This window comes from Paenibacillus sp. NPDC058367 (assembly GCF_042723305.1).
GTDB lineage: Bacteria > Bacillota > Bacilli > Paenibacillales > Paenibacillaceae > Paenibacillus_AQ.
Genome location: NZ_JBHXIZ010000001.1, coordinates 346030 through 461372 on the forward strand (window position 1 = coordinate 346030; position 115343 = coordinate 461372).

Here is a 115343-nt window from a genome sequence, read left to right on the forward strand (position 1 = left end):
CGAAAACCCGATAATCGAAGTTAATGGTGTTTTTAATTCATGAGTTATGTTGTCGTAGAAAGCTTTCTGCTTTCCCTGTTCATACTTTAACATTTTGATATGATGTTGCAGCGCATCCGACATATGATTGAAATCCTTGGCTAATTCTCCTACCTCATCCTGACTACTCGCCTGTATCTTTCTGCTAAAATCGCCAATGGATACAAGCTTAAGCGCCTGCTGCAAGGCATGTAGAGGCCTCACCAACAAAGATGAGAATGAATAGCTGACCATAAGCGAAAAAATTAAACATCCTACAGCTGCAGCGATGAACCATGTGCGCATCTGGTTTAATGTCTGCAAATTCTCATGGAGGTCCAATAAATATCGAAATCCACCCACAATTTCTCCTTCATACCAGAAGGGAACTGAGTAAATTAGATATTGTGTACCTTCACCTGCAGTTATGACTGTGGCAGCATTACCAGTAAGCGCTTTCTGAATATCGTTACGTTTAAGTAAGTTTTCTTTATCGCTGCTGCTCCCAACAATCGTCTCATCTAGTGCGAATAGTTGTACTTGAAAATTGCTGTTTGACGCCAAATGCGACGCAATAAAGGGGGCGTACTTACCTGAAAATAATTGTTCTATATTAATTTTCTGATCACTGACAATCTTCAATGCCTCAATACGATGCAAGCCAAAATACTGACTTAACGTCTGAGTATCCCTTTTAATCATACTTTGGTTAAGCGTATAATTAACGATAAAAAACATCGCTGTGAGCAGCATAACAATCGTAACGGCATGCTGAATAAACATTTTATTTCGCAGCCCCATCTTCTATACCTCCAGCTTATAGCCTGTCCCATGTATAGTGGCGATCAGATGCTCGTTGGGTTTCATTTTCTCCCGAAGACGGTTTACCACCATGTCCACGGATCTTGTATGCCCATAATAATCATAACCCCAGACCTGATCAAGCAAGTCTTCGCGAGTGAAAACTTTCTTAGGATGAGCACATAAGAGCCACATGAAGTCAAACTCTTTACTAGTTGTCTTAAGCCATTGTTCCCCTATCTTACAAGTACGTCCATTCTTATCAATTTCAATAGGTCCAATCTTGATCACTTCAGGAGGCGCTACCATCTTCATTCGTCTCATAACTGCCTTAATGCGCTCGATAAGTTCCCTTGTCTCAAAAGGTTTCGTTAGATAATCGTCTGCTCCCAACTGAAAGCCAAGGATTTTATCATTCATTTCATTCTTAGCGGTGAGCACGATTACCGGGACTGACTTATACTGTTGTTGAAGCATTTGAAGAAGCTCGAACCCGGAACGGTCAGGTAACATAAGATCTAACAGTATTAAATCGGTAGACCATGTTGCAAGTTCATCCCATGCCTTAGTCACCGTTCCTACAGCTTTCGTCTGATACCCTTCCACCTCTAAGCTCAATTTTAGCAGCATTTGAATGCTGGGATCGTCTTCAATAATTAAAATATTCATATGTAGCCCTCTTTTCCTTAGATGCTATATTACACTGAACGTTCATATTTTTAGTTACCCTCTTATAATAGCGGATAACATTCAATACGAAAACGCTTTCCATTTATCTACAATTAGAAATACAAATCAAATAATTGACTATAAACTTACAATTTATATGTCTAGTATAGTAAGAAAAAACCACAAAAAAGCCCCCATATAATGGGAGCTTTACGGATTCAGGATTTTGTAGAACGGACTATACCACTCGAAAATCTCTTAATCCAGCGATTGTGTTCATGATTGCTCATCTCCGTTTTTTTCCATAAATTCATCCTTCGTTAATCCAAACAATATCAAATCATAATATCTTCCATTCGTGTAAATGACTTTCCGCCGCACGCCCTCTTGCACGCATCCGACTTTCTTTAACATCCCTATAGAACCTTCATTACCTTCAAGCGCACATTCATTGAATTTATTTAGCCGTCGCTCGAAAAAAGCATATTTTAAGAGGATGGTTATAGCTCTCGTTCCATACCCTTTACCTCGATGATCTTTATCCACCTGCACACCTATGCTGAACGTACCATTTTTCTCGTCAATGCTATTGAGATTTACGCCGCCAACATTTTCACCATGCAAATCTTCGATCGTAAACATTAGTCTATCGGATGAGAATTCAGCGTAAGTCTCCGCAAAATTTTTGGCTTCGGCAATGGTAGGTGGTAGTTCAACTGCACATTGTAAGAGTCGCCGCGCTGGAGTATCGAATCGGTTCGTATAATAACCTTCCCAATCTCCTTCTTGTATTGAACGCAATCTAATTTGGTCATCTTTCCAGTAATAATTGCTATAATCTATCTCTCTCATTTTCTAGCCTCCAAATAATATTGGGATTGTTTTTTTATAATAAACATTACCTAATAACCATGTAGTAAGATATAACCATTAAACGTGACTATGAAAAACACTTTGGAAAAGAGGCATACTTATGAGTGATTACCAATTGGTCAGTGATTATAAGCATATCGAAAAATATAAAGAAAGCTTTAATTCCTTAGCTAAATCAATCTTCGGAATTGATTTTTCCCCATGGTATGAACAAGGAGGCTGGAGTGACAAGTATATTTGTTATTCCTACATCGATAGGGACCATGTGATCGCTAATGCGTCCATAAACAAAATGACGATTCTCATAAATCAAAAAGAGTATAACGCCATTCAAATTGGCACTGTAATGACACATCCTGATTATCGCATGCAAGGATTATCCAGGAAATTAATAGATCATATTATCGCGAAATACGAACATGAATTTGACTTCATTTACTTATTTGCAAACGACAGTGCTTTGGACTTTTATCCTAAATTCGGATTTGAACGTATGCAAGAAAGCAGCTTTTCGATTAACGCTTCTAATCTTAGAAATCAAACGTTTAAAATCTTCTCTGTGCGTCCCTTATCTATGAATAATTCCGTTGATTTCACCATAATAAAAAAATTCGCTGAAGAAAAAGTTCCGGTGTCCTCTATACTCAGCGTTGTAAACAATGAACATCAGCTGCTGTTTTATTTTATCCTTCCTTTCCATGATTCTTTTTACTATATTGAAGAAGCTGACGTCGTAGTGATCTTTAGACATGAGGAGTATCAGCTTCATATTTTTGATATTATCAGTACTTCACACATAGATATCAACGTGATATTGAATAGCATTATTTCACCTGAAACGGAGGTTATTCATTTTCATTTCACACCAGATTTCAATATAGATCACATGGAGACCGAATTTATTCCCGAGAGTGAGGATGTGTTATTTGTACGTCCACTTTTAAAAGAACTACCTAAACATTTCATTTTTCCCATAACCTCACATGCCTAGATAGGATGAAGAAGGCTGCCATCCGGCAGCCCTTTTTTTTATTTTTAGAAACTATAAATTCCCCGCCTATACTTGCTTAAGCGCTTACCGCCCTTATAAGGACGCCGAAAACTTTTATGCTTGATCGTTCACTGGAATATACATGCTCTGTATCTCTTGTACTCCTGGAACAAATCCTAGATTCGTATAAACAGACTCCGCATCATTACCTTCCATGACATATAGTCTAAGGAAAGGATACTTATCTTTAAGGAGACTTAGTCCTCTTTTCAACATCAGTGTCGCTATCCCTTTGCCTCTATAACCGGGCATTACACCAATACTATAAACTGCTGCGTAATCTCCTTGTAAGCCCAAGAGACAATTCGCAATTAACTGTCCCGATTTCCTATCATACACAAGCGTTGACGCGGTAAGTAATGCTTCATTCGTATAATTCGGTTCTTCACTTGGAATAAAATCTTCATAGGAAAATTGCTTTCTTCTGGTCGCTTCGAGACTTCCGGCAAAGCTAGCGTAGCTACATTCGGCGATCTGATCTTCAAGAATAAAGCGTTTAGCTCCTTTTCCATCCTCTTCGATCTGTGGACTTTCAATTCTAAATTCTTCGTTCCATTCCACCTCAAAATGATCTGTAGGACGCTGCATCCAGCGACATCTGAATTCATCAGGCCAAAATCCTGCCCGCGCAAATAAATGAACTTGATCCGGTAGAACCTCAAATGTTTTTATAGGCTCCGTTCGGTCAGACCAATATATCAAAAGCTTTTTTAGAAGTTTAAGCACCACAAATGTATCGTTAAAGGGTGGAATAACAAATAAATGATAGATCCGATTAGGTGACATCCTTACTCCACCTATTTTCTCCTCCCCTTTATAGATCCAAAAAGCATTCTTTTGGGTAGAATTGAACCCATCTTCTCTAAAAAAGCCAATATATTGAATATTATAATAAATGGAGCAATACACTCCCCACTCTTCCGATTCAGCCTTACGAATTGAATAATTATTACTTAGCTCATACGATATTTCATCCTCGGACCATCCCATTAATTGCATGTACAATTCCTCCTCGCTGATACTTCACCTTCTATTTTCTATAGTATCACTTCTTAAAGTAAATGATTGGTAATAAACACTTATAATGATTATTTACTAAACTACAGCAAGTGTAATTGCATCTGGAAGTCCAATATATAAGAAGAAACCTTATAATAAAAAAAAACTGCCTATTGGCAGTCTTATCCTCAATAAATTCTAGAGCATAGCCAAATGGCGGTTCCCACAGCGATAATACCTGCTAACGTTACAAATAGGACGTACCCTCTCTTTGTTCTAGTAACCGTGTGATTATCATAAAATTCAGGTTTTCGTACGATTCCAAACCATAGATCCGCGATTAAATTCACGACCACTAGAGAGAAATTTTTTATTACCCCCACGTCATCACTCCTTTTCAACTTTAGCTAGCCAAGTTTATTATTAATTTCACTTAGTGACTCATTCATTTCGTCCATTTTCTTGATCATCGCATATTGATTGCTAATCATCATGATTAAACCAATAAAGAACAAAATCACAAGAAGTAAACTCATACTGCACTTCCTTTCAGTAGCTGAATTCATTCACTCTGGACATTCAAGCTCCGAGCAAATCCTGATCTCCATGACGGGTATAGTGGACTCCATTCGTAATCCATTCGAGCTTTCGTATTGGAGGCTCCCCGTTCCCATCCTGCTCTGCCTTCTTGAACATTAGGAGCAGGAGCACCTATGGTATCTGAATAAGCTGATAACCAATCCAATCCTTTAGCAGGCTCGTCGTCTACGATGTTCACAGGGCCTGAAGGCCAGTTCAGAGCAAGCACCGCTGCGTTAGCTGCATCCTCCACATGTAGGAATGATACAACGGCATCTGTCGCTGTCATTCGTTCTTGACGAATTTCCTCTGCCATATAGCCATTAGTGTCATACCATGTTCCTTGGCCGTACAACATTCCATACCGCAAGATCACATGATTGGGGATCTCGGCAACTGCTTTCTCTAGTGAGTATATACCTTCAATCGTTCTTCTCCGAGGCTCTAAAGCCTTAAGATCTAAAGGAGTTTCCTCCGTAGCTGGCACATCTCCAGCTTCATAAGCCCATGAAATACTTTGTGCAATGATTTGTTCCACGCCAGCTGCAAGAGATGCATCCACAATATTTCGTGTTCCTTCTATTCTTATCCTGGAATTATCTGAGAAATTCCGCTGACTTAGTGAAGTTAGCTGATGGATAACCACTTCTGGCTGTGCTTTGTGAATGGACGCAAATATGGCCTCTCGATCGAAGACATCCGCGATTACCGCCTGTGCTCCACACTTCTCAATAAATGCTCTATTTTCTTCCTTATGGGTCATTCCGACAACCTCATGCCCCGCTTCTAATAACTTAGGTAGCAATAGCCGTCCAATCACGCCCGCCGCACCGGCTACAAATATCTTCATCTACGCCCTCCTTAAGAACAGCCTCTAAGTATAAGATTGCTAGTTACTTCTCAAAACCCCAATTATAATTTGGATTATTATCCATATCATACCACATGTATAATAAAGACTGCACCTCACAGCTTATCGCTAGGAGGTGCAGTCTTTAATGGATTGTTTATAGTAAAAGTAGGTCGATTAACATTTTAGATTTTATCGCGGTTGTAAACTTCAGCCGTTCGGTCTGCTCTGTTAGCCATCGAATTACCTAGTCGAGTGTCTTCGTTATAGACGCCTTCGTAACGCTGAGCATTTAGTGAGCGATTGTCTCGGAACACATCATGCGCTTGATACCCTCGTCCATTATCCTCAACAAGCACAAGGATCTTGCCACTTTCAACGTATCCTTCGTACTCTTTTGCCTCATCCTCAGGAATGCCAAGACCGATCAAGCCACCAACTAAGCCACCTGCACCTGCACCCACGGCTACACCTGTTAACGTTGCCACAATAGGTCCCGCTGCCAGAATAGGACCAATCCCCGGAATTGCGAGCGCTCCGATACCTGCTAGCAGTCCGGTAACACCACCCAATACGCCGCCTGTAGCTGCACCTGTTGCAACGCCCTCGGGAGCTTTTGTGCCTGTATCATCCGAAATATGTCTTAGCTCATCACGATCACGTGTGATTACTGATATTTCATCATTACTGAACCCTTGATTGTGAAGTCCTTCAATTGCTCTGGTTGCTTCTTGTTCTGTATCAAAGATACCTACGATTTTTTTAGTCACTTGAAGCCCTCCTTAGTAATTGTCTTCGCTAGTTAATTACCCTGTAAGCTGAAGACAAAACATCTAATTAAAATTTCAAGTGCACGAAGGACCTTATTATTTCTTGGGACGTGTTCGATTGGTCGGAATTGCTTGCAAGGGATCGTCTGGCCAATAGTGCTTAGGATAACGTCCTTTTAGATCCTTTTTAACCTCAAAATAAGTACCACGCCAAAAGCTTGCCAGGTCAGAAGTCACCTGCATCGGTCTTCTTGCCGGTGACAAAAGATGAAGCAAGACAGGTACCTTTCCCCCACCAATTCTAGGGGTGTCTAACTGTCCAAACATCTCTTGCAAACGCACAGCCAGTACGGGAGCAGCTGGATTAGCATAGTCCACGGGCACACGCGAACCACTAGGAACTGTTATATGTGTCGGCGCTTCCTGTTCAAGAAGCTGTCGCTGATTCCAGTCCAGCAACCCCTCAAGCGCACGGGATAACGGGATTCGCTGAAGGTCACGCAAGTTACGCATACCGTGAATGTAAGGTAATAGCCATTCATCAAGCATCTCAATTAATGCTCCATCAGAGACATCCGGCCAATCTGAACGTAAGGCGTGCATAAACATTAGCCGCTCACGAAGCTGCAGAGGTCCCTTTTCCCACGGTAAGATATCAATCCCATCCTCTGCGATTACACTTAGCAGTACTTTCGCTGTTTCTTCTGAGGAGGGTCTTTCATGTGACGTTTCTTTTAAGACAAGAGCTCCAAGCATCGTTCGACGGCGTTTCTTCACACTTCCACTTTCTTTATCCCAATACACGTCAGAATCCTCTGTGATGTGATCTATATGATATTTAAGCAATTGTCCTTCTTCTAGCTCAGCTGCCAGCAAGATTGCACCTTGTGTGGCTCGATCGTCAACAGACGCGGCCACAATATAAGCGGATCGTGCCAGCGATTGCCCTTCCCGCATGGCCACGCCACGACCGGCGGAGAGCAGAAACGCGCCATCACCGCGTTTCTGCCCGATCCGGTCGGGATAGGCGAACGACAGGAGCAGCCCGCAGAGGCTGATGTCGTTCACGGTCCCGCCCGGCGCTGCTTGCAGCTGCGCCAGGAAATTGCGGCTCTCGCGCACCACCGCGCGCAGAGCCGCAGAGTCCGCTCCGCCCGTATCGGCGGAGCGTTCGAACCGGAGCAGCGCCTCTACGCGGAGCGTGAGGTCGCAATCTAGTGCCGCGGGACCCTTGAACAGGTCCCGCTCTTGCAGCAGCGCCGCCAGCCGGCAGGCGAGCGGTGCTGCGCCAAGCTCTGCCGCGCGCAGCAGCATATGCGCGGCTCGCGGGTGCGCGCCAAGCGCGGCCATGCTGCGGCCGTGCGGCGTGATGGCGCCGCCGGCGTCCAGCGCGCCGAGCTGGCGCAGCAGCGCGGTGCCCTGCGCATAAGGCGCAGCGGGCGGCGCGTCAAGCCAAGCTAGCGCGGCAGGATCGCGCACGCCCCACAGCGCCAGCTCCAAAGCGAGCTGCGCAAGATCCGTCTCCATAATCTCCGGCACATTGTCATCCGGAAGGCGATAATGCTCCTCCTGACTCCACAGCCTGTAGCATACGCCCGGAGCTGTCCGCCCGGCCCGTCCTCGCCGCTGATCGGCAGAGGCTTTCGATACCGGAACCGTCGTAAGACTTGGCATTCCCGTACGCGGAGAGAAAATCTGCGTGCGACGCAGCCCTGTATCAATTACCGTTCGCACACCTTCGATTGTCAAGCTTGTCTCCACAATGGAGGTCGCTAGTACGACTTTACGTTCGCCGTTTATGGATGGAGCCACTGCAGCATCCTGCATAGCCTGTGGTAATTGTCCGTATAAAGGACGAAGCACTACCCCGACAGGCAGTTTTCCATGTTCCAACTCATTTTGGGTTCTGCGAATCTCCCGTTCACCCGGCAAGAATACAAGTACATCTCCCGGCTGTTCAGCAAGCGCACGTCTCACTGCGGCTGTGGCCGATTTTTCAATCGGAAGATTTCCTGTAGTTGGGGTATAGATAGTTTCCACCGGATAGGTTCGTCCCGGACAATCAATCACTGGCGCATCACCCAGCATAACCGAGACCCGTTCACTATCTAGTGTTGCTGACATAATCAGAATCCGAAGATCATCACGCAGCACAGCCTGTGCTTCCAGCGCCAGAGCAAGTCCCAGATCCGCATGTAGACTACGCTCATGGAACTCATCAAAAATAATCAGCCCCACATCCCCTAGCGATGGATCACTCTGAAGCATCCTCGTTAAGACACCTTCAGTCACTACAACAATTCGTGTATTCTTGCCTACCTTAGTGTCGTTCCGCATCCGATAACCTACCGTCTGTCCAACACTTTCTCCAAGATTGGAAGCCATGTAAGTTGCAGCTGATCTAGCGGCAAGTCTTCTAGGCTCAAGCATAAGAATGCTTTTACCAGCCATCCATGGCTCGTCCAGAAATGCCGGAGGCGTTCCAGTTGTTTTGCCCGCACCGGGTTCTGCGATCAGAACAGCCGCCCTTGTTGAGCGAAGTATGTGTTTCAGGTCTGGAAGCACCTGTATTATTGGAAGCTGTTTCATTATATCTCTCCATCGTTTGTAATAATATGTTATGATTTCCTTTTATGTGGTCTAACCCCTATTCATCATGTGCGAAAAAACTCCAAAGATCAAGACAATCTGTACTTACCATTTCAAGTATAACTTTCTTATATTATAAAAAAGGAGACTTTCTAAAATGCTCGTAACTAAAGCCACTATTTCAGATTTATCTATGCTCAGCAAGATCGATAGCATGGTCATTGGCAGCGAAATTCGCAAACCTAAAATCGAACAATATATTCTAAATGAGCAATGTGTTGTAGCATCGATTAACAGTGAGCCTGTCGGTTTTGCTTGTTACGATACCACTTTTTTCGAATGCTGTTTTATTCAGCTCGTAATTGTGAATCCCAATTTCAGACGTCTTGGCATTGCAGGTGCACTTATTCGTTACATTGAAGAACACTCTCCAACCCCCAAGCTGTTTACATCCACCAATGAATCCAATACGATCATGCAGCAAGTGTGTCTTTCTCTAGGATTTGTAAGAAGCGGAATCATTGAGAATTTAGACGATGGTGATCCAGAATGGGTATATTTCAAGCAAGTAAAATGAAATACGCTTGTGAAGCGAAGCACGCAAAAAGGCAGCTCTTTCGTCTCTTTATGGACTAAGAGCTGCCTTTATATCACACTATTTATCCTCATGTCCATACAACAGGACCCTAATAAGCGTTATTCTTCTTCCCTAATTATCTGTTCATGTATTTGAACACTGTATTGCATAAAAGCAGGATTACTATCTAAGCCTCGTTCACGCAGAAGCTCTTGCAGACGCAGCCTTTTCAAAGACAATTTTGCCCGGATAGCTTTGCCTTCACTAGTTTCAGTGCCTCCGCTATTGTGGCAGGCAGCAAGCAGCCCTTCGAGGGTAACGCATTCTGCACGCAAAGATACTTCCTCGGGCACCATCCCGGAATTCTTCATAATTTTGAAAGACATGCGCAGTTCTTCTGGCACGCCCGATAAATCCTCAAGCTCCAGTGGCTTGCCATGCCCAGGTAAATCTCCAAATTCCCCATTACGCATAGATTCCTGAATCCGCTGCTCAACCAGCCAGGACATCATCCCCATATACGCAGCCTCCTTCACCAATACCACTACTATGATCTATCCCGCCTAAGCAAAAGTATGGTAAGCAGAATTTCGTCTATTTTAGCATAAATAACTGTAGATTTACATCAAACTGCCGCAATGCATTCTTATAAAAGGCGATCCTTCTCCGTTCTATGAATCTTCCTCGTCATCGCAGATCGTTCGGACTAAGAAGCGCTTATTTCGCAATTTCAGGCTATTTTGCTACACTATCGGACTCAGTTGCACCTATTCACGCAAATACACCCTATTTTTAATAGAAATTGTGGAAATAAGAGCTATGCAGTCCGAAAAGTCTGCGCATCCTCATATTCACCTCCGCAGATCGCTCAGGACTCAAGAGTCCCCATTCCGCAAATTCAATTCATTCTGCTACACCATCATTCTCTGCTCCCTGTCCGCAACATATTACAGACGCCTAACCAAACCGTACAATAGTTTTTTTTCATGCGAACAATTGTTATACTCGTTCTAATAAGCCTCAACTCAACAAGAAATACGCCTGACGTCGTCCTTGGAGGTAGAGTTACAAGCTGAGTACATCCATAATTCCATACTCGTATCCATATACACCTTCGTAATGAGGTTCCGCTTACGGACCGAATGGCTTTATTTTGATGAAATGAGCACATATATTAGGGACGGACCGTATTGCACTTATTCCCTAATAACTTTTCCCGGGTGATCTGGGGCGAATAACAGCGCTGGCTCATTTACGTTACCGGCGGCACATTGTATTCGGTTTTTCGCATACATTTGGTTCGTTTACGTTACCGGCGGCACATTGTATTCGATTTTTCGCATACATTTGACTCGTTTATGTTACCGTCGGCACATTGTATTCGATTTTTCGCATACATTTGGCTCATTTACGTTACTCGCGGCACATTTGTATTCGGTTTTTCGCATACATTTGTCTGTAGGCTCGACTAAAACATGCATTTCGGAGGATATAAGGTCCGCTCGGTTTTTAGAATCTGACGGATGACTCCTCGTCTATTTCATGTCTCCTGCTTCTTCACGTTCACCCCTCCTTCCTCTTTCTTCGGAGTTATCCACATTTTTTTTGTATTGTATAATTTCCTAAACAATAAAAAAAGGACTACAGCAGTAGTCCAAAGGAGAAATATAACATGATAGCTAACCTCAAAAAAGCAGATGATCATTATGTCGCTCGTTTCGAACGTCAACTAAAACATCCCGCATCAGAAATCTGGTCCTTTCTGACAGAGAATGAGAAGCTTGCTTTATGGTTCACTGAATTACGTGTTGAAGACCTGTGTGAAGGGGGATTAATCAAGTTTGATATGCAAGACGGAACCTTTGAGGAAATGACGATTACCGCCCTGCAACATGAATCTGTTCTTGAATTTACGTGGGCTGAAGATTCCGTTCGCTTTGAGCTATATCCTAATTCAGAAGGATGTTTACTCGTCTTGAATGAAACGATCCGAACGCTCACGCCACACACCCCCCGAGATTTAGCTGGCTGGCATGTATGTCTGGACGTGATCCAGCATCTTCTGGATGGTACGACGCTGGAGTCACGAAAAGCTGAATGGAACGTTTGGTATGAACGATACCGAGAAGCGATCTCTAAATTAGGACAATAAGGACTCTGCTCCATCAATCACAATTTGCGCACCTGTAATATGAATAGATTCATCGGAAGCCAAAAAAGAAACTAGATCGGCAACATTATCCGGTTTACCCGGCCCATCCGCCAGCGGCTGCGCACCATCGGGAAATTCAATCGGAATGACGATCGCTTCTACTTCTTCGTTCATTTCAGTGGTTTCATCTATATTGGTAGCAATCGCCCCGGGGCAGATCACATTCACTCGAATTTTAAACTTAGCTAGCTCAAGTGCAGCCATTTTGGCAAAAGCTACCTGTCCAGCTTTGGTAGTACTATACGTAGACCACCCAAAGCTGGCAAATCTAGTATTCCCATTGATGGAGCTAGTGATGATAATGCTACCTTTCCCTTTATCCTTCAGATGAGGGATCGTATATTTCAAGGTCAAAAAGGTCCCCGTCAAGTTCACCGACATCGTGCGCTCCCAATCACTCAGGCTCAGTTCCTCTATTGGTCCCACCGCACCATTGATTCCCGCGTTAGCGAATACTACATCTAAGCCGCCGAATTGTTCGACAGTCCTGCGAACGGCTTCCTCCATCCCTTTTTCATCTGAAGTATCTACCTCTATGGCCAATGCGCAATCTTTGCGAAACTTGTTCAGCTTATCCGCCAAAGATGAGGTACGTTCAAGATTCAAATCAAAAAGCGCTACATTAGCACCTTCCCTCGCCAGCTTAATAGCGGTAGCCCGACCAATTCCTGAGCCCGCTCCTGTTATAATTGCTGTTTTTCCAATGAATCTTTGTTTCTTAGCTATGTTTGGACTCATATGTAATCTCTCCCTTAAGATCTCTTAGTGATGTACTATGGATCAAGATTACCCAAATACATGCACACTGGAATCATCTTCACAAAAAAACTCCCCGTTCAAAAACTTGAACTGAGAGTTTCATCTAGATCTATACATCTAATTGTCCAGCTTACGCACATCCACTTTCACGGTCAGAGTGCCCGCTCCACCACGATATACACCTTTTACAGGTACAATATCTTTGTAGTCCCGTCCGTGACCTAACTTAATGTAGCGCCAATTGACCTCAACATTATTTGTCGGATCGAAACCAAGCCAACCTGTACCCGGAATGTGAGTCTCCACCCAAGCATGAGAAGCTTGCTCAAAATTAGCATTACTCCCTTGCAGATCACCAACAAAATGATATCCACTTACATATCTGGAAGGCAGACCGACACTACGGCAGACAGCAATCATTAGATGAGCATAATCCTGACATACACCGCGTTTGAGCTTCAGTGCTTTTTTTACCGTAGTATTTACACTTGTAGCCTCAGGGTCATAGGTGAACTGTTCATAAATCGTCGCAGATAATTTAAGAATCCATTCATACATATCCTCTGCTTCATTAAAAGGGTACTGTGAGGCAAACTCCACTAATTCAGGCGTCACCTCGGTATAACGAGTCGGCAATATAAACTCAATATAACGGTTCTGAAATCCCTCGTCATTTAACAATCTAATTTGTTCTTCAAGAGATGTTCTCGGGAGATCTGTCCCCTGAGCTTTATCCAGTGTAACTACAGTAGCTTTAGTGTGGATGACCATCTCCGTATGCGGCTTATTAACCGAATAGGCATGGACCCGATTCCCGAAGAAATCCTCATAGGTTAATAGATTGGCTGGCGGGTAAATATCCACTTCATGGTGATAACAGGATTGGCGATAATTCGTACGTGGCGTGAGTCTGATCTCATTGACACTGTCCGTAACCGGCTCTGGATAGCTGTATGTGGTGGTATGATTGATTTGAATCTTCATACAGACACTCCTTCTCGCCGAAAAAAGGCGCCCTCCATTGTTTTACCAAGTTTCTGACAGGATATCACCAGCGATTTAAGCACATCTTCCACTAGCTCGCCGGACATTTCTTCCTTTTCCATATAATCCAGCTCTGCTTTTAGCTTACCCGCTTGCCGGATAACCTTCTCATGACCTGAACCTTTCTCTGAGGGATCTAGTACAAGCTTTGCTAAATGCTCTTCCAGCTGATGAAAAGAAAAACGAATGGAACGCGGAAATTTGGGATTCGCAATCAAGAAATCTAAAATGCTCTCCGGGGACATAGCATCTGCATAATAACGGCGAAACGCCTGGTACCCACTAACGGATTTAAGCACCGCCTGCAACTGAGTATAAACCGCGTCAAGCTCCTTAAATCGGCATGAGGCAATGACCGCCTGCAAGATTCGAGTTGTATTCTCTGCCCGCTCTAGAAACCGTCCACTTTCAATGAAATGCCACTCATTCCCTCTAAGCATTACCGACTGCTCTGCTCCGAGAAACATGGCTGTACGCTCCTTAACCTGCTGATAGAACTGATGTGGGCCGCTCATAATATCTGCAACAGACCGCTCACCAAGCCATAGGTTGAAGCTGTTGACAACATCCCATAATTCACTTGGAAGCTGCTGACGGAGTGTTCGCAGATTATTTCTGGCATGATGTACGCAAGAGAATAATGAATTAGAATTGCCTAAATCAAGTGTGATGAAAGATAGGACATCCTGCTCAGAAAAGGTTTCGAACTGCTGCATATATTCACCTCGAACGCCTAGCGCATCGATTAACCTTGACCATTTATGTCCTTCTTCATGAAAATCCTCTTCCTGCTGGATATGATAATGAACATTGATTAGCCGCGCATGATTCTCTGCCCTTTCAATATATCTGCCGATCCAGAACAAAGCTTCAGCATTTCGATTCAGCATCTCCAGCCACTCCCTTATTTAACAAATTGATGCTGCATTTTGTTAATCATCAACAAGCCTCACTAGGTTGTATCAAGCCATGACCCAAGTATCTTTTACGCCACCACCTTGCGAGGAGTTTACGACCAAAGACCCTTCTTTCATAGCCACCCGTGTCAATCCCCCAGGGATAACATGTGGCTTACGGTCAGCACCCATTAATACAAAAGCTCGAAGGTCGATATGTCTCGGTGCCATAGTCCCACCAGACAATACAGGTGCTCTGGACAGAGACATAATAGGCTGTGCTATATAACGTTCCGGATCTGCGATAATCTTCATTCGAAATTCAGCGAGTTCTTCTTTCGTAGCTTCGCTTCCGATCAACATTCCGTATCCCCCGGATAAAGAGGTTTCCTTAACAACCATTTCAGATAGGTTCTCAAGGACATATAAACGTTCATCAGGCCTGCCTAGCAAATAGGTCGGGACATTCCCAAGAATCGGTTCTTCATTCAGATAATAACGAATCATATCCGGTACATAGACATACATCGCTTTATCATCAGCAACACCAGTCCCCGGGGCATTAGCAATCGCTACATTCCCTGCCCGATACGCATTCATCAGACCCGCCACCCCTAGAAGTGAATCCGGCTGAAAAGCTAACGGATCGATGAAATCATCATCCAAACGGCGATATAGTACATCTACGCGGCGAAGTCCGTTCATTTCTTTCAAATATATTTTGTGATCCTTTGCAACCAAATCTCGTCCTTCAACCAAATGTATACCCATCTGTTGTGCTAGAAAAGCATGCTCATAATAAGCAGAATTGTATTCCCCAGGTGTAAGGAGTGCTATAACCGGATCTGACTTTCGTGAGGGTGATAAACTACGTAGAACGGATAAGAAGCGATTCAAGCTATGATCAACATCTCGGATGGAGCTGGCAAAGGACAATTCAGGAAACAACTGATTCATAAGGGTTCTGCCTTTAAAAAGATATGAAAAACCTGAAGGCGTTCGTAGATTATCTTCAAGCACATAATATTGCCCATCATGATGGCGGATCAGATCGATTCCCGAGGTAGTGATGTAGGCTCCACCAGGCACCCTTAGACCAGCCATTTCTGGCCGGAAATAACAGTTGGAGATGATCATACGCCTTGGGACTATTCCATCCTTTACGATGTACTGCTCATGGTAGATATCATGAATGAACAGATTCAAAGCCGTGATACGCTGAATAATTCCAGCCTCTAGCCTCTCCCATTCATTCTTAGGAATAATGCGTGGAATCATATCGAAGGGAATCGTACGCTCCATGGGATGATCCTGAGCCGGATTGTATAGCGTAAAAGTAATTCCTTCCTCCATCATCCTGCGCTGCATCAAATTCTGCTTACCCTGCAGCTCTTCGGAGCTCATTCCGGAAAACATGCGATTCACATGTCTGTAATGCGGCCGGACATTTCTCTTATCTGCATACATTTCATCGAAAAAATGTTGCAGCGGATACGGAGACAGACCTGGCAGAGGATCTAATTTGGACATGAGCCCGACTCCTTTCGATAAATGTTATCTTTACTAACAAGTCATACTTTAATTTCTGAAAATATCCAAGAAAATATTGTTTTGTATTCCCATAATACGTAAATCCTATCACCGATGTCAATATATATAACAGAGAAATGCGATCTCTGAATATTTCCGTGTTTTGGAATCGCTTCCTTTCTCTCTTATATAGGTTGCCGGAGCTGAAATGTAGTTTCTTCATTGAATTGTATGCAGGAGTAGTGACAAGCATTACTATTATGAATTTTTCATATGTTGTATTTTTTATATAGTTGTCTGGGAAGGTGATTTCAGTTATATGGTATAATTTGGAGCGTTAGGAGAGTGAACAAATGGATCACAAATATACTATGACCATGGAGCAGGAAGAGGCTAGGCGGGATCATATTTTTCTTTTATTTGGCTTGTCAGAAGCTGGTTCGATGAAGGTAGCACTTAGTCGTGTAGGCAGTCGTCATTTAATAAGAGTACTTTCATTTAATGAGACGTTCTCTGCTGGACCGCTGTGCAAATTACCTAATGATGAAGGGTGTCAAGCCCGTGAGTTATGGTTTCAGGAACGATTTCCGGATCAGGGTTATCATCTCAATCCCCAGCATACACTGGGAGCCATGATTCAGACCTTAAAAGAAATTCCCGAGGACAAAAAAATCACTATTTGGTGCGGAAACAACTCCCATGATCAGACAGGTTTACGATTTGCACTTTCTGTTCTTAGTGAGAGGAAGCAACCTATTTATGTTATAAATCCAATCGAAGCTTATGAGGAGCTTCCCGGGATTACTGAACAATATAGCATGGACTTATCTCCCCAGTCCCTGGGTCAGCTCCCAAACGAAGCTGTGCAAACTATTATCAAAAACACCGAAAATACGCAACCCCTTACCTCCGCGCAGAGAAAACAGTATGAGCTGGAGTGGCAAGAAATCAGCAACACTGAGGATATGCTTCGAGTCTGGTCCAAAGGTCAGCTAACGAATGTACCCGAAACATACTATGACGAAGACATTCTATCCTTAATTCTGCAACTGCAAAAGAATGAACAGGGAGATCATTTCGTAAATGCAGGACTTATTGTAGGTGCAATTATAGGGCAGTGGAATTTATTTATCAGTACCTCATTTATAGAATATCGCTTCTGGAGGCTTATTAGTGAGGGAAAGCTGTTATTTAAAGGGATACCCTACGCGATGCATTTGTACTTTTTAAGAATTCCTTAGAGGTCACTACATTAACAACTAACAAATATTTTATAAAAAAGGAATGCCCTCATAAACTAAATATAGCTTCGAGGACATTCCTTGTAAATATGACTTCTTTATGATCATGTGTAGGGATGGATTAGACTTACTCTTCCGATTCTTCTGAATCTTCCTCAGCAATTAATCCGGCAAAAAGAGCATGCACGAACTGCTGAGAATCGAATGGCTGCAAGTCTTCCATCTTTTCTCCGAGCCCTACGAGCTTCACTGGTAAGTTCATTTCCTGACGAATGGCTACTACAATTCCGCCTTTAGCTGTACCATCCAGCTTCGTCAAGACGAGCCCTGTTACCCCACTCTTTTCACCAAATAGCTTGGCCTGAGTAAGCGCATTTTGACCTGTGGTCGCATCTAGCACCATCAGTACTTCATGCGGAGCACTAGGAATTTCTCTTTGAATAACGCGGAAAATCTTGTTGAGCTCTTCCATCAGATTGCTCTTATTCTGAAGTCTGCCTGCCGTATCGCAAATCAAGATATCTACATTCCGCTGCTTAGCCGCTTGAACAGCATCGAACATAACAGCGGCTGGGTCAGAGCCAGCTTGTTGCTTAATTACGTCTACGCCAGCACGTTGACCCCAAACTTCGAGCTGTTCAATCGCTCCGGCACGGAACGTATCCCCTGCGGCCAAAAGAACTTTTTTACCCTCTTGTTTGTAACGATGTGCTAATTTACCGATCGTAGTCGTCTTGCCTACTCCATTTACCCCAACGAACAAGATAACTGTAATGCCATCCGGATTTTCCTTCAGGCTGTTATCGTCATCGCCGCGCAACAATTCCATGAGCTTACGGGACAAAATGGGTTGCAGCTCTGCTGCATCTTCAATTCGTTTTTGTTTCACTTCGGCGCGCAGATCCTCGACAAGTGTCATTACTGTATTAACACCTACGTCCGCACCTATCAAGATTTCTTCCAGCTCTTCGTAGAACTCTTCATCTATTTTTTTACGGCGGATAATCAGGTCTGCTACCTTCTCGACAAAGCCTTTACGGGTTTTCTCTAATCCGTCGCGGAATTGTTTGGTTACACTTTCCGTTTTGCCGGAAATGCTTTCTTTTAACTTCCTGAAAAAGCTCATTTGTTTCCTCCTAAAAGTTTTGTATAGGATCACTACATCGAACAACTTCGTACAAAACTCGCTTCGAAAGCAGATACTTAAAAATCTCACCATTTTGGCAAGCCGTTAAGCGATCTCTGCTTCCTCATCCTCTAAACGTACAGAGACAAGCTTGGATACTCCGCCTTCTTCCATCGTTACTCCGTAGAGCACATCCGCCTCTTCCATCGTTCCTTTGCGGTGTGTAACGACGATAAATTGCGTTTGTTCCGAGAACTCACGCAAATACTGTGCAAAACGCACGACATTCGCTTCATCTAACGCAGCCTCTACCTCATCCAGTACGCAGAACGGAACCGGCTTCACTTGCAGGATGGCAAACAAGAGGGCCATCGCAGTTAAGGCGCGTTCCCCACCAGATAGGAGCTGCAGGTTTTGAAGCTTTTTACCCGGTGGTTGGGCTACGATATCTATACCTGTTTCAAGCATATGTTCTGGATCCAGCAGCATGAGATCAGCTCGACCGCCTCCGAACAGCTTCGAGAATACCGTACCGAATTGTTTACGGATCGCATCAAAGGTCTGTTTGAAGCGTTTGGACATTTCATCTTCCATCTCACGGATAACTTGATACAGGGTAGTCTTGGCTTCGACCAGGTCATCTTTTTGTCCACTGAGGAAGGTATAACGCTCATGAACACGCTGATATTCTTCAATCGCACCTAAGTTCACTTCGCCCAATGCAGAAATACTGCGTTTCAGACGCTGTACATCTGCTTGTGCGGCAGGCACATCTTCGGGCACAGGATAACGTTGCTTCGCTAGTTCATAGCTTAGCTCGTAATCATCACTCAGCTTACGAAGAATATTATCAAGTTCAACATCGAGACGACCCACAGAAACTTCAGTAGAACGCAACTTGTCCTCCACGACTCTAAGTGCCTGACGCTGATCCTTGGTCTTGCCCTCCTCTAGCTCAAGCTTACGGGTTAACGCTGAACGTTCCGCCCGAGCTAGATCCAAAGTACCGGCTGTCTCTTCCTTCTTCAGACGATAACTATTCAAATCTTCTTTCTGTTTCACGGTTTCCAAAGCATTACTAGCCAAATCCTGTTCGATCGTATGTAACAGATTTCGATTCTGGCGCAGCTCTTTATCCTGTGAACCCGCATCTTGTCTTAGACGACGTAATTGCTCCTCCAAGGAGAAGATCTCCTGATCGAGCTTGCCTTCCGAAACCTTCATACTGGTCAGCTTACCTTGCAACTCTTCCTTAGCGGATTCATTCGCTTTACGCGCCGATTCGGCATTACGGATACCCTCATGAGCTTCCTTCTCTTCCTTCTCGAGACGTTCAAGCTCAGCAGAGGCTTGTTTCCGAGTCTCCTCAAGCGTGCGGACCTCACTTTCAAAGCCACTACGTTCCGCGCCTGTGCTCTCCACTTGTTCCTGCACATGCCGAAGCTCCTGTTCAAGCTGCTTCAAATCGCCAGAAACACGTTGCTCTTCCAGTCTCTTCTCATCACCATCACGGCGCAGGTCCTCTAGCTTCACGCTAGCGTTTTCCTGCTCTTCACGAAGTCTGGATATGCCTTGTTTCAGCTTAACAATTTGACGCTCGCTCTCTTCGATCTCACTGCTCAGCTGATCCAGCTGGCGTTTACGACTAAGTAAGCTATTGTTCTTCTTATGTTGGCTACCACCAGTCATGGAGCCCCCGGCATTGACTACATCACCCTCTAGCGTAACCACACGATAACGATACTGGCATCTAGCGGCGATGCGGTTAGCCTGCTCCAGGCTCTCAGCAATAACTACATTACCAAGCAAACTGCCAACAATACTTGCATACTTATCATCGTATCCAACGAGTTCGGAACCAATTCCAACAAAACCTTCAGCATCTTCCACCATTCCTCGGTCGCTACCGGAAATTTGGCGTGGCCGGATAACATCGAGTGGTAGAAAAGTAGCTCGTCCCAATTGACGTTGCTTCAGGAAAGATATCGCTTGACGAGACACGCTCTCATTATCCATAACCACGTGTTGCAGCGATGCACCCATCGCAGTCTCAACAGCCATTTCCAGCTTCTCAGGAACGGAGATGAGTTCAGCAACCGCACCATGCACACCGTTAAGCTGTCCTTTACGAGCTCCTTTGAGAACTTCTTTAACCCCAAGCATAAAGCCATCGAAATCATCCTGCATTTCTTTCATGGTCTCGTGACGGGAGACTTGTGCTTCCCGCTTCTGTTCCCACTTTCTCAGACCTGATTGCGTCTCTTCAATCAGCTTCTGACGTTTACTAAGTTGTTCACTTTCAGTAATATAAGCACCACGAAGATTGCTTAGTTCTTTTCCAAGCTGGGCAATCTTGTCTTTTAGCCCTTTCTGGTTAGCAGACAGCTCATCATGCCGTGCAGTCCATTTGCCGCTTTCTTCTTCACTGCGGCTCATACGACGCTCCAGGTTCTCCTTCTGTTGATCCGCGTAACGAATTTCGTTACGTGCATTCGCCATAAGGTTCATTAACTCCAGGAGAGCACTTTTCAGCTTCTCCTCCTGGCTCTGACTAATACCGTCAGCGACACCTTCGAGTCTTGCCTCTTCCGCTTCGATCTGTTTCCGAAGCTCAACAAGCTTAAGCCGGGACGCTTCGAGCTTAGCTTCTAAATCCCCAAGCTCACGCTGTCGGTCCGCAGAACGCTCACCTACAGAACCTAATGTGAGCATTAACTGTTCACGGTTGCTCTCAAGATTGCGCTTGCGTTCCTTCAACACTTCCCCATAACCTTCGCTCTTCTCATAAGCTTCACTATAACGGAGCAATTGCTCTTGCTGCTTCTCGATCTGTTCTTCTAACGCGCGCAGTTCAGCACGTCCGCTTTCCAGCTTGGCATCATGGGCTGAGACAACTGTAGATAATTCCAGTTGCTCATCCTTTAAAGTTTCGAGCTTAGCGTTACCTTCCTGCCAAGCTGTGTGAATGCCTTCAATCTGATGCACATAGACTGAAATTTCCTGATGCTTCAGTTGTTCCCGAAGCTCTTTAAAGCGAATGGCCTTCTCCGATTGATCCTTAAGGGGACCAATCTGATCCTCAAGCTCACTAATCAAATCGTGAATACGAAGCAAGTTTTGCTCCGTATCGTCAAGCTTTCGACTTGCATCTTTTTTGCGAGATTTATATTTTACAATACCCGATGCCTCTTCGAAGATGCCTCGCCGATCCTCGGAACGAGTACTCAGAATCTCTTCAATCCGACCCTGTCCGATAATCGAATAAGCCTCACGCCCGATACCAGTATCCATGAACAGCTCTGTGATATCCTTCAGTCGGCAGGATTGCTTATTAATTAAATATTCACTCTCACCACTGCGGTGAACACGCCGAGTCACTGTAACTTCGCTGAAATCCAGTGGAAGCGTGTGATCCTCATTATCGAGCGTAAGTGATACTTCACCATAATTCACAGCTTTACGCGCGTCACTACCGGCAAAAATAATATCTTCCATCTTGCCACCACGCAGTGATTTAGCACTCTGTTCGCCGAGTACCCAGCGTATGCCGTCAGAAATATTGCTCTTGCCGCTTCCGTTCGGACCCACTACGGCCGTTATTCCGCGCACAAATTCCATTTCTGTTTTGTCGGCAAATGATTTAAAACCAGCTAATTCTATCCGTTTCAAAAACATACTTGCCTATCACCTCTGACCCATTATACCATAGCGTTTATTCGCCTAAAATAGCTTCAAAATGAAGCTTGGCTATTCTTTCGAAAAAGAGCAGCAACGGTCTGAGCTCCGCCTAAACGCCGGTATTCAGACCTTTGCTGCTCTCCTCCGCTTGTCCACATGATGCAAAATTCAGGCACCATCTTCTTTCAGATGCAACAGTGCAGCTGCTGCAGCCTGCTGCTCTGCTTCCTTCTTCGAGCGGCCGCTCCCTTTACCAAGTGAACGGTTAGTCATTAACACTTCAGAGACGAATTCACGCTCATGCGCGGGTCCCCGTTCTTCAATGATCCGATATTCCAACGTACCCATATTGTGCTGCTGAATTAGCTCTTGCAGTTCCGTCTTATAATCGGTCATCTGCATTTGCAGTTTCCCATCCGTCTCCACAAGTGGAAATACGTGATTATCAAGAAAAGACCGTACAGTTTCCAGCCCTTGGTCAAGATAAAGCGCTCCCACGAAGGATTCGAACACATCAGCCAGCAGGGCCGGGCGAGTACGTCCGCCCGTAAGTTCTTCCCCTTTTCCCAGCAGTACATAACGGCCAAAACCTAAACTCTCAGCGAACTTAACCAGCGAAGGCTCGCATACGATAGCGGCACGTAGCTTGGTCAGTTCCCCTTCAGGTCGATCTGGCAACAGATTGTACAAATATTCAGAAACCGTCAGCTCCAGTACAGCATCCCCTAGAAATTCGAGGCGCTCATTGTCCTGATGCTGATTGAAACGGTGTTCATTCACATAAGATGCATGGGTAAAGGCCTGCTTCAGAAGCACAGAATCGTGAAATTGGATTTGAAGTTGCTGTTGTAACTGCTTCAGTTCTCCTTTCACCGCGCTGTCCCCTTACTGATTATATTTTTTTAGAATAACTGTTGCGTTATGTCCCCCGAATCCAAACGAATTCGACATTACGATATCAAGATCCGCTTTACGTGGAACATTTGGTACATAATCCAAATCACATTCCGGGTCCTGGTTGTCCAAATTAATTGTTGGAGCAATCATGCCTTTTTGCAAAGAGAGTCCGCAGATAATAGCTTCTACTCCACCAGCAGCACCTAGAAGATGACCTGTCATGGATTTCGTTGAGCTAATAGCTACTTTATAGGCATGTTCACCTAATGCTTTCTTAACAGCAGCCGTTTCTGATCGATCTCCTACAGGCGTTGAAGTACCATGTGCGTTGATGTAATCAATATCTTCAGGAGAGATACCAGCATCACGGATTGCCATCTTCATGCAGCGAGCTGCACCATCTGGATCCGGTTCAGTCATATGGTGAGCATCAGCACTTAGACCATAGCCGATTACCTCAGCATAAATCTTCGCTCCACGTTTCTCAGCATGTTCAAGGGATTCCAGAATCAAGATCCCAGCGCCCTCTCCCATAACGAAACCATCGCGATCTACATCAAATGGCCGACTAGCCTTCTCCGGCTCATCATTACGAGTGGACATTGCTCTCATTGCACAAAATCCTGCCATTCCTGTTGGACGAATGGTCGCTTCCGAACCACCGCAGATCATAGCATCCGCGTCTCCACGTTGAATCAGACGGAATGATTCCCCAATGGAATGACTTCCTGTAGCACAGGCCGTCACTGTAGTCGTATTCGGTCCCTTTGCACCGAGGTTAATGGACAGCTGCCCAGAACCCATGTTAGCGATCATCATCGGGATAAAGAACGGGCTAACCCGTTTTGGCCCTTTTTCAAGCAACAGATTATGATTGTCTTCCCAAGTACCAAGACCACCGATACCCGAACCAACAGATACACCGATCCGTTCAGCATCGATATCTTCACCGATCTTAAGTCCACTGTCTCTCAATGCATCTTCACCAGCAGCCACTGCAAATTGTACAAAACGGTCCATTTTGCGGGCTTCCTTGCGGCCAAAAAGCGCCTCCGGATCAAAGTCTTTAACTGATGAAGCAATTTGCGTAGTGTATTCGCTGACATCAAACGCTTCAACCATCGATACACCTGATTTACCGCTCATCAGATTATCCCAGAACGTCTCCAAGTCTTTCCCCAGTGACGTAATTACGCCCATCCCGGTTACAACCACTCTATGACTCAAACACAATCACCCCATCTATAGGCTGTATACATTATATTCAGTACTTATATACTGCAAATTATTACTATATGAACAGCGATCACCGCATCATTAAAGCTTCTGCGGTTCTGTTATAATCCCTATGAAGCTGCACATGGCAACCTGTAATACAACTTTAATGCTGTATAAATGAGGAGAAGCCCCGCCCAAGTTGGAACGGGACTCTCAATCATATGACTCTAGGTATGAGATTGTATGTACTTCACAACTTCACCCACGGTCGTAATCGTCTCTGCATCTTCATCAGAGATTTCCATGTCGAATTCATCTTCCAATTCCATAACCAATTCTACTACATCAAGAGAATCAGCACCTAAATCATCTTTGAAAGACGCTTCTAATGTTACCTCAGCTTCATCGGCACCTAAGCGGTCGATGACAATGCGTTTTACACGCTCTAATACATCGGACATCCGGTTCACCTCCTCTTTTGGTATTATACGAGATATGAGGTCAAAATACCATAGACCGCAAAAAACGCTTTCCTGATCCCTCACATTTCATCTTTAAAACAGTGTAATTTCTCCCAAGCATAAACGCTTTCGGCGTCCTTATAAGGACAGTAAGTGTTTAAGCAAGAAATATAAAGATAAAGTATAGTGTGAAACTTATACTTTCTTATATTTTCAAAGGAGAATTACATATACATCCCGCCATCCACGTGTAGTGTCTGGCCGGTCATATAAGCGGCGCCTTCAGAAGCTAAGAAAACAACTGTCATAGCTACTTCTTCCGGACGCCCAAGGCGAGCTAGTGGAATGCCCTTCTCTAGCTCACTGCGAACTTCTTCAGAGAGCTCACGTGTCATATCTGTATCAATAAACCCAGGAGCAATACAGTTGACGGTGATGCCCCGCGAAGAAAGCTCACGAGCCGATGCCTTCGTTAAACCGATGACACCAGCCTTAGCTGCAGAGTAATTAGCCTGACCAGGGTTACCTGTCACGCCCACAACCGAGGAAATATTAATGATTCGGCCATAGCGCTGTTTCATCATCGGACGTGTTGCTGCTTTAAGGCAATTAAACACACCTTTCAGATTCGTCTCAATCACTTGATCGAACTCTTCCTCTTTCATGCGCATAATCAGGTTGTCCCTAGTAATGCCGGCATTATTGACAACAATGTCAATACGTCCCCAGGTATTAAGAACCTCTTTCACAAGGCTCTCGGCCTGTTCACTATTGCCGACATCTCCACGAAGTGCAATACCCTCCGAGCCAAGCTCGACAATACGGGCCACAGTCTCCTGTGCCGCTGCTTCACTTCCTGCATAGTTCACGGCCACCTTTACACCGTGTTCTGCAAGAGCAAGCGCGATACTACGACCAATGCCACGTGAGCCGCCAGTTACAAGGGCCGTTTGGCCCCGCAATGCTGAAAACATAGTCTAATCCCCTTTCAATCGTGATGCTGTTGTCAAAATGTTAAACCATTTCTTACAAAACAGTTTGGACACTTTCAAGTGTATTAATGTTGATTACTTTGACTGTTTTATCTATTTTGCGGATCAGACCTGCCAGAACACTGCCAGAACCAATCTCAACAAAAGTGTCAACACCATCCGCAATCAACCATTCAATACTGTCTTGCCAAAGCACAGGAGAATACACCTGACGAACAAGCAGTTCGCGAATTTCTTCGGGATCTGTTACCGGTGATGCAGTGACGTTAACGATGACAGGTACATTTGGAGTGTTGAAGGTTACTTTCTTCAACTCTTCTGCCAAACGATCTGCAGCAGCTCTCATCATAGAAGAGTGAAAAGGTCCACTTACTTCTAGCGGAATTGCCCGCTTGCCACCAGCTTCTTTAACACGCTGCACAACACCATTAACGCCTTCCTGAGATCCGGAAACAACGATCTGACCAGGACAGTTAACGTTAGCCAGTTCTACAACACCATTCTCTTCAGAGATAGTTTGGCATAATGCTGCCAGCGCTTCACGTTCTGCGCCAAGCACTGCAGCCATTGCACCTTGTCCTCCTGGAACAGCTTCTTCCATGAAACGACCTCTCAAGCGTACAAGTGTTACAGCATCTTCATATGACAACACACCCGCAGCTACTAGTGCACTGTATTCACCAAGGCTATGACCAGCAACATAATCCGGCTTCAAACCTTGTTCACGTAGAGCTTCAAGATAGGCTACGCTTGCTGTAAGAAGCGCTGGTTGCGTGTTTACCGTTTGCTTCAACTCACTGTCCGGTCCTTCAAAAATCAGCTTACTTAGTGGAAATCCGAGAACTTCATCCCCTTTCTCGAACACTGCACGGCTGTTTGGAAGAGCATCATAAACATCCTTGCCCATTCCAACTGCTTGTGCTCCCTGACCGGGAAAGACGAATGCAATTTTACTCATAAGTATGAACTCCTTCCCGTATAACGGTCTTAGCTTATTACCAGATCAACACAGATGCGCCCCAAGTCAAGCCCCCGCCGAATCCAACCATCAGGACGGTGTCGCCTTCTTTCATACGTCCTTCTTCCGCCGCTTCAACAAGCGCAAGTGGAATGGAGGCAGCCGAAGTATTGGCATATTTATCAACATTGATTACACATTTCTCTGGTGGCAAATCAAGACGCTGCATAGCGGATTGAATGATACGAATATTCGCTTGGTGAGGTACGAACAAATCGATATCTTCCTTACCCAGACCAGCTTTAGTAAGCACACGTTCTGTAGCTGAGCCCATTACACGAACAGCAAATTTAAAGACTTCACGGCCATTCATATAAATGAAATGCTTCTTATCTTCAACGGTTTGCTGAGAGGCAGGCAAGCGCGAACCGCCGGCTTCTAGCTTAAGCAAGTTCCCTCCAGAGCCTTCAGCACCCAGATCAAAGGATTGGAAACCACGACCTTCCGGAACCTCACCAATGATAACTGCACCTGCTCCATCACCAAACAAGACACAAGTATTGCGATCTGTATAATCTGTGATGCGGGATAAAGTATCCGCACCTATAATAAGTGCATTGTTGTACATTCCGTTCTGAATAAAGCCAACCGCAGTAGCTAAGCTGTATACAAAACCAGAGCAGGCTGCTGACAAGTCAAAAGCCGCAGCGCCTTTAGCACCCAGCTTATCCTGTAAAATACAGGCTGTAGAAGGGAAAGCACTATCAGGTGTTACTGTTGCAATAATAATAAGATCCAAATCTTCGGCTTTCATTCCAGCGGAATCAAGTGCCTTGAGTGCTGCTTCATATGCTAGATCAGAAGTTGCCTCGTGAGGCGCAGCAATATGTCTCTCGCGGATGCCTGTCCGACTGACGATCCACTCATCGTTAGTCTCCACTATTTTTTCCAGATCGCTATTTGTCAATATTTTCTCAGGTACATATTTGCCAGTTCCTATAATTCCAACCGGTCGCAACTGTCTCATGTCGTCACTCACTTCCCGCTAATTTCCTTGGATATACTTGGCACAAGATCGGCTTGTAGAGCAATCCGCGCTTGTCTTACCGCATTCTTAACTGCATTTCCGTCAGAAGATCCGTGGCCCTTCACTACCAATCCGCTAAGACCGAGTAGTGGTGCACCACCGTGCTCTTTGTAATCCATTTTACCCTTTAAAGCTCTAAGCTCCGGCATCAGCATAGCCGCGCCAAGCTTAGTCTTCAGGGAACGACTAAATTGCTCCTTGAGCAAAGAGAACAAAGCGCCCGCCGTACCCTCAAGAGACTTCAGCAAAATATTACCGGCAAATCCATCGCAGACAAGCACATCGCAATTCCCTGTCAGTACGTCACGTGCCTCAACATTACCGATAAAATGAATGCCTGGCAAGTTCTCAAGCAGCGGATAAGCTTCTTTCGTCAGTTCGTTACCCTTTCCAGGCTCCGTCCCTACATTCAGAAGTCCCACACGCGGCTTAGCAATACCATGAACCTTGCTCCGGTAAATGCTGCCCATCAGCGCATATTGTACCAGATGTTCAGGCTTCGCATCCATGTTAGCACCAAGATCAAGAGCCAGTACGCCAACATCGTCAAGCGTTGGAATCATAGGCGCCAGTGCAGGACGTTCAATTCCCTGCATCCGGCCAACTACGAGGAGTCCTGTGGTCATTAGCGCACCCGTGTTACCCGACGAAATCATAGCATCTGCTTCACCTTCACGCACCATTCGTCCAGCTACAACCATGGATGAGTCTTTTTTACGACGAACTGCCTTAACCGGCTCTTCATCTGAACCAATGACGTCTCCTGCATGACGTATTGTCAGATTAGATGGCTTGTCTTTGAGTAGTGGCTCTAATCTGGCTTCGTCACCAACGAGCACAATCTGCGTATCTTTCCATTCCGCGGCCGCGGACAACGCCCCCTCGACATTACATTCAGGAGCGTTGTCCCCGCCCATGGCATCAATGGCGATCAGCACTATGGTTACCCCCTTCACTGTGTTCATCATTTGCGGACCGATACACTATAAAATGGCCCTGAAACACTAGTTCTTCTCCGACATAGGTGAATACGTCCACCTCTGCTTTGCCACCCCTACCGGCGAGTGACCGCACCTGTGCTTTGGCAATACACTTCTCACCTAGCTGAACTGTGCGTACAAAACGTATATCGGCTGAAGCGGTCAGAGCAATTTCATCGTTGATTACGGCAACCGCAAGCGAGTTCGCTTGAGCAAACACATAGTGACCACGAGCGATCCCATTTCTAGAGAACACATGGTCTTCGCGAATCTCAAATATCGAAATCCCACTCTTGTCCAATTGTAAATCCACAATGTCTCCGATGACTTCATCCGCAGGCAAAGAGCGCACCTGATCATAGGAGTGCTCTGCCATTTGCTTCATTCGTTCACGCAGTTCCGGTATCCCCAGCTCCATTCGGTCTAACCGAATCGTCTGAATGCTAACTTTTAGCTGACGAGTCAACTCCCGATCCGTTACAAAAGGATTACCTGCGATTATATGTAGCAGCTGTTGCTGACGTTCTTTCTTGGACATCCGCTCGATTGCGGCTCACCTCCTGGCACGTGCCAAGCATAAACGCCTTCGGTGTCCTTATGGACGAAAAGCGTTTAAGCGAGAAATATAAGACATCAAGTATAGGTGCATAACTTATACTTTCTTATATTTTAAAGAAAGCATTCGGCCGCTTGAATGGCCGCTGTTATATTAGGTCAAATAACCATAAACATTATTTAGAACCAGGTACTAATATGTAGTATAAAGCATGCCGCACCAAAAATAAAGCATTGACTTCTGGGCGGCTTATGTTTGGATAAGCATAAACGCCTCAGCGTCCCTAATAGACGGTAAGCGTTTATGCAAAAAATATAAGGATAATGTATAGCGTGAAACTTATATATTCTTATATTTCAAAAAAAATAGTACTTCACCGATAGTGAAGTACTATTTATTCCGAAACTATTGTTTGATGATTTCTCTTGCTTTGTAAGTTCCGCAAACTTTACATACGTGGTGAGCCAATTTCAACTCTCCGCATTGTTCGCATTTCACCATGCCCGGCACAACCAACTTAAAGTGGGTGCGACGTTTGTCACGGCGTGTTTTAGACGTTCTACGTTGTGGTACTGCCATGTGTTCCACCTCCTTGTGATATTTCTGTCAGCCTGCTCCTCAGAGCAGAATGTGTTTTGTTGTAATGTTTCATTTGAAAAAGTCTTTCAACCCAGCGAGTCGAGGATCGATCACTGTGTTGTCGCAACTGCAGGTGCCTTCGTTCAAGTTCTGTCCGCATTTCTGACAAAGACCAAGACAGTCTGCCTTGCACAATACCGAATCCGGTAAGTGCAGTACGAAATTTTCTTCCACATAAGGAATAAGATCCACAACCTCATCCTTGACGTAAATGAGTTCCTCATCTTCGTCATCATCTGGAAGAACTGGCTGCTTAAGCCACTTGAAAGTCTCAGCAAAAGGAATGTTCAAATCACTTTTGACCTCCGTGAGACAACGTGAACATAACATGTCCACATCTCCACTCAGTTTTCCCACCACGTTCACACAATCGGTTCCCGCGGGCAGCGCTTTAAGGTCCACTGAGAGCGGAGCAACAGCTAGAATATCCTTGCGCCCTTTGACTACCTCGCTGACATCCACAACATCGTGAATATGTAACGGTTCGTCGGCATTCGCTAATTTGCGAAAGTGAATCTGCATAACTTATCACTCCCAAACAAACAAAATTTATTATACCTAGTATTATATACCTTTGTCAACCATTTTCCCTTTATATTGTTTCAGGAATTGGAGAGAATTATGATATAACTATTAGTGTAAATCAAAATGACAGCATATGCGAACTGAGTTTCTAAATATTAATCCTACTAATCTCCACTTATATTTTAAATAATGGTTACATACGGAGGGAAGCAGCAGTGACAACAGTTGGAATAATAGCAGAATACAATCCATTACATAACGGACATGTCCATCACTTCACCGAAGCCAAAAGACTATCTGGCGCTGAGCGCGCCATCGTCGTCATGAGCGGTCCCTTTACTCAGCGCGGCGAGCCGGCGGCGGTAAGCAAGCAAGCCCGGACAGAGATGGCGCTACGAATGGGCGCCGACCTCGTCATTGAGCTGCCGGTGGCCTATGCTGTACAGCCGGCAGAATGGTTCGCCTTCGGAGCAGTTGCACTGCTGGAAGCGACCGGAGTCGTGGACAGCTTGTGCTTCGGCTCCGAAGCCGGCACTTTGGGTTCGCTGCTTCCTCTGGCCAGGTATCTGGCAGAGGAAAGCAGCGAACTTCAGGGCGAGATCCGCCGCCGCATGGCGCTCGGAGCGAGCTTCCCCGCCGCGTACAGCGCAGCGGCGGCGGTGGCCTTTGAAGGGACTCTCCATGAAGAGGAGAGTCCCGGCGATGCTGGCGAGTTGCTGCGTCAGCCGAATAACAGCCTTGGCTTGCATTATCTCATCGCCTTGCAGCGGCTAAATAGCAAGATCGAGCCGCTAACCGTTCCGCGAACGGCAGCCGGATTCCATGATCCTTTGCAAGTTGACTCATCGATCGCAAGCGCCACTGCTATTCGCAAGCTGCTGCAAGAAGGCGGCTCTCCAGCAGCATACATGCCGGATTATAGCGTGTCCATATTAGAAAGAGAGCATGCAGCAGGTAGAGGTCCTCTGGAATTGGAGCATTTCCGAGGTCCCCTCCGTCACCTGCTCTCTACACGTACCGCTGCCGAGCTACGAACCATCCAAGACATGAATGAAGGCTTGGAGAATAGAATCCTTCGCCTTATGCCCGATCTTGAGCAATTCTCTATCTCGGGTTTGCTTCAAGCCCTTAAGAGCAAGCGTTATACGCATACACGACTGCAACGTCTACTACTGCACATTTTGCTAAATCATACAAAGGAAGAAATGACCCCTTCTGTACTAGCGGAGGGGCCCGGATATATTCGAATCCTTGGTTTTAGAGAAAGTGGACGAGTTCTCCTTAAAGAGATGAAACAAAAAGCAACCTTACCCATCATCATGCGGCCGTCACTGTGCTCCCATCCACAACTTGAACGAGACCTTCAAGCCGCGTCTGCTTTCGCAGGAGCTTTTCGAGAACCGCACAGAACCGATCTGTATCGCGATTATTTGGAACCTCCGGTCATGGTTTGACCGGTAGTTCCTCCATATACTTCAGTGCTTCATCCAGTGTCGATACGGGTACCAACTTCATAGATGTGCCGATTTTATCAGCTTTCGTTTTGGCTTCGTCGTAATTCTTAACAGGAACGAAAAAAATCTCCGCCCCTTCTCGATCCGCAGCAACAATCTTATGCTTCACTCCACCGATAGCACCAACCACACCCTCAGCGTCGATCGTGCCCGTTCCTGCAACCCTATGACCTTTGGTTAAATCACCAGGCGTAAGCCGGTTGTAAATCTCCATAGTGAACATCAGTCCTGCAGAAGGTCCACCAACATTCGTATCCACAAAGCTGACCGCTTTGCCTTGTTCTTTAGGTTTTACCTTTTGAACTGCGGCTATAGTGACTCCAAAACCAGGTCGGACTGCAGAACCTTCTTTATCTTTGATCTCGACAAGTGTCACTTGTTCCTTTACTTCCTTACCGTTTCTTTGTAAAACAACAGCGACCTGATCACCGATTTTTTTGGTTGAAAGTAAAGCAGAAAGTGCTTCTGGATCGGGTACCTTCTGGCCTTCTACACTTATGATTCTGTCACCCGGCTGGAATTGTCCTTTATTACTGGCAACCGGAACTGAAAAAACATACAAATAATCCACAACATCCTCATACGGAATTCCTGCAGCATGATAGGCCGCCTGAACGGAGTAAGATTGCGAGCTGTTCATATAAAAAACCTGCTCCGCAGCATACTCATCTTCAGACTTATCTCCTAACCGTGTTTCTTTCCGCACAACCTCTGAATTGGAGTTAAAAACAGAGGCGACCAGTAACGCCACATTAGCGTAACTAGCAGATACTGTAGTCATCATGAAGGTTCCTTCTTCAGCTGGATCAGCATTTTCCACTTTAATCATAGGGGCAACTTCAGAGGCACTACCCGGTTGATATACAATGTACGGGGTGTTCATAAAAACAAATACATACACGATAACTACAAACGTAAAGAGGTAAGCTGTGGCACGGAATCCCGGCCGATGCTTCAACTGCTTCACTACTCTTCCCTTCTTTCCCACGGCACAATTAGGAGTTGAATGTTTGAACTTCATTACCGCTTCGACTAGTGGTTTGGCATGATGGTTGTCTACTCTGCATAAATTGATAACACATCCGCTATGCCTTAAGTTATGAAGAGGTGATTCTAGAAATGAACAATATTAAAATACGCCGGCTAGCTAGTCGCTCCACACCTTTTTTATCTGGGGTGATCGCAATCCTGTTAGCCATTGCCATCATCATCTCACCAGAAAGCTCTTTCGAGGCTTCTCTCCGAGGGTTAAAGCTCTGGTGGACACTCGTATTCCCTGCACTTCTACCCTTCTTGATGCTGTCTGAGATGCTAACCGCTTCGGGCTTCGTACATGGTTTCGGAGTGCTCCTGGAACCATTGATGAAAAAGGTCTTTCGACTACCTGGCGCGAGTGGTTGGACTTTGGCGCTTGGGATCACCGCTGGATTCCCCGGCGGGGCCGGAGGTGTAATGCAGCTTCATAGGCAGGGCAGCATTTCGGACAAGGAAGCCGCTCGTCTTGCTTCACTTACGCATTTCGCCAGTCCAGTAACCCTGCTCATTGTGATTGGTGTAGCTTTCCTACATAGTCCTACAGCAGGTTACTTTCTACTTGCTATCCACTGGGTTTCAGGACTTCTGGCCAGTTATACAGACGCTCTTTTAAATGGCCGGCTAGACAATCCGCAGCCTTCTGTAAAGGAACGCACGAATACCAAACGACCTTCTTTATATAGTCGTGTCCAATTTGCAGCCACTGAAGCCAGATCAAGAGATGGCCGAAGCTTCGGTAGACTTCTTGGGGAGTCAGTAGCTACAGCGGTACAAAATTTGATGGTTGTGGGCGGTTACATGATTATGTTCGCCGTGGTCATCAATATCATAACTACGGTACTTCCTGCATTGCCAGCCGCTCTGCCAGCGAGCTTGCTCGAGATTCATTTAGGAGCCGACGCTATAAGCAAAGGGCTCTCGAGCATCGGAGCCGGAGCATCAGGTGTACTAGGCTTGGCCTTTCTCTCTGCTGCACTAGGCTGGAGCGGGCTCTGCGCGCAGCTACAGGTGCTGACGTTGCTTAAACAAGCAAATGTCCGATTCCTCCCCTATGCTGTCGTACGCCTGATGCATGGCGTTTATGCTTTTTTATTAACACTGCTACTATGGAAACCACTTTTAGTAATAAGTGAAGCCGCTTTGCCTGCGCTCGCTGATTCACAATCCATACCAAACAGAACCATTAATGTAACTGCCATATGGAGCTCTTTTCCTCAGTTGCTTAGTTTGCAATCGCTTCTGCTAATCATCCTACTGGCATTATCCGCAACGATCTATCTCGTTAGCGCTTTTCGCCATCGGCTCGATTAAATTTAAGCTTCATCGCCCGTTCCACCTCAGGCGTCACGAAGTCAGACACATTCCCACCAAAATGGGCAATTTCTTTTACAACGCTGGAGCTTAAATAGGAATATTTCGGATTAGTCATCATAAAGATCGTTTCCGCATCCGGATCCAGACTATGGTTGATGGATGCATTTTGCAGTTCATATTCAAAGTCAGTTACGGTACGAATACCACGTACAATGACTTGAGCATCTTTTTGACGAACATAATTGACTAATAGATCCCTAAAGCTGTCGATTTCCACATTGGGAATATCAGCTGTTGCCTGTCTTAAAAGCTCTGTCCGCTCTTCTACAGTAAACAGCGGGTTCTTACTCAAATTATTAAGCACCGTTACGATTAAACGGTCGAATTGCTTGGATGCGCGCCGAATAATATCCATATGTCCCATAGTCACGGGATCAAAGGTGCCTGGATAGATGGCAACACGTTCTTTTCTAATTTGCTGACTCATTCTCTACCTCCTCATCAGTCTCGCTTTCCACAGAAGGATTAGCTTCATACTGATAAATAGAAATTGTCGTTTCTCCGTATACGGCCTGACGCAGCCTATAAAATCCTGGGATATCCTCAGGATAGGCATAACTTGATTCATGCTCCAGAACAATGATTGCGTCCTCTTGCAGCATTCCTTTTTCTACCATAGATAGCATCAGCTCATCTCCGTGCTTCAATCGGTAGGGAGGATCTAGAAAAACTAAATCAAAAACACGTCCCCGCTTCTCCAATGCACTGAGTGCTCTTCCTGCTTCATTTCGATACACTTGCGCACTCGCTTCAAGATTAGTCGCCTTCAAATTGGCACGAATGGTGTCAATACTCTTGGGATCCATATCTACAAATACGGCACTTTCCATCCCTCTGCTTAAAGCTTCGATACCCAAACCACCTGTACCTGCGAACAAATCCAGTACCGCTCCACCTTCAAAATATGGACCGATCATACTGAATACAGCTTCCTTCACCTTATCGGTTGTAGGTCTTGTTCCACTTCCCGGCACACTTTTTAGTGGTCTTCCTTTTGCACTTCCCGATACCACTCTCACCGTCAATCACCCGCTCTATGTCTCTGTTTGTTATACCCAAAAGGGCATAAGTCCACGCCTATCGTAACACATTTGCGCGATGAAATAAAAAATTTGTCTAGATATGAAAAATGGAAAGATCAAGACTTTCTGATAAATAAGTCTTCCTTATGTATAAGACTGGGCTTCCAGGGACATCATGTAATTATCGACACCACAAATGTCGTAGACAACCGCGGAGCAGGCTTACGTTTCCCCATAAGCTCTTCGTCCGGTTTCTCCTCTCCCATGAAAGGGGCCCTAGAGATAGGGCCCCGAATTTATGTTTAAAGACATTAAAAGTTATTATTATATATGGAATAACCAATACAAAATTACTAGTATCGGACAATGAGTAAGAAGAACGCACATAGTGGCTTGCGAATGCTGCCGCCTTAGGAATACCCCAAATTTCTGCAATTGCCTCTTGGCTCAAAGATCACGGTCATAGGGAAATATAGGCTCTCGTGCTTATCCTTTCGGAGATCTGCGACGTGCCATATTTTCAGCAGCGTATTCAACTCCCTCCGATAAAATTAAAGCTCATAGATGAGGATAAAAAATCCGCGCATTTCATTCAACTGTATCATCACTACCTAATTCATCATCGATTTGCTGTTGTCTTTTTTTGTTTATATTCCGTAACACTAGGTGTGTAAGAAAATAAACAATTGTAAAAGATACAAAGATTAAAATAATGCTCCATACATTTCTTTCTCCCGCCAAAACTATAAGCAACGAAACACAAATTCCGCCTGAAATAATGCTGTTTATGAACAGCTTTTTATTTGTGTTTCTTCGGGAATCCCAAATATCAACACCAACAGACAAGTGCCGTATCGTTATATATATTCCACTACCAATTAAACAGAAAAACTCGACTGCAAATTGCTCAAACGGAGCATTCATTATGAATTGTTGAATCAGTACTGAAATCAGCAAACAATATACTAATATTTGATAAGCATCACTTTGAATCTTTCTTCTTTGAGATACAACTCGTTCATCATTCATTTTACTTTTTTTCATTATTATCCCTCCCTATAACCAGAATTATAATATATTTATTACATAATGCAATTTATATATTGCATTTAAATGTGAATAAAAAGCAAACTCACACAATAAATTCGCTAAAGAGTATATACATCACAAAAGGACCACCTTTCGGCAGCCCTTTGTTAGACAGTCACGTTCGGGGTTACATGATAGAAATAAAAGCTTCCCACCGTTACGACAATGATTAATACTACAATAATGGAAGAAATCCGGATCAGCATTTTTTATGTACTTCAATACGAGAGTAGAATCCTAACGACTTTTGCTTTGCATGGCATAAATCGAAATAGTGCCATAAAGAAAGTCTGCTTCCAGCACGAATGCCAGAAGCAGACTTTTTTATATCTTTAGAATATACATGCGCTCGTAATAATAACTAACAAGATGAACAACACTAAGATTGCGCCTGTGGAAGTAAAAGCGCCACCAACCCCGCCAAATTCTGCACCCATGAGAAGACCTCCTCCGTATTTTAGAATACATCATAAGATATGTAATCATCTTCTTAGAAGATTGGGCGAACGGTTAAAAAAAGACCCCACTGGCAACCAGTGAGGTTAAATGCTCTGCAATTAATCAGAAACTAAAATACCGTCAAAGCTTTCTGGACCCACACGAACTGTGCCGAGTAGATTAGATGAAACAAATGCTGTATAAGTGAGTTGAGGTGTGATTGCAGGTAAGAAATCGTCTGCTGAAAAGGTTATGACTTGCGGAGCCAAAATACTTAGACCAAAAGTTGAAGTAGCAGAATATATAAGCGGATCGGTCGGCAAGGTTCCCCTTACAATCGTAATTGTGATACCCACTAAAGCTAAAGGAAGCGTTACAGAGATCGTTCCTTTAAGCAGCACACGCGGATTTGTAGTCACTCCTGCAGTCAACAACCCAATCTGTCCAAACAGCTGTGGAGTATTTAGAACTGTTATAGGAATGGCTATAGAGTTGGCGAGGCTGGCATTTTGCGACGTTCTTGCATCAAGATAAGTTCCCATTGTTGCACCCCCTTTATAATTGACATAAGATAATATATTAGGGTTCTCGATAGATTGCATAGTCACAATACCTGTATAAAACGATTGTTTTATATAACTGATAGGCCGAGTCTATTTATCATCTGTTTTGGTTCCATCCCTTTTGTTAAAAGCAAGCTCAAATAACCCCGTCGCCGAAAGTCCTGCTAGCCCTCCAGCCCATAGCCGCAGGATCAGATTCATATCAGTGAACGGATAGGCCACTGCTCCAACCAGCAAGCCAATAGCTAATCCAACAACCGGTACAATATTCCGCGGAAGTCGCACGCTATTCTTCACAAGTTGTACAAGTGCCATTACGAAAACAGCCAGCACGGAAGCAAAGGCAAGCACACTGTTGAGAGCATCATTATACATGGTGTTTAATCCTCCTTATTTCATTTTCCACTACCAGAAGCAAGTAAGCCTGCACGGTTCAGCACTGTTATTATGCGATAGAAGTCATAACTGCCACCTGACGGTGTATCTAGCAGCCCTGCAGCACTCGCTGCTTTTACTGCCGCTTCAGCCCATGGGGGTACATTCATCACTGCTCGGCCTTCGATTAAAGTCACACGATCTGAAAGCTTAGTAATCGACTGGCCTTGTTCCTGCATACCTGTTTTTAGCGTATCCTTGCTATCCGTAAGGCTCACAATAAGAGCACGCAATTCTTTTATTTCCGTTTCCAGACTAGCCAGCCTTTGTTTATCCTCTGCCGACATTTCGTCATCACCTTCCTTGGCTTCATCATCATATTTATACAGATTGTAGGTATTCATGATTTGGATTAGCTTTGCTGCATAGTTTGGGTCGGTAGCATAACCAGCGGCAGCAATCTCTTGTGCGGCTACCTTGCCACTAGCACCAAGCACTTTGCTGTAAAGATTACGATTCCAAGAAACACCATTCACAATCAACGCGGAATGATCCGCAACAGATTCTCCCCAGTTGTTATAGGCCCGAAAAAGAGCTTCTACTTTAACAGCTTTACCATTAACATATTCAGTAGTTTGCACAGTAATACTACCGGCTGGTCCGCTACCTTTAATCCCAAACAAATTGTTGGCCTTAACAGTCAATCCGCTGCTGCCAAAGCCCGATTCCAGCGCCGCTTGAGCTATCGTTAGCGATGCTGGAACCTTGCTGATCTGCATGTCCTTCACAGCAAAATTTGCGATCTTCGCAATAAACTCGGTCTCCGTCATTTCATCACTTCCTCTCCTTTTATTAAATGCTGAGCATAATGAAATGCTTGTGCATATCCCTACTAATAGAGCGTCATTGCTAGATTCCATTCAAAATAAACGTCAAAACACGCGCCCAAAGAGCGCGTGTTAGTATTTGATAATTCGAATGTGACATAAGTAGCTGAAAAGAATTAAATGAAGCATGCAACTAACATAGGGCTATTGGTCCTGCTCACATGAGCAATTTACTTCTCGTAGATTCATAATATGTAATTATAAGTAAAATTGTCTTGAAGTTTCATTAAAACTAGCGTAACATATAGTATTAATTGACTATATAGGAGGGTCTAATAGACTATGCCTTCATATTACTTTAGAGAACTATGGACACCCTTACGCTGGGTAGGCATTAAATTTTTCCGTGATGACGAAGGTTTTCTTTGGATTAAATGGTGGGCCAAACCCAGAAAAAGACTGCGTTAACCGTTAAGCAAGCAAATATACATAAGAAGTTTCATACAATGTGCATATGTATTTCTTGATAACAATCTAAAGGGGCATCAACCGCTACAACATTAGCAGCTGATGCCCCTATTCCTAGTTCCCTACCTTAGCCCCAAAAGAGCGTGCTAACAGTACAGCCTGATCTATATCCATACGAACACCTTGCAGATCCAAACTTTTCAAATCAATTCCTTCAACAATAGCATCCCGTAGGTCAGCCCCCTTAAGCTTGCATTGAGACAGCTGTACACGGCTCAGATCAGCCCCTCGAAGATCACTTTTTTGCAAATTACAACCCATTAGATCGGCCTCAGTAAATCGAATCCCGCGCAGATCCTGTCTGCTAAGATTGGTATGTCTCAGGTTCGTGTAGGACCAGTCCCCGCCGATAAGTGTGATCCCGTCCAAATAAGCATTTGAGAAATCAGAGCCTACCATTTTACAATCTTCAAATTTCGATACGAACAGATTCGCACCCGTGAACTTACAGTTAGTAAAAGCCGAGCCTTTATGGTGTGATGCATTGAGCATGGCTCCAGTAAAATCGCAATCTATAAATCGGCAGCCGATGGAAGTCATCTCTTCCATAGAGCTTCCCTTGAAGGAACACTGCTCAAATGTACAGTTATTTAGTTCCCCGTCCTGTAGACTTCCTTGGTCAAAATTGTGTTTTTGGAACGTTTCATTAAGGTATTGGTACATGTTAAGTCTCATCACCTTCATTAGGATTAAATAAATTTATTCTTATTAAAAATAGCACTTTAGTAGATTGTTCTCAACAATCTCTTTCGATATAATTGCAAATAAACGATATGGAGGGAAATTATGGATGTGTCCAGCAGGAAAGAACCATTTCGCTATGTAATGAACCAGCCGCTTGAATGCTGGATTGAAGTTCCAATAAGTAGTTGCGGTCCGGGTGCCGGAAAGCTAACAGAAGCTGTGTTGCTCGATCTTAGCCGATCTGGCTGCAAAGTGCGCACCCCCCTGAATCTTCGATTCACGGCGGGCGATACAAAGCTAATAATTCATCTTCAATTAAACGAAGAAAAGCTTCAACTCGTGGGCAGCGTCCGTTGGGGCTGGATGTTCGGACTCGGCCAATACCAATATGGAGTTAAACTTAAATTGAACGAGGACGAAGAAGAACAGCTACATAGAGAACTCGATATATGGACAGCCTCTCTAAATGTAGAGGGCCTGTAGAATTCTACATAACAGATGACCTTCTCATGGAAGGGCGTCTTTTTTTTTTGCATAAAAACGAAGACAAAGCTAATCGCTCTGCCTCCGTTCTAAAAAGCGTTATTTCACCGTGTACCTAGGACTCCACTCTTTTTTTAACGAGCTTAACAATAGCAAATACTAGAATCGTAATAATCACAGCTTCGAACAGGGTAGGAAGTAAGCCAAGAACATACTGAGAGATCTCAATATCATTTAATTTAGCGGCCTCATCCGTCACTTCAAATCGAAAAGCTCTTTCCAAAGTGATATTTTTATGATCGAACATCGATGACTCTAATAAAGAAATTATATACTGTATTACAAAAAAAACGGCTATCCCAATCCATACTCTTCCTTTCACTCTCACACTCATTGCAACGGTCATGGAGAACATCACGAGCAACATAGAGTAAGCGGAAGCCCAAAAGACAATTAGCACTGTATATGCGGAAATCAGCCAAAATTTTTCCGGTAAAAACGAAGTTGAAAACATCATAATATCTACTGCTAAATGAATATAAGCGACTAGAAATAAACCGAGTAACGACCCTAAAAACAGCATTACTGGTGAGAGAACGGTATACATGACTGGTACTGGCACAAGCCTCCGATTGAATAATCTCAGGTTCTGACCGAAGGTGCGCAGACTAAAAAAGAGAAGCACTACACCTGCTACGGCATAGGAAGTGATGTTCATCATGAACATATCTTGATCTGATTGAACAGTAAATCCTATCACAAACTGCACAAGAATGGTGATTACAAAAACAGCAAGAAACTTATCCCTATCTCGTCTAAAATCATACTTCACTAGCTTTAGCATTCTGCGTACACCTCTCTGAACAGTTCGTCTATGCTTTTACCTTGGCGCAGCCGGATATCTTCTACCGCCGTATGCATCACAATTTCTCCCTCTTTTATAAAAATCACATCATCAAAGATCCGCTCGATATCCGATACTAAATGAGTAGAAAGGAGAATGGTGCTGTCCTCTTCATAAAACTCTACTAACGCGTTAAGAATTTTAGTTCTAGCTACTGGATCAACACCACCGATTGGCTCATCCAGTAAATACAGGCTAGCTCGACGTGATAAAGCAAGTGTAAGCTGTAGACGTTCATTCATCCCTTTGGACAAATCCTTCACCTTATCTTGAGCTCTTAGCTTCATAAACTCCAACATTCGAGAAGCCTTAGTCTGATCAAAATCCGGATAGAAATCACTTTGGAACTTTAGAGCATCCTTAACATTCATCCAGGATTCTGTAAGCGGCTTATCGGGCATAAATGACACTACTGCTTTACTATCTAAGCCTACAGCCCCTCCAATAATGGATACACGACCGGAAGTAGGCTGTGTCAGCCCGGCGATGATTTTCATTAGTGTACTTTTACCGCTGCCGTTACTGCCCAGCAGTCCCGTGATTTTACCCGCACTCAGATTAAAGGATACTCCGCGGAGGGCATGCTTGGATCTATATTTTTTTGTAACGTCATGAATCTCAAGTATATTTTCCAACTTGCTTACCCCCCTATTCTCCATCCTTGTTTCGGATACTCTTTGCAACTGCCGCTAAAATATCTTCACCTTGAAAACCAAGGTCCTGCATGCCACGAATGAAACGATCTAGTACATCTTTTGCCATTTCTTTTTTGATGGTTAAAATAGTACCTTCATTACTAGTGACGTATCTTCCCATTCCACGCCGGGTCTCCACGATTTCTTCACGCTCCAGTTCCTGAAAGGTTCTTTGTACTGTATTCGGATTAATCTGCAGTTCATTGGCAAGCTCTCGTACCGAGAGAATTTTATCTCCTGGTTTTAACTTACCTGTGACGATTTCTCCTTTGATGTAATTCATGATCTGAATATAAATCGGCAGGTTGTTATCGAATTCGATTGTCATGATTAAGCAACATCCCTTCGTCTAAAGACGGAGAAGCCTATGAGTAGAAAGACAGCTGTGTATAAAACTAGCATTACTATGGAAAAGGTCAGCGTCATTCCAGGCATAGGTGCTCCTCCACCTTCATAAGCAGCTAAATTTAGGTTGGGGAATAATACATATTTATAAAATTCACGAAAAATAACCAATTTGTCTATCATCAGCATAAACATTGTAGCACCAATTGTAACACCCGTAGATGTTGTCAAAATCCCGATCATAAAAGCAAGTGTTGTATATACAACCGTACTAACTGAGTTATACATTATACTGGTTAACATCTCACGAATACCAGCCTCACCACCACTCAAGCCAAACCATAAAGCTCCTGATGCAAAAACCGCCAACATGCCGACAACTGCCACTGAGAACGCGTAAATCAACACAACAGCATATTTGGACGCAAGTATTGCTGTACGACTTCTCGCACGGATTAGAAGGAATTTGATGGTGCCCTGACTATACTCTTTTGAGACAATACCCGCTGTTCCGATGATTGCGAGAATGGTAATCACTTGCCCAATCCCTTGTGAAAGCAGCATCATTGCTGAAAAGTCATAAGCTGATCCAAACATATCCGGTGAGGCAGAATGAACAATGTAACCTAATAGCATGGATATTAGAATTAATATCAGGTAAGGTACAAAAAACGTACGTTTCTTCGAGAGCTTGAGCCATTCATTAACAACCAAATTATTAAAGCTACGCAATTCGGTTCCCTCCTGTCCATTTCAAGAAATCTTCCTCTAAGCTTTGTTTATTCTCTGCAATCCGGTAAATACCTACCCCTTTATTACTAAAAGTCGACACTAGTTCCGGCACTTTACTGTCATGCAGATTTATTGTCACCTCAGAACGAGCACTATCCATAGACAATAGCTCTGCGTATTCTAGACCTTCCAAGATGTTAATTGCTGATTCTACTGAGCCTACACGAATGGTTAGTTTCACGTCTGCAACTGTCTCCTGCTCCCCACCTATCGCTGTAACGGTCACCAATTTGCCGTTCTGAATCACGATGGCCCGGTGACAAATTTGTTCAATTTCAGTCAGTAAGTGGCTGGATATTAGAATAGAAATCCCTTCAACCTCAGCAATCCTACGCATATAATCACGCATTTCTCGTATGCCTGCTGGGTCAAGACCGTTCGTAGGTTCATCTAGAATCAATAACTTTGGTCGGTTCAGTAACGCCTGAGCAATCCCAAGACGTTGACGCATACCAAGCGAATAAGCCTTCACTTTCTTATTCATTGCTTCCTGAAGTCCTACCAATTCAACAACCTCATCAATTCTGCCAGCCTCAATATTATCTGTCATTCTCTGGTACTGCTTTAGATTATCAAGCCCTGTCATATACGGATAGAACTCTGGATTTTCAATAATCGCTCCAATATGTCCAATAGCTTTATTAAAATCACTCTTAACACTATGACCTTGAACGATCACATCGCCTTCACTCATCCGTATAAGACCCGTCATCATCCGGATCGTTGTTGTCTTCCCTGCACCATTGGGTCCCAATAGCCCAACAATTTCTCCCTTACGGATATCAAATGTCAGCTTATCCACAATGGATTTCCCTTTAATGATCTTGCTTACCCCATTCATTTGCAGCACGATTGAATCCTGCACGCGTTCATCACTTCCCTGCTTCATGGTAATCCTCCCTGCCATCTTTTGTATTATTGATGAGTTTATTTTAATGTGTTGGTGTTATAGTTGAATAGTACACTAATATATTGTTGATGTAAAGCCCGAAATTATGGATTACGCAAAATAAGGGCTTTCTATTAGACTATCTGCCAAACCAAAAATTGAAATGAACATAGATTAGATTACAAAGGAGGAATGACAAATGAAAAAAGAGGTTCATGTATCACAGACTAACCCACGTTTGACTGTATACAATGAAGAAAATTTTAGAGGTAGCAGTAGAATCTTTACCGGCAACCTTGGCATTCGTAATACGGATAGGATTTTAGATGGTATTGAGAGTCTTCGTTTCTTCTCTACTAGCAGTAATGCAACACTGGTACTCTTCACTAGAACCCAGTTTAGAGGGAACTTCCGTGTACTTCGTGGAAACCACAGCATCCGTGATTTGGACGACTTCATTTCCGGTAATGATGTGGAATCCATTATTTCAACTAATCAACGATTAACTCTCGAACAGATTCGTAATATCCGCAGCAGCGGCACTTTGCCTGCGGGATATCGCTTGATCTAACATCTCCATTCAACAAGAAAGGAGCAATCTGGAGCAAGAGCCCAGGTTACTCCTTTTTCCCAACTTATCTTCTGAGGTCAAATAGTTAGTAGATTTACCTGCTAAGTCAATCCAACAAGGAGAGATAAAATATGGTAACCATAAAAGCAGACTCCGTAATCTATCCCAGATTAAGAGTATATAGTGAGGAGAACTTTCGTGGGCTCCGCAGAACCTATCGCGGCAATCTAGGCATTGCAGATATTGATGCAGTACTTACTGGAATAGAAAGCTTACGCTTTTTCTCCACGAATCCGAACGCTACGCTTGTGTTGTTCGATCGCTCTCGCTTCCGTGACAATTTCGTAATTCTGCGTGGTAACCGCAGCATTCGCGAACTGGATGACTTTCTCCGTAGAGGAGATGTCGAATCGCTCATTTCAAGCAATCAGCGTCTGACTCCGGCGCAGGTTCGCGCCATACAGCGCACTGGTAGCTTGCCTTCAGGATATCGTTTGATCTAATTACTTGAGGACGCAGTATAAGCTATAAGCTTAAGGTGCGTCCTCATTTATTTTCCGCTATAATGACTCCATACATATTAATAGAAAGAAGGTATCTTTATGGAACCAATCGTTTCTACCCGATGGCTGCTTGCTCGGTTATACGAACCTGAACTGGTTATTGTCGATTGCCGTTTTTTACTTACGGATCCGGAAGCTGGGCGTAAAGCATATACGGAAGATCATATTCCCGGCGCAATCTATTTTCATCTAGAAGAACAACTCTCCGCTCCAGTAAGCTCACACGGGGGGCGCCACCCCCTACCAGAAATCTCGAAGCTAACCAACGTTCTTAGCAAGGTTGGCATTAACAGAGATAGTATTGTCGTTGCTTATGATGATCAAGGTGGTGCCTACGCTTCCCGTCTGTGGTGGATGCTTAAATATTTGGGACATGAACGTGTGTTTGTAATGGATGAAGGCTACTCTGCTTGGAAAAAAGCATCCTTCCCCGTCAGTGATCATCAAGCGGTTAGGATTCCTAGCCAGTATGAAGCAGATGTTCAGAAGAAGATGCTTGTTAGCATGGAAGATGTGCAAAATGTGGTTAAAGACGGTGGTGCATTATTGATTGATTCCCGCGAGTCCCGTCGCTATGAAGGGCTGGAAGAACCGATTGATCCGAAGGCAGGTCATATTCCTGAGGCGATCAATAAGTTCTGGAAAGAAGTGCTGGATGAGCAAGGACGCTGGAAATCAACTGAGGTGCTGAAAGAGCATTATGAGGGAATTGATCCTGAGCAAGAGATTATCGTGTACTGTGGTTCAGGCGTAAGTGCTTGCCCAAATGTGCTCGCGCTCGGAAAAGCTGGGTATAGGAACGTGAAATTGTATGCGGGTAGTTGGAGTGATTGGATTTCGTATGAGGAGAATCCGGTGGCGATAGGAGAAGAATAGAATAAAGAACCTGCGGCGCGGATTCTTGTGATTCCCTGAAAATCAGAGGCCTGATTTAACAGACTGGAAAAATATCGTATTCGATTTTTCGTGTGTATTTGACTCGTTTATGGTACCGGTGGCAAATGTATGCGATTTTTCGCATACATTTGGCTCATTTACGTAACCGGCGGCACATTGTATTCACTTTTTCGCATACATTTAGCTCGTTTACCTACCATCGGCACATTGTGTTCGGTTTTTCGCATACATTTGGCTCGTTTACCTACCGGCGGCACATTGTGTTCGATTTTTCGTATACATTTGGCTCCTTCAGCTTGCCGGCGGCACATTGTATTCGGTTTTTCGCATATATTTGGCTCCTTCAACTTGCCGGCGGCACTTTGTATTCACTTTTTCGCATACATTTAGCTCGTTTACCTACCGTCGGCACATTGTATTCGATTTTTCGCATACATTTGGCTCCTTCAGCTTGCCGGCAGCACATTGTATTCACTTTTTCGCATACATTTGGCTCGTTCAACTTGCCGGTGGCACATTGTATTCGGTTTTTCGCATACATTTGGCTCCTTCAGCTTGCCGGCGGCACATTGTATTCGATTTTTCATTCACATTCTCACGACGGACTTCATCTTCAAACCAAATCTGGACTTTGTAGCGTACCAATATATTCATAGTAAATGATCCGCTGAGATGAACCTCTTGCCACCGGGCGAAATTTTCCTTTATCCACCAGCTGACGGCAGTATTTAATGATCGTCATCGTGTGCAATTCCAGCTCTCTCGCGGCATCAGCCGGGCGAAGGACTCGATGGTGCCGGATGGCTGCCCGCATCAGATCGCGCTCGATTCTGGAATAGGCTCTCTCAACGGTTGTCTTCGCAGACTTTTCTGCTAACAAATAAGAAAAGAGAATGTTCCGCAGCGCGGAGAGAATGAAGGATGGATTTTCTTTTAGCTCATCCAGCGAGATATAGAGCACCGTGCAGTCTTGAGACTGTAGAAAAAGCCCGCGGTTCAAGTCCATCCGGTATTTGCTACGATCCGTTCCATGTGAGCCATAGTCCATGATCTCAAATGCAATACGCGAGGCTCCGATCTCCCACAAAATATCCACAAAATAGGATCTGCCGCGCCAGTCCTTAACTTCATATTCTGGGTGTAATCCGTGAAAATGTCCGGCTAGAGGCCACCACACCCGCTCGACAAACAAGCGGTTTCCGTAACCATGACCGCGTTTAAGTGCATCGAGCCGCTCTCCCTTCCTTTGTTTAAGATGATTACATAACCATTCATTATGCTCGCTCTCGAAACCCATTACCTATCCCCTCGCTCTGCAACGAAATATGTTTTTAATCATACAAAACCCCGCCTCTATTCCAAAAGGAAAGGAGACGGGGCATTCTTTGCCTCGTTTGGTTTTATTTATACATAGTGTGCCACATTATCATTAGAATGCACAATAGGAAATTGGCAGGATCATTCAAAATAAACTCCTCTTTTCTTTTAATATTTTCCCTATTAATACATTTTCATATGGCATATTTTATCTTTTCAATTTTGGGTTTACTTTCCGTTTTCATCAGCTGGCCGCCCGGGCTAATATCGCTGGAGAAGGCCGGATATACGAATATACAACGGTATGCAGTAAGTTAGAGTGATTGGGTTTTGTATGGGGATTACGATCGTTCTTGAGGAAGATTAAAGTTAAAAGCGCGTGCTTGATATCTGGTTAAACAATTATATGAAAGTGAAGCAACTGTCAGCATACCGGAGTATCCGGCCGCACTTCTGCGAAACGGTCCGCTGAGGACTCCCGTTCCATTCTAAGTAGTGCTCACCCTATCTGAGGACGGTTGGTCCGCGTTGGGTTCGACCAGGATTTTCTGTATAATGGTAAACGTTACGTCGGATGTGATGTTAAACGCACGAAATGACAAGTAAAGAAAGTCCATCCGGCGTTTGAAACTATGAACCGGAAAGGATGAAGTAAATTGAGTTATACGGAACTGCTGGAACGGAAGAGCGAAATCTTGAAGAAAACGGTCGAGAACTGGGTTTTGAAAGAAAATCGCGACGGACTGAACCTTCAAGAGGCTCATATTTACCAGAATATACTCAAGGAATTTCATCAGAACGAACATGAATTGAATGGGGTACGAGACGAGGAAGCAGTTAAGCGTCAGGACAACGGGTCCACGGAAAAAGAAGACACTGTAACAGCTCGCAAACATGAGGCGCAAACGGCTTGATCTCAGAAGACGTACGCGTAAGAATATGAGAGGCTGCCCGGGAAGTTTGGGCAGCTTTTTACGTACAATCAATTCGCTGCCGGCCTCCGAAGCAAACGCTCTAAAATCCAGACGTTCGTATAATCCAGCAACCGGAGGATATCGCTATATGACGTTAACCTTTTCTGTGCCAAGTATAAATTAGAGTACAGAGCTAACTCCTGTGCGTCACGACTGCCAGTATGTGCTGGCGGTGCTGGAGGTGGCCCGTATACCTCACTCTGGAGTTTCTCAGATGTATTCGATATCAACAATTTATATTTGTAAATATTTTCATGATAGATGGAAGACCAATACAAAAGTTTGTACTGTTAAGGTAACAGTTCAGCACATAATTTTCTATCCTATTAGGTATTATCGCCTGATGAAACTATCAACCTTCTGGACAATCCTTCCTCTAGTTGTATATAGTGTATAACGAAAGTGGCACATAGTGAGCAAGGTACTAGGAGGAGAAATACGAAATGGCAAATATATTGGTAGTAGAAGATGAACGAGCGATTAATGATTTAATTACAATGAATCTCAAGCTGGTTGGACATACATATAGCAAGGCTTACCGTGGACCGGAGGTTTTCGAAATTCTGGAGCGTGAAAAGACTGATTTGATTCTGCTGGATGTTATGCTTCCGGAATTGGATGGTTTTGAGGTGATGCAGCGGATTGCACATATGCAGGTTCCAGTGATTTTGATCACCGCCAAGAATTCTTTGGCTGACCGCATTAAAGGCTTCGAGCTGGGCGCGGATGATTATATCATCAAACCCTTTGAAATCCTTGAATTGCTGGCAAGAATCAATGTAGTCCTGCGCAGGGGTGAAAAAGGCACCTCCAGCTTCATTTGCGATAATGTTGAGGTGCGTTACCTGGAACGGCAAGTTTTAGTAGATCAGACACCGGTTGATTTGACCGTTAGAGAATTCGAGCTGCTTGAGGTGTTAATTCGTAACCGGAATATTGCATTGTCGAGGGAAAAGCTGCTGGAATTGGCATGGGGCTATGATTTTGAGGGCGACACCCGCACCGTGGATGTTCACATCCGGCAGCTACGTAAAAAGCTGGGCTGGGAAGAACGGATCAAAACCATTTTCAAGATAGGCTACCGCCTGGAAGTTCAGAGCTAATCATGAGATTCTGGCATAAGATTCTGCTGTCGGTACTCGCTCTCTTTATTGCTGCTCTGGATGTAAGTGTCATTATGGTGATGAAAAAAAGCTGGCAGCTAAATATGGACAGTGAAATGCAGAGAGCATCCAGTGAGCAATTGTTAATCGCCAACAATATTTATGAGAACCTTAATTCTATTCAAGCACGGGGAACGGCATTGACCCCTATTCTACTGGCCAGCGTCTCTGAGTCCTATGGCGATTACTACCGTAAGCAGGGAATCTATTTGCAGCTATGGGAGAACGACCGAATGATTTACCCTCCCCAAAAAGGACAATTCGGGAAATCTAATTTGGGAAAAGGCGATCAGCCTGAATCTTCAGACGAACGCTCTATTCAGCTCTCCACTCAGCTTCCTGCTCCTTACCAGCATTTGCTGCTTGTCTATCAGCGTGATATCAGTGAGCTCTTCAACAAGCAACAGGAACTGAACCGCTTTTTTGTAATGATTAACTGGATCGTGGGACCCGTTCTGCTGCTTCTTCTTTATCTTCTAATCCGGCATCTAAGCAAGCCGCTAAAGCTCCTGTCAGAGACCAGCAAAACAATCGCCGAAGGCGACTATACGAAACGGGTGCAGCTGCGCAGCAAAGATGAATTTGGCGAACTGGCCTTGAACTTCAACCGGATGGCGGAGGCCGTGGAGCAGAGGGTTACGGAACTCTCAGACATGGCTGAAGAGAAACAAAGGATGGTGGATAATTTGGCCCACGAGTTGCGCACGCCTTTGACCAGCATGCAGGGGTTCGCCGAGTTTCTGACCACGGCCAATATTGGACAGGAAGAACAGCAAACTGCGGGTGGCTATATTCTTAGTGAAACCCTTCGTCTCAAGAATCTGGCCTTCAAGCTGCTGGATTTGTCTGTCCTCCGGCATCAGCCGTTGGCACTTCAGCAGGTGGATATTTCGGAACTATTTCAAGCTATCCAACAGACTGAGCGCCCAAAATTGACGGATGCTGGCATAAGATTTCATGTCCAACATACGATTTCAAATGTCTGGGGAGATCCCGATTTACTAGCTTCATTATTGGTAAATCTGGTTGAGAATGCGATTCATGCCTCCAAGCAAGGCAGCGAAATCCACATGCTGGCCTATGAGCTGGATGGAGAAGCCGTGCTAGAAATCCGTGATACGGGAACCGGAATCACCGCAGAGATGGCTAAACGTGTGTTTGAACCTTTCTATCGGGGAGACCAGGCTCGTTCACGTGAATATGGCGGCGCTGGCTTAGGATTATCCTTATGTCGGCAAATTGCTGAAGCGCATAAGGCCAGACTGTCCTTAAACTCTGTCCTCGGCGAGGGAACTAGCATCAGACTCTTTTTACAACTCTATAACAACTGCCCTCCTACTCTATAACATCTTTGGATTAAGGTTAGGAAGATTCATCATCATCCGATCCCAATGGAGGTTAGTTAAATGAAGAACAACAAGATTTCCGCTACACTCGCTGTACTCTTGTTCTCTGGAAGCGTGCTGGCGGTGAGCGCAATGATTGTCCCAGGATTTGTGAACACCACCGCTGCCAAGAGCATTTCTGCAGTACAAGACTCGGGCAATCTAACCTTGAACAGCAGCAAGGCACCCGTACTAAAAGTAGAAGCAGAAGCACCGGTATCTACTGTGAACAGAGATCTAGAGCAGCTGATGACCCAAGAAGAAATGCAGCAAATTTATGATTTTGCGGACAAGCCCAATAACGAAATTATCACCATCGGAAGGGAGATGACCGAGGATGAAATAAACCGGAGGCTGATATTGGAAGACCAGTATGTGTATGACGGCCTTCGTCCCAAGCAGCTGTTCCCGTTAAAATCGGGACAAGCGGAGTTTTATTTTGACTTGGAGAAAAACACGCTCAAGTATCCGAATCGGACATTGACTGACGAGGAACTGTTACAATATATTGACTGGTTCTACCGGGAGGCCTATGCCTTGTCCAAGCGGAATATTGTAACCCCTCCAGACTCAGGGAATTTGAGCCAGACCGACGCCGTTACCATGGCCGCTTCAAGTGTGCGAAAAATATTCGGAGCTGACGTCTCCAAGCTTGAAGTAAAAGCAAGCCAAGGAGAATCCATGCTATCAAAGAAAAAGATCTGGATGGTAATATTCACCCCTTATAAAACCAACACCTTAAGAGGACAAGGTAAGGAATTTTGGCAATATACCGTAATTATTGATCCCTCCACCCGGACGGTAGTAGATACGACCGCAGCTAATTTTTCACTCACAAGAACCCCAATCAATGCTGAAGCTGCCATCGCTATCCAAAAGGATGCAACCTGGATTAACGAGGCTACAAAAATAGTTACAGACAGACAAGGAGAAACCCGGAAAATCGCCACGGCTTCCCTTACAGACACTGACGTAAATAATAAGCGCGGTATGGTAGCAGTCAAAATGTTGCTCGAAGATGGCAGCAGTTATACTGCAGAGTTACGCTACCCAGATCAGACTCTTCGGTGCCTCATCTATGAAGAAGCAGAAGCTGCCAAATAGGGTTATTTTAGCGGTTCAAGCAGCTCTACAACATATTAGCAAGATCATATTTCCGATGTTAATTATTCTGATTTTGAGCAAGGACGATGGGAAATCCTTATAAACATGCGATTTTTCCCCTCTGATAATAGAAAGGAAATATTTCTAATGATTCTCTTCATTCACCGCAAAGATCTGCGGACTAGCGATCTTCCAGCCTTTGAGGCTATACGTTCTTCTGGCACTCGCAGCCTACATCTGTTGATTTTGGAGCCTTTTCTACTGCGAAAACAACGCTATCTTGAGCATAGCGGGGTAAACTTTCTGACGCAGGTCTCAAGACTTCAGCAGGAATACGCCACTGAGGGCAAGCAGCTACATATTCTTTATGGCGAGCCTGATATTATTGTCAAGAGGCTGAGCGAAACCTACCCAATTCAGGAATTGATGGTTCATGCCGATTACACCCCTTATGCATTAAAAAGAGACATGAGCCTGCGTGATACATCGGCTGCACTCGGCATCCGTTTCAAAATTTTTCACGACAGCATGCTTTGTGATCTGGAAGACTTCATGGATTGTTGCGGGCGTCGAGAGCCCTTCAAGGTATTCACACCGTTCTACCGCCGCTGGCGCAGCTACTTGGCTGAGCGCTTTCATCCGCCTTATTCTTCGACCTTGGCTGATCTGTCAACGTCCACACTGGACGATAAGATTGCCGAAGATTTCAAGATTCCTGAGGAGATTACACTTCAGTTTGAAAAGCTAGTGCCTTCAAGAAAAAAGATGGATGTACACGATACTCTTGAGCAATTTATAGACTTGCATTTACGGGATTATCATGTGAACCGTGACAGGTATGCACAGGTGGGCACCAGCCAGATCAGCCGGCACCTCAATACGGGTACCATTTCAGCGCGTACTGTGTATACTCGGCTGGCGGAAGAAGAAACCGGCGGGGAAGAATGGCTGCGACAGCTGGCCTGGCGGGATTTCTATCTGTATCAGGCCCGGCTCGATGCTGATTTCTTCAGCTATGAGAAGGTGTATGATTTGAGCATGCTGGGTACGAAATACTTTGAGGCTTGGTCTTCGGGCAGAACTGGCATTCCTGTAATCGATGCCGCCATGACCCAACTGAACACAACCGGATGGATGCCGAACCGGCTGCGAATGATTACCGCAATGTTTCTTACCAAAAATCTGGGCTGTCCATTTATTTACGGAGAGCGTTACTTCAGGCTGAAGCTTAGCGATTATGATAATTCGCTGAACCGTGGCGGCTGGCTGTGGAGCTCCTCGCTCGGATTCGATGCCTCCCCTTACTTCAGGATCATGAATCCGGTAACCCAGTCCCAGACTCATGACCCGAGCGGAGATTATATACGCACCTGGCTGCCAGAGCTGGCAGTTTTGTCCGATAAAGCTATCCATCTGCCTAGACCATATGCCATCGTTGATCTTAAGCAGTCACGGGTGCTGGCGATTGAGGTGTATAAAGAAATCCTGAACAGCAAGGGAGCGGCGGTTCATCCTAATCACGGAAATGAGCTATAGCCTGCATGCGCTTCCCTGCTCTTCTTGCAATATTACTAGAATTTCTGCAGTTCCTGCAGACAGCTGGACTAAATCTACGGACAGCCGTTTTGTCTGCTCATGAAGTACCCGGGATTCATCGGTACCCTCCAGATAACGGGTGACAAAATGAAGAAAGACATCGATTTTTCTCAGCAGCATTAACACTGGAATGGCGTTGATTTCGGCTGGGGTGAGGCGGATACTACGGCTGAAGCCCCGGCAGAACTCACGAATCATCTTCTTCTCCTCCGCTTGCCCAAGCAGCCCGGATAGAATAACCGCTAACTCCATGACCCGCAAATCATATGTACAGAACTCAAAATCAAGCAGCGAGGATACCTGCCCCGGGTCTTCTATATTTACCAAAAGATTAGAGGCATTCAAGTCACCGTGTACCAGTTGGTGAGGCAGTCCCTCCAGTTCATTCAGAGAACCTGTAATATTTCTATAAGCTCTGTAGAGCATCACTAGCTCAGCCCCCAGATCCTTAAAAGGTTCCGGCGGATTCAGGCACAGCTCCCGGATGACCTCTCCACTGCATAATGGATAGGACGTCCGCAATTCATAATATGGCCGGTACACCGGAGTAAGACCGGGATCAATAACTGATAGGACTTCTGATAAAATACCCGTCACCTCTCCAAAGGATTCTAGGTAGGAAACCTCTTCCTCCACAGGTGAATCACCATCGATATATCGGAACAAGCAGGCGAATTTGCCACTCTCCCTTAACTGAATCATAGTTTCACCGGTAGTCGTTAGAATAGGAACAGGTACTTTGAAAGGCAAAGCTCGTGTTCCAAGCTGCTCCAGCACAGCATGCTCGAACTCAATCTTGTTTCTGTCCTTATGTGTATCATATATTCGAAGGACCGCGCGTTTCCCGTTATTTTCCACAAAATAAGTTGTGTTGTTCCAACCTCCGCTCCGCTTCTGTAGCGTACCACTCCATTCTGGCCAAGCTTGACTTACTATAGTTTCCACAGCGTATGCCTCTCTCTCATAAGTCTATCAACTCATAGGCAATTGTAAAAGCAGCGTATGCCTGTGTCAAATCCCCAAAATCGGATTCAGGAGCCTGTATGCACCTCTTGTACTTTTCTGCTAGAGAATTGAAATTATCCACCTAATAACAACTTAAATAAGTTGGCGATGAATGATTAGAGTTTTAAGTTTTACGTTATGCTATTCATGATTTGTCCAAATTGCATTTAATAGAATATTTTGGTAGATTGAATCCAGGAACTTGTTAACCGACTGATCAGCGCAAATATTGTTCAAAACTAAGCGTATTTCTACCGAGGGGAGATCAGATTTCTATGAATATAGCCGTCAAATTGATGCATAAATTCAAAGACCGCGACACCCAGAATAAGCTGAAAGTTTATCAGGACAAAGTGGAGCTCATCAGAAAACGGAATTTGGAAGCATGGGACGATGGGCAGCTTCAAGCGGAATCCCTCCGGCTACAAAAGGAAGCAAAATCAGGTACACCTTTGGATGAGCTGCTTATCGCTGCTTATGCGTTAGTATGCGAGGCAGCGAAGAGAAAGCTTGGATTAAATCCTTACGATGTCCAGATCATGGCTGCCATCGCTCTGCACGAGAGATTCTTGATCGAGCAGCATACCGGTGAAGGAAAAACACTTTCTGCTGTTATGCCTGCATATCTAAATGCACTGACTGGCAAAGGTATTCATGTTCTGACTTTTAACGATTATTTAGCCAAACGGGATGCGGAATGGATGGGCCCGATCTATCGTTTTCTCGGGTTAACGGTAAACTCGGTTCAAGCGGGCATGAGCCTGTCCGAAAAACAGGAAGCATACGCCAAGGATATAACCTATGTTACGGCCAAAGAAGCGGGATTCGATTACTTGCGCGACTCAATTGCACTAAACGAAGCCGATACCGTGCATCGTCCTTTCCACTACGTCATCGTCGACGAAGCGGATTCGCTGCTTCTCGACGAAGCACGGGTACCGCTGGTCATCAGCGGAGATATGCCCTCTTCCAGGAGCGACGGCTTTCGTTTCGCAGAAGTAGCTCGGCAGCTTAAGAGAGATGGACATTACGACTTCGACGAGTTCCAGCGGAACGTTTACTTAAATGAAACAGGCGCTGCGCATGCGGAATTGATGCTGGGATGCGGCAATTTATACGATAGCCATAACAGTCACTTGCTGACTTCTTTAAATTGCGCGCTGCATGCGGAATCGTTATTAAAGAAAGACATAGATTACATCGTCCGGGACGGAAAAATCGAGCTGATCGAAGAATATACCGGCCGAGTGGCGGAGAACCGGTATTTGCCGGACGGGCTGCAAGCCGCGCTTACGGCAAAAGAAGGGCTGTACTCCATAGCCGGCGGGAAAATTCTCGGGACGATCACCATTCAACACTTCATTAGCCTGTATCCGCAGATTTGCGGAATGACGGCTACCGCTCATGCTTCCGCGATGGACTTCGAAGATATTTATGCGCTCCAGGTGCTGCAAATTCCACCGAACCGGCCAAACATTCGAATCGACCATCTGCACCGGATTTATACCCATAAAGAAGCCAAGCTTAAGGCACTCGTACAAGAAATCTCATCCGTCCATAGGACGGGACGTCCAATTCTCATTGGTACGTCAAGCGTCGAGGAGTCTGCCATGCTGGCAGAGGCGCTAGCGGTTTCGGGCGTATCTTGCCATGTTCTAAATGCGAAAAACGACGCAGAAGAAGCCGACATCATCGCCAAAGCGGGAGAAATCGGTGCAGTGACTGTGTCTACAAATATGGCGGGACGCGGGGTCGACATCCGGCTCGGCGGCGGCGACCCTGCGCAAGCAGAGGTAATCGCCAAGCTAGGCGGGTTGTACGTAATTGCCACCCATGTGAACGAAAGCGTGCGGATCGACGACCAGTTGCGCGGGCGTTCCGGTCGCCAAGGCGACCCCGGAGCTTCCGTTTTTTATGTAAGCTTGGAGGACGAGTTACTGCTTCGCTTCGGCATCCATAAAGCAGTTCGCGCTCCCAGGCAGGATGAGGCTCTTGAAGAGACAGGGCTCAGCAGCAAGATCACAAGTACTCAGCGTATTGTTATGGGCCAAAACTTCGATATCCACAAGGAACTGAACTGTTATTCGGATATGGTGGAGGATCAGAGGCGAATTCTATACGCGGAGCGGCTGCGAATTTTGAAAGGCGAGCAGCCGTTGAGCCCAGCGGAGCAGCGGGTACGGCTTTTTTATATCGACGAATTCTGGGCTGACCATCTTGCATACGTTTCTTACCTTCGTGAAGGCATTCACTTAGAGAGCCTTGCCAGCCGCAATCCAATCGACGAATTTCATGCGCAAATCACTGAAGCCTACGAGCAAATTCCTTCTAAAATAAATATCGCGTCAGAAAATATGCTTGAAAAGCTCGGAGGTTCAAATGATCCGGCAGAGTGGGAAAAGTTCGGTCTGAAAAGCCCTGCTTCCACCCGGACTTATATTATCAACGATCAATACCTACAGAATAAGCGAACCTCATGGACCGGAACGACCGTATTTGCTTATTGGCTTCGCACGGTTGCGAGGCCGATATTCAAGCTGTCAAAATATTGATGCAACGATGGGGCGGTTAGCCCCTACTCCTCTAGCTCATCCAGCTTCGCTTCCAATTCAGCCAGCTTGCGATTCGCTTGATCCAATATCTCCTGTTGTTCTGCGGTTTTTGCTCGTTTTATTTCTTTTTTGATGGCCATAATCTGCTGTTCCAAATAGAGAATTTCAGCTTCATTTCCTGCGTTGTTCCACATCTGTGAATAAGTCATTGTCGGTCTCCTTTTTTTCTAATTAAGAAAAGCCTTCCATAAAGTTCAATCGAACTTTAGGAGAGCTTCTTTTTTTATCTACACAAGGGTTTTAAGTTCTCGCTTCTAGCAAAATTCTACTCTTGTGATGCTTCCTGTATTAAAGGCATCCCAGCTTCAACTAAACGTTTGTTTCGAATGAAGATAATGGACAGTATTACAGTTAACACCCCTGTTCCAACAAGGAGCCATTCAATCTCAATTACATCTGCGAGCGGACCGAATATCAGCATTCCGATTGGCATCATGGAAGTCGATATCATACCAAAGACTCCGAATATGCGTCCCAAGTAATCCGGATCTACCTTCTCTTGTAGCATTACGGTTGTCGGTGTATTAAAGACGGGCATAGCTACGCCGAAAATAGCCATCATAACCAAGTAGATCCAAAAAACAGGTACAATACCCAAAGCGAACGTACATACACCCATAATTAAGCTAGCAAAAGTCATTGTATATACTTTGTTTCGAAAGCCGCCCCATGAAGCAATAATTGCTCCGCCAGCCATCATACCGATAGAAAAAGCAATTTCAATGGCTGTTAATCGCCAATAATCATCTCCGAAGCTGCGTGTCACTTGTAGCGGTGTTAAAAATGCAGCCGGTGCCATCAATACGAAGAAAAAGGCGAAAAAAATGAAAAAAGTTTTGAGAAAGCTGTGATTTTTAATATAGCTTAAACCCTGTTTAAAATCGTCCAAATAGCTTGTCGTTTGTTTATCAGTCGCTTTTTTATGCAACGGTATTTTCAAAAAGAAAGATAATGTAAAGATCGCTATCGCCGCTGTGATAACATCGATAAAGAAAATGACCTCAATTGTTGCCAATGAAAGCAATGACGCGCTAACGATAGGTGCAACAAACATCATTAGTGCTTGAAGACTTCCGTTAATCCCATTTACTTTCGTTAGCTTATCCTCTGGTACAATTTGAGGTAATATTGCCCCAACCGCAGGTGATTGAACCCCAGCTCCGAGCGCACGAACTGCAGCAATGGCGAACAACAACCATATCTCATCATAACCAAGCAAAAATGTAATGGCTAAAATCAGTGTAACAAAGGCAATCATGGCATCTGCTATCATAATAAGATATTTCCGGTTGAAACGGTCCGCCCATACACCTGCAAACGGTGATAATAAAAAGGTAGGAATGAATCCACAAATAATAAATAATGTCATCATCATACCTGATTTTGTTGTAAGCGTAACGTACCACATAATAGCATATTGAACTAAAGCAGAACCGAATAACGAAAATGTTTGACTACTTAGAAAGATAATTATATCCCGTTTCCAATGTTTTTTGTTTTGTGCTTCGTTTGGTATCACTATAACTTACTCCCCCATTTTTAAAAAATATCCTTCATTCCCCATTCGCCTATTAAAATTAATTACCAAATCCGGTACTTCTAATTCTATGTACAAAAATTTTATATAAATCACATTTCTAGAATAGCACAGAAATATTCACCCCACCATTCAGCCAGCATCTTAAAATTAGCCTGTGCACACAAAGAGCCGGTATCCCCCTCTTTCGAGAAGCCACCGGCTCTTTTTTACGTCTATTTCATTCTCCGTTTATACACTCGCATTGCGGAAGCCCAGAAAAAAGCAAGTATTGCTAAACTCCATAATACCGCCACAAGCGTAGTTTTATCTGCCGTTCCTCCGAGTAAAAGAGAACGAATACTCTCGATAAGCGGTGTCATGGGCTGATATTCTGCGAATACGCGTATAGCCGAAGGCATGCTGTCGGTCGGCGCAAAGGCAGAACTAACGAATAAAAGTAACATCAAAATGTAAGAAAACACTCCTGCTCCTTCGAATGACTTAGCAAGCAAGCCGAAGGTGACGGCAATCCAAGTAAACGCAAGTACGCTAAGCAACAAAATACCAATGGCTAATACCCAGCCGAGCACATCCGCTTTCGGCCGAAATCCCATTCCGAAGGCAACAAGGAAAATGGCAAGCAAGGAAATGACGTTAAAAACTAATGAAGCAACCACATGACCGCCTAGAATAGAGGCTTTTGCAATCGGCATGGAATGGAAACGCTCGAATATGCCTTTTGTGAGATCGTTATTGATACGAAGAGAAGAATAAGCTACGCCACTAGCAATGCAAAAGAGCAATATTCCGGGCACAATATAATTGATATAGCTTACATCACCGGTGTTCATCGCTCCGCCAAAGATGTAAACAAAGAGCAGCATGATCATGATCGGCATGGCGATGACGGTAATAATCGTGTCGATGCTACGTGTGGAATGGCGAATGACACGCCCACTCATGACGGCGGTATCGCCTAGAAAATGAATGAATTTCATCGGGAGTCCTCCTTTTTGCTAGTGACGATCGCGAGAAAAACATCCTCAAGCGAGGGCAGTTTCTGCGCAAACTCGGCAATTTCTATGTCAGCTTCCGCTGCTTTCGTTAGCAGACGCATCATCTGTCTCGTACTTCCGTCTGTAATGACGGAGAGCGTGAGATTGTTCGAATCTGCAGTCGCGGTAAATTCCTTTAACAGATCTTGTGCTTGATTTAGCGTTGTTTTATTGTCGAATCGAAGCTCGATATGACCCTTAGGCAATCTATTTTTTAGCTCCGCGGGACTGCCGCTTGCCACGATATGACCTTCGTGTAAGATCGCAATTTGATCAGCTAGATGGTCAGCTTCCTCTAAATACTGCGTAGTTAAAAAAACAGTGACACCTGATCTCGCTAAATCCTTGATCATATCCCACATAGCAAGACGCGCTTGCGGGTCAAGTCCGGTGGTCGGCTCATCGAGAAAAATGACCGAAGGGTTACCTAATAAGCTCATGGCCAAATCCAAGCGCCGACACATCCCTCCGGAATACGTGGATATTCGGCGATCGGCGGCATCGAGCAAGTCAAAACGACGTAATAACTCCTCGGCTTGTTTGTCAGGATCGGGCAAATGGCGGAGTTTGGCCATCATTCGCAGATTCTCGCGTCCGGTAAGGATATAGTCAGCGGTGACGCTTTGGCCTGTCAGGCTGATCTCCTTACGTACTTGCTCTGGTTGCTTAGTTACGTCGTCTCCATTAATCTTTGCGCTTCCGTTGTCGGGCTGGAGCAGGGTGGCAAGAATTTTGATCATAGTGGTTTTACCCGCGCCGTTGGACCCTAGAAGAGCAAAAGTTGAACCCTTCTGAACAGTGAAGTCCACCCCCCGCAACACTTCCACGTTCTTATATGATTTTTTGAGGCCTATTACTTCAATCGCCCAATTATTCGATGTCATCCTAATCCCCCCCTATCTTCCAAGTTTTTTGTGAATGGACTCGTTCATTTTGGCTCGCATTTTCCCTGTCCAAGTCTGAGCGGAAACGTCCTCGAGCAGCCCGTCACAGAACGCCATTACGTCATTCCCTACGATCTCCAGAACATCTCGACCTTCAGCAGCTCCCATCTCAAACATGTCAAGCATTTCGGGAAACAGGTTGATGACGCTAGAATCGTTAGTTGAGAAGTTCAGCATGTAGCGCGATGCGATATTGTAAACTTCTCGGTAATCGTTCGGGAGCGCTTTTGAACGTTTTACGCACTCTTTATAAGCCTTTTTTTGTTCACGTAAATCTTTAAATTTAGCGAGCATGTTCTTATACACGGCTATCCTCCTTCAGTTGGGTAAGTCTTGACGAAACATATCCCCATTTCTCCCAAAACATGGACAGTTCCCGCCATCCCTCTTCATTTAAACTATAAAATTTCCTTGGTGGTCCTATTTCGGACGGTTTTTTCTCGATATCGACGAGTTTATTTTTTTCTAACCGTATCAAGATGGTGTAGACCGTTCCTTCAACAACATCTTCGAAACCGAGCGCATTTAGCGTTTTTACGATTTCATACCCATAGGTTTCTTTCCGGCTGATGATTTCAAGTACACAGCCTTCCAAAACTCCTTTCAGCATTTCTGTTAGGTTATCCATTTAAATCCTCCAATGCTACTCTGTATTGCTTAGTACCACTATATAGTAACACCGAGTAGCGGAATTGTAAATAGGAGGAAAAGCGGATTGCTGAAAATAAATACGACAGCAGTAGGGACTGGATTTGGTATGAGTGGAAAGCATTTGCTTTAAGTCAGTAACAATAAAGAAAGCCCGCGCTGGGCACGGGCTTTCTTTATTGTTACGAGGTTCTTCGACATCGACAAAACTATTTATACGGGTCAGCAATTTCTTCCCATTGACCAGTGAAGACATCCACTTTTATCGTGAACTCCCTGCCGCCTTGCCTAACATTACTGAACAAATAACCATCTCCAATAAAGCCGGAAATCCAATCCTCATCTATTGGCTCGAAGCCTTCTGTATCAAAGATTGGCTGAAGTAACTTATACAGCTCCTTCTTGTATTCCGTACCGTTAGATATGTCCCACAGATCTATCGCTTCTCGATTCACAAGGCTTCTCACTGGACTGCCAGAAGTTGTATCATGAACCGTACCGGTAAGCGGATTAATTTTATAGCTAAGGCCTTCCCCTACGCCATTCGGTGGATCCATAAAATTAATCGTGTATTGATCGCCTTTTTTACCAAAGGTCCAGCCGCTAGCTGGAAGCTTTTTTTCCAGCAAGGACTTAATATCCTGTTCACTGAGCGGAGGAGAAATAAACGAGCCATAGTACATCTGTACACTCTCAATGGTCAATTCCTTGCCGTAAACGACAATAACTTCAAGCGGAAACTCAGAGATGGATGCTGCACCTGCCAAACGAGCTACAATACGGTCCCCATCAAGCTCATACGAAACTACGGCGCCAAATCCAATCTTCTCGCCCCAAGCCCCCTCAGTGTAATCATACACTTTAGTCAAATGCTTTCCGTCTAGTTCAGCGGATACGTAAGTGTGGTTATTCCGGTGTGTAATGGAGGATTTCAGCCTCCGATTTAGCGTCTCGACCGGTTCCTCTACCACAAGCTCTTCCAGAGTGACAGGCTGGAGCACATGAATCTCACTCATTGAGAGCCCTGTTCCAGTACCGGTAGTAATACGAATAAAGATTTCTTTGGTACCATCCCCGTTAAGATCGGCTTCTTCAATGGAAGGAGGCCGCGTTTCATCTTCGCCGGCATTCCACAAAAACGTTCTGTTAACCTCACCGCGCACATCAACCGTGACTTCATGCAAAAGTGCATGCTCAGCCGTGGGCTTTGCAGTTACAGTAATTCCGTTCTTCTCCGCTAATAGGGTTCCTTCGGGATCGATTGCAGTTGAATCTTTAGCCTGAGAAGCTGATGGGATAACAACACTCTTCTCCGGGGCTGACGTAGAACTCAGCTTTGCCCCAGTCAAGGTACAGCCACTTAAGACCATAATTACTGCTAACCCCAACACCGTGTTTTGTACAGTGATTTTTTTATGCCTGGTGATCATGGTTATCCTTCTTTTCATTTCCTTCTTGCTGCTTGAAATGCCGGCCGCACCAGCCACTCGGATTGGATCGGTCAATGTTTCCAATAGTTTAAGAAGAGTCCGTGCGTAGTCTTTGTGGTGCTCCGATGCAAGATGCTTTAAAGCCAGCGCATCACAGGCGACCTCTTGATCCCGTTTCATTTGGCTAACGGCATACCAAAGCAACGGATTGAACCAATGCAGGGCCAGCAGCAGTCCTGTCAGCAGATTCAGCGAAATATCACGACGTTTCACATGCGCCAGCTCATGCAGAAATATATGACGCAGTTCGTTTGCCTCCAGCGTGTGCAACATGGATGTCGGCAGCAGCAGCTTGGGGCGCATCACACCAAGCAGTGTGGGCACGGCAATCTGCTTCGTCTCAACCAGCTTCACTGGGCGCCTTACCTTCATCTCTCGTTGACACGTTTCGAACAACCACAGGATATCTGCGGAACGGATCTCCGGTTCCCGTCGAACCCGTGCCGTGAATCGCAGCTGCTCACGAACCGACAGACTTATCATTACCACTGCTCCGCTAAGCCAGATCAGAACCAGCAAATGCATCGGCGTCCAGCCTGTATTGAATGTCTCATAAGGATCGTAGATTTCCGGAGTCACCAGTGTCATACTATCTGGTCTCTCGGCTTGCTTTGAAGTTCCTGTTCCTGTTATTTCAGCGACCTTGGTCGAGTCCACCTCTTGAATGTTCATCCCGGACACAGGCAAATCACCTACATCCGGCTGCGCAGAAGGAATATTGAAAGTCAGAGCTGATTCTGTCTCCAGCGGAAACAAATTAAAAATGCTGAACGCACTTTCCGGTGTCCAAGGGACGGCTAACCTCACGATCAGCGGTATCCACAGAAGATACGTCCAGGTCGGTTTTAATCTATTCTTGATCAAGAAACGGGTTGCCAGGATCAGCAAAGCCAGCACGCTCGCCATAGCGGATAGTGACAATATCTTAACGAACAGATTGTATGCAGCTTCCAGCAAGCGACTCAGTCCTTTCGCTCATCCAAAATTCTCTTCAATTCTTCAATATCTTCTCGGGACAGCTTCTCATTCTGTAAAAAGTTGACTAACATCGGGCGCAGCGTTCCACCGTAGATCCGCTTCAGAAAAGATTGTGTCTCCGATTGGACGCATTCCTCTTCCCGCACCAGTGGGTAATACGAATACACTCTTCCTGTCTGGTTGTAACCGATAGCCCCTTTCTCCGTCAGACGCTTAATCAGCGTCCGCACCGTTTTTGGGTTCCAGTCCCGGCTGCCCTCCAGAGCTTCAACAATCTCTCCTGCCGTGCGCGGGGCTCCAGTCCACAGCACCTTCATTACTTCCCACTCGGCATCCGAGATTTTTGGAATTTCCGTAGACATAATCCTATCCGCCTTTCTTTCTACTGAATGACTACACTTGTAATCCAATGTAAAAAATATACAAGTAAGTCTCGTTTATGTCAACCATAAGTAACAATACGAATCACTATTAACAATGAATGCAGATGTGGGGTTAGTGCAGAACACTATATTTGGGGAGATAATTGTGAATATCCTCTTTTTATAGTTTAAATTAAGGTTGGCCCCTTCACTGACCCGGTGTATGGACAATGTACAAGAAGAATTATGATTACGTACATTAAAAATATTAATACAACTCTCCAAAGAGGTGGAATGTGTGCCTATTAAAAATGGTAATCAATACATCGAACGAATCGATCAGCAAAATATCAATATTTGGTACAAAGGGACGCGTATCGAAGGACCATTATCCAAACATCCTGCATTTCAAGGCCTCATACAAACACAAGCCGAATTGTACAACATGCAGTGTGACGAACGTTATTTAGCGCAGATGACCTACCCTTCGCCTGATACTGGAGAGCTTGTTGGTCTATCTTTTCTCCCACCCAAAAGTGTTGATGATTTAGAACGTCGAAGAAAAATGATTGAACTCTGGTCAAACAGACATCACGGTTTTTTAGGACGCTCCCCAGATTATATGAATACGGCAATCATGTCCCTGTTTACTGCTGCCGATATCCTTGAGGACCTTCATCCGAAATATGCTGAGAACCTCAGGAAATACTATGCCTACTGCCGAGATCATGACATAACTTTATCCCATGCATTCATCCAGCCTCAAGCAAGTAAAATATCCGGTCAAATTGATGCTACTGAGGATTCAATTGCAGCTAAAGTTGTAGAAATCAATGATGAAGGGATGGTTGTGACCGGTGCTTTTATGATGGCAACACAAGGGGCTACATGCGATGAAATGCTAGTATTCCCTACGCCTTCACCATCCCTTGTAGATGATGATAATCCCTTCGCATTTGCCTTTGCAGTACCTAATGATCTGCCTGGGATGACTTTTTTTTGCCGTGAAAGTTACTCAGCCACATCTACTTACGACCATCCCTTAAGTTCTAGATATGAAGAAATGGATACGCTTGTTATATTTGACCGCGTACTCATCCCACATGATCGAATATTTTATTACGGAGATGAGATCTACTGTGCCCGATTGTTCGGTGAGAGTCACTTTCATACCCATATGGGTCACCAAATCATCACCCGCTATATTGCTAAGACTGAGTTCTTTCTCGGTGTGCTAGAATCTTTGGCAGAAGAACAAAATGCTGAGCTCGAGTCCTTCACCATTCTGCCGATTTCAAGAATACTGACGTTTCTAGAAACATTCAAAGCGTTAAGACTCGCTTCTGAAGTAGGAGCATCCCACGATAAATTTGGATTTCTTGTTCCTGATAAAGGCCCCCTTCTAGCTTCAACCATTCACTTTTCAGAGTTTTATCCGAAGATGGTTGAAATGGTTCAAAATCTCAGTTCAAGCGGGCTTATCATGATCATCTCTGAATCGGACTTCAGTTCAAGTGCCGGTTCATACCTCCATCAGTATTTGAAGGGTAATGTCTCGGATGCTTGGTACCGAAATGCCTTATTCCGGGTCGCATGGGAACTGGGAGCGGGTGCATTCGGTGGCCGCCAAACCCAATTTGAGCGGTTATTTTTTGGGAATTCAGAAACAATGGCCTGGCGTATGTACAATAGCTACGATAATCATGAATACTTCCGTCAAATCATTCACGAATTTATTTCACCAGAAGACCCCCTCCCTAATTCAACAACAGATGTAGTTTCTAATTGAGCTTTCTTTTTGTATATTTTTCATGTTGAATTGAACTTTTCGAATTGCTCCCACGGCCAGGTGACATGAAATACTATAGCCCTGGCTGGAGCGTTAAGACTTAGAAATCGCACCTAATTATACGAGATCAGTGTTACAATTTTTTCAGCACGAATATTCATCCCTTCAGTTACTCCTTTGTTAATAACCAAAAAAGAAGAGCCAGAGCACTCACAATTGCACCTAACAAACTCACTCCGTTCCAGCCAAAGTAAACATAGATACTCGTAGATGCGATCGACCCAGTGGCGCTGCCAATGGAATAAAAAATCATGTAACCGGCAGTAAGCCTACTGCGTGCCTCAGGTCGCAAAGTAAGGATCATGCTCTGATTGGTGACATGTACGGCTTGTACTGCAAGATCAAGAAGGATAATACCAACGATTAATGCAATAAGAGAATGTTGAACATAACTTATTGGCAACCATGATATGAGCAAAAGAATCAAGGCTACACCTGTGGTCTTCTGCCCTAAACCCCGATCGGCGAGGCGACCTGCTCGCGCTGCTGCTAACGCGCCTGCAACACCTGCTAGACCAAACGCTCCAATTGCAGTATGTGAAAGAGAAAACGGTGGGGCGCTGAGAGGTAATACTAGAGATGTCCATAATATACTGAAAGCAGTAAAAATCATCATGGCTAGTGCAGCACGGATTCTAAGAGTTCGTTCCTGAGCAAACAACGTGAACATTGAACGAATCAGCTGTAGGTAAGATAATGATTCTCTTTTATGCTCATAATGTGGCAACACCCGAAACAATACACATGCCATGATTAGTGTTAATACCGCTGAAACAAGGTAGACAGAACGCCAACCTGCTAAATCCATTAATACGCCAGCGAAAGTTCGCGCCAGTAGAATACCAATTACGATTCCACTTGTCACAACACCAACGACACGCCCACGTTCGGCTGGAGCAGCCAAAGTTGCCGCGAATGCAACGAGCGTCTGTGTCACTACGGCAAGAAACCCAACCGCTGCTATACCTATGAATAACACTATACTGCTGGTGGCAGTACCAACGACAATTAAAGCCAATACGGATAGGAGCATCTGTCCAGCGATCAGCCAACGCCGATTTAATAGATCACCCAGAGGCACTAGTAATAACAGTCCAAGTGCATAAAAAATTTGAGTGATTGTAATAACAAGTCCAACGAATGAATGAGAAATACCAAACTCGTTCGAAATAGCGTCCAGTAAAGGTTGCGCATAATATATGTTAGCAACAACTATTCCGCAGGCGACGGAAAATAAAAGTGCCACATTACGAGATATTATTGATACAGGCACTGGTTCCGACGCTCTAAACCCTCCTTGTACTTTCTCAGCTTTTTTGACTGTTTGATCCGCTATAATAGCTTTCGATTCCTCAACAGATTTCCCCAAAAATAACGCCTCCTGATTAACTTTTATCAAATTCATAAATTACATACCAATCAGTACGTAATTACGTTTGACAAATATAACTCTAAAAAAAGATAACTGTCAAGAGATTAGCTTATAGAACAACCAAAAATTAGAATCCGACTATTTATACGTTCATTTCTTATTGACATAATAATATTCAAACCATAAAATAATATCATACCGTTCGATATGAAAAGAGGGAGTTAGTATGGCTCGACCACGTGAATTTGATGAGGAAAAAGCATTGGATGCAGCTATGCAAGTATTTTGGGAAAAAGGGTTCGAGGCTACCTCTTTAAGCGACCTGACATCAAGAATGGGTATTCAGCGGCCTAGCATCTACTCTACCTTCGGGGATAAAAAAGGACTATTTGAAGCTGCGTTGCGGAAATATACGAGTTCTCATGCTGCCTATGTTCGTAACAAGCTTCAAAACAATTCTTCTGTTAAAGAGGCATTCCGTGACTTTTTCGAAAATATAGTGACAAAAGAATATGGACAACATCCGAACTGGGGATGCTTTTGCATTAATTCGATGGTTGAACTTTCACCCCACGATGAGAAATTTGAGCTCCTGACAAGAGAACACCAGACGTATCTCTCGGTAATATTTCAAGAAACGATTGATCGGGGTTTGCGCTCAGGTGAGCTTGATTCAACTATTAACGCAAAAAGTTTAGCGCAGACACTAGTCATATCATTAATTGGACTTACTGTGATCATGAAATCCCGTCCTGAAAGATCATTTGTAGATAATTCTGTAAAAGAAATACTTACATTGTTACGATAAAATCAAAAATTAGATATGCAGCTTTTGTAACTTTGAAACTTTAATATGTTTAATAACTCTTCACTAATCCTGTTTTCCTGTCGATAATTTATAGTAGATGGAAAAGTATGGAGGAGCATATGAACACTAATCGCAGAACTGAACCTTTTCGATATACCCTTAAAGAACCTGTAACCCTTGATCTTCATATTCTTAGTATTAACGGAATCCAGGTTCCTTCTAAGCCTGTAAGAGCTGTACTGTTCAACATCAGTCGAACAGGCTGCCACTTATCGTTACCCCTCAACATTAATCCAGAAAATAACCTGGTACGGATTGGTATGGAAATGAATCTTACGGATGAATCTATTTACTTAGAAGGAATTCTAAAATGGAATAGAGAACAGCAGGACTGTTTCCATTACGGTATTCAATTAGACATACCTGAAGCTGACATTGAGTGTCTTCCGAGGGTGCTACGCAGGCTCGCTGGAGAAGGTAAAATATTGGTTCGTTGAGATGTTAACAAAAGAATAGTACTCCATTAATAAAAAAACAAACCCGCGTGTAGACGCGGGTTTGTTACAGTTTTTGCTGCTGTTATTGAAAATCAAGATAATTCCTAACACTTCTACCTTTGTTCTTGAGGTATATCTCGTTCAGGGGTTACTGGTATAACTTGCTCTTTCTCCAGCACCTCTTTTAAATCATCCTGAATTCTTCGATCCCAATGAGGAACACCGGAGCGATATGCCGCTCTACCTGTTAGGTGGGCGGATAAAGGTGCAGTTATAAATACAAAGACAATTCCTAGTAATAGCTTTGCACTAATATGATTCTGAAAAAATGCAAAATATAGAAATGCCCCAACTAAGACACATAACACACCGAGAGTGGCACTCTTCGCGGCAGCATGTGATCTTAGATAAACATCAGGTAGCCGTATCAAACCAATAGCACTAACGGCGCTAAGCAATGCCCCTGTAAGAATTAACAAGGCAAACAGCAACTCACCTGTAGTCTTGATCATTTCCATTTTCTAGCACCACTCCCTTTTCGATATATCTGGCAAAGGCTGTCGTTCCAATAAAGGAAAGAATTCCAATCAATAAAATAATTTCTATAAAAGCCTGCGTTTGGAGAAAGACAGATAACACGGCCACCATTGCTAGCAGATTAATTCCAATCGTATCTAATGCAGCGACTCGGTCAGGTAAAGAAGGTCCTTTCACCAAACGCCAAGCACATACGCCTATAGCTAAAGCCATGATTGTAATGGATAGCATAAGAATAAAATGAATCATTAGCGGGTCACCTCCAGTATCGCTCGCTCAAAGGTATCACGGATATTTGCCCTGAACTGTGCAGGGTCATCAACATCCATTGCGTGAATATACAATGTCCGATTATCATCCGACACTTCAAGCACCACCGATCCAGGAGTGAGGCAGAGCATCGTGATTAACGTTGCCACTTCCCAATCTGATTTCAGCTCTGTAGTATATTTGAGGATAGCTGGACGTATATTAAGCTCCGGTCTTAGAACGGCTTTTACCACTACATAACTAGAAACGACCAGCTCCCGCAGCAGCAACAGGATTAGCTTAATGATCGCCCACACTTTTCCAAGATATAACCTGGGCCAAAAGCGTCGCATTCCGAGCAGAATGAGTATACCGAGCAGGAAACCAATGACGAAACGTGGCCCAGTCCAATCATTGTGCAGAAACATCCACAGGAATGCTATCATGAAATTCAATAATAGTTGAAAAGCCATAGTATCTACTCCTTCATGACAGCGTTAATGTATAATGCTGGATCGGCCAGTACGGCTCCGGCTTGGCTGACATATCCGTTTACCGTCTCAGCACCTACACCCATCAGAATTACAATCGCGAACAGAACAGCTGCCGGTGCCATCATAGCTTTATAATGAAGCGGTTTGACTTGTTCTTCCCTTTTCTCGCCACCCCAGAATACCTGCTGGAATACCTTGATCAAGGAATATAACACTATGAAGCTTGATGCAAGTGCAATTAGTGCCAGAGCCACATGATTCTGTCCAAATCCGCTACGCACCATCATCACTTTTCCAGCGAAACCACTAAGTGGTGGAACACCAACCAACGCCAAAGTCAGTACGAAGAACATCCAGCCGGTCCACGGATAGCGTCGGATTAAACCACCCATTTCTTTTAAGCGGTCGGTGCCCGATGCTGAGATAATCATCCCGCCCAGGAAAAATAATAATGCTTTGGCAACCATGTCATGCATTAAATAAAACACTACACCATTTAACGAATCCTGAGTCGCGACAGAAATCCCAAAAGCAATAAATCCAACACTGATGATGATATTATAATTAAAAATCCGCCCCAGATCGTTGTAAGCCAGTGCACCGATTGCACCAAGGATCATCGTCGCTCCCGCCATCCAGGCAATCAGTGAATGGGTGAGTCCCGGTTCTTGAATAAAAATCAATGTAAAGGTACGTGTAATGGCATACAATCCCACTTTCGTTAACAATGCTCCAAACAGTGCTCTAACAGCCACAGGTGGTGCACTATAAGAATCCGGAAGCCAGAAAAAGAGCAGCAAACCTGCCTTTATCGAAAATACGATCAGCAGCAGGACCGCAATGACGTTCATTACACCGCCTTGTCCCGCCTCTGCTACACGCATAGATAGATGTGCCATATTCAGTGTTCCTGTCGCGGCATATAAATAAGCAAGCGTTGCTACAAACAAGGAAGAGGAAATCACGTTAACTAATACATATTTTAACGTCTCTCTCAGTTGACCTTTGGAGCCACCAAGTACAATTAAAGCGTACGAGGCAACTAACAGGACCTCAAAGCAGACGAACAAGTTAAACAAATCTCCGGTGAGAAAGGAGCCAAATACCCCAGTTAATAGAAAATGGAAAAACGGATAGTAATAAAACCTTTCTCTTTCTTCCCCAATGCTGGCGAAGGAAAAAAATAGACATGCCGCACCAACAATAGCACCGACTAGCACAAGTAAAGCCGCAAACATATCGGCAACAAACACAATGCCATAAGGTGGAAGCCATCCACCCATATATAGGGTCTGGATGCCCTTTGTACTTACCTGGTACACAATGATTCCAGCAACCAAGATATTTAAAAACACACTGACGGCACTGATAATACGTTGCAGATCCACTCGGTCTTTTAGAAAAATCAGTATAACTGCCGTAAAGGCCGGAATCAGCAGAGGCAGCACTAGCAAGTTGTTCATCGTTGTCTCTCCTCCTTGGTTCCTTCCACATCATCCGTGCCCGTCGAACGGTAAGTCCGGTATGCCAAAACAATGAAGAATGCTGTTACTCCAAAACTAATTACAATAGAGGTCAAAATGAGCGCCTGCGGTAACGGATCTACATACGCCTCCGCTTTTTCACCTAGCAAAGGTGGAGCACCTGTCTTGAGACCCGACATTGTCAGTAGCAGTAAATGAACACCATGGGTAATTAAATTAGTACCCAGCAGGATGCGTAGCAAGCTTTTGGAAAGGACTAGATAAACACCTACGGTAAACAATACGCCGATCGCCAAGGCAACAACAAGCTCCATTAGCTATCCCTCCCGATCGTAAGTATGATATTCATAGTGACACCAATAACAGCTAGATAAACACCAAGATCAAAGAACATTGCAGTGGTTAATTCTGTTTTGCCCATAAGCGGCAATTGGAAATACCCAAAATTTTGGCTCAGGAAGGGTACGTCGAATATAAATGAGCCAACCCCGGTAAGAAAAGCAATCGAAATCCCGATCGCAATTAACTTACGATAATTAATAGGCAGCACTTTCTCAACCATATCCATCCCAAAAGTAATAGCAAGTAGCACCAAACCTGCAGAAGCCATCAAAGCCCCAATAAATCCGCCTCCCGGATTATTATGACCGGCAAAAAACAAAAACAACGAAAATATCAGAATGATAACGAATGCTACTTTAGCTACCGCTTGCAGTAACACATCATCACTTCGGGAATAACGAGGCTTATTATAGGGAACAACCCTCTTCAGTTGGTCTGCTGTACCCTCTCCATCCAACTGCAGCTTGATCATGGAATAAATAGCAAGTGAGGCAAGGCCTAGTACTGTTATTTCAAACATGGTATCAAAGCCGCGGAAATCAACGAGCAGAACATTGACAATATTTTTACCGCCACCCAAAGTATAGCTATTCTCCACATAATATTTCGAGATGGATTCGAACGGACTACTGCCTAGAGCAGCAAGTGCAACCAATGTCATCGTTACGCCCATCCCGATGGAAATAATTAGTTTCAGGAAATGCGCACGAGGTTTGAGCTTCTCTTTTTCCAGCCTAGGCAAATGCCTGAAACATAATAGGAACAATGTAACAGATACCACTTCAACAATCATTTGCGTAAGCGCCAGATCAGGAGCTCTGAACAGAACAAAGAGCAAAGTAACCATATAACCAACCATTCCTGTTAACAAAATGGCTGTTATTCTGGAACGCACAAACGGAATAGCTAAAGCACCTAGAAGCAAAACCATTACAGCAATAACCTCAAACAAAGAAAAAGGAGTATACTCAGTCGTACCAAGTGTAATTCCATCTGAATACCAGACGACACCGCAAATCGTTACGATCAAGAAGGAAAAAATATACATTAAATAATGTCTCATGGAACCAGTCATATAAGAACTAGTCACCCATCTAGACAATTTCTCAACCAGCCGGATTACTCCGTCATAGACTTGATTTAAAGTGTAGCCACTGCCCCATTCTTTATCGACCAGACTTAAGCGGCCATAGATTCGGTATACAGTAATACCAAGAATCACAACACCAAGTGTCATCCATACTTCTGGTGTAAAGCCGTGCCAGAAATGGATATTCACAACAAAAGGTTCCCCGGTCTGCAAGATAGGGTGAATAGCATTCATTGCAGGGATAATAAGTGTATTAGATAATATATTCGGGAAAAAACCGATAAATATAGACAGCACTGCTAGCAGGCACGGGGCAAGCAGAAGTCCAAATGGGGCTTCATGCGGTTTTTTGTCCAGCTTCTCAGGCTGATATTTTCCGAAAAAGGTGTGGAATACCAAAATCATACTGTATGCAAAAGTAAACACGCTGGCAATCCAGGCCAAAACCGGGAAGAGCGTAAACAACGAGGGAATAGAGAATATATCCAAGTTTCGGATATTCAGGACAGCTGTAAAAAACATCTCTTTACTTAAAAATCCTGAAAATGGCGGCAAACCAGCCATGGAGAAACTGCCGATCATCGCTACCGTAAAGGTAACCGGCATAATGGAAATCAGTCCGCCCAGCTTTCGCAGATCGCGGGTACCCGTCTCATGGTCAACTATACCGACCATCATAAACAAAGAGCCTTTAAAGATGGCATGGTTAATAAGGTGAAAGATAGCCGCTGTTGTTGCAGCAGTGTAAAAGACTGAATCTTCCCCTGCATAAAATGCCGCTGCCGATCCCATTCCTAGCAATCCCATAATCAGTCCAAGTTGACTAATCGTTGAATAGGCTAATAGAGCCTTCAGGTCCGTCTGCTTCATCGCCTGGATAGAGCCATAAATCAAGGTGATCAAACCGACGCCTGACACAACCCAGAACCACTCATATTGCCCCGCAAAAATAGGGCTGAAACGGGCGACAAGATACAATCCAGCTTTAACCATCGTTGCTGAGTGAAGATATGCGCTGACGGGTGTCGGTGCCTCCATGGCATCCGGCAGCCAGATATGGAACGGGAACTGCGCTGATTTGGTGAATGCACCTAATAGAATTAATAGCATCGCTGGAATAAACAACGCATGCTCACTAATATCGCCAACCTCGCTCCAAATTTCCCGAATACTAAAGGTGCCTGTCATCACATACAGCATTAAAAAGCCGGCAAACATCGCTAAACCACCAAATACGGTAATCAACATAGATTTAAGAGCACCATACCGCGATTTTTGCCGCCGATGCCAGAAAGCAATCAGCAGAAATGACGAGACACTTGTTAATTCCCAAAAACCGTATAGCACCATCAAGTTATCCGAGAGCACAACGCCAAGCATCGCTCCCATAAACAACATTAAATAAATATAAAAAGGGGTCAACGCTTCTTTTCGCTTGTCTAGATAATAAATCGAATAGATAATTACAAGACTACCCATTCCAGTGATTAACAAAGCGAACAGTAAACTTAATCCATCCAGATGGAAAACCAAATCAATGCCTAGGGAAGGAATCCATGAAACGGTTTCATATCCCAAATCCCCTCCCTTAATAACGGGAATCCGGGTTAAAAAATATACAAACAAAGCGAGTGAACCGGGGAAAACAAGCCATCCTCTATGAAGGTTGGATGCTCTCTTGGTCAAAAGTGCGATTACTAAGGCCATTAGAAACGGAACAAGTATGATTACATGCAGCAAAGGCAGTCCTCCTTTTCCACTTGAGCTTATCAAGTTGTGAACTTTAGTACTTACTTTTTTACCAAAAGCCAAAGATCATATGATTGGAAGGGCCCTTAATAATAGGCCCTCATGAAGATAAGGGCACGCCGATTATAAAGAATCGGTCAATGTGCCATCACAAATATGCAAATATCTAGCCTTTCCATCTTCTTGCTCAATTCTGAATAAACCGTTCTCAAATTCTGTGTGTAATTCGTGAAAGAACTTTCCTTTAAGCGAATACTCTCCCTTAGGTTCATCACTGAGCTGATACTCATCCCCGATTTTGACCAGGTAGGCGATTACGCCTTCCTCATGGGTTTCTTCCAGCCCGGCGCGCATCCGTTGAACGGCGACTACATGCAGATCCATCATTTTCATTTTACCAATGAGTTCATTGATGAAATTGCGTTTGGTAAGCTCCTGCCATCGAGTCTGAGCAGATTGTCCAATGACGATCTGTGTAACCTCATTCTTTTCAGCTACTTCTACAATAATATCAGTTGTTTTTCGGCCTTCACGTTTCCGAATGATAAATTCTGCGCCAGCTTCATCGGCAAGACGTTTCCAAACCGTCATATACATTTCTTTGCTCTGATTATATTCATCATTGTCCGAACTATCGACATTTAATACAAACAATGGGGCCCCTATTATTTCAGATAGTTGCACACCACGTCGGATTAAACGTTCCCCATGCGGACCATAATGAACACAAACCATAATCTTTTCATTGTGTATGACCTTCACCCTCCTGTAACATGGCCAAGAAATACAAAAGGAGCCTACTGGCGTTAGGCCCCTTGCGTAAATCTAAAACCGATAAGTTATACTTAATTATATCTATTCCTATGTTTTTTGTAAAGTTTAATGGTTATCATGGAACATATTTCTACGTGATGCTTGTACTATGCCCTTTTTTTGAAGTTATCATACAATGAAAATTTAAATATCCCTTTACAGGAATATTCACTTAATGGTATATTGTAAATGCAAACAGGAAATACAAGGAAGTAGGCCTGTTGAGTCGCTCCATCATGGCCCGTCATATGAAATCCGAATCAAATCAATGAATCGAAGTGATGATTGTTTATGAATACTAACGTAATGAGTGCTTTAGCAGAGCCTAATCGTATGCAGATCGTTGAACTATTACGCGAGAATCCCCTAACCGTTGGAGAGATCGCAGAAAGTCTTCAGTTGCGTCAGCCTCAAGCGTCCAAGCATTTGCGTGTTCTCAGTGATGCAGGCCTTATTGAAGTTCAAGCTGTTGCTAATCGGCGCATTTGCAAGCTCCGCCCTGACCCTTTTAAGGAATTAGACACTTGGTTAGAATCCTACCGTCATATGTGGGAGGAACGCTACGATCGACTGGATGATTATTTGCAGAAGCTACAAAGCAAGGAATTAGATAATGAAAAGTAAACGAGGAGGATTTATCCAATGACAAATTCTAACCAAACCAACCAACTAGTATCCAAAGTTGAAGGCAGCACTCTAATATTAGAGCGTATTTTTAAAGCTCCACGTGAGCTAGTTTTTAAAGCTTTTTCTGAGGCTGAGCATTTGAAGCATTGGTGGGGGCCAAAAGGTTGGACACTTCCCGTATGCCATGTCGATTTCCGTCCAGGAGGTACTTGGCATTATTGCATGAAGTGCGAGGATAAGAGTCAGGGAGATTTCTACGGTATGGAGTCTTGGGGTAAGGCAATTTATGGGGAAATTTCGATTCCAGAGCAAATTATTTACACGGACGGGTTCTCAGATGCCGAAGGTAATATTTCAAAAGATCTGCCCGAGACACTAGTCCAACTAGATTTTATCGAGCTGGATGGTCAAACGAAGCTGGTTAACACCGGTAAATACGCTTCTCCAGAAGCGTTACAACAAGTGATTGATATGGGGATGCTACCGGGTATTTCACAAACCTTTGATAATTTGGACGTACATCTTGAGAATATACAGAAGCATAGCTAAGATAAGATAAGATAAGATAAGATAAAATAAGATAAAAAGGACGATGCAAGGATACTCTCTCCTGCTCGTCCTTTTATTCATTTTGTGGGAAATAAGAACCTGATGCTACTCGGAAAATATTGCAGAAAAAACGTGTCATTATGCGTGCCTAATGGATCTGTCTCAAACATCACCCGCTGATCAGCTCCATCTATCTTCTCTTTTAAAATATCAAAAGCACGTTTACTATTAGGCACCATGTCCTTCTGTGCATTAGTCTTCTGGATACCTTCCTGTTCACCTACATACATATAGACTTTGCATTCTCTATCTAACTTTGAAGTCTCCATATAATGTATAAAATCTTTAAACCACACAGACGCGGATATGAATATAAAATTATCAAAAACAGACTCTGTCTTGTACATCGCGTACATACTTATTAACCCACCTAGTGATACACCGCCTAATGCCAATTTGCCCGGCTCATGAGAGATGCGAAAGGAACGAATTATATGCGGGACCAGTTCCTTATATACGTAATCCAAATAATCATCCCCCTTGCCCCCAAAGGACCAATCCTTAAAAAGTGCAGGCATTTCCCAAGGTGTATATTCATCATTACGAAGCTGAGAATCAATCCCGATAAAAATAACCGGCTCTGTAATCCCCTCCTCCACATCCCTTTCTATATCAGCAATCGACTCTTTGAACAAGAAATCGCCATCCTGTAAGAAAACCGCCGGGAAGCTTCGTTCAGTAAACAAATGATATGCTTTAGGGAGATACACAGTAATTTGCCGCCCAATATGTTCAAAAGTAGTAAGTTCTCCTAACATCATCCTGCATCATAGCCCCTTCCTTAACAATTCAACATACGGAACGCTCTGCTCATGATAGTCGGAACTACTGATGCGTGGTTTTCATCTGGCGCTATGTAATGCTCAACCTGCAAATCAGGCAAAGAATACTCACACAATTTTGAAAATAATCCTTTAGCATCATCGACCATAAACGCCTCTTCACTGCCCACTGTGATCAATAGCTTTCTTTTCTCGGATCTTATCGTTTGACCCTTCTTATAAAACGCCCCCGCATACGCCAAGATTTCATGATCATTCCACCAAATCGAGGGGCTAGAGGCCAAATAATACTGGAATAGCTCGGCACGAGTGAACAGCGTCCAGAGGACAAACAACCCGCTTAATGAGTGACCAAACAAAACTTGTTTATGCTGATCGATATTATATTTTTCAGAGACCAGGGGCATTAACTCTAACTCTAAAAAAGATAGTAACTTTTCAGCACCACCATGTGGTCCTATGTCAGCATTTTTCAATCGATCCGGATATACATACTGCTTCGCAGGAGGCGTGAAATCATAAAATCTTCTTTTGGAGACCTCATCATCCGTACCATAATGCCCAATGCCAATCACGATAGCTGGTACAATCAAAGTTTTCGGCGCATTTCTTGACTGCAATTTCACGACATCCCGGCCCAATTGAAAATATGAATTACCATCGAGCATGTAATAGACGGGAAATCCATTCTCAGGGGCCTCTTCTCTCGGAATTGAGACCTTTATATCATACGTGTAGCCCATATACTGAGATTCTAGCTTCCATGATTCTGTGCGTTCGAGTTCAACTTGTGTTGACATATGTGCTGCTCACTCTCCCCTACACTCTTGACTTGGCTAATAAATATAAGAAATAGGGAATGCCAATAATCGAAACGACTATTCCCACAGGTAACTCTGCTGGCTGAAATAATGTTTTGGCAAAATAATCCGAGATCACCAGCAAGAACATCCCAACCACTGCACTGGATAACATAATATAACGGTGATTAATCCCTACTAATCTTCTGGCGATGTGAGGAGCCATCAATCCTATAAAACCTATAGAACCGGATACAGATACACAGACACTTACAATCCCCACACTGCATAACAGAAAGATCAGCTTTTCTTTTTCTACGGAGATCCCCAAGCTTTTTGTGCTGGAATCCTCCAATTGAAAATAATTGAGCAAATAGCTTTTTCGATACATCACAAATCCTAAAATCAGCACCCAAGGCGTGATCATTATGATATAAGTCCAATTCGCGCTGTAAATACTTCCGACACTCCACACCGCAGCCATTTCATAATCACTTGCATTCATTTTTAGAGAAAGATACAACGATAACGCCCCAAAACCACTGCTTATCGCGATCCCTGTCAATATCAAACGTTGCATATCAAGTGCACCATTCCGCCAAGAGAAAATAAAGATAACCACAACTGCGGCAAGCCCCCCCACAAAACCAAAGAGAGGCATGGCTAGTATCGAAAACCAGCTTTCTTTAAAAAAAGTAACCCCTGACATCTGAAAGAAAAACATAAATGCAACGATGGCAGCTCCGGCACCGGCATTAATTCCAAGGATGCCTGGATCAGCCAGCCCGTTTCGGGTAATGCCTTGAATGACCGTTCCAGCCATCCCCAGACCTATGCCTACTAATGACGCAATAATGATCCGTGGTAGTCGAAATTGAAAAATAACCAGGTCAAATTTAGGATTGGGATCTATTCGCAGCAGTGTTTTTATCACATCCATGACAGACATATCAAAAGCGCCATTCGTTAGATGAAAATACCCCGCCACAAGTGTTAGCAGGATAAAAGCTAATAGCGTCAATATATAGCGACTAAACTGTATTCTGCCTCTATCCACGTTGCTCTCCCCCTTTAACCCGAATTAAATAAAGGAAGAACGGGATTCCAATAAAGGCTGTCACAACGCCAATTGGCGTCTCAAACGGAAAGTTAATATACCGGCTTAAGACATCACAAAATGCTAAAAAAACAGCCCCAATGACTGCTGAGCAAGGAATGATGAAACGATAGTCGATACCAACGATAAAACGTGTAATATGAGGAATGATTAGACCTACAAAGGCAATCTTACCTACTAAGGCCACTGCTGTCCCGGTCAGACATATAACAGATAAAATACTGATAATCTTCACCCATTTTGTCCGTTGACCCAAGCTAATCGCCGTTTCATCCCCTAGGGAGGCAACCATTACAGATTTAGAAATACTAACTGCCAAGAGCAGACCAACGATAATAAAAGGAATGGACAATATTAGCATATCTGGATTTACAGTATGTATTTTCGAGCTATACCAAACGCTAACATTTTGTGAGACTTGAAAAAACATCGCTACTGCTGAGGCAATACTACTTAAAAATGTACCAATTACAGTACCAATAATGGCTAGTCTGACTGGAGATAAGCCGTTTTTGACCAATGAGCCAAATCCGAAAACCAAACCCGCTCCGATAGCAGAACCCACCATGGATAAAAGAATCATATGAACATTCGATAATCCAGGATAAAACACCATAGCCAACGTAATAACAAATGCCGATCCGTCATTTACTCCCATAATCGATGGTGATGCAAGATAATTCCGTGTAACGCCTTGCATTAACGCCCCTGAAACAGCCAGTGCCGCTCCAACTAATAAAGCGGCGATTACACGCGGTAATCTAGATGTCATAATAATGTTGTGGTCCACATTATTTGCATCGAAGTGTGTAATCGCCTGCCAGATTGTTACTATTCCAATATCCTTAACACCATATAAGACGGATACAACCATTGCTAATACGATGAATAATGGAGAAGTTGATAGGATCAATATAACTTTCCAATTTTTTGTATTCATCTTATTTATCGCACCTTCGGTTTTACTTCAAGAGATTTTCAATTGCAGCATCCAGGAATCTTACTTTAGACCAAGCTGTACCACCTTGCGCCAACGGATCAATTGCATTTACAAAGACATGATTGTTTTTGACTGCATTTACGCTTTTGAAGATCGGATTCTTAAGTAAATCATCAAGTGCCGTTGCATTATCCGTATTCTCGCTGGTCTCAAACTGCAAGAAAATATAGTCCGGATTAATTTCCGCTAAAGCTTCTAGTGAAAGCTCAGCTTGAGCTTTAGTAGTTGTTATTACTTCGGGAATGGTAGCACCTAAATCTTCGTAAATAACCGGATTCAGGTAAACACCCGCTGGATACACACACATACTACCCTCACGAATACGAATAACTAGAATTGATTTATCTTTCAACTTTTCTCCAACGTCAGCCTTTGCACTAGCAGCTTTTGATTCATAATCGCTAATAATCTTTTCTGCTTCTGAGGTCTTTCCGGATAATTGACCTAGTAAAAGCAGATTATCTTTCCAATTCGTTGATATATGTGAATAAGGAATCATCGTTTGAATTTTATTAAGCGCACCCGACACATCTTCACCAAACTTGGAAGACCCTAAAATAACATCTGGATCTAGCTGCAAGATCGCCTCATTACTTGGAGCAAATTTATCCCCCACTAAAGATGCACCAGCTAATTCAGTTGACAGATAACCTGGAATGGCATTTGCTATGGCTAGCACGCCTACAGGTTTCACTCCTAGAATTGCAGCATCTTCCATAGATTCCAGACTTGCAGCTACGATATTGTGAATCTCTGTAGGTACAACATAATCCTTACCTAGATATGTAATGGTTTGTTCAGTGGCAACTGCCTCCTGAGCCGTATTTCCTTTGTTGTTTGCATTTCCCTCTGCTGCTACGGCGGAATTATTTGCACTTTTTGAAGCTGCGTTATCCTTTTCATTGTTACCGCATGCCGCCAAACTCAAAGCTAAAACCGCTGATACCCCTGCTAATAAAACTTTTTTCTGATTCATTTTCTATCTCCCCATCTCTATTTTTTTTATCATTCTTTATAGCAAAGTAATGATAATGAGAATCGTTATCATATTAAATCATATGAGAATAATTATCAATAGATTTCTTTTAATATATGAAATTTTGTAAATTGTCAGATCATTATAAAGGGAGAAATTTCCGCAGATGACGTAATTGTTAAAAAAGGAAATCGAGCTGGCTGTGCATCCGTGTCACATGACTGCATCTAATGCAGGTTGGTCTTCAAGAGGCGTATGCTCTGGCAGAGCTTGTCGAGCTAGATGCACTCTCTGTCGTAGTTCGGAATAAGTTTCGTAAACAGTTGGGTCTGCCAGTGGCCTAGACTCTACCATCCTATTAAGAACACCGAAGGCGTTTATGCTTGCTATAATAGAATTTTTAAAATTTCTAGATTGCGGAGAAATGTGAAATGAACTCAAGGGATGGGCCTATATTCAACTGTTGGCCATGGGGAGCCCTGTTTTTAATTAAGCACACGCCTCTTTGGGATGACGGACCGAGCGAACCTTAAATCCTTAAAATACATGTTTTAGTCGAGCTTACGGACAAATGTATGCGAAAAACCGAATACAATGTGCCGACGCTAACGTAATAAGCCAAATGTATGCGAAAAACTGAATACAATGTGCCAAAGCTAACGTAAAGGAGCCAAATGTATGCGAAAAACCAAATACAATGTGCCGACGCTAACGTAATAAGACAAATGTATGTGAAAAACCGAATACATTGTGCCGAAGGTAACGTAATAAGCCAAATGTATGTGAAAAACCGAATACATTGTGCAGAAGCTAACGTAAATAAGCAAAATGTATGCGAAAAACCGAATACATTGTGCCGACGGTAACGTAAAAAAGACAAATGTATGCGAAAAACCGAATACAATGTGCCGAAGCTAACGTAAAGGAGCCAAATGTATGCGAAAAACCGAATACAATGTGCCGACGGTAACGTAAATAAGACAAATGTATGCGAAAAACCGAATACATTGTGCCGAAGGTAACCTAAACGAGCCAGCGCCGATACACATGCTGAAGAACATGCTGAAGAACCCGCACCAAGTGCGGGTTCTTCAGCGCTTAAATATAAATTCAACTTTTTCATCAGCGTATAAATTACGGCATATATTTCTCAGCAATGCTGGTGACATATCCGTCTTTTTTAGTAATCACACACGGGGGCACAAAATCAGTATATTGCTTGAAATATTCAATAAACTCCTGCTTGCTTACTTCTTTTAGAGCACCCGCATTAGCATCAACTATAGAATATCTCGTATCCTCTGTAACCTCTAATGGATCGGTATACGTATATTTGTTGAGGATATAAAATCCATTGGGCATATCCTCATCTGGATTAATATTCAACCCTTTAAAGCGAGCGGAATCCTCCATTGTTAGCCATTCAATGTTATCAAAATCAAAGGAATGATTCTCCAGGTTAAGATTAAAAACATAGCCCATTAATATACTCTCGGGTGTGATCGCAAAATCATCAGCTGTAGCCTCATTGTCCACCACAAGCTGATCCAGCTTGACATGCTGAACCATTCCAATATCATTGCTTATATAATTCATGGCGACCTGCAAAGGATCAAGTAGTGCCGGCTCCTCCCCCTGATCCGCTAATGTCTGCAGACGGGCATAATATTCAGCTATCGTAACATCAGTTTGAGGTGTATTGTAATATTCATTTCCATTCGAATCCTTCCAACGTTCTACGCTCCAAATTCCTGAATCTCCTTGAATAACAGGTTGGGATAACAACAGTTGGCTTGTTTCGCCTGTCGTTATGGGGAATTTCACTAGAATATGCTTCCCACTATAAGTTTCATGCGGAAGGTGATGGTTTGCTTCAAGAAACACACGCACTGCCATTTCCTGACCGGCTGGTGTGGATATGTCATTCTCTCCACTCCTGATTACGCCCAAATATTGTGGTGCTGAATTCATAATGGAAAAAATAAGTATCGGTTTTCCCATGCTTCCTTCTTCGGTGATAAATCCATCAACCACATTTTCCGTCATCGTCAGCTTAGCTGGATCATCCGGTTTCAAGCGATATTCTAAACTCCAAATTTCCAAGGGTGTTGCAAACAGATCGTCGAATGACGCTATTTTTTCAAGCTTAGTAATTTTACTGTCAACCATCTTAACATTTGTACTATTCTCATAGCTCGTCATGTTCTGCTCCATAAATTGCTCGGCATAATCCTTTACGGTTAATGGATCATTTTTCGGATTACTTATGAGTCCGACACACAGCGCAGCCACGACTAAGATTGCGACTAAAACAACCCAAAAGGCTGGTTTTTTGTAATTCAGAATATTTTTGATTCGTCCTTTTGTATTGCTCTCGCCAAAGGCAAGCGGTGAACCACCCATAAATCGTCTTCCAGTAGATAAGGACAAGAGTGAGGTCGAATATTCCTTTTTGATTCCGCTGCCCATCTGTCTTATGACGCTTTCGTCACAGGATTTCTCCATATCATCACTCATCAGATAAAAAGCAAGCCAAACCACTGGATTAAACCAATGTATACACAGAACAGCGAACGCGAGAGGTTTTATGATGTGGTCGCATCTGTGTATGTGCACTTGCTCGTGTTTGATGATATAAGCTTTTTCATGATCGGAAAGACCGTTTGGAAGGTATATTCTAGGCTTAAAGAGGCTGAATACAAAAGGTGTGGAGATGCCGTTGTGCTCATATACATTTTCGAAAAGAGGGGTTGCGGCTCTTAAGTTTCGTGAAAGTCGAACAGTGGCAATAATGCTGTAAATGAGCAGCAGCGCAATCCCGATCAACCATATATATTGGCCTATGTTAAGCCACGCGTCTGAAGGATTTGAAGGGTTTATACCATTTGGTGCAGCAGGTATAGAGGGGATAGGTACGGGTGATATATTATTTACGGCTTGCTCGGATGTGTTGATTACATTTTGGATTTGAGGCGTTTGTGTGTATAGCTTATTTAGAGGTGAGTTCTGTACTTCAGATGGGATAAAACTAAATATACTCTCAATCGAGAACGGACACAGGAGTCGGATCAAAACCACAGACCATAAGGCATAGGAGAATATTTTGGGAACTTTTCTTAAGAACAGCCGTGCCACGATGATAAACACAATCACATAACTTCCCGTAATGCTCATGTTTAAAAGTAGTTCAAACAGCTGATCCACCGTTACTCCTCCTTATGCTCATGGATTAGTCTTAGAACATCATCAATTTCGCTGTCGCTTAATTTCCGGCTCTTTGTGAAAGCAGCCAAAAATTTGGGTAACGAACCGCCGAAGGTTTCCTTCACAAACGCCTTGCTCTGCTCCGCATAAAAGTCATCCTTTTTGATAAGAGAACCTACCACACCATTATCATTTTCAAAAATCTCTTTAGCTTCAAGTCTTTTCAACATCGTATACGTTGTTGATTTCTTCCAGTTGAGCTCGGATTCACATAACTTCACCAGATTCCCTGACGGAATCGGTTCATGATCCCATATTAATTCCGCAAATTTCCCTTCCATTTCGGTCAGTCTGAGATCCTTCAACCTTGCGCCTCCCGTTGGTCTATAATTCCTAGACCTTCTATTTGAATTAGAGTTTACAACTTGTAGACCATTTTGTCTACAAAAATTTCCAGTACAAAAAAAGAGACTATGTCTTTGCAAACATCGCCTCATTGTTATCTTTATTAAGGATAAAACACAGATAAGTCACGGAACAATATTCCGCTCTCTTCTAGTCTGTTAAGCTCCTCTTCTACATCAGTTACAATATGGCTTTCTCGCTCATGAGCTGTATTGATTAACCACGGTTGCCCCTGTCTTAAAAAACAAAGATCATCGGGCACTCTAGTCTGCACCCATGAGTACAAGCTCGTAGAATAGGATAGTAGGATATCGACCGCATCCGGTGAACATCTAAAATAATAAACATCTGCATAATGTCCCATAAGCCGAGTTCCCGGCCAATAATCATCTTTGACGATCTCTTTGAGAAAAGGCTTTAACCGTTCCAATAGTTCATATCCTTCTGACTCTAACTCCATCTGATCCCGTTTGACCAAAATAAATTCATCACACACTTCCATAGCTACCTGTATCAGCGTCTTATAGGCCTGACCCGTTGGGTCCTGCAAAATAGTATTTATAATAATGTCCGCCCCTTACTTATTTGTATTATTTAAATACTCCTGATGCATCCTTCCCCAGCCACACATGCTATCCAAAACAGTAATTAGTGATTTGCCATGTTCTGAAATACTATATTCCACCCTCAATGGAAGCTCATGAAAAATCACACGATCGATAAGTTGATCCTCTTCAAGCTCCCGTAGTTGCTTCGTTAATGTCCCTTGAGAGACATCTGGAATGATCCGTCGCAGTTCGCCAAATCGTTTGGTACCATCTATCAATAAAATAAATAAAATGAGCGGCTTCCACTTTCCACCGATCTTATCAAGCGTTGTAAGCACTCCGGCCAATCTCGGCTCCAGTAAATCCATGTGATCATCTCTTTCGATAGTTAATCTATTTCACACCTAGTACGAACAATCGTACCTAGTACGAAAAAAGTGCGTACTGTGCAGAATTTCTTTTATACCTAATAATAAAAAACAGAACTTAAAAGTCCATTTAACTATGAACGGAGTAGATAAAAATGTCCAGTATTTCATTAAAAAACCAGCGAATCGTCATTATCGGAGGAAGCTCCGGAATAGGGCTCGCGACTGCCAAACAAGCGGTTGAACAAGGCGCATATGTCATAATCGCTGGGCGTTCACAAGATAAATTAGAAAAAGCTCAACAAATTCTAGGGTCCGAATCTACCGAAACTCATTCGCTTGATAATCAAAATGAAGAAGACTTAAAGTCTTTTTTTGAAAAAATCGGCAACTTCGATCATTTGTTCACTCCCGGCGCCTCTTATGTTAGAGGACCGATTACTTCAAGCTTAGAGATTGCGCATAGCTGCTTTAATGCAAAGTTCTGGCCTCAATATAATGCTGTGAAATGCGCGATCCCATATATAAGTCCAACCGGCTCTATTGTTCTGATGTCTGGCGCATTCAGCCAACGACCTCTTGCAGACGGTGCCTCCTATGCAGCTTGTAACGGCGCGATTGAGAGTCTAGGAAAAGCATTGGCTGTTGAGTTAGCTCCGATTCGAGTAAATGTCATCTCCCCAGGCACCATTCATACCAACTTTAATTGGGTAGGAGCAGAACAAGAGACTAGAGACAAGTCTTATGATGAATATACGAATATGAATATCCTTGGCAGGGTAGGACATCCCGATGAAGCAGCACATACAACCATTTATTTGATGACTAATAACTATACTACGGGAAGCACCCTATTTCCTGATGGGGGTTATATTTTGCGATAAGAAACAAAAAAAGCCCATATATCTTTTGGGCTTTTTTTAATAAACATAATCCTATGTAAGCGCCTGAATCCGTACCTAACTTTTTTCTTAATTAGGAATAGTATACTTTTTCTACTTTATATAATGTATGCTCGATAGTTGGGCAGAGATCGGCATCTACTTTATAAAATTTAACTCGAAAGTATAAACTTTTCAGAAAGTTCTTTATATTATTTTTTTGCCTAAAGGCAGGAAGAAACTCTGAATTTTTCTCCACATCACCAAAACCTTGAATCCATTGCTCTACATAAGTCTGACTAAGTATTTTTCTATTTAAAACACTAATTATGGGTCTTACCATTCTCTCATCTTCCCCATCGGAGTAAATTCGATCTGTTATGATCATCTTTTCATAAACCAAATGGAGAATCGTTATGAGGTCATTGTTATCCAGTTCGGAACATTGAGCTAAATCGTCTAAAGCATCTGCTGCATGGGCTATGGCATGTGCCCAGCCTTTTTCTTCATCATACCCGCGGTAATCTCGCTCTTCTTGTACATTGTAAAATACTTTCTCTTTTATCAGATGAATTTGCTCTCTTGAGAGAAATGGTGATTCTCTATGTCTTTCTAAGACGAGTGGTATGACTAGCATTGAGAAAGATCGAGTAAAGACAGCATCTGTATTTGTTTCACCAAGCTTAAAATGCAAATGGTTATGATCCAAAATAACTGGAAGAAGTTGTTCTAGTTCATTTGCAGTTAGAGAATTACCAGGAATCCAGTGTGATAAGATTGTATAAATCAGGTCATCACGCAGCTCGGCATCCACAGAACCGATGTTATGTATCATTTCTTGTATCAACTGGAAGGTATCGGGAGGTGCTTGGTAGCCATTTTCTTTTATTACTATCAACTTTTCTTTTAAATTCATTTTACACACTCCTACTAGAATTTTTCCGTATACAGCGTAATAACGCGACAATTAACAGAGATATTAGTTTGGAAAATGTCACACTATCCTTTCGGGTTGTCGGCATTTATCATGGTACTATATATAGTATTAAGAGCAAACTTTTATTGTTACGCGACACCCTTTCTACATTTTAGAATAGCCTATTCAATAACCAACCAAAGGTGGTACGAAAATGAACCAGAAACTAGAAACAACAGATTCTAAGCGTCGTGTTCTCCCCTTTAAAGGCGTCCTCAATTTCCGAGATATGGGGGGATACACCACCTCTGATGGCCGTAGAGTCAAATACGGTTTGTTTTTTCGATCAGCCGAATTAACAGGAATGAGCGATCAAGATATAAAGCTCTTTAAATCACTTGGAATTAAGACCATATTTGATTATCGGGGAATAGAAGAAATTCGTTTAAAACCAGATCCAGTCATTCCAGGAGTTAATAACATTTGTGTACCTGCGCTAAAGCAAGAGGTGCCTGGAGACATGAGAGATGTGGTTCGTTCTGGATTCCTTGAACATTTTACGACAGACTTCTTGGTTAATATGTATTTGGATATGGCCTTTAATAACCCTTCCTTTAAGCGACTTATGGCAACCATTATGCTTCCAGATGAATTCAGTATCCTGCATCATTGTGCCGGTGGAAGAGACCGCACTGGCGTAGGATCAGCATTCATCTTCCTAGCACTTGGGGTTCCAAGAGAGACGATTATAGAAGACTATTTGCTCTCCAATCAGACACTGGGTCCTTTGAATGAGCAAATAAAAAAGCAAGCCTCACAACATCTGTCACCGAAGGAAGTCGATACTGTTATGGCTGCGCTTATATTACGCAGAGAATTCATGGAAGCCATTTTCTCTGCCATTGACGCGCGTTATAAAAGTGTAGAGATTTTCCTCGAACAGGAATTCGGCATGACTGCTGATAAGCGCAAGCAGCTACAAGCCTACTGTTTAGAAGCTTAATAACTTATTGATCTATGGACTAATTCATTAAGATAGCGATAAAAGTATAAGAAGCGTAGCTCTTTAAGAGCTACGCTTCTTTCCATTTAATACTGACGTTCTTCCTCGTAGGATACAAACAACATTCTACGCTGTACATCCATCAACGATTTAATCACCCAAGTTGCGATCACAGAAACGACGAGTCCCGCTACAACATAGGAAATGTATTGCTGAGATAATGTCCAGTCGATATTAAATAAGGCAAACACACTATTCTCCAAAATATTCAAATCCATCGTTTGCAAGAAAATCTGATGTAGCACAGGTAGTGTGATCAGACCTAGCGCTGCCGCTACCACAGTTATCGTTAGTGAGAAGAAGATAATGCTGGATACGAATCGTCCCATAATCAGCATGATGTTACGTGCAAACTTTGCACCATCAAAACCTAACTTCATGCGTTGCAGGAAGCCCGCTCCCTCTTGCTTCATATCCGTTCTGCGCTCTTCACTCGGTCTAGGAATATCCAGTAGTGATCTTACTAGCTCTTGCTCAAATTTCACAATGTAATCTAACCCTTTAGCTACTGCGAAAAACAAGGGTATACCGATGAAAATTGGTGTTAAAGCAATCGATAATGCTAATCCTGTCACCATAAACACGAAATATACAATCGTAATCGGCAAAGAGATTATAAAATACAACATACTCCGATAGGTCTTGGGACTTGATCGACGTTTGCCTGGTTTAGATTGTGATTTCGATTCTACGGGAATCTGCATGGAATCTACCGCTCCGATCGGCATTGTATACAACTTATCGTTCATTTCTTATGTCCTTCCTCTCACGTTATCAATTAATCTCATTATACGTGAGAAAGAGAAGGCTCAAAACAGTCTTAGGACCGGAGTCTTACCAGACTAAAGGCTAGGATGGGTTTAGACTGGAAATAGCTACAAGCCCAGCTTATTCCCCTTCTCGAGCCGCACGATCTGCTGTTCTCCGCTATCTGCCAGCTCTCTGAACTGGTTAATGGTTTCACGCATTTTAGGAAGAGCTTCCTGCTTATACGTACTTATCGAATCTAAAGCGGATAGCACATCTGTAAATGCCTGTTTTAAAGTATCTACTGAAATGCTAGATTCTAGGGATTGCTTATGGATCGCCGCCCCCTGATCTTTCAACATTTTTGAGGTGCCGCTTATTAGCGTGTTGGTTGTTTGATTTAGGAGTTCAATCTTTTTCAAAACAATTCGTTGATTATAAAGTGCACTGGCCACCGTAACGGAGATTTTCAGGGCAGAAACCGTAACATTTCTAGCTCTGTCCACCCCTCTAATTAGCTCTTTATTATTTCGTATAACCACTTCAATCGCCATAATTCCCTGCTGATTTACTACCAGCATCTGTTGCAGATCCATCACACGCTGCCGCAGAGGAAACAACACCTCCTCCGTTATGAACTTTACTCTTTCTTCAGACTCATTACGTAACTTGGCTGCATCTAGCTGAGCCTCAATCTCCTGATCCATCAGCATTCCCAGCTGAATTTCTTTCTGCAGTTTTTTAGTGAGTTCTCTAAGCGATTGCTGCTCAAACTCTAATGTAGTGTTATCATTTTTCAATACGGTTTTGCCTTTATCTAAAGAAATGATAATATCTGAGATTACAGCATCTGCTTTTTGATACTTCGCAAAATAACTCCGCAATGGGTTAAAGAACTTCCCTAGAAGACCACTTTTGGCAAAATCCACTGCGCTTGGGTCTAAATCTTTCAACTGGAGGTTTAGTTCCGTTAATCCTTTAGCTACTTGCCCGCCTTCATCCCCTGTTTTTGATAAATTCCCTACAGAAACTTGCAAAAGAGAGTTCTTGTCTGAAGACGATCTCATGGTGCTCATCCCGAAGCTGTCTATGGATTGCAGCACTTCTTTTCGTTTATCCAAAGATTCTAAATCCAGCTCCAAAATCGTCGAGACATTGGTTATCGCCATTTCCTTCAGTTGCGTTACTTCCTGTGGCTCAGGTTTAACCTGTTCTTCAATCGCTGATTTCAATTTCTCCGGACTTACTACTTCCATCGTAAAAGACATAGAACCCCTCCTAAAAGTTGTAACTTACATTTGAACATTAAGCAGGTTTCCGATTTTATAGACTACGTCGTCTGTATCCGCGTTGATGTTAGCCGCTTCATTAATACTTGAAATGCTCTCCAGTGCTTTAATATTTGCGTTGTAGCCAATGGTGTAAATCGGAATTTTATAGGTTTCAATTAAGCCCCTGATATCGTTCAGTGAATGACCTTCATTCGTTTCTCCATCACTTAATACAAAGATTAAAGGTTTGATTTCCGGGTTTATCTTCATTTCGTCTTGAAGCATTTTGAGTGCCACCACAATTCCATCAAAAGTCGCTGTCCCCCCATTCGCCTGAAGACTATCTATTGCCCCAACAAACATCGACTGCTGATTCGTGTCATATTTGCCAATTGGAAGATTTATCGTAACGTTATCGGAGTAGGAAACAAAACCAATACTATTATCTTTGCCCAAGTACTTCTGTCCTGTTAATAATGATTGCTTTAAACGATTTAAAGGCTCACCGTTCATGCTACCTGAGACATCAGCTACAAATACTGCCGCAATGGGTTTATTGCCGTTTTTCTTCTCCTTCCACAGCTTTTGAGCCGAGGATAAAAGACTGCCATCCACTGGATTAACCTCCGAATGATAGTCATTCAGTCCATTAAAACCTTTTTCCTCACCCAAACGCTGATACTTATCCTGTTCAACAAACTCCGCGAATTTCTTAATAATGTCCAGCTTCTCTTGTGGAAGATCACCTAATGCGTAAAGGGGGCTGTCATGCCTTACACCAAAAGGAGTAAATACATAACTACCCTTTAGTTCGGGGGCATTTGCGTAAATTTGATACTCTAATACAAAAGCATCCAGCTTCCCCGTTTTAGCCGCATCACGCATTTGTAAAGTAGTCGATGCGATAAAAGGTACATTCGCTTGGAATTTCTCAAAGCCCTGAACCGCTTGCTCTCCAAGCAAATCAGAGCTGTCAAACGTCCCAAGTGCAGTCACAAGAAAGTTCAAACCTGTTGAGCTGGCAAAAGGATCTGTGTAACCCATAGATAATTCATTATTCGCTATCGCATCAGTAATTGTCTTAACGTTTAAAGAACCATACTTTTCTACTAACTCATCATATTTCGTTTTATTCGTGACAATACCGGCTACATTACCAATAAGACGATTGGTTATAAGCTGCGTATTCATTCCGTTCGCTTTTACCATCTCACCCCATAACTCATTGGATGGTGTAAAAGCATCTGGTATATATTTACCAGACCTTATGTAATCCGTCGCTGTTCCTGAAGCAATATTGCGAATTTTTACTGAAACAGGTAATCCGTTCACTTCTATATTGGAACTATTAAAGTCTGTCGCCACTTCATTAAGCCATCCATCATTACCCGTTCCTGATTTCTCTGTGGATGAAAAGATTTCGACAAAGCTATCCGTTGTATTGGATACTGATATAGGAAATTTAGAAATATCCGGCAAGGAATCACCAATCGCTACAGGATCAAGGTCAATTTGTCCTTTAACTTGCTCCGCGATATTTACGTTAATTTTTTTATAAAGTTTTTCCAGCCGCTTTCCTGCATCTTCTGACGAAACCTCAGTAGTGGTTTTACCTAAATTAGATGTTAAGGTGATCCCAAAATACACAAGAGCAAAAACTACCACTGTTATAATTCCGAGGACTAAAAATGTTCTCCCTTTCCTAGCCATTCGCATCTTCCTTTCATTGCTTATAGAATTTCGTCTGTTTGATCAATTCATCGATCTCCTTCATACAAGGCATATCTTCAACATCTTTATAATTCGTACTGTCTAATAGCGATATTTCGAGAAGTAATTGATCTAACTTCAGCAAAATCTCTTCGTTTGCACCGAGATAACCTGTTACATAAGCCAAATATTCATTGTATAGCGCTGTTTTTTTCTGCACCAATTTATCCGAGAACTGCGCAGATCTCTGCTGACTGGCAAAAAGGGAGAATTCCGAAGCGTCAAAAACACTTAACTTATTAAGTATCCCTCGAATATTCAGATAGAAAAGCTTCTCTACTTCATAACTGACCGCACCAAACTTCTTGAAGCTTAGCTCCGACTGCTCAAATCTCTGACCAAGGATAACCATTAACGTATTTTTCTTCTTTTCCATCCGAATGACCTGATCCAAAGCCAGTGTAATGTCCTTCTTCAGCACCTTTACATTTTTGTATTGCGTGAGCGCTGCTATATAATCCTCATGCGTCTTTATCTCTTTTACAGGTGGAACCACCGAAGCTTTAAACAGCAAACTATAACTTCCATAAAGAACAACAAGAAGACTGATCACTACTAATGTCACACCAAAGGAAGTCTCTAGAACGCTTTCTCCCCCAATTTCGACTCCTAGTAACCCTGGTGACAAAACCATAATATTCACTAACACCACACCAACGATAAGCCCTAATAGCTTTACGGATCTCGCACCGTTCAACATACACACCTCCTTAACCGATCCGGTAACTTTTTCCATCATTTGCTTTATTTTATCAGAAACTACTACGTCATACTCCTTTTATTTACAAAAAAACTAATTTTCCGCAGAGGATCTCTAACCCCTCGTTGATTCACTTCTATATATATGGAAGTATTTCTGTGATTACGTCCGTAATCGCAAAAAAACCTTAACAGGCCCAAAGCCCATTAAGGTTAAGTAAACTCATTTATACCCAAGCATCATTCGAATAGCCACGTTGCTCCCAATATCCTGTATGCTCTCCCTCGATCAGTTCAATCCGGTTCAGCCACTTCACAGACTTGTAAGCGAACATTTTGGGGACAATTAGCCGAACCGGTCCACCGAGATCGCTCGGAATCGGTTTCCCATCATGCATAACCGCGACCATAACATCGTCCATATCCGCCTGCTCCAGCGTAAGGGTATCTGTATATACTCCATCCCCTGAGTAGAATTTCACTGTCTTTGCAGTGGACTTCACACCAGCTAGTTGTAGAAGATCCTTCAGCTTGATGCCCTCCCAGGTATTCTTATAGACGGACCAACCTGTCACGCAGTGAAAATCACTCACTTGAACCGTCCGTTGCAATTGAACGAATTGCTCCCAATTCCATGCTAAGCTCTGATCAACAAGACCATCCAACTTAAAGGACCAATTATCGTTCGTGAACTCCGGAATAGGAGTTACTGTATAGACACGGAACTGACCCTGTGACCCACCTCCAAGTGGCGGTGATGATGCCGCCAGTGGCTGTGGTGCAGGCAACAGCTGATTGCGATCATTTTCAATTAATTTATCGATCGTTTCGCTGCCTCCGATGTTTCCAATCGAGCTACCTAGCCATTTTACAAATGAAGGACCGATTGTAAGGGCAAGCCCTACACCAATCGTTCCCCGAATGAACGCTCTACGTGTATAGACTGGCTGCGGGGTATCTTGATATGTTGAATTGGTACTCAACTCACTCCCGCTCTTGATAGTCCGACGATTCGGCTCCTTCAGCCACTTCACACGAGTCAGTGAGTGATAGATAATGTAAGGCAGACCAACCCATGTCAGCACATCATGAACGACCAAGGCAAGATTAGATACTTGCGGTCCAACCCTACGGAACTGCCATAACAACACGCCCGAAACGAACCAGCCAAGTAAGAGGAAAAGCACGACAAGTACATTGAACCGCTGCCAAGGCTTCTCCTTTAGCTGTTTCCAATGTTTACTGGCCAACAGAAGATAATAGATCACTGGAAGGATAGATGCGATTCCTAGCACAATATGCAGACCTTTAATCCATACCCTGCCTTCACCAAGGAAACCTCGCCAGAAACCGCCTACTAGCACAAGCCCAGTCAAGGCCAATATCACGACGATCCAGCCGTTCCAGGTGTGAAGTGCACGCAGCTTTTTCCCGTATCCCTTACGTAGCCGACCAAGCAAATCACTCATAGCTTAGCCTCCTCCTCATGTGTATAATCCCGCACCCGATTTAATTTAGTCCAATAAGGTTAGAAAGGACTTTGATGCAGCAGAGAGTGGAACCCCTCGAAGAGTCGCTATCCCGATGTTACGCTCTGGAAATGGCGGATCTAAAGGGATTTCTACAAGCTCCCCACTTTTTAATTCTTCCCTTACATAATCACGAATAACAAAAGCTAGACCAAAGCCACGTAAAGCGAACTGAACAAGAAGATCTACACTGCCTAGTTCAAACTCTGGTGTTATCGTCACATGATTGGAGGCAAGAAACCCATCTATGTACTTTCTTGTGCTGCCTCCTGGCTCCAGGAATAATAATGGGTACTGCTTGATGTTTGCAAGCGGCATCGTATTATCTGCTAAATGACGGAAGCCCTTGCCTCCTACAAGACAATCTTGGAGCCGTGTACTCTTACGAAATTCAATCTGCTTGTCAGATGCCGGTAAGCTTACGATGCCGAAATCAATTTTGCCTTCTTTTAAAAGCGTGAGCGTTTCCGGTGTTGTTCGATTCGTAATATGAATACGTACGTTAGGATATTGTTCATGATATTGCTCGAGATAAGATAACAAGTAATATTTGCAGAGGGTATCGCTTGCACCGATATGAATCTCCCCACTATTTAAATTGTTCATTTCTGCAATCGCTCGCTCACCCATCTCCACATTCTGAAAGGCTTGCTCAATGAATCGCAGCAGTACTTTTCCTTCTGTTGTTAGATCCACCCCTCTAGAGGTACGGAAAAATAAGGGGCCGCCCATCTTTTCTTCCAATTGCTTAATCGTGTGACTCACCGCGGGTTGTGTGATATTCAGCCGTTCTGCTGCCGCAGTTAAGCTGCCTGTTTGTGCTACCCAATAAAAAGAGCGATACCATTCCAAGTTGATGTCCATTCCCAAGTCATTACCTCACCTTATAATAGATATTACATATATCAATTTTTCTAATGTTATATCTAGCATTATACTTAGACCTGTAGCCAATCACAAGCTTGGGAGGTAATCACGTGACCGTAATCGCAATTGTAGGAGCTAACTGGGGAGATGAAGGCAAAGGAAAAATGACAGATGTACTAGCCGCTCAATCATCCTATGTAGTTCGTTTTCAAGGTGGAAGTAATGCTGGGCATACTATCATTAACCAGTATGGAAAATTTTCGCTTCATATGCTGCCTTCTGGTGTATTTTACCCTTCAGTTACAAACATTATTGGACCAGGAACAGCTCTTGATACAGAAGTATTAGTAAAGGAATTACAAGCATTAGCAGATAGAGGGGTTCCACAGCCGAAGTTGTACGTGTCTGAGCGTGCTCAAATCGTACTCTCGATCCATCGTTTGTTTGATGAGCTGGAAGAGGAACGACTTGGGTCACAAGGGTTCGGTTCAACCAAACGAGGAATAGCGCCATTCTACGCGGATAAATATGCGAAGCTCGGGATACAAGTTGCAGATTTGTTTGATCCCGCCCGACTTGAGAAACGTCTCGAACAATTACTTGCTTCAAAAAATGTATTGCTGGAGCATTTATATAAGAAAGCCCCTATCCAAGTCTCGGAATTAATGGCTCAGATGCAAAAGGAAGCTGCGCAATTGGCACCATACGTTGCCAATACAACAGAAATACTACAAGAAGCTTATGCAAAAGGAGAAACGATTCTACTTGAAGGGCAATTAGGCGCTCTGCGCGATCCTGATCACGGTATATATCCTTACTCTACCTCTTCATCGACACTTGCCGGATACGCATCTGTCGGCGCGGGTCTTCCTGCGGCTGCCATCACGAATGTTATCGCTGTAACGAAGGCATATTCCAGTTGTGTTGGTGCCGGACCTTTTGTATCTGAATTAGAAGGGCCTGTAGCGGATGAACTTCGCACACGAGGTGGCGATGCAGGGGAATTTGGCGCGACTACCGGACGTCCTAGACGTATGGGTTGGTTTGATGCAGTAGCTACACGCTATGGTTGCCTGATGCAAGGTGCAACGGAGGTTGTGTTGACCAATCTGGATGTTCTTGGTTATTTAAATGAGATTCCGGTTTGCGTTGCCTATGAGCTTGAAAATGGGGAAATCACCGACAAGTTTCCAGCAACCAATAAGCTAAACGCAGCAAAACCGATAGTAACGCATTTATCTGGCTGGAACTGCGATATTTCACATATCACGAACTTCGACGAGCTGCCAGAGCAAGCTAAAAGTTACGTAGACTTTATTGAAACGTCTATTGGAATACGTATTTCTACTGTTTCTGTGGGACCTAGACGTGATCAGGTCATTCAGCGTACGCTGAAATAATTTCAAAATAAGGATGCCTAGTTGTACCTACATGCAAAATGCATATAGCTGCAACTAGGCATCCTTGCGTTACTCTTTTATACCAACACTGCATCCACTTTCGTCTGAGGCGCCTTGTCACAACGCTTACAAACCTTAACGACTGATCCGTCCGTTTTTCTTTTTGGATAAAGCAGTTTGATCCGTGTGCTCTGACAGACCGGACAAGTACCCCGACCCCTGGATGGTAAACTCCACAGTGCATGTCCACGTTTTGACTTTGCCATGAATAAACCCCTCATTTCGGTCAATAAATAGTCAACATTTCATTCTGAAAGTGCTTCTTTCAAAAGATATGCTTCAGAGACAGGCTCTATGACTAAATCAATGATGAGGCGTTCGAATATATGAAAAGGACGCCCGGTGATGAACCTGAAGGCGTCCTTTGATTTAAAATGAAGTTATAGTTCCCTTACATTAATTTGTGTAAATCATAGAGACAACACCATTTGTAAAGGTTACGTAATTATAATTTCTATATTGCCAAGTCTCAACTGTAATTCCACTGCCGGATAGACTTGATTTATCAATTGGAGTACCCCAGCTTAATTCTACTTGCTGCTTCGTCATCCCTGTCGAAATTGTACCCGCCTTGATTTTGGCCCAAATCGCATTAGACCATTTATAGATTTTGGTAGGATCAGACGTAAAGAAATACTCTTTGTTTGCCAGATCGCGAGTGACCTGATCGTATTCCATATCATAAGAATTCACAATTTTACCTGATGCCAATTGAAAAGAAATCGAAAACTCATTATCATCGTTCACAAGAATATCAACAATCGTTGCTTTTTGGAATTTATAGTCGGAATCATACTGGTTGAACCAATAAGTCTTTCCGATTAGCTTGGCGAGGTCACCTTGAGATTCTCTTTTGGCTATTTTTAACGTATTTTTTGTGTACGCAAATAACTCAGCTTTACCGAAATTGATGTTCAAAGACTCATAATGAGCACCAAAGTCCAATACTGCTCCCAATGCTGTTTTTAAGAGGGTAGCAGGGAATACTGCTCCTCCATCCACGGTTTGCACTTTACCACTCATTTTCACCTTATTCCCATTCACCATAGCAATATCGCTGCCCAGTTGAAGCTGAATAGGCAAATCCCCTACACGAATACTAAAAGTCTTAGTGGCTGTATTCGTCTGAATAGTTGCACCTAAACTCTTAAAGGTAGTTTGTACAGGCAAATACATCGTGCCATTGATTAATACACCTGTTTCGATGTCCTTATCAGCACTGATAGATAACTTTAACGTTTTGGAATTAGCTCCTGAACGTACGGTTACATTTGTTTCGCCAACGGCTAATGCTTTTATTGAACCATCAGGCAGCTTTTGCAATAAGTAAGGCTTCTCAATAACCATATCTGCTTGAGACAGTGGAACACGTTCGGATGAGCCATCTGGACCTTTTGCAAAAATCTGCACTGGAACCTTGTCACCAACGGTCATCTCCGTATAGTCCATCTTAAAGATTAGATCATCGTTGTTTTGAGTCGTAGTCTCTGCTTGTACACTTGTATCTGCTGCCTTCGCTGTATGAATTGGACCAAACATAGATACTGCCAGCGCTGCAGTGATGCCCCATTTAATCATTTTCATTTCCAAAATCCCCCTCTAGTAAATAAACCAATATTACTTTATCACAATTCCACTATTTTTGTAGATAAAAATGGAAGGTTGTTAAGCTTATATTTTTATAATGTGTAAATATTATGAAAAATAAAGGAAATTACATGGATCTACAAGAAGTTACAGAGTACGTATAACAGAGTCTTTGTAATCGTATTAGGCGGTAGCAACTGAAGAACAATTAAAACTTAAACTAGGAGTGCTATATTCATGGAAATAGTATCGAACCGATTAATTTTAAGAGATTATACAAGCAGTGATTCTTCTTTTTATGAAGAACTAGAACAAAATCCCCTATCCTACAAATATGAGAACACTGCACCTGATGCAAAACAAATTAAAGATGACTTCCTTTCGATCTTGTCTCAAGCAACATGTGATCCACGGCAATATTATGATCTTGCAATATGTACAAAGCTGGATATGAAGCCCATCGGTAATGTCAGCATAAAGTTAAACTGGGAAGAAATCAGAGAATGGGAAATCGGTTGGGTCCTACTCCCGGACTATTGGAAAATGGGATATGCAACTGAATCCGTGAAGTCCCTGATAGGTTATGCCTTTAGCTCTCTTAATGCACATAGGGTTGTTGCTTATGCCAACGCCGAGAATGTGCAATCTGAGAAAGTAATGATTAGAGCAGGAATGTTAAAAGATGGGGTTCTTAGGGAGACTAGATTCTGTAATCAGCAATGGTGCAACGAGATCGTCTATTCCTCTTTAGAGCAGGAGTGGGCTAATATTTGATGGTTTAAAACTGATTAGGGAAAAACTCCCTATAAAAAGTCGATATCCGCTAATAATGAATGAAATTAGGGAATTCCTCCCTATAAATCAGGATAATTCCTTTGATTCTCATCAAATCAGACGAATTTAGGGGAGGTTTTCCCTAATTATAAGTCTGGCAACCAATATTCTCAGAATTAGAGGGAGAAATTCCCTAATTGTTCTATTGAAACTTCACTTGGAACTTCACTTGGATCATCATTTGGAACTTCATTTACAGGATAACAAGAAGTGCCGCTCCCGAGTAGTTAAAAACTACTTTTGGAACGGCCTCTTTTCTTTACACTATCAACTCACGTATAACTTCAACCTCATCCCTGCTCATTTCAACGAATCCAAGGGATGTATATAAGTTCGAAGCACGTTCGTTCTCTATTCGATGTCCAATAACGATTTTGTCGCAGTGATGTTCCGCTTTTATAGTTCGAATCAAGGCATCCATTCCGGTTCTACCGAATCCTCTATTCTGATATTTCTGATCAATCATAAAAGCCATAATCCAATAACTTCCGTCCTCAGGATCTACGGCATATACTGAGAATCCTACCAATTCTTCATCTGCGTATAAAGCCAACGGAGTCATTCCGCAATAAGCCGATTCTGCTAACCAATAGACTACTGGTACAGGAAAAACCGTTTTTTGCTCATTGGACACCTCTAATTGCGTACAGGCATACCAGTTATTCTCAGTGATTGTCTTCAGCGCAATATGTGGATGAAAGCCATCCCGAATACGATCACAGATTGCATCTAATTTAGCTTTAAGCTGTAGTGCCCATTCCGGACAAATAGAAACGTCCAAATTCTCTAAACTTCGAAGCAACCTAGCGAATCCATATAAGTCAGAGAACCTTTGGAATTCTGGCAATAACTTGATATATTCATCGTCCAGCCGCTTTACAGATCTATATCCACTAATAAAAAGATCGATGTTCTTCTTGCTCTCATCATCATTCTGCTTGGATAGATCTCTTAACGCTGATGTGATATCCATCGCAAACCAGTGATACATAGAGTCATCAAAGTCGATCGAACTATATCGAGACGTCTCTTTCATATAAAAGATATTGTCTGTCTCAAAATCAAAATGGATCAGCCCCGTATGTCCTACGCCAAAAGAGAGCTCACTTAACCACGCCTCAATTCGTTCATATTCCTTAAGCGCTTTATGCTCCTCGGGATGTCTTCTTAATACGGATAAAATAAATTGAAGCGAATCGACCCAGCTTTTACGCGCGGGTGTGCTCGGAGCATAAGTCTCAGATAAATTATGCAATCTCGCGAGCGTTTGACCCCAATGTTGGAACTGCAGCTCCGACATCTCTTCAAGCGGAACGTACTCCCCTTGGGCTTGTTCAAAAACAACCCCGTGATATCTACCATTTCCAGTTAAAAGGGTCTCAATCCACTTCCCTTGCATGGAGCGTACTGGCGCCACGGTCTCATAGCCCTGTTCCAATAAGTACATCATAAAATCTAGTTCAGCCTGAATATTCTCTGCGCTATTATCCTCTTCGTGAGTAAACCTTAAATAATAGTGCTTACTATTCCATTGAAACGTATAAATAAAATTGCTACTTGCTCTCACAAGCTTCAAAGTTCCAGGCTCATGATTCCAATACTTGATCATCTCTTTGGCAGGTAGATCGTTCTCTGTTCCCCTCACCATGTTCATTAAAGTCATCATTTCCGATAGTGCCTCCCGTAGTCATTGAGAGGTGTTCTTCCCTTACGAATACTGACCTCTCTCGGACTTCATTGTGGTGTTGTTCGTACTCAAACATCATCACTCCTTATAAACGGATTAGGGACCCCAGAAAGATTTGACCTTTACTCTCATCCCCTTTAACATTATCGGTAAATTATTCTATTTAATCAAGAGATTTAGATAAAGCCTTCATTACTAGATGAAAGGGATGGGACTCCGTACTCCCAGATCTGTAATGCCGCACCGATCATTCCACAGGAATTGCCACGATAGGCTGCTTCAATGCGGACGCCTTCCAGCATCGATGGCATCGTTCTCGTAGCCACTTCTCTTCTTATTCCTTCGAATAATTGCTCACCTGCTTCAGCCACTCCACCACCAATAACAATAACCTTTGGGTTAAAAATATGAATAAACGAAGCGATAGCTGAACCAAGCGCAGCAATTGTTTCTTCCATTACTTCTGTAGCTAGACGGTCTCCTTCTCTCCATCTCGCGATCACGTCTCGTGATTCTAAGTTATCAAGTGGCTCATTGTTTAAAGTTAGTTTTTCCCGCATTCGACGAGCAATGCTTGTGCCTGACGCATAATGTTCTAAGCAGCCTCTTCCTCCACAAACACAAGCAGGTCCTTTGAAATCTACAGACAGATGCCCCAACTCTCCAACGCCACCCCAAGAACCATGGACAAGACGACCCTCTATAACAATGGCTCCACCTACACCCGTACCAAGTGCAAGACAGATAAAATCGCTCACACCTATACAAGAACCTAGATATTTCTCTGTTAATGCTAGTACATTCACGTCGTTATCTACGATTACTGGAAGCTGGAATTGAGTCTGAAGCAACGCTTTCAAGGCTGTCCCAGCATATCCAGGAATAAGCTCTGATGACGAGCGAATACTCCCTGCCTCCCAATCGATTTGTCCTGCCGTTCCTACACCAATCCCTTTAATCTGAACGCCTGCATGCATGGCTGTAGCTTCTTCTATTAACCTTTGAATAGCCTGAAAAGCTCGGTCCACGGTCTTCGTGAACCCAGCCTTTGTGCTCAGACTTACAGTATGTACTACGTCCCCCTGTGGTGTAACCAGTCCAGCATTAATTTTCGTTCCCCCGATATCCACTCCGACAGCATATTCCATTAGAGGATCATATCCTTCTAACACAGACTCGCCTCCTTAAGTCTCAGCAATCGATCACGGCTTTGACATATCGTGAAGTGATCAACTGTGGCCTTGTAATCGCACTTCCTACAACTACATAAGATGCCCCAGCCCTCTTAGCGCTCGCCGCATCTTCCGGAGTCCATATACGTCCCTCCGCAACTACGGGAATATTCACGAACTCGCATAATTGCTGCAGCAAGACAAGATCTGGTCCTTCTTGTTGTGTGCTGTATGGTGTATAGCCCGAAAGTGTTGTACCAATAAAATCTACACCTAATTCTTCCGCTGCCAGTCCTTCCTCCAAAGTCGATATATCTGCCATTACAAGCACACCCATTTGATGGGCATATGCGATTAAAGGCTTAACCGACGCTAAGCGACCTTCCCGATTCGTAACATCTAATGCAACAATATCCGCTTTAGCGGACACGATTGCTTTCACCTCATCCAGAGTTGGCGTAATAAATATGGCTGATCCGGGAATATCCCGTTTAATAAGTCCAATAACCGGTACATTTACTTCTTCTTTAATCGCTAGAATATCTGGAACCCCATTCGTGCGAATTCCAATTGCCCCTGATTGAACCGCCGCTCTTGCCATTTTTGCCATTGTATCCCCACCATGAAGCGGCTCATGCTCAAGTGCCTGACATGAAACGATCAGACCTTTCATCGGAAAGATATCGCTCATTCGAGTCATCATAAACCCTATCCCTTCGCTTCAAGAATATACTCTAATATTCTATTGTTGAGAGCTTCCACCCGATCCTGATCCGAAGCCTTGATGGGTAGAAGAGGCATTCTCGGTTGGCCCGTTTCAAATCCACGCAAACTCAGAATTGCTTTGCATGCACCATATAATGATGGAAAGGATAATAATTCTACAATGAGATCATTGATTATGAACTGCCATTTCTGCGCCTCAGCCATATCGCCTTGCCCATAACATTGTTCTACTTTTAAAAATAGCTCGGGCATAACCCCGTAGGTTCCACCAATCCCACCATCTGCCCCAATGCTACGGCCAGCTAAGTACTGCTCATCTGGTCCATTCAATACAAGAAAATCATTTCCACCTGCTGCCTTAAACTGCTGAAGCTCAAATGTACTTTCTGCTGAAATCTTCACGCCAATCACTTTATCCTGCGCGGCCATCTTCACTAACAAGCTTTTAGATAATTGAAAGCCTGTCGTTTGCGGGATGTGGTAGATAATAAATGGAAGTGAAGTACTATCAATGATCGCCTGCCAATGACTTTCTACACTGTCTGGAGACAAACGATAATAGATAGCCGGAACAGCCGATACCGCATGTGCGCCAACTAATTCAGCATGTACTGCTAGCTCAACACTGTCTCTTGTAGATGGAGCACCTACATGAGCAATGATCGTAAGCTCATCTCCTACTTCCGCTATAACTGCTTCGAGCATTTGTTTACGCTCTTCTACAGATTGCAGCATGCCTTCGCCTGAGCTTCCGCCAACATAAAGTCCTTTCACACCTGTAGAAGCATAATGACGAGCTAATTTGCGTGCCGCTTCTTTATCTATATTCCCCTCGGCATCATAACTGGAGTACAAAGCGATAATAATGCCTTTAAAAGCTTCAAGATCAGTTGATTTCATAAATAACAGCCTCCGTCGTTTAAGTCACAGCTCATTAATTTACGTTGTTATAAGAATATTTAACCCTTAACAGCACCCATCGTAATCCCTTGTGTGAATGCCTTTTGAAACATTAGGAAAATCGCAATCATAGGAATTGAAGCTAACGCAGCTCCTGCCATAAGCAGTCCATAGTTCGTTGTGAATTCGCCTCGAAGTGTCGCAACCCCAAGTGGCAAGGTCATCATCGAAGTAGATCGCGTCATGATTAGCTGGCTGAAATAATCGTTCCATGAAGTAATAAAGGTGAATATGGCCAGTGCACCAACTGCTGGTTTCAATAACGGTAAAATGATCGTTCCGAACAATCGAATTTCCGAGCTGCCGTCAATTTTTGCCGCTTCAATCAACTCTCCCGGAATCGTCTGCGCGAACTGTTTCATCAAAAAGACTCCAAATGGCCAGCCAATTGCCGGTAAAATAAGCCCTTTATACGTATTGACCCAACCAAAGTCTGCTAACATCGTAAACAGCGGAACGAGAATAACTTGCTTAGGCAATGCCATAGCGGCAACAAACATCGTGAAGATAATTCCTCGTCCGGGAAACGATTTCTTTGCGAGAACATATCCGGCGCAGGAGGAGACAATACAGATCGCAGCCATTTCTGCAAAAGCAATAATAAAGCTATTAAACATCCAGCGTTCTACGGGATTCTTAAATAATTCTGTCCAGTTCTGTAACGTCGGCTTTAACGGAAACCACTCCGGTGGGATGGTCGTTGCCACGGTTTGAAGTTTAAAGGCCCCCGAAACTACCCAATAAAAAGGGAAGATAAAAAATAATGTAGCCAAAATCAATAGGATTGTAGCGATTATTTTTGGAATCGTTAATTCTTTTTTCCATGCGCTTACTTTCTTAGACTGGATAATAGGTGCTTTCAGTTCTAATGGATTCGTAGAATTCATGATGTCCCCTCCTTAATACTCAACATCGCTGCCAAAGTATTTGAATTGAATGATTGAAATGATCCCAATTACAATTGCGAGTATGACGCCCATTGCAGAGGCATATCCGAAATGACCTAGCATAAATGCTTGTTCATATACACCGTACATAACAGTTGAAGTACTATATACAGGTCCACCTGAGGTAAGGAGTTGAATCAGTGCAAAACACTGAAAGGTATTAATCGTGGTAATCACGATAATATATAAGTTCGTTGGCATCAGCATCGGCCATAATATTTTCCGGAAAATTTGCCAAGGGGTTGCTCGATCTATCTCTGCGGCTTCAATATAAGAGGTAGGAATGTTACCAATGGAGGCCACATACAAAATAATCGGTTGCCCTACAGAAGTCGTTATTAAGACCACGATAATTGCAAGTAATGCGGTTCTTGTATCCCCAAGCCATGAAACAGGCTCCATTCCAAATAAACCCGTCAAATAATTCAGAATTCCGTAGTTGGGATGGTAAATCCAGCCCCAAACGACTGTAATACTTACGACCGAAGATACGGCTGGCAAGTAGAACACACCGCGGAAAAACGATCTAGCAAACTCTTTTTTCTTATAAATATTCATGGATACAAACAGTGAAAAGATAATCACGATCGGTACGGTGATCACTACGAGTAATAAAGTATTTCCCATGGACTTCATGAAATTATCATCTTTAAATAATGAAATATAATTATCGAGACCAATAAAACTAAAATCTCTCAGCGAGTAATCAAAGAAACTAATATAAACCCCTTTTATCATTGGGTAGGCTACAAACAGAAGAAAAAATCCAAACGCTGGTAATAAGAAAAGATAACTCATCATCCAGTCACGTATCACATAACCTTTAATTTTGCGTACCGTTGTCCCCACAACCTTCTCCCCATTTCTCTGATGAAAAGTAATGATATTTATAGGTGCGTAGCTTTAAAATTTTCATTTTTTTAAAAAGAATAGAGTGCTTCCCGCACTCTATTCTTTTGAACACCATTCACTATTTATTTCATAGCTGCTTTTGCTTTAGTAATAGCTTCGTTAGCCTTTGTAGCAAAACTATCCAAAGCTTCCTTGCCGGTTGCGCCTCCAGTTAAAGCACGTTGTAATTCAGGGAACCAGAACGTACGAATATCTGCATATCCATCAGCAATCGTTGGTGCATCTGTCGTAAATTTACGTGCATATTCAGCGTATTTATACTCTGGATCGTCATAAAGACCAGTAATAGAATTACGAACCGAGAGTCCGCCTGTTTGAATCAAGTTTTTCTTACCCCATACAGGATCATTAGCAATAAAATCAATCAGCTTTTTGGAAGCTGCAATCTTAGCTTCATCCCCATTGTTAAATACAGCCATACCGCCCAGATACGGTTCAAGCTTTGGTTCCGAACCATCTAGTGTAGGGAATGGAAGGAGAATATCTTCGAACTGTACCATTTTTTTAGATACGTTCTGTGCTTTTAGTACAGCGGAATAGTTAAGTGTAAAGGCCAATTTACCTTGCAGGAACAAATCGTTCACGTCAGCAGCCGCAAGTGAAGCTGCACCAGAGACACTGAGTTTATCTTTCGTAGCTTGGACAATCCAATCTAACGCTTTAGCAGCATTATCAGTATTGATAGCGACTGCTGAGTTATCTTCATTTAAGAATCGGGATACACCTAAGTTAGCAAGATAAGCGCGAGTGCCTTGGTCTCCAGCTTGGCTCTTCGCGAAGAATCCTGTAGGAATAACGTCCGGTGCCTTTTCTTTTACAGCTTCCAATGCCTTTTTATATTCTTCAAACGTCCAAGTTCTATCTTCCTTATCCAAAGGTAGTAAATCTAGAGCGCCAATCTTTTCAAAAATAGACTTATTAACAGCCATCATAAAAGGCGCAGTGTTAATCGGGTACATAAAGATGTTGTCGCCTACACTTGACTGCTTCCAAAAAGCTTCTGAAATATCATTCTTCACTTCATCAGTCACCATGTCGTTAAGCGGTGCAAGCAAATCCTTTTTACCCCAATCGATAATCCGTCCAGGTGCATCATAGATCACATCAGGTGCGGTATTAGAAGCAATTGCGACATTCAGTTTTTCAGGGCCGCCTTCAAAGGTGATCATCTCAAGGTTTACTTTAATTTCAGGATTCTTCTCATTAAAAGCTGCAATGATTTCCTTCTCATACTTGCCTACTTCACCATCTAAAGCTTGAAAGCTCGGAAAATTCCACCAAGTAATTTCTACTGGTTTAGCAGCAGCCTCAGTTGCTGCGGGCTCTGTCTTGTCAGCATTATTACTTGGTGTAACCGCTGAATTCGCTGTGTTCGTATTTCCACATGCAACTAACTGTGTACCTAAAAGTGCGACACCAACAATACTCATTAGCCCTTTTTTCATTGCTTTCATGTGCTACCCCCAATTATTTTTTGTGGAATAAAGTACTGCTCTCATTCCTTGCGCTAATCATAAATCAATTGTAAATCTAGGAGAATCCCACTCCTTTTACTTTTAGGGTTCATTTCTGACATATCCCTTCAATCCACCCCTCTTCAATGTTATAATACATTACATATTCCGCCTATTAACAATTGAATTTATATTTTTTTACTTTTTCGCCTTAATGTAACCCTTTTAATCTTACATCTAATGGTATTTTCTTACGAGTGATCCACTATAATTCTAGTCTTCCGGAGGGATTTCATGTACAAACTAATGATTGTAGAGGATGAACCATTAATACGAACGGGCTTAAAACATTACTTTGCTTGGGAGGAGCTCGGGGTTCACAGCATTATTGAAGCAGAAAATGGAAAAGAAGGTATGGCCACCGCATTGCGCGAGAAGCCCGATTTGGTGATCACCGATATCCGGATGCCAGAAATGGATGGGCTTCAAATGATTGAACAGATTCGCAATCTGCTTCCTGATACATTATTTATCATTTTGACAGGATTCAACGATTTCGAATACGCTCAGAAGGCTATACAAGTAGGGAATGTACATGCTTTTTTGCTTAAGCCTTTGGAATATGAAGAAAGCCTTCTAGTAATACAAAACTGTATGAACAAGCTTCATCTAAAGCGGAAAGACCGATTAAAACGTTCTAATCTGGAAGGGGCAGAGCTTGTAAAGCTGTTGCTAGAGGAAGAACATTCAGTAATAGATGATGCTATCATCCATGAACTATGTAATTTCAACAGTAACTACTATCTTTATCTCCCCTTTGTTTTGACTGGCATTCCTATGAGAGAAACGCGCACGCAATCCACCCTATGGATGAGAGAATATGCGGAGAAGTTCATTCATAATGCAGTGGATGAGTATCTCCATGCCTCTACACCGCACTCTATTTTTACATATTCATCTAAAACAAAGCTCTATGGTCTTATTGTATTGGGATCTCCGTCTTCTACTGACAACTTCCCTCTTCAAACTCAAGTACAGATACGAATCGATCAATATCTGAAGGCGCTTACGCTAGAACATCATCTAGGCCTCTATCTAGTTATAGGTAAGACGACGGAGAACCCTGCACAAATACATACTTTGCTGCACGATTCCGATCGAATGTTATATCAACGCTTTTACATGAGAGATTGCAGGTTATTCTATGTGCCACAATGGATAGAAAACTCAAATTCTCAGAAACCATCCCTAATTCAACTAGATGAGAATGATAAGAAACGGATGATCTCCTGTATCGAAAGTTCTAACGAAATAGAAACGCTCCAGCTGATGCATCGCCTGGCTCAAGATATTTTGAGTAAAACCGATGTCTCTTCTCCTGATTACTGGCTCGCATTTCTTCAGGAAATCATAAGTGTTATAATCCGCTTCGCCAATAAAAACCACATCCATATCGAAGGTGTGTACAGCGAAAAGCTCCTGAACCTTACCTTTGCGGATGATTTTGATTCGCTTGAGACGCTTTTTGACTGGCTTGGCAGGTGGATGATTCATTTGGGGATTGTTTATACCGAAGGACTGACACACAACCACCAACAGGATGTGATCATATTCGAGCATATTAAATCCTTCATTAAAGAGAATATTGATCAAGAAGTGACTCTGCAGATGGTAGCAGATCGATTCTTCTATAATCCGTCTTATTTAAGTCGCCTGTTCAAGCGGAAACTCGATAAGAACTACATGCGATTTGTAACCGAGATTCGGATGGAATATGCGCAGGAATGCTTAAAAAAACCGGAGATTCTAGTGACCGATGTCTGTACGATGTGTGGTTACAAAAGCTATAAGCATTTCGTGAAAACATTCCGAAGTATCACCAACATGACCCCATCAGACTATAGAAAACAATCAGGCTGGTGACCTAAAATGATGCAGATTGAGCAACCAAAGAGACGCTACCGGATGCGACATGTCAATCGTCAAATTTTCATGCTGATGATCCTGACCATTACCATTCCACTCCTGATCATATCCGCAATCATCTATATCTTTTCAAACCAAGCCGTCAAAAATGAATACCAGAGCAGCTCAAATCTGATCCTTAATAACCTCTCGTTCAATATTGACCAATATCTTCAAAGTATTGATAAAGGTACACTGAACGCACAGGTAGATAGCCAGCTCCAAACCGCACTTGAGCACTGGACGATCCATAAAGACGACGTCGGAAATGACCTGAATATTCAGTATGGAAATACGATTGAGCATTTCATCAGCGGGATTGAGATGACGATTAAAAATGTCGATAGTGTGCAGATTTTTTCGGGATCACGTGTGTTCTATTCTGCCAATTTCAATCGTGCGGATTATGATGTGAAGGATTATACCAAGGAGGATTGGTATTTACAGACCCAGCAGAAAAAAGGCGGAGTGATTCTATTTGGCAGCCATGTCCCCTTCTATCGTACCAATTCCAAACAATCCGTCATTTCTATTGCCCGAGTCATTAATAAAAAAGGAAGCAAGCAGCCCATTGGCGTCATGTTAATCGATATCCGATTGGATTCATTACGTGAAATCTTAAAGCTCTCGGAGAATAGCAAACGAAAATTCATTATTTTAGACGATAAGGGCGGTAGTGTTTACAGCTCAGATATCATGGAGACCTCACCTTTACAACCTATCCCTATAGAACCTCAGGCGCTTAATACTTTCATGAACAATGATACGGGAAGCTTTTATGGTACTTTTGACGATAAAGACTCGTACATTAACTTTGTTACGTCTCCCTATTCCAACTGGAAGGTCATTCAGTATATAGATGAAAAAGAGATGACTAAGCAAGCCACTTTTCTTGGAAAAATCATTTTAACATTAGCGCTCTTGTCGCTTGTCACTGCGATCTTATTCATGTATATCCTATCGGAGCGTGTCACTAAGCCTATTATTCTTTTAAGCCGAAAGGTTAAGCTGGTGGGAATGGGGAACTTTGATGTGGATTTGTATAGTAATCGTCAAGATGAGTTTGGTGTTCTATACAATGGAATCCGAAAAATGGTGAAAGACCTGCAAAATTATATCGAGCGATCTTCTATGGCCAAAGCACAGCAAAAAGTAGCTCAATACGGCGCCCTTAAAAGCCAAATCAATCCACATTTCCTTGCGAATGTACTTGAATCTATTCAAATGAAAGCCATCATTAATGGGCAAAGAGAGATTGGCGAAATGGTTGGGATTGTAGGTAGATTGTTTCGGATTCATATCCAGACCGGAAAGATAACCGTAACCCTGCGAGAAGAACTTGAACACGTCCGGCTGTATGTAAAAATTCAACAATTACGTTTCGGGGACAAAATTCAATATATTGAACATCTAGAACCTAATACCGAAATAATTAAAGTCATGCACTTTTCCCTTCAACCCATCGTTGAGAATGCTATCGTCCATGGACTGGAGTGTCGAAGTGAACCGGGTCTCCTTGAAGTCTCCTCGATGATTTCGGGGGATGACATGCTAATTATCGTTAAAGATAACGGAATTGGTATCGATGAAGAGAAACTTAAACAGTTACGTCTTCGTCTCTCTCAACCATCAGACACCCTAGATGAAGATCATATTGGTATAAAAAATGTTCATGATCGTATTCAATTTCATTTTGGTGAACCCTATGGGATCGAAATCACCAGTCAAGTAGGTGAAGGGACGACCGTGATCATCCGACTGCCAGCTAATCCTAAACATTCTGCTCAGTGATTCCTGCTTCAGGATCGAAGGTAAGCATTTTCGTTGCAATTTTATCGATGAAGAAGCGGTCATGACTGACGGTAACTACGGCTCCAGGGAAATGAATGAGTGCCTGCTCCATCACCTGAATACTCGTCAAATCTAAATGATTCGTTGGCTCATCCAAAATAATGACAGCCGCGCCAGAGAGAAGGCATTTCGCTAACGCTACTCTGGCCTGCTGTCCACCTGACAGACTGCCGATCGTTTTGCTCAGATCCATTTCCGAGAATTGTAGCATCGATAGAAATTTATTCACTTTTTTCCGCGGAGCATCGAGTCCCAGCCCATACACATTTACGGCATGACTGACTGTATCCTTAACATCGAGTTCGTCCCACATCTGATTGAAGTACGCATAGCTGACCCCACGTTCCCAAGTCACACCACCCGTTTCAGGCTCTTCTTGCCCAGTCAATACCTTTATGAGTGTCGACTTTCCGCTTCCGTTAGGCCCCACAATAGCTATCCGATCTTCCTTTTGAATATCGAAGCTAATGTTCTGGAATATCGTCCGACCATCATAGCTTTGTCCAATTCCCTTCACTTCACCTAGCTTGTCCGGAAACCGTAAATTACTGTAGATATCGGTGATCAGTACGTTCACTGGATGAGGCTCCACACGCTTTTTCATATCTGTCAGTTTACGTGATAGACGATCCTTCGGGGACTTTTTGTTCCCGCGGGTTTCAATGGCTTCAGACTCCATAAGTAGAAGCTCTTCTTCCCACTCGAATTGACGATCAAGCACCTTTTTGCGCATCTTCTTTTTACGAACATAGTCGGTGTAATTGCCTTCATATTCCTGAAAATGATAATTCTCGATTTCAATCGTCCGCGTGACTACTCTGTCAATAAATTGCCGGTCATGGGAGATGAGAATCATCGCCCCATTAAAACGGTGAAGCCACTGCTCCAACCATACGATCCCTTCGATATCCAAAAAGTTAGTAGGCTCATCGAGCAATACGACATCGGGCATTTCAATTAAGACTTTAGCCAGTGCTGCACGGTTCCTCCAGCCTCCCGATAACTCATCTACAGGTTGATGTCGTGATCTTTCATTGAACCCCAACTTCGTCAGAACAGTGTTGATTTCTACAGATACATTCCAGCCATCCAAATGATCCATTTGTTCAAAAAGCGCCGCTTGCCGCTCTAAAAGTGTATTCATCTGGTCATCATCCGTCACTTGTCCAAGCTGTTCCCCGATTTGGTTAAGCTCCTGTTCGATAAGCGCTACCTGCTCAAAGCACAATTCTAACTCTTGCTGTACAGACAAGGCCCCGGAAAGCTCCGAGAATTGAGAGAAATAACTGATCTTCACATTGGGATCTAACTCTACTTTCCCTGCTGTTGGCTCCTCTTTTCCCATCATCAGTTTAAATACAGTAGACTTCCCCGCACCATTTCGTCCGATTAACCCAATCCGTTCACCCTTGCTAACTCGAAAATATATATCTCGAAAAATCAAAGTATTCTCATATTTCTTAGTTACGTTCTCCATACGGATTACACTCAAACCTATCACCCCTAGTTCATATAGATCAAAATACAGCTCAGAACACTCAAAGAGCTATTATAGCACTATTTTAAAAAGGACTTTATAATCATATTTAATCTTCTAGAAAACAAAAAAAGGTCGCTGTCAGCGGACCTTTTTCTGCATTACGAATCCCAGCACATTCTCACTCTCATCACTTGCTGCTTATTTTTTCAAGATATCAATATACTCCTCTTTCTCGCGATCAGGCCCCGCATCAAGCTTCAAACGAATGAATTTTGGATGATCCAATACGTTACTGCTAAAGTTACTTATAAATCCGTCCTCACTGCCACTTCCGCCAATCGAATTATTTTTCAATTCGAGCTTCCCAACCCGCGATGTCAACTCACTGGGGGTCTTTCCAAATAACTCATTCCTGATCTCCCAATCGGTTTTTAATGCCTCACTTAACGTAAATTTAACTACTATACTTAAAGGAGATAGCTCCACCTGCGCAAGATTCACTTCATGTCCGTCAATCATAAAAGGCTGATTTATAACTACTGTCTCGGTCTTCTGTTCCCAGAATTTTGGATCAATAGCGAAGCTCACCTTTAAACGATCAGAATAGCGCATGTCAGCTAGATCCGTTCCCGTTTTTGGTTTTGCTAACATTCCTGGATCCACTGAAGTGATCTGAAAATTCGCCACCACCTCTTTTGGAAATGCTTTATCCTTATCTAGTGGATAGATAGTTTTTCCGAGCCATGTATAAATACTATCCACAGCATGTAAACCCATCCCACCTCTACCCCCATTTTTATCCACTACACTTTGTCCCGTCACAGCATCTGTCAGCCATACACTATTCACATTGTAAATTTCCTGACCATCACTTGTAGTCCCTGTATATAGCAGTATAATTTTATTTTCATCAGCGATTACAGCATTTAGAGTGATCTTATATCCGTTTTTCTCAGCGCTCTTATTCACGATTTGCACATAATCGTTTCGAATTGCAGATTCTAACGTAAGGGCATCAACATCAGATTCAGCCAGCTTCTTAAAAGGTTCCAACACACCCCAATCACTTGATTCAATACTGGTAGAGGCTTGCTGTGGCATCAATTGGGTTGGATTGAAGAAGAGTAAACCTGCAATCAAAACAGATGCAGTCAGTACAGCCATAGCGCTTCTAGCGAACATTAGCTTTTTTCCGCGCTTTTTACCTAGTTCGAGTCCTGCTTGAATGGCATAGATTTGTGCGGCCGCACTCTCCATTTTTTGCTCCTGTGGGATTCGTTCAGCATCGATTAACATGGCAAGCTCCTCCTGACTACTCATGGTTCCAATCACCCCGATTCTTAATGATCGTTCTTAACTGCTTGAGTCCTTTATGCTGCCATGTCTTGACCGTTCCTTCAGGTTTATCCAGTATTTTAGCAATCTCATTTAAGGTCATATCGTTGTAGTATTTAAGCAGCAGCACATGGCGATACTTGGGTTTAACCTGTTCAAGTGCCCACAGCATTTCCATCCGATGATGGCCAATGTGCGTAATCTGCTCTCCTATTCTCTCGTCAACAAGCGGCATGGAACGCTTTCTACGTCTTTGTTCATCTATACAGACATAAATCAGGATCCGAATGATCCATGATTTAAACGCTTTTGGATCCTTTAACGTTTTTCTTTTGATCCAGGCCCGGCAAGTCATTTCCTGCATCGCTTCAAGCGCATCATTCCGGTTACGCAAGTAGCTATAGGCAATACTGTATAGCTGTTCTCTATGTACCAATATAGAATCGTAGAAATCCGTCTCGCCCCGAGAATCAAGAATCGTTACCTTCTTCATTTCTGCATTAGTCATCGTCATATCCTTCCTTAGCCCCCTCTCCTAAACCTCTCATAGATTAAGACGGGGAGGGTATAGAAACGGTTTTTATTTGTATTAACTTTTTTTGGGACTGAGCACTTAAAATTATAACATTCTATAAAAAAAGAACGATAAATGTTATGATAAGTAAAATTGGACATAATCAACAGTACGCACTTAAAAGTACCATAGGTACTAAAAAGTACCCATACATTGGAGGATATCATGACAACTATCAAGAAAAAATACAATATTTCTGTTGAGGCCACACTCGAAGTAATTGGAGGGAAATGGAAATGTGTAATTTTGTGTCATTTAACTCATGGCAAAAAGCGAACATCGGAACTAAAACAGTTAATGCCCGGAATTACTCAAAAAATGTTAACCCAGCAACTACGCGAACTTGAGGCCGATGGAATTATCAACCGGATCGTATACAATCAGGTTCCACCCAAAGTGGAATATGAGCTTAGTGAGTATGGTGATAGTTTAAGCGACATTTTAACTTCTCTATGTAATTGGGGAGAACAACATATCATTAAGCAGTATGGCGATAAATATGCTGTTTTAGAGGACAACATTTTAAATAAATAAATTTTACCCTATGAAAATAAGGACAGTTAAATCAGATTGATTTAACTGTCCTTAACTTAAATTACTCCGTCTCCTCCAATAGCAGTT

Annotated in this window: 114 protein-coding genes (2 of these 114 only partly in view); 28 read left to right on the forward strand and 86 right to left on the reverse strand. The window is 43.3% G+C overall.

Annotation, left to right across the window (positions count from 1 at the left end; genetic code table 11):
- From ACFWMP_RS01545 to ACFWMP_RS01555, 3 genes are all read right to left on the reverse strand, one after another.
- Positions 1 to 819 carry the 5' portion of a sensor histidine kinase gene (locus ACFWMP_RS01545; protein WP_042187741.1) on the reverse strand. 588 nt of this gene lie to the left of the window's left edge, so 819 of the gene's 1407 nt are visible here — the first part of the coding sequence; its start codon is at positions 817 to 819; its stop codon lies beyond the left edge, outside the window.
- A 3-nt stretch (positions 820 to 822) separates the two neighbouring features.
- Positions 823 to 1488 carry a response regulator transcription factor gene (locus ACFWMP_RS01550; protein ID WP_042187739.1) on the reverse strand — a complete coding sequence of 222 codons (666 nt, stop codon included), beginning with the start codon at positions 1486 to 1488 and terminating at the stop codon, positions 823 to 825.
- A gap of 276 nt (positions 1489 to 1764) precedes the next feature.
- Positions 1765 to 2340, reverse strand: a complete 576-nt coding sequence (locus ACFWMP_RS01555; RefSeq protein ID WP_042187737.1) for a GNAT family N-acetyltransferase — start codon at positions 2338 to 2340, stop codon at positions 1765 to 1767.
- 121 nt (positions 2341 to 2461) lie between these two features.
- On the opposite strand from ACFWMP_RS01555, the gene ACFWMP_RS01560 reads away from it, so the two are divergent.
- On the forward strand, positions 2462 to 3352 hold the full coding sequence (locus ACFWMP_RS01560) for a GNAT family N-acetyltransferase (protein WP_379421746.1): 891 nt from the start codon (positions 2462 to 2464) through the stop codon (positions 3350 to 3352).
- Positions 3353 to 3466: 114 nt separating this feature from the next.
- Here ACFWMP_RS01560 and ACFWMP_RS01565 read toward each other — a convergent pair whose 3' ends face one another.
- The 5 genes from ACFWMP_RS01565 to hrpB form a co-directional block, all read right to left on the reverse strand.
- Positions 3467 to 4411 carry a GNAT family N-acetyltransferase gene (locus ACFWMP_RS01565; protein WP_339803372.1) on the reverse strand — a complete coding sequence of 315 codons (945 nt, stop codon included), beginning with the start codon at positions 4409 to 4411 and terminating at the stop codon, positions 3467 to 3469.
- A gap of 407 nt (positions 4412 to 4818) precedes the next feature.
- The gene (locus ACFWMP_RS01570; protein WP_256716254.1) at positions 4819 to 4947 is read right to left on the reverse strand and encodes a hypothetical protein; all 129 of its coding nucleotides are present in this window, start codon (positions 4945 to 4947) and stop codon (positions 4819 to 4821) included.
- Positions 4948 to 4973: 26 nt separating this feature from the next.
- Positions 4974 to 5840 (reverse strand): NAD-dependent epimerase/dehydratase family protein, encoded by an 867-nt coding sequence (locus ACFWMP_RS01575; protein WP_379421747.1) that lies wholly within the window; start codon positions 5838 to 5840, stop codon positions 4974 to 4976.
- A 185-nt stretch (positions 5841 to 6025) separates the two neighbouring features.
- Positions 6026 to 6610 (reverse strand): general stress protein, encoded by a 585-nt coding sequence (locus tag ACFWMP_RS01580; RefSeq protein WP_042187728.1) that lies wholly within the window; start codon positions 6608 to 6610, stop codon positions 6026 to 6028.
- Positions 6611 to 6706: 96 nt separating this feature from the next.
- Positions 6707 to 9199, reverse strand: a complete 2493-nt coding sequence (hrpB, locus tag ACFWMP_RS01585; protein WP_379421748.1) for an ATP-dependent helicase HrpB — start codon at positions 9197 to 9199, stop codon at positions 6707 to 6709.
- A gap of 157 nt (positions 9200 to 9356) precedes the next feature.
- On the opposite strand from hrpB, the gene ACFWMP_RS01590 reads away from it, so the two are divergent.
- The gene (locus ACFWMP_RS01590; RefSeq protein ID WP_379421749.1) at positions 9357 to 9776 is read left to right on the forward strand and encodes a GNAT family N-acetyltransferase; all 420 of its coding nucleotides are present in this window, start codon (positions 9357 to 9359) and stop codon (positions 9774 to 9776) included.
- A 119-nt stretch (positions 9777 to 9895) separates the two neighbouring features.
- On the opposite strand, the gene ACFWMP_RS01595 is transcribed toward ACFWMP_RS01590, so the two are convergent.
- On the reverse strand, positions 9896 to 10294 hold the full coding sequence (locus tag ACFWMP_RS01595; protein ID WP_339803360.1) for a DnaJ family domain-containing protein: 399 nt from the start codon (positions 10292 to 10294) through the stop codon (positions 9896 to 9898).
- A 1154-nt stretch (positions 10295 to 11448) separates the two neighbouring features.
- On the opposite strand from ACFWMP_RS01595, the gene ACFWMP_RS01600 reads away from it, so the two are divergent.
- A complete protein-coding gene (locus ACFWMP_RS01600) occupies positions 11449 to 11928 on the forward strand; it encodes an SRPBCC family protein (protein WP_379421750.1) in 480 nt (159 codons plus the stop codon).
- On the opposite strand, the gene ACFWMP_RS01605 is transcribed toward ACFWMP_RS01600, so the two are convergent.
- The 4 genes from ACFWMP_RS01605 to ACFWMP_RS01620 all read right to left on the reverse strand — a co-directional run bounded on the left by ACFWMP_RS01605 (position 11917) and on the right by ACFWMP_RS01620 (position 16217).
- Positions 11917 to 12726 (reverse strand): SDR family oxidoreductase, encoded by an 810-nt coding sequence (locus ACFWMP_RS01605; RefSeq protein ID WP_042187718.1) that lies wholly within the window; start codon positions 12724 to 12726, stop codon positions 11917 to 11919. The genes ACFWMP_RS01600 and ACFWMP_RS01605 overlap by 12 nt on opposite strands.
- A gap of 138 nt (positions 12727 to 12864) precedes the next feature.
- Positions 12865 to 13731 (reverse strand): transglutaminase family protein, encoded by an 867-nt coding sequence (locus ACFWMP_RS01610; protein WP_042187715.1) that lies wholly within the window; start codon positions 13729 to 13731, stop codon positions 12865 to 12867.
- Entirely contained in the window at positions 13728 to 14681 is a 954-nt protein-coding gene (locus tag ACFWMP_RS01615) for an alpha-E domain-containing protein (RefSeq protein WP_379421751.1), read from the reverse strand. The genes ACFWMP_RS01610 and ACFWMP_RS01615 overlap by 4 nt, the downstream gene beginning before the upstream one ends.
- 72 nt (positions 14682 to 14753) lie before the next feature.
- The gene (locus ACFWMP_RS01620) at positions 14754 to 16217 is read right to left on the reverse strand and encodes a circularly permuted type 2 ATP-grasp protein (protein ID WP_042127226.1); all 1464 of its coding nucleotides are present in this window, start codon (positions 16215 to 16217) and stop codon (positions 14754 to 14756) included.
- 353 nt (positions 16218 to 16570) lie between these two features.
- On the opposite strand from ACFWMP_RS01620, the gene ACFWMP_RS01625 reads away from it, so the two are divergent.
- Positions 16571 to 17458: a DUF1835 domain-containing protein gene (locus ACFWMP_RS01625; RefSeq protein ID WP_379421752.1), complete on the forward strand. Its 888-nt coding sequence runs from the start codon at positions 16571 to 16573 to the stop codon at positions 17456 to 17458.
- 127 nt (positions 17459 to 17585) lie between these two features.
- On the opposite strand, the gene ftsY is transcribed toward ACFWMP_RS01625, so the two are convergent.
- The 12 genes from ftsY to ACFWMP_RS01685 all read right to left on the reverse strand — a co-directional run bounded on the left by ftsY (position 17586) and on the right by ACFWMP_RS01685 (position 30572).
- On the reverse strand, positions 17586 to 18584 hold the full coding sequence (gene ftsY, locus ACFWMP_RS01630) for a signal recognition particle-docking protein FtsY (protein ID WP_341054385.1): 999 nt from the start codon (positions 18582 to 18584) through the stop codon (positions 17586 to 17588).
- Positions 18585 to 18689: 105 nt separating this feature from the next.
- Positions 18690 to 22259, reverse strand: coding sequence for a chromosome segregation protein SMC (smc, locus tag ACFWMP_RS01635; RefSeq protein WP_379421753.1), 3570 nt, complete (start codon positions 22257 to 22259; stop codon positions 18690 to 18692).
- Between the two features lie 171 nt (positions 22260 to 22430).
- Entirely contained in the window at positions 22431 to 23135 is a 705-nt protein-coding gene (gene rnc, locus ACFWMP_RS01640) for a ribonuclease III (protein WP_042127220.1), read from the reverse strand.
- A 12-nt stretch (positions 23136 to 23147) separates the two neighbouring features.
- The gene (fabF, locus tag ACFWMP_RS01645) at positions 23148 to 24386 is read right to left on the reverse strand and encodes a beta-ketoacyl-ACP synthase II (RefSeq protein WP_076282776.1); all 1239 of its coding nucleotides are present in this window, start codon (positions 24384 to 24386) and stop codon (positions 23148 to 23150) included.
- Between the two features lie 218 nt (positions 24387 to 24604).
- Positions 24605 to 24838: an acyl carrier protein gene (locus tag ACFWMP_RS01650; RefSeq protein ID WP_036686493.1), complete on the reverse strand. Its 234-nt coding sequence runs from the start codon at positions 24836 to 24838 to the stop codon at positions 24605 to 24607.
- Between the two features lie 224 nt (positions 24839 to 25062).
- The gene (gene fabG, locus ACFWMP_RS01655; protein WP_042187706.1) at positions 25063 to 25812 is read right to left on the reverse strand and encodes a 3-oxoacyl-[acyl-carrier-protein] reductase; all 750 of its coding nucleotides are present in this window, start codon (positions 25810 to 25812) and stop codon (positions 25063 to 25065) included.
- A 52-nt stretch (positions 25813 to 25864) separates the two neighbouring features.
- Entirely contained in the window at positions 25865 to 26788 is a 924-nt protein-coding gene (gene fabD / locus ACFWMP_RS01660; RefSeq protein ID WP_042187705.1) for an ACP S-malonyltransferase, read from the reverse strand.
- A 37-nt stretch (positions 26789 to 26825) separates the two neighbouring features.
- Positions 26826 to 27815 (reverse strand): beta-ketoacyl-ACP synthase III, encoded by a 990-nt coding sequence (locus ACFWMP_RS01665; RefSeq protein WP_139328492.1) that lies wholly within the window; start codon positions 27813 to 27815, stop codon positions 26826 to 26828.
- 8 nt (positions 27816 to 27823) lie between these two features.
- Positions 27824 to 28813, reverse strand: coding sequence for a phosphate acyltransferase PlsX (gene plsX / locus ACFWMP_RS01670; protein ID WP_042187701.1), 990 nt, complete (start codon positions 28811 to 28813; stop codon positions 27824 to 27826).
- Positions 28797 to 29393 carry a transcription factor FapR gene (gene fapR / locus ACFWMP_RS01675; RefSeq protein WP_042127208.1) on the reverse strand — a complete coding sequence of 199 codons (597 nt, stop codon included), beginning with the start codon at positions 29391 to 29393 and terminating at the stop codon, positions 28797 to 28799. Before fapR ends, plsX begins: the two co-directional genes overlap by 17 nt.
- Positions 29394 to 29816: 423 nt before the next feature.
- Positions 29817 to 29990, reverse strand: coding sequence for a 50S ribosomal protein L32 (gene rpmF / locus ACFWMP_RS01680; protein WP_019911234.1), 174 nt, complete (start codon positions 29988 to 29990; stop codon positions 29817 to 29819).
- Between the two features lie 69 nt (positions 29991 to 30059).
- Positions 30060 to 30572, reverse strand: coding sequence for a YceD family protein (locus ACFWMP_RS01685; RefSeq protein ID WP_042187699.1), 513 nt, complete (start codon positions 30570 to 30572; stop codon positions 30060 to 30062).
- A gap of 218 nt (positions 30573 to 30790) precedes the next feature.
- Here ACFWMP_RS01685 and ACFWMP_RS01690 point away from each other — a divergent pair, with 218 nt between their 5' ends.
- Positions 30791 to 32029, forward strand: a complete 1239-nt coding sequence (locus tag ACFWMP_RS01690; protein WP_379421754.1) for a nucleotidyltransferase — start codon at positions 30791 to 30793, stop codon at positions 32027 to 32029.
- On the opposite strand, the gene ACFWMP_RS01695 is transcribed toward ACFWMP_RS01690, so the two are convergent.
- Positions 32019 to 33056 (reverse strand): SepM family pheromone-processing serine protease, encoded by a 1038-nt coding sequence (locus tag ACFWMP_RS01695; protein WP_042187695.1) that lies wholly within the window; start codon positions 33054 to 33056, stop codon positions 32019 to 32021. The genes ACFWMP_RS01690 and ACFWMP_RS01695 overlap by 11 nt on opposite strands.
- Before the next feature lie 152 nt (positions 33057 to 33208).
- Between ACFWMP_RS01695 and ACFWMP_RS01700 the strand changes: the two genes are divergently transcribed.
- A complete protein-coding gene (locus ACFWMP_RS01700; protein ID WP_379421755.1) occupies positions 33209 to 34435 on the forward strand; it encodes a nucleoside recognition domain-containing protein in 1227 nt (408 codons plus the stop codon).
- On the opposite strand, the gene coaD is transcribed toward ACFWMP_RS01700, so the two are convergent.
- The 8 genes from coaD to ACFWMP_RS01740 form a co-directional block, all read right to left on the reverse strand.
- The gene (gene coaD, locus ACFWMP_RS01705) at positions 34407 to 34925 is read right to left on the reverse strand and encodes a pantetheine-phosphate adenylyltransferase (RefSeq protein ID WP_042187691.1); all 519 of its coding nucleotides are present in this window, start codon (positions 34923 to 34925) and stop codon (positions 34407 to 34409) included. The genes ACFWMP_RS01700 and coaD overlap by 29 nt on opposite strands.
- Positions 34909 to 35517, reverse strand: coding sequence for a 16S rRNA (guanine(966)-N(2))-methyltransferase RsmD (gene rsmD / locus ACFWMP_RS01710; protein WP_042187689.1), 609 nt, complete (start codon positions 35515 to 35517; stop codon positions 34909 to 34911). Before rsmD ends, coaD begins: the two co-directional genes overlap by 17 nt.
- 591 nt (positions 35518 to 36108) lie before the next feature.
- A complete protein-coding gene (locus ACFWMP_RS01715; protein WP_379421756.1) occupies positions 36109 to 36564 on the reverse strand; it encodes a DUF6773 family protein in 456 nt (151 codons plus the stop codon).
- 377 nt (positions 36565 to 36941) lie between these two features.
- On the reverse strand, positions 36942 to 37046 hold the full coding sequence (locus tag ACFWMP_RS01720; RefSeq protein ID WP_081951108.1) for a sporulation protein YjcZ: 105 nt from the start codon (positions 37044 to 37046) through the stop codon (positions 36942 to 36944).
- Positions 37047 to 37166: 120 nt separating this feature from the next.
- Positions 37167 to 37589: a hypothetical protein gene (locus ACFWMP_RS01725; protein ID WP_042187685.1), complete on the reverse strand. Its 423-nt coding sequence runs from the start codon at positions 37587 to 37589 to the stop codon at positions 37167 to 37169.
- A gap of 111 nt (positions 37590 to 37700) precedes the next feature.
- A complete protein-coding gene (locus tag ACFWMP_RS01730) occupies positions 37701 to 37985 on the reverse strand; it encodes a holin (protein ID WP_339247685.1) in 285 nt (94 codons plus the stop codon).
- A 20-nt stretch (positions 37986 to 38005) separates the two neighbouring features.
- Complete coding sequence (locus tag ACFWMP_RS01735; RefSeq protein ID WP_379421757.1) at positions 38006 to 38815, reverse strand: glycoside hydrolase family 73 protein; 810 nt, start codon at positions 38813 to 38815, stop codon at positions 38006 to 38008.
- Positions 38816 to 39394: 579 nt separating this feature from the next.
- Positions 39395 to 40003 (reverse strand): pentapeptide repeat-containing protein, encoded by a 609-nt coding sequence (locus ACFWMP_RS01740; protein WP_076298872.1) that lies wholly within the window; start codon positions 40001 to 40003, stop codon positions 39395 to 39397.
- 123 nt (positions 40004 to 40126) lie between these two features.
- Between ACFWMP_RS01740 and ACFWMP_RS01745 the strand changes: the two genes are divergently transcribed.
- On the forward strand, positions 40127 to 40507 hold the full coding sequence (locus tag ACFWMP_RS01745; RefSeq protein WP_379421758.1) for a PilZ domain-containing protein: 381 nt from the start codon (positions 40127 to 40129) through the stop codon (positions 40505 to 40507).
- Between the two features lie 115 nt (positions 40508 to 40622).
- Here ACFWMP_RS01745 and ACFWMP_RS01750 read toward each other — a convergent pair whose 3' ends face one another.
- The 5 genes from ACFWMP_RS01750 to ACFWMP_RS01770 are packed head-to-tail and all read right to left on the reverse strand — an operon-like array spanning position 40623 to position 44132.
- On the reverse strand, positions 40623 to 41351 hold the full coding sequence (locus tag ACFWMP_RS01750) for a hypothetical protein (protein WP_379421759.1): 729 nt from the start codon (positions 41349 to 41351) through the stop codon (positions 40623 to 40625).
- Complete coding sequence (locus ACFWMP_RS01755; protein WP_197071286.1) at positions 41345 to 42046, reverse strand: ABC transporter ATP-binding protein; 702 nt, start codon at positions 42044 to 42046, stop codon at positions 41345 to 41347. The genes ACFWMP_RS01750 and ACFWMP_RS01755 overlap by 7 nt, the downstream gene beginning before the upstream one ends.
- A 13-nt stretch (positions 42047 to 42059) precedes the next feature.
- Entirely contained in the window at positions 42060 to 42434 is a 375-nt protein-coding gene (locus ACFWMP_RS01760) for a GntR family transcriptional regulator (RefSeq protein WP_379421760.1), read from the reverse strand.
- 2 nt (positions 42435 to 42436) lie between these two features.
- Complete coding sequence (locus ACFWMP_RS01765) at positions 42437 to 43183, reverse strand: ABC transporter permease (RefSeq protein WP_339247674.1); 747 nt, start codon at positions 43181 to 43183, stop codon at positions 42437 to 42439.
- Positions 43176 to 44132 carry an ABC transporter ATP-binding protein gene (locus tag ACFWMP_RS01770; protein WP_379421761.1) on the reverse strand — a complete coding sequence of 319 codons (957 nt, stop codon included), beginning with the start codon at positions 44130 to 44132 and terminating at the stop codon, positions 43176 to 43178. Before ACFWMP_RS01770 ends, ACFWMP_RS01765 begins: the two co-directional genes overlap by 8 nt.
- Positions 44133 to 44331: 199 nt before the next feature.
- On the opposite strand from ACFWMP_RS01770, the gene ACFWMP_RS01775 reads away from it, so the two are divergent.
- From ACFWMP_RS01775 to ACFWMP_RS01785, 3 genes are all read left to right on the forward strand, one after another.
- Positions 44332 to 44703: a hypothetical protein gene (locus tag ACFWMP_RS01775; protein ID WP_379421762.1), complete on the forward strand. Its 372-nt coding sequence runs from the start codon at positions 44332 to 44334 to the stop codon at positions 44701 to 44703.
- A 131-nt stretch (positions 44704 to 44834) separates the two neighbouring features.
- Positions 44835 to 45206, forward strand: a complete 372-nt coding sequence (locus ACFWMP_RS01780) for a hypothetical protein (protein ID WP_379421763.1) — start codon at positions 44835 to 44837, stop codon at positions 45204 to 45206.
- Positions 45207 to 45305: 99 nt separating this feature from the next.
- Complete coding sequence (locus ACFWMP_RS01785; protein ID WP_379421764.1) at positions 45306 to 46142, forward strand: sulfurtransferase; 837 nt, start codon at positions 45306 to 45308, stop codon at positions 46140 to 46142.
- A 634-nt stretch (positions 46143 to 46776) separates the two neighbouring features.
- On the opposite strand, the gene ACFWMP_RS01790 is transcribed toward ACFWMP_RS01785, so the two are convergent.
- Positions 46777 to 47460 (reverse strand): hypothetical protein, encoded by a 684-nt coding sequence (locus ACFWMP_RS01790; RefSeq protein WP_042187659.1) that lies wholly within the window; start codon positions 47458 to 47460, stop codon positions 46777 to 46779.
- Positions 47461 to 48136: 676 nt separating this feature from the next.
- Between ACFWMP_RS01790 and ACFWMP_RS01795 the strand changes: the two genes are divergently transcribed.
- The 5 genes from ACFWMP_RS01795 (at position 48137) to ACFWMP_RS01815 (ending at position 53642) form a co-directional block, all read left to right on the forward strand.
- A complete protein-coding gene (locus ACFWMP_RS01795; protein ID WP_042187657.1) occupies positions 48137 to 48394 on the forward strand; it encodes a hypothetical protein in 258 nt (85 codons plus the stop codon).
- 503 nt (positions 48395 to 48897) lie between these two features.
- A complete protein-coding gene (locus tag ACFWMP_RS01800; protein WP_379421765.1) occupies positions 48898 to 49557 on the forward strand; it encodes a response regulator transcription factor in 660 nt (219 codons plus the stop codon).
- A 2-nt stretch (positions 49558 to 49559) separates the two neighbouring features.
- Positions 49560 to 50963, forward strand: a complete 1404-nt coding sequence (locus tag ACFWMP_RS01805; RefSeq protein ID WP_339247662.1) for a sensor histidine kinase — start codon at positions 49560 to 49562, stop codon at positions 50961 to 50963.
- 60 nt (positions 50964 to 51023) lie between these two features.
- Entirely contained in the window at positions 51024 to 52106 is a 1083-nt protein-coding gene (locus tag ACFWMP_RS01810) for a hypothetical protein (protein ID WP_379421766.1), read from the forward strand.
- A 147-nt stretch (positions 52107 to 52253) separates the two neighbouring features.
- A complete protein-coding gene (locus tag ACFWMP_RS01815) occupies positions 52254 to 53642 on the forward strand; it encodes a cryptochrome/photolyase family protein (RefSeq protein ID WP_379421767.1) in 1389 nt (462 codons plus the stop codon).
- Here ACFWMP_RS01815 and ACFWMP_RS01820 read toward each other — a convergent pair.
- Positions 53637 to 54647, reverse strand: coding sequence for a phosphotransferase enzyme family protein (locus ACFWMP_RS01820; protein ID WP_379421768.1), 1011 nt, complete (start codon positions 54645 to 54647; stop codon positions 53637 to 53639). The genes ACFWMP_RS01815 and ACFWMP_RS01820 overlap by 6 nt on opposite strands.
- A gap of 335 nt (positions 54648 to 54982) precedes the next feature.
- Between ACFWMP_RS01820 and ACFWMP_RS01825 the strand changes: the two genes are divergently transcribed.
- Positions 54983 to 57259 carry a preprotein translocase subunit SecA gene (locus tag ACFWMP_RS01825; RefSeq protein WP_042187649.1) on the forward strand — a complete coding sequence of 759 codons (2277 nt, stop codon included), beginning with the start codon at positions 54983 to 54985 and terminating at the stop codon, positions 57257 to 57259.
- Positions 57260 to 57282: 23 nt separating this feature from the next.
- On the opposite strand, the gene ACFWMP_RS01830 is transcribed toward ACFWMP_RS01825, so the two are convergent.
- The 8 genes from ACFWMP_RS01830 to ACFWMP_RS01865 all read right to left on the reverse strand — a co-directional run bounded on the left by ACFWMP_RS01830 (position 57283) and on the right by ACFWMP_RS01865 (position 64315).
- Positions 57283 to 57468, reverse strand: coding sequence for a hypothetical protein (locus tag ACFWMP_RS01830; RefSeq protein ID WP_042187647.1), 186 nt, complete (start codon positions 57466 to 57468; stop codon positions 57283 to 57285).
- Positions 57469 to 57584: 116 nt separating this feature from the next.
- Positions 57585 to 58838 (reverse strand): MFS transporter, encoded by a 1254-nt coding sequence (locus ACFWMP_RS01835; protein ID WP_339803238.1) that lies wholly within the window; start codon positions 58836 to 58838, stop codon positions 57585 to 57587.
- Between the two features lie 233 nt (positions 58839 to 59071).
- Positions 59072 to 59836, reverse strand: a complete 765-nt coding sequence (locus tag ACFWMP_RS01840; RefSeq protein WP_042187644.1) for an ABC transporter permease — start codon at positions 59834 to 59836, stop codon at positions 59072 to 59074.
- Positions 59833 to 60777 (reverse strand): ATP-binding cassette domain-containing protein, encoded by a 945-nt coding sequence (locus ACFWMP_RS01845; protein ID WP_379421769.1) that lies wholly within the window; start codon positions 60775 to 60777, stop codon positions 59833 to 59835. The genes ACFWMP_RS01840 and ACFWMP_RS01845 overlap by 4 nt, the downstream gene beginning before the upstream one ends.
- Positions 60778 to 60789: 12 nt before the next feature.
- Complete coding sequence (locus tag ACFWMP_RS01850) at positions 60790 to 61143, reverse strand: DUF1048 domain-containing protein (protein ID WP_052404266.1); 354 nt, start codon at positions 61141 to 61143, stop codon at positions 60790 to 60792.
- On the reverse strand, positions 61136 to 61465 hold the full coding sequence (locus tag ACFWMP_RS01855; protein WP_042187640.1) for a PadR family transcriptional regulator: 330 nt from the start codon (positions 61463 to 61465) through the stop codon (positions 61136 to 61138). The genes ACFWMP_RS01850 and ACFWMP_RS01855 overlap by 8 nt, the downstream gene beginning before the upstream one ends.
- 229 nt (positions 61466 to 61694) lie before the next feature.
- Positions 61695 to 63932: a M56 family metallopeptidase gene (locus ACFWMP_RS01860; protein ID WP_379421770.1), complete on the reverse strand. Its 2238-nt coding sequence runs from the start codon at positions 63930 to 63932 to the stop codon at positions 61695 to 61697.
- A gap of 5 nt (positions 63933 to 63937) precedes the next feature.
- Positions 63938 to 64315: a BlaI/MecI/CopY family transcriptional regulator gene (locus ACFWMP_RS01865; protein WP_042187637.1), complete on the reverse strand. Its 378-nt coding sequence runs from the start codon at positions 64313 to 64315 to the stop codon at positions 63938 to 63940.
- A gap of 298 nt (positions 64316 to 64613) precedes the next feature.
- Here ACFWMP_RS01865 and ACFWMP_RS01870 point away from each other — a divergent pair, with 298 nt between their 5' ends.
- Positions 64614 to 66104, forward strand: a complete 1491-nt coding sequence (locus ACFWMP_RS01870) for a 4-hydroxyphenylacetate 3-hydroxylase family protein (RefSeq protein WP_379421771.1) — start codon at positions 64614 to 64616, stop codon at positions 66102 to 66104.
- Between the two features lie 169 nt (positions 66105 to 66273).
- On the opposite strand, the gene ACFWMP_RS01875 is transcribed toward ACFWMP_RS01870, so the two are convergent.
- Complete coding sequence (locus ACFWMP_RS01875; protein WP_379423472.1) at positions 66274 to 67437, reverse strand: MFS transporter; 1164 nt, start codon at positions 67435 to 67437, stop codon at positions 66274 to 66276.
- A 325-nt stretch (positions 67438 to 67762) separates the two neighbouring features.
- Between ACFWMP_RS01875 and ACFWMP_RS01880 the strand changes: the two genes are divergently transcribed.
- Entirely contained in the window at positions 67763 to 68344 is a 582-nt protein-coding gene (locus ACFWMP_RS01880) for a TetR/AcrR family transcriptional regulator (RefSeq protein WP_379421772.1), read from the forward strand.
- 119 nt (positions 68345 to 68463) lie between these two features.
- Positions 68464 to 68841 (forward strand): PilZ domain-containing protein, encoded by a 378-nt coding sequence (locus ACFWMP_RS01885; RefSeq protein ID WP_042187629.1) that lies wholly within the window; start codon positions 68464 to 68466, stop codon positions 68839 to 68841.
- Positions 68842 to 68954: 113 nt separating this feature from the next.
- On the opposite strand, the gene mnhG is transcribed toward ACFWMP_RS01885, so the two are convergent.
- From mnhG to ACFWMP_RS01920, 7 genes are all read right to left on the reverse strand, one after another.
- A complete protein-coding gene (gene mnhG, locus ACFWMP_RS01890; RefSeq protein WP_042187627.1) occupies positions 68955 to 69359 on the reverse strand; it encodes a monovalent cation/H(+) antiporter subunit G in 405 nt (134 codons plus the stop codon).
- A complete protein-coding gene (locus tag ACFWMP_RS01895) occupies positions 69334 to 69627 on the reverse strand; it encodes a Na(+)/H(+) antiporter subunit F1 (protein WP_042187626.1) in 294 nt (97 codons plus the stop codon). The genes mnhG and ACFWMP_RS01895 overlap by 26 nt, the downstream gene beginning before the upstream one ends.
- Entirely contained in the window at positions 69627 to 70100 is a 474-nt protein-coding gene (locus ACFWMP_RS01900; protein WP_042187625.1) for a Na+/H+ antiporter subunit E, read from the reverse strand. The genes ACFWMP_RS01895 and ACFWMP_RS01900 overlap by 1 nt, the downstream gene beginning before the upstream one ends.
- Before the next feature lie 5 nt (positions 70101 to 70105).
- Positions 70106 to 71584: a Na+/H+ antiporter subunit D gene (locus ACFWMP_RS01905; protein WP_042187623.1), complete on the reverse strand. Its 1479-nt coding sequence runs from the start codon at positions 71582 to 71584 to the stop codon at positions 70106 to 70108.
- Positions 71581 to 71919, reverse strand: coding sequence for a Na(+)/H(+) antiporter subunit C (locus ACFWMP_RS01910; RefSeq protein WP_379421773.1), 339 nt, complete (start codon positions 71917 to 71919; stop codon positions 71581 to 71583). Before ACFWMP_RS01910 ends, ACFWMP_RS01905 begins: the two co-directional genes overlap by 4 nt.
- Positions 71919 to 74783: a Na+/H+ antiporter subunit A gene (locus ACFWMP_RS01915; RefSeq protein WP_339248552.1), complete on the reverse strand. Its 2865-nt coding sequence runs from the start codon at positions 74781 to 74783 to the stop codon at positions 71919 to 71921. The genes ACFWMP_RS01910 and ACFWMP_RS01915 overlap by 1 nt, the downstream gene beginning before the upstream one ends.
- A 126-nt stretch (positions 74784 to 74909) precedes the next feature.
- Positions 74910 to 75548: a universal stress protein gene (locus ACFWMP_RS01920; protein WP_231573438.1), complete on the reverse strand. Its 639-nt coding sequence runs from the start codon at positions 75546 to 75548 to the stop codon at positions 74910 to 74912.
- 342 nt (positions 75549 to 75890) lie between these two features.
- Between ACFWMP_RS01920 and ACFWMP_RS01925 the strand changes: the two genes are divergently transcribed.
- Together ACFWMP_RS01925 and ACFWMP_RS01930 are read left to right on the forward strand one after the other, a co-directional pair.
- Positions 75891 to 76223 carry an ArsR/SmtB family transcription factor gene (locus tag ACFWMP_RS01925; protein WP_341125390.1) on the forward strand — a complete coding sequence of 111 codons (333 nt, stop codon included), beginning with the start codon at positions 75891 to 75893 and terminating at the stop codon, positions 76221 to 76223.
- Positions 76224 to 76241: 18 nt separating this feature from the next.
- Positions 76242 to 76775 (forward strand): SRPBCC domain-containing protein, encoded by a 534-nt coding sequence (locus tag ACFWMP_RS01930; RefSeq protein ID WP_340969101.1) that lies wholly within the window; start codon positions 76242 to 76244, stop codon positions 76773 to 76775.
- A gap of 77 nt (positions 76776 to 76852) precedes the next feature.
- Here the strand turns inward: ACFWMP_RS01930 and ACFWMP_RS01935 are convergent, their stop codons facing one another.
- The 9 genes from ACFWMP_RS01935 to ACFWMP_RS01975 form a co-directional block, all read right to left on the reverse strand.
- Positions 76853 to 77596 carry an alpha/beta hydrolase gene (locus tag ACFWMP_RS01935; protein ID WP_379421774.1) on the reverse strand — a complete coding sequence of 248 codons (744 nt, stop codon included), beginning with the start codon at positions 77594 to 77596 and terminating at the stop codon, positions 76853 to 76855.
- Positions 77597 to 77616: 20 nt separating this feature from the next.
- Positions 77617 to 78417, reverse strand: coding sequence for an alpha/beta hydrolase (locus ACFWMP_RS01940; RefSeq protein WP_379421775.1), 801 nt, complete (start codon positions 78415 to 78417; stop codon positions 77617 to 77619).
- Between the two features lie 19 nt (positions 78418 to 78436).
- Entirely contained in the window at positions 78437 to 79474 is a 1038-nt protein-coding gene (locus tag ACFWMP_RS01945) for a FecCD family ABC transporter permease (protein WP_231573437.1), read from the reverse strand.
- Positions 79467 to 80474 (reverse strand): FecCD family ABC transporter permease, encoded by a 1008-nt coding sequence (locus ACFWMP_RS01950; protein WP_042187611.1) that lies wholly within the window; start codon positions 80472 to 80474, stop codon positions 79467 to 79469. Before ACFWMP_RS01950 ends, ACFWMP_RS01945 begins: the two co-directional genes overlap by 8 nt.
- A gap of 22 nt (positions 80475 to 80496) precedes the next feature.
- A complete protein-coding gene (locus tag ACFWMP_RS01955; RefSeq protein WP_379421776.1) occupies positions 80497 to 81510 on the reverse strand; it encodes an ABC transporter substrate-binding protein in 1014 nt (337 codons plus the stop codon).
- Between the two features lie 1134 nt (positions 81511 to 82644).
- A complete protein-coding gene (locus tag ACFWMP_RS01960; protein WP_379421777.1) occupies positions 82645 to 84714 on the reverse strand; it encodes a M56 family metallopeptidase in 2070 nt (689 codons plus the stop codon).
- Between the two features lie 2 nt (positions 84715 to 84716).
- Positions 84717 to 85079, reverse strand: a complete 363-nt coding sequence (locus ACFWMP_RS01965) for a BlaI/MecI/CopY family transcriptional regulator (RefSeq protein WP_379421778.1) — start codon at positions 85077 to 85079, stop codon at positions 84717 to 84719.
- Positions 85080 to 85222: 143 nt separating this feature from the next.
- A complete protein-coding gene (locus tag ACFWMP_RS01970) occupies positions 85223 to 85669 on the reverse strand; it encodes a hypothetical protein (protein WP_379421779.1) in 447 nt (148 codons plus the stop codon).
- A gap of 27 nt (positions 85670 to 85696) precedes the next feature.
- Entirely contained in the window at positions 85697 to 86035 is a 339-nt protein-coding gene (locus ACFWMP_RS01975; protein WP_042187604.1) for a winged helix-turn-helix transcriptional regulator, read from the reverse strand.
- Between the two features lie 155 nt (positions 86036 to 86190).
- Between ACFWMP_RS01975 and ACFWMP_RS01980 the strand changes: the two genes are divergently transcribed.
- On the forward strand, positions 86191 to 86919 hold the full coding sequence (locus ACFWMP_RS01980) for an SDR family oxidoreductase (protein ID WP_379421780.1): 729 nt from the start codon (positions 86191 to 86193) through the stop codon (positions 86917 to 86919).
- A gap of 91 nt (positions 86920 to 87010) precedes the next feature.
- Here the strand turns inward: ACFWMP_RS01980 and ACFWMP_RS01985 are convergent, their stop codons facing one another.
- A complete protein-coding gene (locus ACFWMP_RS01985) occupies positions 87011 to 87832 on the reverse strand; it encodes a DUF2785 domain-containing protein (protein ID WP_379421781.1) in 822 nt (273 codons plus the stop codon).
- A gap of 214 nt (positions 87833 to 88046) precedes the next feature.
- Here ACFWMP_RS01985 and ACFWMP_RS01990 point away from each other — a divergent pair, with 214 nt between their 5' ends.
- Entirely contained in the window at positions 88047 to 88835 is a 789-nt protein-coding gene (locus tag ACFWMP_RS01990) for a tyrosine-protein phosphatase (protein ID WP_379421782.1), read from the forward strand.
- Between the two features lie 86 nt (positions 88836 to 88921).
- Here the strand turns inward: ACFWMP_RS01990 and ACFWMP_RS01995 are convergent, their stop codons facing one another.
- The 6 genes from ACFWMP_RS01995 to ACFWMP_RS02020 form a co-directional block, all read right to left on the reverse strand.
- On the reverse strand, positions 88922 to 89644 hold the full coding sequence (locus ACFWMP_RS01995) for a sensor domain-containing protein (RefSeq protein ID WP_052404263.1): 723 nt from the start codon (positions 89642 to 89644) through the stop codon (positions 88922 to 88924).
- A 126-nt stretch (positions 89645 to 89770) separates the two neighbouring features.
- Positions 89771 to 90910 carry a toxic anion resistance protein gene (locus ACFWMP_RS02000; RefSeq protein ID WP_076282825.1) on the reverse strand — a complete coding sequence of 380 codons (1140 nt, stop codon included), beginning with the start codon at positions 90908 to 90910 and terminating at the stop codon, positions 89771 to 89773.
- 24 nt (positions 90911 to 90934) lie between these two features.
- Complete coding sequence (locus ACFWMP_RS02005; protein ID WP_379421783.1) at positions 90935 to 92623, reverse strand: vWA domain-containing protein; 1689 nt, start codon at positions 92621 to 92623, stop codon at positions 90935 to 90937.
- Between the two features lie 13 nt (positions 92624 to 92636).
- Positions 92637 to 93383: a hypothetical protein gene (locus ACFWMP_RS02010; RefSeq protein ID WP_379421784.1), complete on the reverse strand. Its 747-nt coding sequence runs from the start codon at positions 93381 to 93383 to the stop codon at positions 92637 to 92639.
- A 226-nt stretch (positions 93384 to 93609) separates the two neighbouring features.
- Positions 93610 to 94851, reverse strand: a complete 1242-nt coding sequence (locus ACFWMP_RS02015) for a molybdopterin-dependent oxidoreductase (protein ID WP_379421785.1) — start codon at positions 94849 to 94851, stop codon at positions 93610 to 93612.
- Between the two features lie 45 nt (positions 94852 to 94896).
- Positions 94897 to 95775 (reverse strand): LysR family transcriptional regulator, encoded by an 879-nt coding sequence (locus ACFWMP_RS02020; RefSeq protein ID WP_042193785.1) that lies wholly within the window; start codon positions 95773 to 95775, stop codon positions 94897 to 94899.
- A gap of 113 nt (positions 95776 to 95888) precedes the next feature.
- Between ACFWMP_RS02020 and ACFWMP_RS02025 the strand changes: the two genes are divergently transcribed.
- On the forward strand, positions 95889 to 97178 hold the full coding sequence (locus ACFWMP_RS02025; RefSeq protein ID WP_379421786.1) for an adenylosuccinate synthase: 1290 nt from the start codon (positions 95889 to 95891) through the stop codon (positions 97176 to 97178).
- 77 nt (positions 97179 to 97255) lie between these two features.
- Here ACFWMP_RS02025 and ACFWMP_RS02030 read toward each other — a convergent pair whose 3' ends face one another.
- Positions 97256 to 97444 (reverse strand): hypothetical protein, encoded by a 189-nt coding sequence (locus ACFWMP_RS02030; protein WP_076121390.1) that lies wholly within the window; start codon positions 97442 to 97444, stop codon positions 97256 to 97258.
- Between the two features lie 190 nt (positions 97445 to 97634).
- Entirely contained in the window at positions 97635 to 98822 is a 1188-nt protein-coding gene (locus ACFWMP_RS02035; RefSeq protein ID WP_076282829.1) for a stalk domain-containing protein, read from the reverse strand.
- A gap of 240 nt (positions 98823 to 99062) precedes the next feature.
- Between ACFWMP_RS02035 and ACFWMP_RS02040 the strand changes: the two genes are divergently transcribed.
- Positions 99063 to 99599 carry a GNAT family N-acetyltransferase gene (locus tag ACFWMP_RS02040; protein WP_339803153.1) on the forward strand — a complete coding sequence of 179 codons (537 nt, stop codon included), beginning with the start codon at positions 99063 to 99065 and terminating at the stop codon, positions 99597 to 99599.
- 319 nt (positions 99600 to 99918) lie between these two features.
- Here ACFWMP_RS02040 and ACFWMP_RS02045 read toward each other — a convergent pair whose 3' ends face one another.
- The 7 genes from ACFWMP_RS02045 to ACFWMP_RS02075 all read right to left on the reverse strand — a co-directional run bounded on the left by ACFWMP_RS02045 (position 99919) and on the right by ACFWMP_RS02075 (position 107517).
- A complete protein-coding gene (locus ACFWMP_RS02045) occupies positions 99919 to 101325 on the reverse strand; it encodes a GNAT family N-acetyltransferase (protein WP_081951105.1) in 1407 nt (468 codons plus the stop codon).
- Positions 101326 to 101522: 197 nt separating this feature from the next.
- Positions 101523 to 102518 (reverse strand): ROK family protein, encoded by a 996-nt coding sequence (locus tag ACFWMP_RS02050; RefSeq protein ID WP_379421787.1) that lies wholly within the window; start codon positions 102516 to 102518, stop codon positions 101523 to 101525.
- 19 nt (positions 102519 to 102537) lie between these two features.
- Entirely contained in the window at positions 102538 to 103221 is a 684-nt protein-coding gene (locus ACFWMP_RS02055) for an N-acetylmannosamine-6-phosphate 2-epimerase (protein ID WP_379421788.1), read from the reverse strand.
- 5 nt (positions 103222 to 103226) lie between these two features.
- Positions 103227 to 104144 (reverse strand): dihydrodipicolinate synthase family protein, encoded by a 918-nt coding sequence (locus ACFWMP_RS02060; protein WP_379421789.1) that lies wholly within the window; start codon positions 104142 to 104144, stop codon positions 103227 to 103229.
- A gap of 59 nt (positions 104145 to 104203) precedes the next feature.
- Complete coding sequence (locus ACFWMP_RS02065) at positions 104204 to 105091, reverse strand: carbohydrate ABC transporter permease (RefSeq protein WP_081382857.1); 888 nt, start codon at positions 105089 to 105091, stop codon at positions 104204 to 104206.
- Positions 105092 to 105103: 12 nt separating this feature from the next.
- Complete coding sequence (locus ACFWMP_RS02070) at positions 105104 to 106000, reverse strand: carbohydrate ABC transporter permease (protein ID WP_427468745.1); 897 nt, start codon at positions 105998 to 106000, stop codon at positions 105104 to 105106.
- A 125-nt stretch (positions 106001 to 106125) separates the two neighbouring features.
- The gene (locus tag ACFWMP_RS02075) at positions 106126 to 107517 is read right to left on the reverse strand and encodes an ABC transporter substrate-binding protein (protein ID WP_042187580.1); all 1392 of its coding nucleotides are present in this window, start codon (positions 107515 to 107517) and stop codon (positions 106126 to 106128) included.
- A 294-nt stretch (positions 107518 to 107811) separates the two neighbouring features.
- Here ACFWMP_RS02075 and ACFWMP_RS02080 point away from each other — a divergent pair, with 294 nt between their 5' ends.
- On the forward strand, positions 107812 to 109440 hold the full coding sequence (locus ACFWMP_RS02080) for a response regulator (protein WP_379421790.1): 1629 nt from the start codon (positions 107812 to 107814) through the stop codon (positions 109438 to 109440).
- A gap of 6 nt (positions 109441 to 109446) precedes the next feature.
- Positions 109447 to 111273, forward strand: a complete 1827-nt coding sequence (locus tag ACFWMP_RS02085; protein ID WP_379421791.1) for a cache domain-containing sensor histidine kinase — start codon at positions 109447 to 109449, stop codon at positions 111271 to 111273.
- On the opposite strand, the gene ACFWMP_RS02090 is transcribed toward ACFWMP_RS02085, so the two are convergent.
- The 3 genes from ACFWMP_RS02090 to ACFWMP_RS02100 form a co-directional block, all read right to left on the reverse strand.
- The gene (locus tag ACFWMP_RS02090) at positions 111254 to 112825 is read right to left on the reverse strand and encodes an ABC-F family ATP-binding cassette domain-containing protein (protein WP_076299403.1); all 1572 of its coding nucleotides are present in this window, start codon (positions 112823 to 112825) and stop codon (positions 111254 to 111256) included. The genes ACFWMP_RS02085 and ACFWMP_RS02090 overlap by 20 nt on opposite strands.
- Positions 112826 to 113011: 186 nt before the next feature.
- Positions 113012 to 114133, reverse strand: a complete 1122-nt coding sequence (locus ACFWMP_RS02095) for a DUF4179 domain-containing protein (protein ID WP_339803122.1) — start codon at positions 114131 to 114133, stop codon at positions 113012 to 113014.
- Positions 114126 to 114662, reverse strand: coding sequence for a sigma-70 family RNA polymerase sigma factor (locus ACFWMP_RS02100; RefSeq protein WP_379421792.1), 537 nt, complete (start codon positions 114660 to 114662; stop codon positions 114126 to 114128). The genes ACFWMP_RS02095 and ACFWMP_RS02100 overlap by 8 nt, the downstream gene beginning before the upstream one ends.
- A gap of 225 nt (positions 114663 to 114887) precedes the next feature.
- Between ACFWMP_RS02100 and ACFWMP_RS02105 the strand changes: the two genes are divergently transcribed.
- A complete protein-coding gene (locus tag ACFWMP_RS02105; RefSeq protein WP_042187569.1) occupies positions 114888 to 115256 on the forward strand; it encodes a winged helix-turn-helix transcriptional regulator in 369 nt (122 codons plus the stop codon).
- Between the two features lie 56 nt (positions 115257 to 115312).
- Here the strand turns inward: ACFWMP_RS02105 and ACFWMP_RS02110 are convergent, their stop codons facing one another.
- Positions 115313 to 115343 carry the final stretch of a hypothetical protein gene (locus ACFWMP_RS02110; RefSeq protein ID WP_379421793.1) on the reverse strand. It continues 395 nt past the right edge of the window, so only the last 31 of its 426 coding nucleotides appear in the window; its start codon lies beyond the right edge, outside the window — the gene reads right to left on this strand; the stop codon is at positions 115313 to 115315.

Coding starts and splice junctions, on each gene's coding strand:
- ACFWMP_RS01550 (WP_042187739.1), bottom strand. CDS start 1,488: ATGAATATTTTAATTATTGAAGACGATCCCAGCATTCAAATGCTGCTA.
- ACFWMP_RS01555 (WP_042187737.1), bottom strand. CDS start 2,340: ATGAGAGAGATAGATTATAGCAATTATTACTGGAAAGATGACCAAATT.
- ACFWMP_RS01560 (WP_379421746.1), top strand. CDS start 2,462: ATGAGTGATTACCAATTGGTCAGTGATTATAAGCATATCGAAAAATAT.
- ACFWMP_RS01565 (WP_339803372.1), bottom strand. CDS start 4,411: ATGCAATTAATGGGATGGTCCGAGGATGAAATATCGTATGAGCTAAGT.
- ACFWMP_RS01570 (WP_256716254.1), bottom strand. CDS start 4,947: ATGAGTTTACTTCTTGTGATTTTGTTCTTTATTGGTTTAATCATGATG.
- ACFWMP_RS01575 (WP_379421747.1), bottom strand. CDS start 5,840: ATGAAGATATTTGTAGCCGGTGCGGCGGGCGTGATTGGACGGCTATTG.
- hrpB (WP_379421748.1), bottom strand. CDS start 9,199: ATGAAACAGCTTCCAATAATACAGGTGCTTCCAGACCTGAAACACATA.
- ACFWMP_RS01590 (WP_379421749.1), top strand. CDS start 9,357: ATGCTCGTAACTAAAGCCACTATTTCAGATTTATCTATGCTCAGCAAG.
- ACFWMP_RS01595 (WP_339803360.1), bottom strand. CDS start 10,294: ATGGGGATGATGTCCTGGCTGGTTGAGCAGCGGATTCAGGAATCTATG.
- ACFWMP_RS01600 (WP_379421750.1), top strand. CDS start 11,449: ATGATAGCTAACCTCAAAAAAGCAGATGATCATTATGTCGCTCGTTTC.
- ACFWMP_RS01605 (WP_042187718.1), bottom strand. CDS start 12,726: ATGAGTCCAAACATAGCTAAGAAACAAAGATTCATTGGAAAAACAGCA.
- ACFWMP_RS01610 (WP_042187715.1), bottom strand. CDS start 13,731: ATGAAGATTCAAATCAATCATACCACCACATACAGCTATCCAGAGCCG.
- ACFWMP_RS01615 (WP_379421751.1), bottom strand. CDS start 14,681: ATGCTGAATCGAAATGCTGAAGCTTTGTTCTGGATCGGCAGATATATT.
- ACFWMP_RS01620 (WP_042127226.1), bottom strand. CDS start 16,217: ATGTCCAAATTAGATCCTCTGCCAGGTCTGTCTCCGTATCCGCTGCAA.
- ACFWMP_RS01625 (WP_379421752.1), top strand. CDS start 16,571: ATGGATCACAAATATACTATGACCATGGAGCAGGAAGAGGCTAGGCGG.
- ftsY (WP_341054385.1), bottom strand. CDS start 18,584: ATGAGCTTTTTCAGGAAGTTAAAAGAAAGCATTTCCGGCAAAACGGAA.
- smc (WP_379421753.1), bottom strand. CDS start 22,259: ATGTTTTTGAAACGGATAGAATTAGCTGGTTTTAAATCATTTGCCGAC.
- ACFWMP_RS01650 (WP_036686493.1), bottom strand. CDS start 24,838: ATGTCCGATGTATTAGAGCGTGTAAAACGCATTGTCATCGACCGCTTA.
- fabG (WP_042187706.1), bottom strand. CDS start 25,812: ATGTTTTCAGCATTGCGGGGCCAAACGGCCCTTGTAACTGGCGGCTCA.
- fabD (WP_042187705.1), bottom strand. CDS start 26,788: ATGAGTAAAATTGCATTCGTCTTTCCCGGTCAGGGAGCACAAGCAGTT.
- ACFWMP_RS01665 (WP_139328492.1), bottom strand. CDS start 27,815: ATGAGACAGTTGCGACCGGTTGGAATTATAGGAACTGGCAAATATGTA.
- fapR (WP_042127208.1), bottom strand. CDS start 29,393: ATGTCCAAGAAAGAACGTCAGCAACAGCTGCTACATATAATCGCAGGT.
- rpmF (WP_019911234.1), bottom strand. CDS start 29,990: ATGGCAGTACCACAACGTAGAACGTCTAAAACACGCCGTGACAAACGT.
- ACFWMP_RS01685 (WP_042187699.1), bottom strand. CDS start 30,572: ATGCAGATTCACTTTCGCAAATTAGCGAATGCCGACGAACCGTTACAT.
- ACFWMP_RS01700 (WP_379421755.1), top strand. CDS start 33,209: ATGAACAATATTAAAATACGCCGGCTAGCTAGTCGCTCCACACCTTTT.
- coaD (WP_042187691.1), bottom strand. CDS start 34,925: ATGAGTCAGCAAATTAGAAAAGAACGTGTTGCCATCTATCCAGGCACC.
- ACFWMP_RS01715 (WP_379421756.1), bottom strand. CDS start 36,564: ATGAAAAAAAGTAAAATGAATGATGAACGAGTTGTATCTCAAAGAAGA.
- ACFWMP_RS01720 (WP_081951108.1), bottom strand. CDS start 37,046: ATGGGTGCAGAATTTGGCGGGGTTGGTGGCGCTTTTACTTCCACAGGC.
- ACFWMP_RS01725 (WP_042187685.1), bottom strand. CDS start 37,589: ATGGGAACTTATCTTGATGCAAGAACGTCGCAAAATGCCAGCCTCGCC.
- ACFWMP_RS01730 (WP_339247685.1), bottom strand. CDS start 37,985: ATGTATAATGATGCTCTCAACAGTGTGCTTGCCTTTGCTTCCGTGCTG.
- ACFWMP_RS01735 (WP_379421757.1), bottom strand. CDS start 38,815: ATGACGGAGACCGAGTTTATTGCGAAGATCGCAAATTTTGCTGTGAAG.
- ACFWMP_RS01740 (WP_076298872.1), bottom strand. CDS start 40,003: ATGTACCAATACCTTAATGAAACGTTCCAAAAACACAATTTTGACCAA.
- ACFWMP_RS01745 (WP_379421758.1), top strand. CDS start 40,127: ATGGATGTGTCCAGCAGGAAAGAACCATTTCGCTATGTAATGAACCAG.
- ACFWMP_RS01750 (WP_379421759.1), bottom strand. CDS start 41,351: ATGCTAAAGCTAGTGAAGTATGATTTTAGACGAGATAGGGATAAGTTT.
- ACFWMP_RS01760 (WP_379421760.1), bottom strand. CDS start 42,434: ATGACAATCGAATTCGATAACAACCTGCCGATTTATATTCAGATCATG.
- ACFWMP_RS01770 (WP_379421761.1), bottom strand. CDS start 44,132: ATGAAGCAGGGAAGTGATGAACGCGTGCAGGATTCAATCGTGCTGCAA.
- ACFWMP_RS01775 (WP_379421762.1), top strand. CDS start 44,332: ATGAAAAAAGAGGTTCATGTATCACAGACTAACCCACGTTTGACTGTA.
- ACFWMP_RS01780 (WP_379421763.1), top strand. CDS start 44,835: ATGGTAACCATAAAAGCAGACTCCGTAATCTATCCCAGATTAAGAGTA.
- ACFWMP_RS01785 (WP_379421764.1), top strand. CDS start 45,306: ATGGAACCAATCGTTTCTACCCGATGGCTGCTTGCTCGGTTATACGAA.
- ACFWMP_RS01790 (WP_042187659.1), bottom strand. CDS start 47,460: ATGGGTTTCGAGAGCGAGCATAATGAATGGTTATGTAATCATCTTAAA.
- ACFWMP_RS01800 (WP_379421765.1), top strand. CDS start 48,898: ATGGCAAATATATTGGTAGTAGAAGATGAACGAGCGATTAATGATTTA.
- ACFWMP_RS01805 (WP_339247662.1), top strand. CDS start 49,560: ATGAGATTCTGGCATAAGATTCTGCTGTCGGTACTCGCTCTCTTTATT.
- ACFWMP_RS01810 (WP_379421766.1), top strand. CDS start 51,024: ATGAAGAACAACAAGATTTCCGCTACACTCGCTGTACTCTTGTTCTCT.
- ACFWMP_RS01815 (WP_379421767.1), top strand. CDS start 52,254: ATGATTCTCTTCATTCACCGCAAAGATCTGCGGACTAGCGATCTTCCA.
- ACFWMP_RS01825 (WP_042187649.1), top strand. CDS start 54,983: ATGAATATAGCCGTCAAATTGATGCATAAATTCAAAGACCGCGACACC.
- ACFWMP_RS01830 (WP_042187647.1), bottom strand. CDS start 57,468: ATGACTTATTCACAGATGTGGAACAACGCAGGAAATGAAGCTGAAATT.
- ACFWMP_RS01840 (WP_042187644.1), bottom strand. CDS start 59,836: ATGAAATTCATTCATTTTCTAGGCGATACCGCCGTCATGAGTGGGCGT.
- ACFWMP_RS01845 (WP_379421769.1), bottom strand. CDS start 60,777: ATGACATCGAATAATTGGGCGATTGAAGTAATAGGCCTCAAAAAATCA.
- ACFWMP_RS01855 (WP_042187640.1), bottom strand. CDS start 61,465: ATGGATAACCTAACAGAAATGCTGAAAGGAGTTTTGGAAGGCTGTGTA.
- ACFWMP_RS01865 (WP_042187637.1), bottom strand. CDS start 64,315: ATGTCTACGGAAATTCCAAAAATCTCGGATGCCGAGTGGGAAGTAATG.
- ACFWMP_RS01880 (WP_379421772.1), top strand. CDS start 67,763: ATGGCTCGACCACGTGAATTTGATGAGGAAAAAGCATTGGATGCAGCT.
- ACFWMP_RS01885 (WP_042187629.1), top strand. CDS start 68,464: ATGAACACTAATCGCAGAACTGAACCTTTTCGATATACCCTTAAAGAA.
- mnhG (WP_042187627.1), bottom strand. CDS start 69,359: ATGGAAATGATCAAGACTACAGGTGAGTTGCTGTTTGCCTTGTTAATT.
- ACFWMP_RS01895 (WP_042187626.1), bottom strand. CDS start 69,627: ATGATTCATTTTATTCTTATGCTATCCATTACAATCATGGCTTTAGCT.
- ACFWMP_RS01900 (WP_042187625.1), bottom strand. CDS start 70,100: ATGGCTTTTCAACTATTATTGAATTTCATGATAGCATTCCTGTGGATG.
- ACFWMP_RS01905 (WP_042187623.1), bottom strand. CDS start 71,584: ATGAACAACTTGCTAGTGCTGCCTCTGCTGATTCCGGCCTTTACGGCA.
- ACFWMP_RS01910 (WP_379421773.1), bottom strand. CDS start 71,919: ATGGAGCTTGTTGTTGCCTTGGCGATCGGCGTATTGTTTACCGTAGGT.
- ACFWMP_RS01925 (WP_341125390.1), top strand. CDS start 75,891: ATGAATACTAACGTAATGAGTGCTTTAGCAGAGCCTAATCGTATGCAG.
- ACFWMP_RS01930 (WP_340969101.1), top strand. CDS start 76,242: ATGACAAATTCTAACCAAACCAACCAACTAGTATCCAAAGTTGAAGGC.
- ACFWMP_RS01935 (WP_379421774.1), bottom strand. CDS start 77,596: ATGATGTTAGGAGAACTTACTACTTTTGAACATATTGGGCGGCAAATT.
- ACFWMP_RS01940 (WP_379421775.1), bottom strand. CDS start 78,417: ATGTCAACACAAGTTGAACTCGAACGCACAGAATCATGGAAGCTAGAA.
- ACFWMP_RS01950 (WP_042187611.1), bottom strand. CDS start 80,474: ATGAATACAAAAAATTGGAAAGTTATATTGATCCTATCAACTTCTCCA.
- ACFWMP_RS01955 (WP_379421776.1), bottom strand. CDS start 81,510: ATGAATCAGAAAAAAGTTTTATTAGCAGGGGTATCAGCGGTTTTAGCT.
- ACFWMP_RS01975 (WP_042187604.1), bottom strand. CDS start 86,035: ATGGATTTACTGGAGCCGAGATTGGCCGGAGTGCTTACAACGCTTGAT.
- ACFWMP_RS01980 (WP_379421780.1), top strand. CDS start 86,191: ATGTCCAGTATTTCATTAAAAAACCAGCGAATCGTCATTATCGGAGGA.
- ACFWMP_RS01985 (WP_379421781.1), bottom strand. CDS start 87,832: ATGAATTTAAAAGAAAAGTTGATAGTAATAAAAGAAAATGGCTACCAA.
- ACFWMP_RS01990 (WP_379421782.1), top strand. CDS start 88,047: ATGAACCAGAAACTAGAAACAACAGATTCTAAGCGTCGTGTTCTCCCC.
- ACFWMP_RS01995 (WP_052404263.1), bottom strand. CDS start 89,644: ATGAACGATAAGTTGTATACAATGCCGATCGGAGCGGTAGATTCCATG.
- ACFWMP_RS02000 (WP_076282825.1), bottom strand. CDS start 90,910: ATGTCTTTTACGATGGAAGTAGTAAGTCCGGAGAAATTGAAATCAGCG.
- ACFWMP_RS02005 (WP_379421783.1), bottom strand. CDS start 92,623: ATGGCTAGGAAAGGGAGAACATTTTTAGTCCTCGGAATTATAACAGTG.
- ACFWMP_RS02010 (WP_379421784.1), bottom strand. CDS start 93,383: ATGTTGAACGGTGCGAGATCCGTAAAGCTATTAGGGCTTATCGTTGGT.
- ACFWMP_RS02015 (WP_379421785.1), bottom strand. CDS start 94,851: ATGAGTGATTTGCTTGGTCGGCTACGTAAGGGATACGGGAAAAAGCTG.
- ACFWMP_RS02020 (WP_042193785.1), bottom strand. CDS start 95,775: ATGGACATCAACTTGGAATGGTATCGCTCTTTTTATTGGGTAGCACAA.
- ACFWMP_RS02030 (WP_076121390.1), bottom strand. CDS start 97,444: ATGGCAAAGTCAAAACGTGGACATGCACTGTGGAGTTTACCATCCAGG.
- ACFWMP_RS02035 (WP_076282829.1), bottom strand. CDS start 98,822: ATGAAAATGATTAAATGGGGCATCACTGCAGCGCTGGCAGTATCTATG.
- ACFWMP_RS02040 (WP_339803153.1), top strand. CDS start 99,063: ATGGAAATAGTATCGAACCGATTAATTTTAAGAGATTATACAAGCAGT.
- ACFWMP_RS02045 (WP_081951105.1), bottom strand. CDS start 101,325: ATGATGACTTTAATGAACATGGTGAGGGGAACAGAGAACGATCTACCT.
- ACFWMP_RS02055 (WP_379421788.1), bottom strand. CDS start 103,221: ATGATGACTCGAATGAGCGATATCTTTCCGATGAAAGGTCTGATCGTT.
- ACFWMP_RS02060 (WP_379421789.1), bottom strand. CDS start 104,144: ATGAAATCAACTGATCTTGAAGCTTTTAAAGGCATTATTATCGCTTTG.
- ACFWMP_RS02065 (WP_081382857.1), bottom strand. CDS start 105,091: ATGAATTCTACGAATCCATTAGAACTGAAAGCACCTATTATCCAGTCT.
- ACFWMP_RS02075 (WP_042187580.1), bottom strand. CDS start 107,517: ATGAAAGCAATGAAAAAAGGGCTAATGAGTATTGTTGGTGTCGCACTT.
- ACFWMP_RS02080 (WP_379421790.1), top strand. CDS start 107,812: ATGTACAAACTAATGATTGTAGAGGATGAACCATTAATACGAACGGGC.
- ACFWMP_RS02085 (WP_379421791.1), top strand. CDS start 109,447: ATGATGCAGATTGAGCAACCAAAGAGACGCTACCGGATGCGACATGTC.
- ACFWMP_RS02095 (WP_339803122.1), bottom strand. CDS start 114,133: ATGAGTAGTCAGGAGGAGCTTGCCATGTTAATCGATGCTGAACGAATC.
- ACFWMP_RS02100 (WP_379421792.1), bottom strand. CDS start 114,662: ATGACGATGACTAATGCAGAAATGAAGAAGGTAACGATTCTTGATTCT.
- ACFWMP_RS02105 (WP_042187569.1), top strand. CDS start 114,888: ATGACAACTATCAAGAAAAAATACAATATTTCTGTTGAGGCCACACTC.